General features: G+C 43.6%; 100 protein-coding genes and 1 tRNA gene (2 of these 101 running past the window's edge). 47 read left to right on the top strand and 54 right to left on the bottom strand.

Going from position 1 to position 115343, the window contains the following annotated elements; translation table 11 throughout:
* Positions 1-444, top strand: the final stretch of a protein-coding gene (locus I5907_RS18900) for a PAS domain-containing sensor histidine kinase (protein ID WP_196992348.1). It extends 660 nt beyond the left edge of the window; 444 of the gene's 1104 nt are visible here — the last part of the coding sequence; the start codon falls outside the window, past its left edge; the stop codon is at positions 442-444.
* Positions 445-466: 22 nt separating this feature from the next.
* The gene (locus tag I5907_RS18895; protein ID WP_196992347.1) at positions 467-1036 is read left to right on the top strand and encodes a DUF1543 domain-containing protein; all 570 of its coding nucleotides are present in this window, start codon (positions 467-469) and stop codon (positions 1034-1036) included.
* Here the strand turns inward: I5907_RS18895 and I5907_RS18890 are convergent.
* Positions 991-2772, bottom strand: coding sequence for an FAD/NAD(P)-binding protein (locus tag I5907_RS18890; RefSeq protein WP_196992346.1), 1782 nt, complete (start codon positions 2770-2772; stop codon positions 991-993). The genes I5907_RS18895 and I5907_RS18890 overlap by 46 nt on opposite strands.
* A 251-nt stretch (positions 2773-3023) precedes the next feature.
* Between I5907_RS18890 and I5907_RS18885 the strand changes: the two genes are divergently transcribed.
* On the top strand, positions 3024-3452 hold the full coding sequence (locus tag I5907_RS18885) for an NUDIX hydrolase (protein WP_196992345.1): 429 nt from the start codon (positions 3024-3026) through the stop codon (positions 3450-3452).
* A gap of 12 nt (positions 3453-3464) precedes the next feature.
* On the opposite strand, the gene I5907_RS18880 is transcribed toward I5907_RS18885, so the two are convergent.
* Complete coding sequence (locus tag I5907_RS18880) at positions 3465-3965, bottom strand: DUF4385 domain-containing protein (protein ID WP_196992344.1); 501 nt, start codon at positions 3963-3965, stop codon at positions 3465-3467.
* A gap of 119 nt (positions 3966-4084) precedes the next feature.
* Between I5907_RS18880 and I5907_RS18875 the strand changes: the two genes are divergently transcribed.
* A complete protein-coding gene (locus tag I5907_RS18875; RefSeq protein ID WP_196992343.1) occupies positions 4085-4540 on the top strand; it encodes a PA2169 family four-helix-bundle protein in 456 nt (151 codons plus the stop codon).
* 164 nt (positions 4541-4704) lie between these two features.
* On the opposite strand, the gene I5907_RS18870 is transcribed toward I5907_RS18875, so the two are convergent.
* Positions 4705-6201 (bottom strand): gluconokinase, encoded by a 1497-nt coding sequence (locus tag I5907_RS18870; protein ID WP_196992342.1) that lies wholly within the window; start codon positions 6199-6201, stop codon positions 4705-4707.
* A 262-nt stretch (positions 6202-6463) separates the two neighbouring features.
* Here I5907_RS18870 and I5907_RS18865 point away from each other — a divergent pair, with 262 nt between their 5' ends.
* From I5907_RS18865 to I5907_RS18825, 9 genes are all read left to right on the top strand, one after another.
* Positions 6464-8200, top strand: coding sequence for a GMC family oxidoreductase (locus I5907_RS18865; RefSeq protein WP_196992341.1), 1737 nt, complete (start codon positions 6464-6466; stop codon positions 8198-8200).
* Between the two features lie 221 nt (positions 8201-8421).
* Positions 8422-9090, top strand: a complete 669-nt coding sequence (locus I5907_RS18860; RefSeq protein WP_196992340.1) for a gluconate 2-dehydrogenase subunit 3 family protein — start codon at positions 8422-8424, stop codon at positions 9088-9090.
* An 83-nt stretch (positions 9091-9173) separates the two neighbouring features.
* The gene (locus tag I5907_RS18855; protein WP_196992339.1) at positions 9174-9692 is read left to right on the top strand and encodes a hypothetical protein; all 519 of its coding nucleotides are present in this window, start codon (positions 9174-9176) and stop codon (positions 9690-9692) included.
* Positions 9693-9972: 280 nt separating this feature from the next.
* On the top strand, positions 9973-14265 hold the full coding sequence (gene rpoC, locus I5907_RS18850; protein ID WP_196992338.1) for a DNA-directed RNA polymerase subunit beta': 4293 nt from the start codon (positions 9973-9975) through the stop codon (positions 14263-14265).
* Positions 14266-14603: 338 nt separating this feature from the next.
* Positions 14604-15200, top strand: a complete 597-nt coding sequence (locus I5907_RS18845; RefSeq protein WP_196992337.1) for an OmpH/Skp family outer membrane protein — start codon at positions 14604-14606, stop codon at positions 15198-15200.
* Between the two features lie 95 nt (positions 15201-15295).
* Positions 15296-16765 carry an APC family permease gene (locus tag I5907_RS18840; protein ID WP_196992336.1) on the top strand — a complete coding sequence of 490 codons (1470 nt, stop codon included), beginning with the start codon at positions 15296-15298 and terminating at the stop codon, positions 16763-16765.
* Between the two features lie 410 nt (positions 16766-17175).
* On the top strand, positions 17176-17871 hold the full coding sequence (locus tag I5907_RS18835; protein WP_196992335.1) for a Crp/Fnr family transcriptional regulator: 696 nt from the start codon (positions 17176-17178) through the stop codon (positions 17869-17871).
* 30 nt (positions 17872-17901) lie between these two features.
* Positions 17902-18591 (top strand): SDR family NAD(P)-dependent oxidoreductase, encoded by a 690-nt coding sequence (locus I5907_RS18830; RefSeq protein ID WP_196992334.1) that lies wholly within the window; start codon positions 17902-17904, stop codon positions 18589-18591.
* Between the two features lie 9 nt (positions 18592-18600).
* Complete coding sequence (locus I5907_RS18825; RefSeq protein WP_196992333.1) at positions 18601-19047, top strand: DinB family protein; 447 nt, start codon at positions 18601-18603, stop codon at positions 19045-19047.
* A gap of 9 nt (positions 19048-19056) precedes the next feature.
* Here I5907_RS18825 and I5907_RS18820 read toward each other — a convergent pair whose 3' ends face one another.
* The gene (locus I5907_RS18820) at positions 19057-20349 is read right to left on the bottom strand and encodes a BNR repeat-containing protein (protein WP_196992332.1); all 1293 of its coding nucleotides are present in this window, start codon (positions 20347-20349) and stop codon (positions 19057-19059) included.
* Positions 20350-20397: 48 nt separating this feature from the next.
* Between I5907_RS18820 and I5907_RS18815 the strand changes: the two genes are divergently transcribed.
* The 6 genes from I5907_RS18815 (at position 20398) to truB (ending at position 27930) form a co-directional block, all read left to right on the top strand.
* Positions 20398-21495, top strand: coding sequence for a Nif3-like dinuclear metal center hexameric protein (locus I5907_RS18815; RefSeq protein WP_196992331.1), 1098 nt, complete (start codon positions 20398-20400; stop codon positions 21493-21495).
* Between the two features lie 119 nt (positions 21496-21614).
* Complete coding sequence (locus I5907_RS18810; protein ID WP_196992330.1) at positions 21615-22370, top strand: zinc ribbon domain-containing protein; 756 nt, start codon at positions 21615-21617, stop codon at positions 22368-22370.
* Positions 22371-22548: 178 nt separating this feature from the next.
* Positions 22549-24039, top strand: a complete 1491-nt coding sequence (locus I5907_RS18805; RefSeq protein WP_196992329.1) for a tetratricopeptide repeat protein — start codon at positions 22549-22551, stop codon at positions 24037-24039.
* A gap of 117 nt (positions 24040-24156) precedes the next feature.
* A complete protein-coding gene (gene recN, locus I5907_RS18800; protein ID WP_196992328.1) occupies positions 24157-25812 on the top strand; it encodes a DNA repair protein RecN in 1656 nt (551 codons plus the stop codon).
* A gap of 263 nt (positions 25813-26075) precedes the next feature.
* On the top strand, positions 26076-26888 hold the full coding sequence (locus tag I5907_RS18795; RefSeq protein WP_196992327.1) for an enoyl-ACP reductase FabI: 813 nt from the start codon (positions 26076-26078) through the stop codon (positions 26886-26888).
* A gap of 310 nt (positions 26889-27198) precedes the next feature.
* Positions 27199-27930 (top strand): tRNA pseudouridine(55) synthase TruB, encoded by a 732-nt coding sequence (truB, locus tag I5907_RS18790; RefSeq protein ID WP_231402169.1) that lies wholly within the window; start codon positions 27199-27201, stop codon positions 27928-27930.
* Here the strand turns inward: truB and I5907_RS18785 are convergent.
* Positions 27907-30330, bottom strand: coding sequence for a BamA/TamA family outer membrane protein (locus tag I5907_RS18785; protein ID WP_196992326.1), 2424 nt, complete (start codon positions 30328-30330; stop codon positions 27907-27909). The two genes, truB and I5907_RS18785, sit on opposite strands and share 24 nt — an antisense overlap.
* Between I5907_RS18785 and I5907_RS18780 the strand changes: the two genes are divergently transcribed.
* Positions 30308-31030: a TrmH family RNA methyltransferase gene (locus I5907_RS18780; RefSeq protein WP_196992325.1), complete on the top strand. Its 723-nt coding sequence runs from the start codon at positions 30308-30310 to the stop codon at positions 31028-31030. The genes I5907_RS18785 and I5907_RS18780 overlap by 23 nt on opposite strands.
* A gap of 380 nt (positions 31031-31410) precedes the next feature.
* On the opposite strand, the gene I5907_RS18775 is transcribed toward I5907_RS18780, so the two are convergent.
* From I5907_RS18775 to I5907_RS18745, 7 genes are all read right to left on the bottom strand, one after another.
* The gene (locus I5907_RS18775) at positions 31411-32151 is read right to left on the bottom strand and encodes a LytR/AlgR family response regulator transcription factor (RefSeq protein ID WP_196992324.1); all 741 of its coding nucleotides are present in this window, start codon (positions 32149-32151) and stop codon (positions 31411-31413) included.
* Entirely contained in the window at positions 32151-33200 is a 1050-nt protein-coding gene (locus I5907_RS18770; protein ID WP_231402168.1) for a sensor histidine kinase, read from the bottom strand. Before I5907_RS18770 ends, I5907_RS18775 begins: the two co-directional genes overlap by 1 nt.
* A 6-nt stretch (positions 33201-33206) precedes the next feature.
* Entirely contained in the window at positions 33207-33566 is a 360-nt protein-coding gene (locus I5907_RS18765) for a DUF4288 domain-containing protein (RefSeq protein WP_196992323.1), read from the bottom strand.
* A gap of 63 nt (positions 33567-33629) precedes the next feature.
* Positions 33630-34118, bottom strand: a complete 489-nt coding sequence (locus I5907_RS18760) for an SgcJ/EcaC family oxidoreductase (RefSeq protein ID WP_196992322.1) — start codon at positions 34116-34118, stop codon at positions 33630-33632.
* Between the two features lie 123 nt (positions 34119-34241).
* Entirely contained in the window at positions 34242-35051 is an 810-nt protein-coding gene (locus I5907_RS18755; RefSeq protein ID WP_196992321.1) for a LiaF transmembrane domain-containing protein, read from the bottom strand.
* 125 nt (positions 35052-35176) lie between these two features.
* Entirely contained in the window at positions 35177-36109 is a 933-nt protein-coding gene (locus I5907_RS18750; RefSeq protein ID WP_231402167.1) for a DMT family transporter, read from the bottom strand.
* Between the two features lie 50 nt (positions 36110-36159).
* The gene (locus I5907_RS18745; RefSeq protein ID WP_196992320.1) at positions 36160-36972 is read right to left on the bottom strand and encodes a 2,3,4,5-tetrahydropyridine-2,6-dicarboxylate N-succinyltransferase; all 813 of its coding nucleotides are present in this window, start codon (positions 36970-36972) and stop codon (positions 36160-36162) included.
* Between the two features lie 141 nt (positions 36973-37113).
* Between I5907_RS18745 and I5907_RS18740 the strand changes: the two genes are divergently transcribed.
* The 3 genes from I5907_RS18740 (at position 37114) to I5907_RS18730 (ending at position 39998) form a co-directional block, all read left to right on the top strand.
* Positions 37114-37683 carry an L-threonylcarbamoyladenylate synthase gene (locus I5907_RS18740; protein ID WP_196992319.1) on the top strand — a complete coding sequence of 190 codons (570 nt, stop codon included), beginning with the start codon at positions 37114-37116 and terminating at the stop codon, positions 37681-37683.
* Positions 37684-37869: 186 nt separating this feature from the next.
* Positions 37870-38931: an N-acetyltransferase DgcN family protein gene (locus I5907_RS18735; RefSeq protein ID WP_196992318.1), complete on the top strand. Its 1062-nt coding sequence runs from the start codon at positions 37870-37872 to the stop codon at positions 38929-38931.
* Complete coding sequence (locus I5907_RS18730; protein ID WP_196992317.1) at positions 38928-39998, top strand: mandelate racemase/muconate lactonizing enzyme family protein; 1071 nt, start codon at positions 38928-38930, stop codon at positions 39996-39998. Before I5907_RS18735 ends, I5907_RS18730 begins: the two co-directional genes overlap by 4 nt.
* 102 nt (positions 39999-40100) lie before the next feature.
* On the opposite strand, the gene I5907_RS18725 is transcribed toward I5907_RS18730, so the two are convergent.
* Positions 40101-41084, bottom strand: a complete 984-nt coding sequence (locus tag I5907_RS18725) for a carboxylesterase family protein (protein WP_196992316.1) — start codon at positions 41082-41084, stop codon at positions 40101-40103.
* A gap of 216 nt (positions 41085-41300) precedes the next feature.
* Between I5907_RS18725 and I5907_RS18720 the strand changes: the two genes are divergently transcribed.
* Positions 41301-41594: a hypothetical protein gene (locus I5907_RS18720; RefSeq protein ID WP_196992315.1), complete on the top strand. Its 294-nt coding sequence runs from the start codon at positions 41301-41303 to the stop codon at positions 41592-41594.
* A gap of 46 nt (positions 41595-41640) precedes the next feature.
* On the opposite strand, the gene I5907_RS18715 is transcribed toward I5907_RS18720, so the two are convergent.
* The gene (locus tag I5907_RS18715) at positions 41641-42282 is read right to left on the bottom strand and encodes a 3-keto-disaccharide hydrolase (protein ID WP_196992314.1); all 642 of its coding nucleotides are present in this window, start codon (positions 42280-42282) and stop codon (positions 41641-41643) included.
* A gap of 156 nt (positions 42283-42438) precedes the next feature.
* Here I5907_RS18715 and I5907_RS18710 point away from each other — a divergent pair, with 156 nt between their 5' ends.
* Both I5907_RS18710 and I5907_RS18705 read left to right on the top strand, forming a co-directional pair.
* Positions 42439-43344, top strand: coding sequence for a 3-keto-disaccharide hydrolase (locus tag I5907_RS18710; protein ID WP_196992313.1), 906 nt, complete (start codon positions 42439-42441; stop codon positions 43342-43344).
* On the top strand, positions 43344-43886 hold the full coding sequence (locus I5907_RS18705; RefSeq protein ID WP_196992312.1) for a DUF1415 domain-containing protein: 543 nt from the start codon (positions 43344-43346) through the stop codon (positions 43884-43886). The genes I5907_RS18710 and I5907_RS18705 overlap by 1 nt, the downstream gene beginning before the upstream one ends.
* Before the next feature lie 110 nt (positions 43887-43996).
* Here I5907_RS18705 and I5907_RS18700 read toward each other — a convergent pair whose 3' ends face one another.
* Both I5907_RS18700 and I5907_RS18695 read right to left on the bottom strand, forming a co-directional pair.
* Complete coding sequence (locus tag I5907_RS18700; protein ID WP_196992311.1) at positions 43997-45001, bottom strand: bile acid:sodium symporter family protein; 1005 nt, start codon at positions 44999-45001, stop codon at positions 43997-43999.
* Positions 45002-45183: 182 nt separating this feature from the next.
* The gene (locus I5907_RS18695) at positions 45184-46317 is read right to left on the bottom strand and encodes a glycoside hydrolase family 5 protein (protein WP_196992310.1); all 1134 of its coding nucleotides are present in this window, start codon (positions 46315-46317) and stop codon (positions 45184-45186) included.
* A gap of 104 nt (positions 46318-46421) precedes the next feature.
* On the opposite strand from I5907_RS18695, the gene I5907_RS18690 reads away from it, so the two are divergent.
* Complete coding sequence (locus I5907_RS18690) at positions 46422-47258, top strand: 3-keto-disaccharide hydrolase (protein ID WP_196992309.1); 837 nt, start codon at positions 46422-46424, stop codon at positions 47256-47258.
* Between the two features lie 2 nt (positions 47259-47260).
* On the opposite strand, the gene I5907_RS18685 is transcribed toward I5907_RS18690, so the two are convergent.
* Together I5907_RS18685 and I5907_RS18680 are read right to left on the bottom strand one after the other, a co-directional pair.
* A complete protein-coding gene (locus tag I5907_RS18685) occupies positions 47261-47503 on the bottom strand; it encodes a hypothetical protein (RefSeq protein ID WP_196992308.1) in 243 nt (80 codons plus the stop codon).
* A gap of 165 nt (positions 47504-47668) precedes the next feature.
* A complete protein-coding gene (locus I5907_RS18680) occupies positions 47669-48742 on the bottom strand; it encodes a hypothetical protein (protein ID WP_196992307.1) in 1074 nt (357 codons plus the stop codon).
* Between the two features lie 751 nt (positions 48743-49493).
* On the opposite strand from I5907_RS18680, the gene I5907_RS18675 reads away from it, so the two are divergent.
* Positions 49494-50408 (top strand): hydroxypyruvate isomerase family protein, encoded by a 915-nt coding sequence (locus I5907_RS18675; protein ID WP_196992306.1) that lies wholly within the window; start codon positions 49494-49496, stop codon positions 50406-50408.
* Positions 50409-50709: 301 nt separating this feature from the next.
* Here the strand turns inward: I5907_RS18675 and I5907_RS18670 are convergent, their stop codons facing one another.
* The 7 genes from I5907_RS18670 to I5907_RS18645 all read right to left on the bottom strand — a co-directional run bounded on the left by I5907_RS18670 (position 50710) and on the right by I5907_RS18645 (position 63755).
* Positions 50710-53250: a TonB-dependent receptor gene (locus tag I5907_RS18670; RefSeq protein ID WP_196992305.1), complete on the bottom strand. Its 2541-nt coding sequence runs from the start codon at positions 53248-53250 to the stop codon at positions 50710-50712.
* A 433-nt stretch (positions 53251-53683) separates the two neighbouring features.
* Entirely contained in the window at positions 53684-54766 is a 1083-nt protein-coding gene (locus tag I5907_RS18665) for a sterol desaturase family protein (protein ID WP_231402166.1), read from the bottom strand.
* A 27-nt stretch (positions 54767-54793) separates the two neighbouring features.
* The gene (locus I5907_RS21835; RefSeq protein WP_283016291.1) at positions 54794-54916 is read right to left on the bottom strand and encodes a hypothetical protein; all 123 of its coding nucleotides are present in this window, start codon (positions 54914-54916) and stop codon (positions 54794-54796) included.
* A 175-nt stretch (positions 54917-55091) separates the two neighbouring features.
* The gene (locus I5907_RS18660) at positions 55092-56960 is read right to left on the bottom strand and encodes an arylsulfatase (protein WP_196992304.1); all 1869 of its coding nucleotides are present in this window, start codon (positions 56958-56960) and stop codon (positions 55092-55094) included.
* A gap of 1 nt (position 56961) precedes the next feature.
* Complete coding sequence (locus tag I5907_RS18655) at positions 56962-58872, bottom strand: arylsulfatase (RefSeq protein ID WP_196992303.1); 1911 nt, start codon at positions 58870-58872, stop codon at positions 56962-56964.
* Positions 58873-59100: 228 nt separating this feature from the next.
* A complete protein-coding gene (locus tag I5907_RS18650) occupies positions 59101-60558 on the bottom strand; it encodes a RagB/SusD family nutrient uptake outer membrane protein (protein ID WP_196992302.1) in 1458 nt (485 codons plus the stop codon).
* Between the two features lie 11 nt (positions 60559-60569).
* Positions 60570-63755: a SusC/RagA family TonB-linked outer membrane protein gene (locus I5907_RS18645; RefSeq protein WP_196992301.1), complete on the bottom strand. Its 3186-nt coding sequence runs from the start codon at positions 63753-63755 to the stop codon at positions 60570-60572.
* Between the two features lie 583 nt (positions 63756-64338).
* Here I5907_RS18645 and I5907_RS18640 point away from each other — a divergent pair.
* On the top strand, positions 64339-66156 hold the full coding sequence (locus I5907_RS18640) for a serine hydrolase (RefSeq protein WP_196992300.1): 1818 nt from the start codon (positions 64339-64341) through the stop codon (positions 66154-66156).
* Between the two features lie 170 nt (positions 66157-66326).
* On the opposite strand, the gene I5907_RS18635 is transcribed toward I5907_RS18640, so the two are convergent.
* The 3 genes from I5907_RS18635 to I5907_RS18625 all read right to left on the bottom strand — a co-directional run bounded on the left by I5907_RS18635 (position 66327) and on the right by I5907_RS18625 (position 68067).
* Entirely contained in the window at positions 66327-66854 is a 528-nt protein-coding gene (locus I5907_RS18635) for a DUF922 domain-containing protein (protein ID WP_196992299.1), read from the bottom strand.
* A 178-nt stretch (positions 66855-67032) separates the two neighbouring features.
* Positions 67033-67689, bottom strand: a complete 657-nt coding sequence (gene aat, locus I5907_RS18630) for a leucyl/phenylalanyl-tRNA--protein transferase (protein ID WP_196992298.1) — start codon at positions 67687-67689, stop codon at positions 67033-67035.
* Between the two features lie 66 nt (positions 67690-67755).
* Positions 67756-68067, bottom strand: coding sequence for an ATP-dependent Clp protease adaptor ClpS (locus I5907_RS18625; RefSeq protein ID WP_196992297.1), 312 nt, complete (start codon positions 68065-68067; stop codon positions 67756-67758).
* A gap of 389 nt (positions 68068-68456) precedes the next feature.
* On the opposite strand from I5907_RS18625, the gene I5907_RS18620 reads away from it, so the two are divergent.
* Both I5907_RS18620 and I5907_RS18615 read left to right on the top strand, forming a co-directional pair.
* Positions 68457-68723 (top strand): hypothetical protein, encoded by a 267-nt coding sequence (locus I5907_RS18620; protein ID WP_196992296.1) that lies wholly within the window; start codon positions 68457-68459, stop codon positions 68721-68723.
* A gap of 77 nt (positions 68724-68800) precedes the next feature.
* Positions 68801-68875, top strand: a tRNA-Val gene (locus I5907_RS18615).
* Positions 68876-69194: 319 nt separating this feature from the next.
* Here I5907_RS18615 and I5907_RS18610 read toward each other — a convergent pair.
* From I5907_RS18610 to I5907_RS18575, 8 genes are all read right to left on the bottom strand, one after another.
* The gene (locus tag I5907_RS18610) at positions 69195-70046 is read right to left on the bottom strand and encodes a hypothetical protein (protein ID WP_196992295.1); all 852 of its coding nucleotides are present in this window, start codon (positions 70044-70046) and stop codon (positions 69195-69197) included.
* A gap of 77 nt (positions 70047-70123) precedes the next feature.
* Positions 70124-71164 carry a Rieske 2Fe-2S domain-containing protein gene (locus I5907_RS18605; protein ID WP_196992294.1) on the bottom strand — a complete coding sequence of 347 codons (1041 nt, stop codon included), beginning with the start codon at positions 71162-71164 and terminating at the stop codon, positions 70124-70126.
* A gap of 5 nt (positions 71165-71169) precedes the next feature.
* Positions 71170-71622 (bottom strand): hypothetical protein, encoded by a 453-nt coding sequence (locus I5907_RS18600; RefSeq protein ID WP_196992293.1) that lies wholly within the window; start codon positions 71620-71622, stop codon positions 71170-71172.
* 63 nt (positions 71623-71685) lie between these two features.
* A complete protein-coding gene (locus I5907_RS18595) occupies positions 71686-71937 on the bottom strand; it encodes a hypothetical protein (RefSeq protein ID WP_196992292.1) in 252 nt (83 codons plus the stop codon).
* Between the two features lie 294 nt (positions 71938-72231).
* Positions 72232-74874 (bottom strand): MGH1-like glycoside hydrolase domain-containing protein, encoded by a 2643-nt coding sequence (locus I5907_RS18590; protein WP_196992291.1) that lies wholly within the window; start codon positions 74872-74874, stop codon positions 72232-72234.
* Positions 74875-75059: 185 nt separating this feature from the next.
* The gene (locus I5907_RS18585; RefSeq protein WP_196992290.1) at positions 75060-75866 is read right to left on the bottom strand and encodes an SDR family oxidoreductase; all 807 of its coding nucleotides are present in this window, start codon (positions 75864-75866) and stop codon (positions 75060-75062) included.
* Positions 75867-76018: 152 nt separating this feature from the next.
* Positions 76019-76699 (bottom strand): Crp/Fnr family transcriptional regulator, encoded by a 681-nt coding sequence (locus I5907_RS18580; protein ID WP_196992289.1) that lies wholly within the window; start codon positions 76697-76699, stop codon positions 76019-76021.
* 1008 nt (positions 76700-77707) lie between these two features.
* Complete coding sequence (locus I5907_RS18575) at positions 77708-78811, bottom strand: fasciclin domain-containing protein (protein ID WP_196992288.1); 1104 nt, start codon at positions 78809-78811, stop codon at positions 77708-77710.
* Positions 78812-79226: 415 nt separating this feature from the next.
* Here I5907_RS18575 and I5907_RS18570 point away from each other — a divergent pair, with 415 nt between their 5' ends.
* The 3 genes from I5907_RS18570 to I5907_RS18560 are packed head-to-tail and all read left to right on the top strand — an operon-like array spanning position 79227 to position 82023.
* Positions 79227-80174, top strand: coding sequence for a fasciclin domain-containing protein (locus I5907_RS18570; RefSeq protein WP_196992287.1), 948 nt, complete (start codon positions 79227-79229; stop codon positions 80172-80174).
* A 51-nt stretch (positions 80175-80225) separates the two neighbouring features.
* Positions 80226-81281, top strand: a complete 1056-nt coding sequence (locus I5907_RS18565) for a sensor histidine kinase (protein ID WP_196992286.1) — start codon at positions 80226-80228, stop codon at positions 81279-81281.
* Positions 81262-82023: a LytR/AlgR family response regulator transcription factor gene (locus I5907_RS18560; RefSeq protein WP_196992285.1), complete on the top strand. Its 762-nt coding sequence runs from the start codon at positions 81262-81264 to the stop codon at positions 82021-82023. Before I5907_RS18565 ends, I5907_RS18560 begins: the two co-directional genes overlap by 20 nt.
* 75 nt (positions 82024-82098) lie before the next feature.
* Here the strand turns inward: I5907_RS18560 and I5907_RS18555 are convergent, their stop codons facing one another.
* Together I5907_RS18555 and I5907_RS18550 are read right to left on the bottom strand one after the other, a co-directional pair.
* On the bottom strand, positions 82099-83604 hold the full coding sequence (locus tag I5907_RS18555; protein WP_196992284.1) for a mandelate racemase/muconate lactonizing enzyme family protein: 1506 nt from the start codon (positions 83602-83604) through the stop codon (positions 82099-82101).
* 158 nt (positions 83605-83762) lie between these two features.
* Positions 83763-84683 (bottom strand): RraA family protein, encoded by a 921-nt coding sequence (locus I5907_RS18550; RefSeq protein ID WP_196992283.1) that lies wholly within the window; start codon positions 84681-84683, stop codon positions 83763-83765.
* A gap of 245 nt (positions 84684-84928) precedes the next feature.
* Between I5907_RS18550 and I5907_RS18545 the strand changes: the two genes are divergently transcribed.
* On the top strand, positions 84929-86263 hold the full coding sequence (locus tag I5907_RS18545; protein WP_196992282.1) for an AGE family epimerase/isomerase: 1335 nt from the start codon (positions 84929-84931) through the stop codon (positions 86261-86263).
* Between the two features lie 3 nt (positions 86264-86266).
* On the opposite strand, the gene I5907_RS18540 is transcribed toward I5907_RS18545, so the two are convergent.
* Positions 86267-87748 carry an alpha-amylase gene (locus I5907_RS18540; protein ID WP_231402165.1) on the bottom strand — a complete coding sequence of 494 codons (1482 nt, stop codon included), beginning with the start codon at positions 87746-87748 and terminating at the stop codon, positions 86267-86269.
* Positions 87749-88002: 254 nt separating this feature from the next.
* On the opposite strand from I5907_RS18540, the gene treY reads away from it, so the two are divergent.
* Positions 88003-90627: a malto-oligosyltrehalose synthase gene (treY, locus tag I5907_RS18535; protein WP_196992281.1), complete on the top strand. Its 2625-nt coding sequence runs from the start codon at positions 88003-88005 to the stop codon at positions 90625-90627.
* A gap of 158 nt (positions 90628-90785) precedes the next feature.
* On the opposite strand, the gene I5907_RS18530 is transcribed toward treY, so the two are convergent.
* Positions 90786-91889 carry a mechanosensitive ion channel family protein gene (locus I5907_RS18530; protein ID WP_231402164.1) on the bottom strand — a complete coding sequence of 368 codons (1104 nt, stop codon included), beginning with the start codon at positions 91887-91889 and terminating at the stop codon, positions 90786-90788.
* A 103-nt stretch (positions 91890-91992) separates the two neighbouring features.
* Here I5907_RS18530 and I5907_RS18525 point away from each other — a divergent pair, with 103 nt between their 5' ends.
* Positions 91993-93297 carry an alpha-amylase family glycosyl hydrolase gene (locus I5907_RS18525; protein WP_196992280.1) on the top strand — a complete coding sequence of 435 codons (1305 nt, stop codon included), beginning with the start codon at positions 91993-91995 and terminating at the stop codon, positions 93295-93297.
* On the opposite strand, the gene I5907_RS18520 is transcribed toward I5907_RS18525, so the two are convergent.
* Entirely contained in the window at positions 93298-93492 is a 195-nt protein-coding gene (locus tag I5907_RS18520) for a hypothetical protein (RefSeq protein WP_196992279.1), read from the bottom strand.
* A gap of 482 nt (positions 93493-93974) precedes the next feature.
* Between I5907_RS18520 and I5907_RS18515 the strand changes: the two genes are divergently transcribed.
* Positions 93975-94295, top strand: a complete 321-nt coding sequence (locus I5907_RS18515) for a hypothetical protein (RefSeq protein WP_196992278.1) — start codon at positions 93975-93977, stop codon at positions 94293-94295.
* Positions 94296-94411: 116 nt separating this feature from the next.
* Here I5907_RS18515 and I5907_RS18510 read toward each other — a convergent pair whose 3' ends face one another.
* Complete coding sequence (locus I5907_RS18510; protein ID WP_196992277.1) at positions 94412-95737, bottom strand: PQQ-dependent sugar dehydrogenase; 1326 nt, start codon at positions 95735-95737, stop codon at positions 94412-94414.
* A gap of 288 nt (positions 95738-96025) precedes the next feature.
* Between I5907_RS18510 and I5907_RS18505 the strand changes: the two genes are divergently transcribed.
* Positions 96026-96211 (top strand): hypothetical protein, encoded by a 186-nt coding sequence (locus I5907_RS18505; RefSeq protein WP_196992276.1) that lies wholly within the window; start codon positions 96026-96028, stop codon positions 96209-96211.
* A 59-nt stretch (positions 96212-96270) separates the two neighbouring features.
* Positions 96271-97158 carry an alpha/beta fold hydrolase gene (locus I5907_RS18500; RefSeq protein WP_196992275.1) on the top strand — a complete coding sequence of 296 codons (888 nt, stop codon included), beginning with the start codon at positions 96271-96273 and terminating at the stop codon, positions 97156-97158.
* 68 nt (positions 97159-97226) lie between these two features.
* On the opposite strand, the gene I5907_RS18495 is transcribed toward I5907_RS18500, so the two are convergent.
* Positions 97227-98012 (bottom strand): mechanosensitive ion channel family protein, encoded by a 786-nt coding sequence (locus I5907_RS18495; protein WP_196992274.1) that lies wholly within the window; start codon positions 98010-98012, stop codon positions 97227-97229.
* Positions 98013-98145: 133 nt separating this feature from the next.
* On the opposite strand from I5907_RS18495, the gene I5907_RS18490 reads away from it, so the two are divergent.
* Together I5907_RS18490 and I5907_RS18485 are read left to right on the top strand one after the other, a co-directional pair.
* Complete coding sequence (locus I5907_RS18490) at positions 98146-99219, top strand: Gfo/Idh/MocA family protein (RefSeq protein WP_196992273.1); 1074 nt, start codon at positions 98146-98148, stop codon at positions 99217-99219.
* 145 nt (positions 99220-99364) lie between these two features.
* Positions 99365-99904: a hypothetical protein gene (locus tag I5907_RS18485; protein ID WP_196992272.1), complete on the top strand. Its 540-nt coding sequence runs from the start codon at positions 99365-99367 to the stop codon at positions 99902-99904.
* A gap of 53 nt (positions 99905-99957) precedes the next feature.
* Here the strand turns inward: I5907_RS18485 and I5907_RS18480 are convergent, their stop codons facing one another.
* On the bottom strand, positions 99958-100254 hold the full coding sequence (locus tag I5907_RS18480; protein ID WP_196992271.1) for a hypothetical protein: 297 nt from the start codon (positions 100252-100254) through the stop codon (positions 99958-99960).
* Between the two features lie 214 nt (positions 100255-100468).
* Here I5907_RS18480 and I5907_RS18475 point away from each other — a divergent pair, with 214 nt between their 5' ends.
* On the top strand, positions 100469-101011 hold the full coding sequence (locus I5907_RS18475) for a type 1 periplasmic-binding domain-containing protein (RefSeq protein ID WP_196992270.1): 543 nt from the start codon (positions 100469-100471) through the stop codon (positions 101009-101011).
* Positions 101012-101296: 285 nt separating this feature from the next.
* Positions 101297-101494, top strand: a complete 198-nt coding sequence (locus I5907_RS18470; protein ID WP_196992269.1) for a hypothetical protein — start codon at positions 101297-101299, stop codon at positions 101492-101494.
* A gap of 398 nt (positions 101495-101892) precedes the next feature.
* On the opposite strand, the gene I5907_RS18465 is transcribed toward I5907_RS18470, so the two are convergent.
* From I5907_RS18465 to I5907_RS18430, 8 genes are all read right to left on the bottom strand, one after another.
* Positions 101893-103335: a TolC family protein gene (locus I5907_RS18465; RefSeq protein ID WP_196992268.1), complete on the bottom strand. Its 1443-nt coding sequence runs from the start codon at positions 103333-103335 to the stop codon at positions 101893-101895.
* Positions 103328-106495, bottom strand: coding sequence for an efflux RND transporter permease subunit (locus I5907_RS18460; RefSeq protein ID WP_196992267.1), 3168 nt, complete (start codon positions 106493-106495; stop codon positions 103328-103330). Before I5907_RS18460 ends, I5907_RS18465 begins: the two co-directional genes overlap by 8 nt.
* Before the next feature lie 25 nt (positions 106496-106520).
* The gene (locus tag I5907_RS18455; protein WP_196992266.1) at positions 106521-107600 is read right to left on the bottom strand and encodes an efflux RND transporter periplasmic adaptor subunit; all 1080 of its coding nucleotides are present in this window, start codon (positions 107598-107600) and stop codon (positions 106521-106523) included.
* A gap of 164 nt (positions 107601-107764) precedes the next feature.
* Positions 107765-108166 (bottom strand): hypothetical protein, encoded by a 402-nt coding sequence (locus I5907_RS18450; protein ID WP_196992265.1) that lies wholly within the window; start codon positions 108164-108166, stop codon positions 107765-107767.
* A gap of 332 nt (positions 108167-108498) precedes the next feature.
* Positions 108499-109593: a DUF4421 family protein gene (locus tag I5907_RS18445; RefSeq protein WP_196992264.1), complete on the bottom strand. Its 1095-nt coding sequence runs from the start codon at positions 109591-109593 to the stop codon at positions 108499-108501.
* Positions 109594-109763: 170 nt separating this feature from the next.
* Complete coding sequence (locus I5907_RS18440) at positions 109764-110843, bottom strand: hypothetical protein (protein ID WP_196992263.1); 1080 nt, start codon at positions 110841-110843, stop codon at positions 109764-109766.
* Positions 110844-110862: 19 nt separating this feature from the next.
* Positions 110863-111504: an ABC transporter ATP-binding protein gene (locus I5907_RS18435; RefSeq protein WP_196992262.1), complete on the bottom strand. Its 642-nt coding sequence runs from the start codon at positions 111502-111504 to the stop codon at positions 110863-110865.
* A 105-nt stretch (positions 111505-111609) separates the two neighbouring features.
* On the bottom strand, positions 111610-112080 hold the full coding sequence (locus I5907_RS18430; protein WP_196992261.1) for a GNAT family N-acetyltransferase: 471 nt from the start codon (positions 112078-112080) through the stop codon (positions 111610-111612).
* A gap of 75 nt (positions 112081-112155) precedes the next feature.
* Between I5907_RS18430 and I5907_RS18425 the strand changes: the two genes are divergently transcribed.
* The gene (locus I5907_RS18425; protein ID WP_196992260.1) at positions 112156-112617 is read left to right on the top strand and encodes a hypothetical protein; all 462 of its coding nucleotides are present in this window, start codon (positions 112156-112158) and stop codon (positions 112615-112617) included.
* Here I5907_RS18425 and I5907_RS18420 read toward each other — a convergent pair.
* Positions 112614-113387: a sugar phosphate isomerase/epimerase family protein gene (locus tag I5907_RS18420; protein WP_196992259.1), complete on the bottom strand. Its 774-nt coding sequence runs from the start codon at positions 113385-113387 to the stop codon at positions 112614-112616. The genes I5907_RS18425 and I5907_RS18420 overlap by 4 nt on opposite strands.
* A 125-nt stretch (positions 113388-113512) precedes the next feature.
* Here I5907_RS18420 and I5907_RS18415 point away from each other — a divergent pair, with 125 nt between their 5' ends.
* Positions 113513-114277 (top strand): SGNH/GDSL hydrolase family protein, encoded by a 765-nt coding sequence (locus I5907_RS18415; protein ID WP_196992258.1) that lies wholly within the window; start codon positions 113513-113515, stop codon positions 114275-114277.
* Positions 114278-114652: 375 nt separating this feature from the next.
* Positions 114653-115117 carry an META domain-containing protein gene (locus I5907_RS18410; protein WP_196992257.1) on the top strand — a complete coding sequence of 155 codons (465 nt, stop codon included), beginning with the start codon at positions 114653-114655 and terminating at the stop codon, positions 115115-115117.
* A 12-nt stretch (positions 115118-115129) separates the two neighbouring features.
* On the opposite strand, the gene I5907_RS18405 is transcribed toward I5907_RS18410, so the two are convergent.
* Positions 115130-115343, bottom strand: partial view of a short-chain dehydrogenase gene (locus I5907_RS18405; protein WP_196992256.1) — the 3' portion only. 41 nt of this gene lie beyond the right edge of the window; only the last 214 of its 255 coding nucleotides appear in the window; its start codon lies beyond the right edge, outside the window; the stop codon is at positions 115130-115132.

Below are 115343 nucleotides of genomic sequence, written 5' to 3'. Positions count from 1 at the left end.
ATCAACAATTTTGTGGAAGAGTTTAAGCGTGCGGGTTCAAGACTCAACAGGTCGGTTACTGTATCTGCCAATACGCAACCAGTGTTTGTGCACGTAGATGAACCGAAATTTATACAGGTTATACAAAACCTGCTTTCCAATGCTATAAAATTTACACCGGAAGGCGGTATCATCAACATAAGCATTACAGACCGCGAAACAGATGTACTGATCACAATTAAAGATAACGGCATTGGTATTCCAACACACTTGCAAAAAGATCTCTTTGAAAGATTTTCAAAAGCCGGCAGACCAGGCCTGCAGGGGCAGAAATCAGTAGGCCTGGGCATGTCTATAATAAAGAAAATCATTGAGTGGCACAATGGTAAAATCTGGTTTGAAAGTGCTGAAAAAAAAGGAACAACCTTTTATATCGAAATACCAAAAGAACAGGGTGAAGATTAATCGTCTTACGTAAATTTTAAGCATGCCCAGATTATATATGTTCCTGGCCGGTTGTTTACCAACGGGTCGCAACACCGAACAACATGATGTGTACTTTGCGATCGGTAGCAATGTAAAAGAACTGCTGCCGGGTATTATTGAGTGGTGGCCGGAAGCAGGCCGTTCATTACATATTGATGCATGGCGTGTAGTGAGCAACGTAGCGGGTTTTGGCGTGCATGTTACAACCGAGGCACCGCCAGCAAATAATACGAGGCTTTTCTTCCTGAACCTCGGCGGCTACCGGCATGGTGAATTCGAGGAATTTCATTACAAGATAATTGCAGCTGCAACCAGTAAGGGAGATGCCATCAGGCAGGCAAAGCAAACAGCGTTTTACAGGCACACAGGTTTTAAGGGTGCACCCGCACATATCGATGATAAGTACGGGGTAGATGTAGATGACGTGTACGAAATACAGGACATCCTGCCTGCCGGCATGAGGCAGCAGTATCATGTATCGCTACAACTGCAGGAAGGACTATCCGAAGATGAGATACACCTTGGTTATTTTAAACCGGACGCCGTAGATAAATGGTCGGGTGATAGCTGACCGTCAACGTTCGCCTTCCTGTGAGCGTTTTCGATGCCGGTCATTATCTTCTCAGAGGCCGCTTCACCAAAATCCAGCCCCGAATAATCAGGATTGTAACCACCGATATAAGGCACCGCCATGATATACACACGATCATTCACAGCGCCATACATGTCAACTGCACGAAACTGGTCATCTATTGTTATACCTGGCACCTGTAAAAAATAAGCGCCGCCGGCATCAGCCTCTACCTGTTTATTGCCATTTTGCATAGCATTGCGGCCTTCCTCTTCAGACCTGAACCTGATTCTTGCTGGCGATAATGTTCCGTTCTTTACGAGGCTTTCAAAAGGAAAATCTTTAATAGATAAATGTGGCTGGCCTACACAATCGACAAACATTCTATAATGCGTCTCACTTTTTTCACCATTATGATCATAGTGATAGACCGCACCTTCTTCATCATGCGGTTTGGCATCACTTTTTTCGTCAACCGCTATCAGTGATAAAACACCGGCATCATGCAGTGCAATAATTTCGCGGCAGGAACTCTGCGGTACAAAGGCTATTACAATAGAAATAAGCGGCATCAGCACTTTCTTCAATCGTAGCATATCTTCGGCAGACAAATGTTTCGCCGGGTAATTCATCGCAAAGCTTAATACCGCCAGCATTTCCTTCCAATACACAGACTGCCTCCTTTTAATGGATTGTTCCGCTTCTGTGTACTCCGCTTTCAGCAGGTTAAAAGCGTCTATGTTTTCACGCATATCCATCATGCTTTCTACAAAAGCTTCCAGTGTCATGTCTTTTATCTCATCATAAAATGCAGGGTCATGCTTCCTGATCGGCTCTTTAAAATTCCATTCAAACAGGTAATCCAGCGATACAAACCCGTCGTTTTGCTGCATGTGTTTTTTTAATGCATCGCTTGTTAGCATAGATTCATTTGAAAGGTGCGAGTCTTCGAGGTGAAAGCGCACTGCAGGCAATAATCCATCTTTTGAATGCAATACAATTTTAAAGCCTTCACTATTTTCATGCACTTTATAACACAACATGCCATCTTTGTTTTTGTAAAAGCTGCCATTGCTTCTTGCAAGCGTACGCACAGCATCTATCGCAGTTAGCGAAGCACCTTTAATTGCAACAGGAAAATTCACCTGCCTGGCCAGTTTCGAAGGCGGATAAGGTGAATCAAAATACCCGGGAATTTTGCCTTCGTTTTTCAACGGCCAGTTGTGACCGGTGCAAATGATGACTGCATCAAAAACGGTGGTGCTTTCCCCAGCAGTAACGGTCACTTTTTCACTTATCATATTGTCTGACACATCTTCAACCGGCGTATTCAAATGCACCTGCACTTTTATTTTCTTTTTTGTTGCCAGTTTAATCAGCAGTTCAAATTGTGCGGAAAGATATTCTCCAAAAAAGAGCCTGGGTAAAACTTTGTACTCGTTAAACTTCGCAGGCGTTATGTCAAATGCCTTTAAAACTTCTGTTGGTGCGCTATGCAGCCAGTCTTCAACAGATGTTACAAGCGCTGGTATTTCGTTGTCAGACACATTGGTTATATGCTCATGGTTTGCACCGGTATGGCTGTAAGGCATCCCTTTACCAAGGCTTTCGCTGGCTTCATAGATGGTTATGTCTAAGTTTTCCAGTCCTGATTCAATAAGTCTTTTAAACATAAACATACCCGAAGGGCCTCCGCCAATAATCGCAAAGCGCCTGTAATTATTTCTCAATTCCATAAGGTTAAAGTGAAAATTGTTTTTGCATTCAAACAGTTGTAAATAAGTTAATCAAGTTATAAGCCAAACCTGTATTGTATTTATAATGTAGTAAGCTGCATTGCTACTATCATCGCCTGTTGTGTCACTCACTTGTACTGCAGCAAGTGCGTCGGCATGGTAAAGCATGCGCCGTTTTCAAAGTCTGCTTTATGGCCGGCTATCAAATACAATCATGCACGGTCTTTGCACAACAATTATAAAAGCAAACAATGGGCAAGCTGAAGATTTGTGCAGGAGGTTTTATCATGAAAGAAAACAGGTTTTTGTTCGGCAGGCGCTCAGCAAAAAAGAAATGGGCACCCGGCGTATGGGATATTGCCGGCGGACATGCAGAAACCGGTGAAGATATTTATGATACATTGATAAGAGAAACTTTTGAAGAAACCGGTATCATTGTAAAAAATGCAGAACTGCTTACCGTTACAGATGTGTGGGATGCAAACAACCAGGATTATTTCACCTATCATATTTACATGATCACTGCATGGGAAGGACAGCCTGCTAATACTTCAGATGAGCATACGGCACTTGCATGGTTTACTTTAAATGAACTATATGAATTGCCTTTGGCACTATCATTTTATCCTATGCTGATAGAGAAATGGATGAATGCGCAGGCATCTGCCAATATCGTATAATACAGGCCTTCGTTATTTTGTTTTGTATTGCTCCTTATGTGCAGCTAAGGCATGCATGTATGTTTTGTCGCGCTTTACCCGTTCTAAGAATGATTTAAAAATAAGTGCGCTCTCTGCCTTGGCTTCATCGATTTGCAATGGCAATTGCTCCCGGCCATGGCTGCCACTTTTACCTTTCTTATCTGCAGGTACCGGGCCTTTGTATTTTTTGCCAGACTTATGATTGGCGTAACGACGGCTGCGTGTAAACCCCATCTGGATAAATTTTCTTGCCATATCCATACCTATAAAATCATGTTGTTTTCTATAGCCAAGAAACAGCGCGTATATTTTTTTGGCTGATGTTTTAGCTTCCTTTGGTGTTTTAAATTTCCAATAGGGCAGTATTTCAGATTTATAGGGTTCTGCCAGCAACACGCCCTGCTCACCCAAACCTGTTCTGTACAACCCGGGCTGCTTACGCAGGTCAAGATTTTTGTAGTCAAGACTGTAATCAAATTTTGCAAAAGGCATAATCATTTGTGTAACAAAAATCAAACCTTCCGGGCAAGTGCCCGGGCGGCAAACCATCACTTAACGCGGCTTTGCAGAATGGTGGCACGATAGTTTAAGCTTTAATGAAAATATTTATTATGAATAATTCAGCAGAAACTGCAGAAATCCTCAACGATCTGATAGAAATTCACAACGACCGTATTGTTGGATATGAAAAAGCAGTAAAAGAATTGAAAGATGAAGACGAAGATCTTAAAATACTCTTCACCGGGCTTGTTGGCCAAAGTCATCAATGCAAACTGGAACTGGGAACAGAAGTGCAGGTGTTAGGGAAAGACATGGAAACCGGTACCACAAACAGAGGAAAAATTTACCGTGTATGGATGGATGTTAAAGCTGCCTTTACAGCAAAAAGCAGTCATGCTATTCTTGAAAGCTGTGAATTTGGCGAAGATGCTGCGCAAAGAGCGTATGAAGATGCACTTTCTTCAGAACATCTGCCTGCTTACATCCGTGAAATGCTCGAGAAACAACGGGCTGTTTTGCTTGCTTCTCACAACGAAGTAAAAGCTTTACGCGATCAATACGCATAAGAAAATCATGCAATTTCCGTTGAATGCGCATGCGCATTCAACGGAAATTATATTTAAAGCCTTATTTGAAATTAACGCTGTTGGTATTGCAGTATCGTTGTTCAGTAAAGCGGTGCAGTACAAGTGAGTGACACAACCACAGCCGATAGAAGCATAACAGCCGGCTACATTATCTCTTTACTTATATGCTGCATGGCTGGGTAGATTTGCAAGTACTTCCGGAAACTTTTCTCATAAACACCATGCACGGCGGGGTTTGGATGAAACACCTTGTCAGTGGAGATAAACTGCTTTACATCAGTGATATCCTTTACAAAACCCGTAGCGGTCATACCTATAAAAGCGGCACCCAATGCCGATGCATCTGCAATGTCATTCAAGATCACTTTTTTGCCAAACATGTCTGCCAGCAATTGCAGCCAGAAATCTGACTGCGTAACAAAGCCGCTGATGTAAACAGCGCCAATATCGTTGTTTTGCTGTTCGATGTTTTGCATGATCTGCAATAATGAAAAAGAAATACCTTCAATAACAGCCCTTGTAAGATGCGCCGGTTTGTGATGGGCTTTTAAACCGTAGAATATACCACAACTGTCTTCGTCCCACACGGGTGCACGTTCTCCCAACAGGTAAGGCTGAAAAAAAACACCTTCGCTGGCGGCATCTGCAGTGGCAGCCAGTTGCATTACATCATTAAAGTTGTCACCTTCATTCAATGGCTTCTGCAGCATGTTGGTAGCAAACCACTCAAGTGCAGCACCGCCGTTGTTTATTGGTCCGCCTGTTACATACAGGTCTTTTGTAAGAATGTAGCGGAACAATCCATTCAACGGTTTTATTGCAGGTGCAGGAATTGTTAGCCGCACCGCGCCACTGGTGCCCAGTGTTAACACAGCCGTACCTGGTGTAAGTGCACCACAACCAAGATTGGCGAGACAGCCATCGTTGCCGCCCATTACAAACGGCACATCGTACGGCAGTGCGAGCATTTGTTTTACAGTAGCATTTACATTTGTTTCTACATGCGTGGTTGCTACAACGGCGGATAGTTTCTGTTCATCAATCCCGGCAAGCATAAGTGAAGGTGTGTGCCAGGCATGGGAATAGATATTGTAAAGACCAGTAGCAGATGCAATACCCTCATCAATGATATATGTATCAAACAGCCGGAAGCATATGTATTCTTTGATCGAGATAAATTTTGCAGCTTCGTTAAATAGTGCAGGGCGTTCATTTTTCAGCCATAATAGTTTGCACAGTGGCGACATGGTATGTATGGCGGTACCTGTATTTTTATAGATATCTTTTCCCTGTTCGGTGGGCCTCAGTTGTTGCGCATATTTTTTACTACGGCTGTCTGCCCACGTCATTGCAGGCATCAGCGGTTTACCACTGCTGTCTACAGCCAGGAAACTATGCATGGCCGCGCTGAAACTTACACAGGCAATGCGTGCGCCGGCAGCAACGGAGAAGGCACAAGACTCCTGCAGTAGTTGAACGACGTTGTTATAGATGGCTTCTGCATCCTGCGTGTGAGCCCCGTCTTCTTCAATAAGCGATACTACATTTGCTTTGGCAACATGCATAACAGATCCCTGCCCGTCTGCAATTACCGCCTTAGAATGTGTAGTGCCAAGGTCAATGGCAATAAAATGTTGCATGCTGCTAAAATAGTTGAAGTGGCTAATAAAAAAAGCCTTTGTTGTTATCTATAATGTCATACTTTCACAGCAGCTATCAGCGAATGCTTTTGCGCCTCACTGCTTCCATTTATTTCAATTAGAAGTTGGTTATTTAACAGGATATTAATAGTTGCATATAGATGTAACAGTACAAGTGAGTGACACAACCGGAGCTGAACAGTATTGCTAAAGCTGGCTAACAAAAACAAGTATATTAATAACCTCCAATTGTAATTCAATTATGGGCATTTCGGTAAAAAAAGAGGCGAAGAAGTATGATGCACTCATCGTAGGCTCTGGGGCCGGCGGTGGTATGGCAGCGTATGTATTGGCCAATGCAGGTTTGAAAGTATGTTTGCTCGAGGCGGGTCCTATGTACGACCCTGCAAAAGACTCTAACCAGTTAAGAAACCCGTGGGAATCTCCCCGCCGTGGTGCAAGTACAAAGTTTCGCCCGTTTGGTGATTTTGACGGATGCTACTGGGGATGGGAAATTGATGGCGAGCCATACACCCACGCAGAAGGTACCCAATGGGAATGGTGGCGTGCAAGAATGTTGGGCGGCCGTACCAACCACTGGGGCAGAATTTCGCTGCGGTTTGGTCCTAAAGATTTCAAACGCAAAAGTATTGACGGCCTTGGAGATGACTGGCCAATCAGTTACGACGATGTAAAACCTTATTACGACAAGATCGATAAAATGCTCGGTGTATTTGGCACCAATGAAGGGTTGGAAAATGATCCCGATGGTTTTTTCCTGCCGCCGCCAAAACCCCGTTTGCATGAACTCTTCATTAAAAAGGCAGCAGGTAACATCGGTGTTCCTGTTATTCCTTCACGCCTTTCCATACTGACAAAGAAGATCAACAATGAACGTGGCGAATGCTTCTTCTGTGCACAGTGTGGCAGAAGCTGTAAAGCCTATGCAGATTTCTCTTCTTCTTCAGCATTGGTTATCCCGGCTTTAAAAACCGGCAACCTCGATGTATTACCCCACGCAATGGTGCGTGAAGTAATGACCAATAAAGATGGCCTGGCCACTGGTGTATCTTATGTAAATACACTGGATATGCAGGAGTACCAGATAGAAGGAAGAACAGTTATTCTTGCAGCCAGTGCCTGCGAAAGTGCCCGTTTATTATTGAATTCCAAATCTGCCCGTCACCAGAACGGGCTTGCCAACAGCAGTGGTGTGGTAGGTAAATACCTGCACGATTCTACCGGTGCCGATATGGGTGGTATCATCCCTGAACTCTTTGACCGCAAACGCTACAACGAAGATGGGGTAGGTGGCATGCACGTTTATACACCATGGTGGCTCGACAATAAAAAACTTGATTTCCCACGCGGCTACCATATTGAATACGGCGGAGGTTTTGGGCAGCCTGTGTATGGTTTCCAATGGGGTATAGAAAACCTTAATGGTACCTATAAAGTAAAGGGTAAACAAAAAGAGGCCGGTGGTTACGGCGCTTCACTTAAAGAAGATTACCGTTTCTTCTTCGGGTCGCATGTGGGCATGGCAGGCAGGGGAGAGGCCATTGCTTTTGAACATAACCTTTGCGAGATAGATCCGAACGTGGTGGATAAATACGGTATTCCTGTTCTGCGTTTCAATGTTAAGCCGTCTGAGTACGAGATCAAGCAGGCTAAACACATGAAAGAAACCTTTACAGAAATACTGCACTCCATGGGTGCTGTTATAACATGGGGTGGAGATGATGGCCCGGAAAACAATTATGGTTTACATGCACCGGGCAATATTATTCATGAAGCCGGCACCGTTCGCATGGGCAGTGATCCGCGTAAGTCTGCCTTGAACAAATGGGCGCAGGCGCACGATTGCAAAAATGTATTCTGCGTAGATGGTGGTCAGTTCGTTTCCCAGGCAGATAAAAATATTACCTGGACGATCCTTGCGCTTTCTATGCGTACAAGCGAGTATATCGTGGATGAAATGAAGAAAAAGAACCTGTAAATCTCCGGGCATCTTACACAGCCCCAAAAGCGTTACGGGTTGTAAAGTTCTTTCAATACAAAAATTATGATACCGGCTGTTGTATTTCATGGCATCGTCCCTTGCGTCGCAATCCTTTCATCTGCATCACAATGGGCATCACCGCGGTTACAGTCAGCCTGCAATTATTTAACCACTTCAAAAAATGTTCTTTTATATTTAGAACAAGAGGGGGCTTATTTATGGATAGAAGAAAATCGTTAAAAGCCATTGCCGTTGGTACTGTAGCTACCGGCGTACTGGTAGACGCCTGCAAGTCAGACGACAAAGATCTAAAAGGAAAGGCAGATTCACCCGCCGAAGCAAAGAAAGACGGCTATAACCGTATGGCGGAAGAGCAGGTGCATGAAGACGCAATCAAAAATGCACCAAAATTTTTTACAGACGCAGAAATGGCTACCATCACTTTACTGGGTGATATTATTATTCCCAAAGACGATATAAGCGGCAGCGCAAGCGACGCTAAAGTGCCGGAGTTTATAGAATTCATTGTAAAAGATATGCCGCAGCACCAGGTGCCTATGCGCGGCGGTTTGCGCTGGCTCGATCTTAAGTGTATAGAACTTTATGGAAAAGCTTTTACCGATTGTACCAAAGAGCAGCAAATGGAAATGGTAGATGCAATCGCATATCCAAAAAAGGCAAAACCAGAAATGAGCCAGGGAGTATCGTTCTTCAATCTTATGCGTAATCTTACAGCAACCGGTTTTTACACCTCTGAGATTGGTGTAAAAGATGTAGGTTATGTTGGCAATACGCCCAATAAGTGGAATGGTGTACCGGATGATGTTTTAAAACAGTATGGTTATGCATACACCGAAAAAGAAATGAAAGAATGCGCCAGTTACTAAGGCATTTGTAAAACATAATTGATCCCGGTTACAGATTGTGCCGGGATTTTTTATTTAATTTGTCGCTCAACCATATAATTGCCATGCCTTCAAAAGAAGTTTCTCTCGCCAGCCTTAGTACCGGTTTTACTGTTTTAGAAAAAGTCATTGCCCTCCTGATTGCATTGGGAAGCCTTGTGATCCTTTACTACGAAGTAAAACTGGTGTACGATTTTATCACATCAGGAATTATTCAAACCGGTAAAATGTCGTACTGGGATGTGGTAAAAGGTCATCACCTGCCTGTATTGGTAAGCATTTCAGGCGTTTTCGGTGGATGGATGATGTTGTTCAATGACAAAAAAGGCTGGATACTCTCGCTCATTTCGTCTGCCATGCTTGGGGTTATCTTCCTGATTTCTTCCCGTACCAATGCCATGGATGCGAGTGCAACCTATGCAGGGTTTTACAAAAGTTATGGCTATACAGCCATCGCTTTTTTTATCCTTTTTGCAGTTTTATTGCTGGCCCCTTTCAGGAAAAAGTATGCACCATCGCGGCAGGATTGGCTGTGGATATCGGGAATTATAGCTTTACTGATTGTAGATAAACTTATTTTCTAAAGTTGTTAACAACCCTTGGTAAATCAGTTGTTTATTATAAAAATTTTCTGTATCAGGAATGGCTTTAAATACTTACCTTTGCCGCCCTATGCATTTTGAAGAATTGTCTCCAATAGGGTTTATCAATAAAATTTTTTTTAAAAGTGAGTAGCTATTTTTATGTAATACTTTGCAGATCAAAGTATTGCAGTGATAGTGTATAACCTTTAAATTTATTTTTATTGATTAGATTACGGAAGCAGGTTTTCAAAATCACAATCTAAAAATTGCAATTTTTAATATGGCTATTAAAAAAGACAACCGTCCAAGATCAAACTTTTCTCAAATTACCATTGGTCTTGCGTCTCCCGACAGCATTCTCGAACGCAGCTTTGGCGAAGTTTTAAAGCCTGAAACCATCAACTACAGAACTTATAAGCCTGAGCGTGATGGTTTGTTTTGCGAAAGAATCTTCGGACCTGTAAAAGATTACGAATGTGCGTGTGGCAAATACAAGCGCATCCGTTATAAAGGTATCGTTTGCGACAGGTGTGGTGTGGAAGTAACCGAGAAGAAAGTACGTCGTGAAAGAATGGGGCACATCAAACTGGTAGTGCCGGTAGTACACATCTGGTATTTTAAAAGCCTTCCCAACAAAATTGGTTACCTCCTTGGTATGAGCTCTAAAAAATTAGAGAGCATCGTTTATTATGAAAGATTTGCTGTAATACAGGCAGGTTTGCGTGAAGACAAGGGGTTAAAAACGGGTGATCTTCTGTCAGAAGAAGAATACCTGGATATTATTGATGGTTTGCCAAAGGATAATCAATATCTGCCCGATGAAGATCCACAGAAATTCATTGCCAAAATGGGTGCTGAAGCTGTCCATGATCTTCTGGGCAGGTTAGACCTTGATGAATTAAGTTTCTCTTTACGTAATGCAGCGGCAACGGAGACTTCCCAGCAGCGTAAAGCAGACGCTTTAAAGCGTTTGAGCGTAGTAGAAGCATTCCGCGATGCGAGTACAAGAATTACCAACCGTCCGGAATGGATGGTTATGCAATATATTCCAGTTATTCCACCGGAATTGCGTCCGTTGGTACCTTTGGACGGTGGACGTTTTGCTTCTTCTGATCTGAATGACCTGTACCGCCGTGTTATCATCCGTAACAATCGTCTGAAGAGGTTATTAGAAATCAAAGCACCTGAGGTAATCCTGCGTAACGAAAAACGTATGCTGCAGGAAGCGATAGATTCATTATTTGATAACAGCCGTAAATCAAATGCGGTAAAAGCTGAAGGTGGCCGAGCCCTGAAATCACTTTCAGATGTACTGAAAGGTAAACAAGGTCGTTTCCGCCAGAACCTGCTTGGTAAACGTGTTGACTATTCCGGTCGTTCGGTTATCGTGGTTGGCCCTGAGTTGAAAATGCATGAATGTGGTCTTCCAAAAGATATGGCCGCAGAATTGTTCAAGCCATTTATTATTCGCAAACTTATCGAAAGAGGTATCGTAAAAACAGTTAAGTCGGCAAAGAAACTCGTTGACAGAAAAGATGCTGTTGTTTGGGATATCCTGGAAAATATATTGAAAGGGCACCCGGTTATGCTTAACCGTGCTCCTACGCTTCACAGACTTTCTATCCAGGCATTTCAGCCTAAACTTGTTGAAGGTAAAGCGATACAGCTGCACCCGTTGGTTACCACGGCGTTCAACGCGGATTTTGATGGTGACCAGATGGCGGTACACGTACCTTTGAGCAATGCTGCAATTCTTGAAGCCCAGTTGCTGATGCTCTCTGCGCATAACATTCTTAATCCTCAGAACGGTACACCGATCACCCTTCCTTCACAGGACATGGTTCTTGGTCTTTACTACATTTCAAAAGGCAAGCGTTCAACTGAAACTGAAAAAGTAAAAGGTGAAAACATGACCTTTTACAGCATGGAAGAAGTGATGATTGCGTACAATGAAGGTCGTGCCGACCTGCATGCGGGTATTAAAGTGAAAGTGAACGTTCGCCAGTCTAACGGAGATATTGTAAAGAAGCTTATCGATACAACGGTAGGCCGTGTATTGTTTAACCAGTTTGTGCCGGAAAAAGTAGGTTTTGTTAATGCACTACTTACGAAGAAAAGCTTGAGAGAAATTATCGGCGATATTATAAAAATTACCAACGTACCTACTGCAGCCAAATTCCTTGATGATATCAAGACATTGGGCTTCCGCATGGCTTTCAGGGGAGGTTTGTCGTTTAATGTGAATGACCTGATCATTCCGGAAATGAGGAACGAACTGCTCGATCAGGCAAAAGTGGAAGTAGATGAGGTATGGGAAAACTATAATATGGGCCTTATTACCAATAATGAGCGTTATAACCAGGTTATCGATATCTGGAGCCGTGTAGATACCCGTATTACAGAAACACTTATCCGTGAAATGGCGACTGATAAGCAGGGTTTCAACTCTGTGTATATGATGCTTGATTCCGGTGCCCGTGGTTCAAAGCAGCAGGTAAAACAGCTTGCTGGTATCAGGGGTCTGATGGCTAAACCAAGAAAATCCGGTTCTACAGGTTCTGAGATCATTGAGAACCCGATTCTTTCAAATTTTAAAGGTGGTCTGAACGTATTGGATTACTTCATCTCTACGCACGGTGCACGTAAAGGTCTTGCTGATACGGCCCTTAAAACAGCAGATGCGGGTTACCTTACCCGTCGTCTTGTTGACGTAGCTCAGGATGTTGTAATCAGTGAAGAAGATTGCGGAACACTTCGCGGTAACGCAACAAGTGCATTAAAAGATAATGAGGATATCATAGAACCATTATCAGACAGAATAGAAGGCCGTACATCGTTGCATGATGTTTACCATCCTGTAACTGATGAACTGATCATTACAGCGGGTGAGGAAATAATGGCAGACGTGGCCAGGCAAATAGAAGAAGCAGGTGTTGAAACAGTGGAAATCCGTTCTGTATTAACATGCGAATCCAAGCGCGGTGTGTGTGTAAAATGTTATGGTAAAAATCTCGCAACCGGTACCATTGCGCAGAGAGGTGATGCAGTAGGTATCATCGCTGCTCAGTCAATCGGTGAGCCAGGTACACAGCTTACACTTCGTACCTTCCACGTGGGTGGTGTTGCGGGTTCTGCTTCAGTAGAATCTTCATTAACTGCCAGGTTTGATGGTACTATACAGTTTGATGGTCTGCGTACCGTTACAACGGAAAATGCAGAGGGTCAGAAAGTACAGACAGTAATTGGCCGTACAGGTGAAGTAAGGATAATGGATGTGAAGAACGACCGCCTTCTTATTACCAATAATATTCCTTACGGTTCTACACTTGCTGTAAAAGACGGACAGGAAATTAAGAAAGGTGATGTTATATGTACATGGGATCCGTTCAATAATGTAATCATCTCTGAAATTGCGGGTGAAGTGCGTTTTGAAAACGTAATAGAAGGTATTACTTACCGCGAAGAGGCGGATGAGCAAACCGGTCACCGTGATAAAGTGGTTATTGAAACAAAAGATAAAACGAAGATCCCTGGCCTGGTTGTGGAAGGAAAGGAAAATAAAGTGTACAACCTGCCTGTAGGAACACGGTTGATTATTGAAGAAAATGAAGCCGTAAAAGCCGGACAGGTAATTGCGAAGATTCCGAGAACCATGCGTAAAAGCGGTGATATCACAGGGGGTCTTCCACGTGTAACTGAACTTTTCGAAGCACGTAACCCGAGCAACCCTGCGGTGGTTTGTGAAATAGACGGTGTGGTGGCATTTGGTAACGTAAAACGTGGTAACCGTGAGATCGTGGTAGAGGCAAAAGATGGTGTTGTTAAAAAATACCTTGTGCCGCTTACAAGACAGATACTGGTGCAGGATGGTGACTTTGTAAAAGCCGGTGCTGCTCTATCTGATGGCCAGATTGCACCTGCTGATATTTTAACAATCAAAGGACCGTTTGCAGTACAGGAATATGTAGTAAATGAAATACAGGAAGTTTACCGTTTACAGGGTGTGCGTATAAATGACAAACACATTGAAGTGATTGTACGCCAGATGATGAAAAAGGTAGAAATTGTTGACGCAGGTGATACACGCTTCCTGGAAGAAGATCTTGAAGACCGTTACGAATTCAATGAAGAGAATGATCGAATCTTTGACAAGAAAGTTGTAACTGAAGCTGGCGAAAGCACTAAGTTCAGGGCTGGTCAGATCGTTTCTGTTCGTGAGTTGCGTGAAGAAAACTCCGTGCTCCGCCGGTCAGATAAGAAACTGGTGGAAGTGAGGGATGCGCAGCCGGCAACAGCAACACCGGTATTACTTGGTATCACAAAGGCATCATTAGGTGTACCAAGCTGGATATCCGCGGCATCATTCCAGGAAACAACCAAAGTATTGAGCTCTGCTGCAATACAAGGTAAAACGGATGAAATGCTTGGATTGAAAGAAAACGTTATTACCGGTCACCTGATTCCTGCCGGTAGCGGTCAGAAAGAATTCGAGAACATCATTGTTGGTAACAAGGAAGAATATGAATTACTTGCTACTGCCCGCGAGGTGATGAATTTTGATGATGAAGAATAATTTGAAATACTGATGATAAAGAACGGGAAGCAATTTTGCTTCCCGTTTTTGTTTGACACCATACTTATATAATCTGACAATCGTTGCAGGGCTGTTATTTATATGTCGCGTAATTCCGTTTGCTGATAGCGTTTGCATGTGGGGGCGTTTGTTAACCTGCCTGTGGTGTAATACGAAGGCAGCAAATGCTGCAGTGTTATATGCAGTACAAGAGTGCGACGCAACAGCAGCTCAATAATAGCAATGTTGCCGGGCTCACAATATTTAATTTGTTAAGTGTTTTAACAAATCGTTTTTTAAAAATCCATATATCTTACACGCCTTAAAATCTTGCATGCATGAATAAGGCTTTACTTGGTTTGAATGTGGTATTGATTATTGCTGTTGGTGTACTTTACTATCTCTATTTTGACTATACCCACAGGGACTCTCACAAGATTGAGCAGGCACAAACCGCTGCGGCAAACACTTTTAAAATTGCTTACTTTGAACTGGATTCTTTGCAAACGCAATATGAATATTATAAAGAGGTGAAAGACTACCTGACAAAAAAAGATGCTGATTACAGCGCACAACTCAACAGCATCCGCAACCGCTACCAGGGTAAATTAAGGGAATACCAGGAAAAAGGGCCAACGCTGTCTCAAAACCAGCAAAGCGAATATGAGCAACAACTGATGAAACTGCAGAACGATTACCAGACCACTGAAGCAAACGTAAATTCTCAAATGCAGGCAGAGATGCTGGATAAGCTGCAAAGTGTAAAAATTAAGATCCAGGATTATCTTAAAACATATTGTGCCAGCAAAGGGTATGCTTATGTGTTTGCATCAAGCAAAGATGATGACCTGTATTACAAAGATTCTATACGCAATATAACTGACAGTATTGTTATAGGGCTAAATGCACAATACAAAGCAACAAAGACAAAATAACTTACCACATAATTTTATATCTTCCAATCCCGTTGATGCTTCAACGGGATTTTTAATGTATGTTGTAAAGTCATCAACCACAAAATAATTGCAGTATGTCAGAACACGCCCCTGGTTTTAAACCTACACTTGGCTTGATGGATGCGACCATGATTGTTGCAGGAAGCATGATTGGCTCAGGAATTTTTATTGTAAGTGCAGATATTACCCGTAACGTAGGTGGCGCAGGCTGGCTTGTACTTGTATGGGTACTTACAGGATTTATGACGCTTACGGCCGCATTAAGTTATGGCGAGTTAAGCGGCATGTTTCCCAAAGCAGGCGGCCAGTATGTATATTTAAAAGAAGCCTATAACCCGCTTGTAGCATTTTTATACGGCTGGAGTTTTTTTGCTGTCATACAAACAGCCACCATTGCTGCAGTTGGTGTGGCATTCTCAAAGTTTGCTGCTTACCTTATTCCTTTTCTCAGTGAAGATAATAAGCTGGTAGCTATTCCTACCGGAACAGACGATTGTGGCAATGCAACATTCTATACCATCAGCGCCGCACAATTTGTGTCCATCGGCATAATTGGGTTGCTTACTTATACCAATACCAAAGGCGTAAAAAGCGGCAAGTGGATACAGAATATCTTCACCGGTACAAAGCTTATTTCGCTGTTTGGGTTGATCATCGCAGGGCTGGTAGCATTTAAGCCCGAAATATGGCAGGCCAACTGGGCCACAGGCTGGCAGGCCACCAAAGAATCATTGCTGGATGCCTGTAACCCGGCTGCAGGTTCTGCCGTTACGCCTATTGCGGGCGCTGCACTCCTCGGCGGCATAGCCGCAGCAATGGTTGGATCGGTATTCAGCAGCGATGCATGGAACAACGTAACCTTTATTGCGGGCGAAATAAAAAATCCCGGCAAGAACATCGGGCTCAGCCTGTTTCTCGGCACCTTGATTGTAACGGTCATTTATGTCTCTACCAACCTTGTATATGTATCCCTGCTGCCCATGAATGAAATTGCACACGCAGATAAGGACCGTGTGGCTGTGGCCGCTGCAAACGTCATCTTTGGCAACGTGGGCACGTATGTAATAGCTGTAATGATCATGATATCAACTTTCGGTTGCAACAATGGACTGATACTGGCCGGTGCACGTGTTTATTACACCATGGCAAAAGATAAATTGTTTTTCAAAAAAGCAGGCGAGCTCAATGGAAATGCCGTTCCGCAATGGTCTTTGTGGGCGCAGTTTGTAGTAGCTTCCATACTATGTTTAAGTGGGCGCTACGGAGACCTGCTTGATATGATCTCTTTTGTGGCGGTAATATTCTATGTTTTAACAATCGTTGGCATATTTATCCTGCGAGTTAAAAGACCCGATCTTCCACGCCCGTATAAAGCATTCGGTTACCCGGTTCTGCCGGCGCTGTATGTTATTATGGGTGTTGCATTTTGTGTACTCCTCATTATTTACAAGCCACAGTTTACATGGCCCGGTCTAATCATCACACTCATCGGTATTCCCTTGTATTACATAGCAGTAGCAGGCAATAAAAAAAACAGGAAATAATTGTTGTTTCAGCAATTGTTTTTCATGGCATCGCCTGTTGTGTCACTCACTTGTGCGTTCCGTTGTTATGGCAGCTGCTGCGTTGCTGTTTGCTTTGCATACGCAATAGTCTGACTTTCATCGTAAAGCCCAGGTATCAAACATGTGTGCATCTCACACCCAACAATCAATTTTCTGCTAAAATCTCTTGTAATTAGCAGATTACAGATAGTCATTATTTCTACTTTGTTTATTTGCAGTAAATTGCAATAGCAGGCAGTATGCACGTTCTGCAGAGAACAATAACTACAAGCAGGCCTTCACAGCGTACTTCGTTTGTTTAAAGCTGTCTCAAACAATTGTATGATCTGATTTTACTTTTTTGCAATAACACATTCCGTAACAGGAACGCGGCCAGCCAACAAATAACTATGAAAGAATCTAAGAAACAATGCGATTTAAACACCTGCATGATGTGCAGGTTATGTATGAAAGAATGGAAACCTGCGCTTGCTGCCAGCCGCAGTAACTACACATACAGAAAAGGTGAGCTCATTTTTAAAGAAGGCGATGCCGTGCGGGGTGTGTACTTTATCAATGAAGGAACAGTAAAAGTACACAAGCAATGGGGAGATAAAGAGCTCATCTTAAGACTTGCAAACAGTGGCGCCATTGCAGGGCACAGGGGGCTTGGCGGAGATTTTATATATCCTGTTTCTGCCACTGCACTTGGTACTACCGAAGTATGTTTTTTTGATCTTGATTTCTTCAGGGCCACTATTAAAGTCAATCATGACCTTAGTTATGAATTAATAATGTTTCTCGCAGGCGATCTTAAAGAGTCAGAACAAAATATGCGCAACCTGGTACACATGCCCGTAAAAAACAGGATAGCCCAGGCTTTGATTGCATTGGAAAATAAATTTGGTGTACGGGAAAACGGCATAATAGATATAGACATCAGCCGGCAAGACCTGGCGTCGTTTGTTGGTACTACCTATGAAACACTTTTTAGAATGCTTAATGAGCTGATAGAAGAAGGGTTGATCAAAGCAGACGGAAGGCATTTACAAATCATCGATAAAAATCGTGTGTCAACGCTTACGCAATGGCATAACAATAGTTGAATAACCTACCTTAGCTGCAAACCGAATTAAATGAAAACCGTTATCATAACAGGTGCTAATGGAAACCTGGGTGTAGCCACCGTAAAGAAATTTCTGTCCGAATCATACCGCGTTATAGCTGTCGACTCAAAAGATAATCACTTGGAGTTTGCTGCTTCTTCCACGCATTTCGAATTTCATAGTGTTGACCTTTCCAGTGAAGAAGCTACCGCCGGCTTTATAGCAGCGACTATTGCAAAACATTCCAGGATAGATGCTGCACTCCTCCTTGTAGGTGGCTTTGCCATGGGCACGGTGGCAGAAACTTCCAGGGCCGATCTCCAGAAGCAATATTCACTCAATTTTGAAACAGCTTATTTTGTTGCAAGGCCGCTGCTGGCGCACATGCAACAAAACGGGTATGGAAGGCTGGTGTTTATCGGTGCGCGACCCGCTTTAAAACCTGCACAAGGTAAGAATGTAGTGGCCTATGCTTTGGCAAAGTCACTTTTATTCAACCTGGCAGAGTTTATAAATGAAGAGACAAAAGGTACCAATGTTGTAGCCTCTGTTGTGGCGCCAGGTACCATCGATACGCCACCAAACCGTGAGTCTATGCCCGGCGCAGATTACGATGCATGGGTAAAGCCCGGACAGATCGCTGAAGTGTTGGAATTTATTTGCAGCGCTAAAGGAGAGGTGTTGAGAGAACCTGTTTATAAAGTGTACAATAACGCCTAAAAACGCATCATGACAAAAGAAGCACTCATCAAACTTTTTGAAAGAGATCTCAGCAAACTTTCGCAGGAAATAGCGTCGTATACCAACGAACCCGATCTGTGGAAAGTAGAGGATAACATTGCCAACAGTGCCGGTAATCTTTGCCTGCACCTTGTCGGCAACCTTAAACACTTTGTGGGAATGACTTTAGGAAATATTCCTTATGAAAGACAGCGTGACAAAGAGTTTTCTGATAAGAACGTGCCGCAGCAACAATTGCTTCAGTATATAAATGAAACCAAAGCAGCGGTTTTATCTACTATTGAAAAACTTGACGATGCAATGCTCAGTGCTTTGTACCCTACAGAAGTATTCGGGTATGCAATGTCTGCAGAGTTTTTTCTTATTCACTTATATGGTCACCTTAGCTATCACCTTGGCCAGGTCAACTATCACAGAAGATTATTGAATAAATAATTGAAAATATTACCAGGGAGCGTATTCCAATACCTCAACCATTTTCGGCCTTGTGGTAGTCTTTCCCTCTTCATCTGCCTGTTCTGCATATTGCACAAACAAATGAAGCAGGTGTTGCTGTTTCCATAACTCTGTGTCGTACGTTGGCTCCCAGTAACCAACCGGATATGCTGTAATGTCCTGCACCAGCCATCTATTGCTGTGCAGGTCATCGCAGGTTGCAGCAGATATCTTACTGCCCCGCTCTTCGTCCCTGAAAATGATGCAGGCAATTATTTCATCCTGTTGCTTTGCAGCAATTATCTGCGGCCGTGAAACAGGAATTCTTTTAGTTCCCACGCCGCTTAAGCTAAATGCCGTTTTTCTGAATGAAAGACTATTGCTTTGCCACACACTGCCGGTGTTATAAATAATATGATATTGGGGCACACTATCCGCCTGCGCACGGTAATATGTGGCAATAAAAATTTTACCATCAAAAGCATACATGGACGTCTGGTTGATCAGTTCACTTTTTTCGGGTATAAAGCTGATATATTCCGCATTAGCAGCTGTAATCGGCAAGCTGAATTGTTTGCCGGTTGAGGAATACCATTTTATCCCGCCATCTGTTGACTTTGCATAGCACATATCATGGTTGCTGGCAACATCCGCACTTTCGCGCCACACCCAGGAAAGGTGAATGGCGCCGTTTTCATCTGTGCAGGATTGCCAGTACGCGTTCCGTTCACCCTCTCCGTCTACAACGTTGTCGTGCACCAGTTTCCATGCTTTGGTTGCGGTACTATATCTCTTTATAACCAGGTTGCCTTTACCTGATTCTCCGTTACGGTAAAAGAATAGCAGGTCGCCGCCCGGCAGCTTAAAAAATTCGGGGTAGGTAACGCGATCCTCCAGCGTACCCGTCATTGCCAGCGGCGTAGTAAGTTCCAGTGAGCCGGGTGCTACGCTTTTGCAATAGTGCAGTGTATTGTTATGGTGGTCCCATGCAATATGTAGATATCCATCACCGTCAACCATTATACTAATGGAGTTGTGCGCATCCCATGTATTGCCACGATAGGGCGTTTCCTGCAGGGTCCAGTGACCGGCTCCTGTTTTTCTCTTTCCCAATACCACATGTTGCCGCGCATTGTAGTAGGCAATAAATTGTGTGTCTTTAAAAGTAACGAGCGAATTTTTTCGGAACACCACGACGTTCACCGAATTACCGGCCCAACCTGAATCCACATTTACGGTATTGTATTGCTGTGCTTGCAGGAGTAGCGGAAGTAAACAACAAATAAGCACCACATATTTCATTACCGCAAGTTATCAGAATTTTGCCACCACATTACTTAACTTGCAAATATGAAGATTGCAGATGTTATACAGTTACTCGAACAAACTGCACCGCCATCATACCAGGAGTCTTACGACAATGCCGGCCTGCTTACCGGCAGCCCGGGTTGGGATTGTACAGGTATTGTTTGTGCTCTCGATGCAACAGAAGCGGTAGTGCAGGAAGCATTGCAAGAAGGTTGTAATCTCATAGTGGCACATCATCCCATCATCTTTGGCGGCTTAAAAAAAATTACGGGTAAAAACTATGTTGAGAAAACAATCATCGCGGCCATAAAAAATGATGTTGCTATTTACGCTGTGCATACAAACCTGGATAACATACTGAAAGGTGTAAGCAACAAAATGGCCGATAAACTGGGCCTGCTTAACCGTCATATTCTTGCTCCAAAAAGCGGCCAGTTGAAGAAGCTTTTTACGTTTGTGCCTGTAGCACATGCAGACGCGGTAAGGGCTGCCATATTTAATGCCGGTGGCGGCAATATTGGCAATTACAGCGAATGCAGCTTCAACGCGGAGGGTACCGGAACATTCAAAGCAGGAACAGGCACTGAACCTTTTGTGGGTAAACAACATGAGTTGCATTATGAAAAAGAAGTTAAAACAGAGATTGTCTTCCCGGCGTACCTGCAACAGAGCATTGTAGCTGCGCTTATCAAAGCGCACCCGTACGAAGAGGTTGCGTACGACGTTATTACGCTTGCTAACGAATTCCTGCAGGCAGGCAGCGGTATAATTGGTGTGTTGCCGCAACCAATAGACGAACCGCTATTCCTGGCAGCAATAAAGGATGCATTTGGTCTTTCAGTAATCAGGCACACACCGTTGCGCGGTAAAAAGGTGGAGAAAGTGGCACTTTGCGGTGGGGCGGGCAGTTTTTTAACGGGCCAGGCAATAGCCGCAGGCGCTGATTTTTACATAACCGGCGATGTGAAGTACCATGAGTTCTTTGATGCAAATGACCGGCTGGTAATTGCCGACATCGGCCACTGGGAAAGCGAGCAATTTACCATTGATTTGCTGTTTGATATTTTAACAGCTAAATTCCCTACCTTTGCCGTCCTTAAAACGGAAGTGAGAACGAACCCGGTTTTTTACTATACGTAGGTCGCCTTTGTACAGCAGAGAACAAAAAGTACAAGAGTGCGACGCAACGGAAGCTGAAGAAAGATTAAATGCCGGGCTCATCATTCAAACATCCCAAATACAAAATCGTACATCATAATATGGCGCCAGTTAAAGATTTCTCTGTTGAAGAAAAATTGTCAGCTCTCGTAAGGCTGCAAAAGATCGATTCAAAATTAGATGAGATCAAAGTTTTAAAAGGCGAACTTCCGATGGAGGTTAGCGACCTTGAAGATGAATTACAGGGTTTAAATGCGCGTAGAACACGTATTGAAGAAGAAATTAACGGTATTTCAGAATTCATTGAGCAAAAGAAACAATCGATCAAAGATTCTGAGGCACTGGTAAAGAAATATGAAAAACAAAGCGAATCTGTAAAAAACAGCCGCGAGTTTGAAGCAATCAATAAAGAAATTGAAATGCAGACACTCGAAGGTAAACTTGCAGAAAAACACATTCGCGATGCCAACGAAGAACTTGCTGATAAAGTAAGGGCGCTGGACAGTGTGAAAAAACAAATTGGTACAAGAGAAGGAACACTTGGCCATAAGAAAGGCGAGCTGGATAAGATCATTGCAGAAACGGAAAAAGAAGAACAGCATTTTCTTGATATAGCAGATGCCGCACGCAAAGGTACCGATGAGCGCCTGTTACATTCCTACGACAGGATCCGCAAAAGCTACCGCAATGGCCTGGCTGTTGTGCCGGTAATAAGAGATGCCTGCGGTGGTTGCTTCAACGCTATACCGCCACAAAAGCAGAGCGAAATACGCCAGCGCAAAAAAGTAATGATCTGCGAAAACTGCGGTCGTATTTTGGTGGATGATGATCTGAACAATGCCACAGAAGTAAATTAACGTTAAAGAGCATATTAAACATCGTAAAAAGGGTGCTGTTTCAGCATCCTTTTTTATTTTCGGGCCATCTGTGAAAATGCCATTGACTATTACTATGAGCCGGACTGCATTACTACTATTGAGCTTTGCTTGCGTCGCACACTGCAACGGCAGGAACATTGTTCGGCACAGTGCAGCCATGTTTATAAAAGCACTGCTGGTACTGGTGCCGGTTTTTACTGCTGCACGTGCCAAGGCAGAGAAAGTTTTTGACTTTACCGCCACCTGCCAGCAGGCTTACCAGCAAATCAGCAGTTTAAAGATCACGAATGGTCAGCTTCTGGTGCAACAGGCACGCAAAGAAAACCCTGATAATCTTATTCCCGAAATACTGGACAGCTATATTGACTTCTATGTACTTTTTTTAAACGAGGATAAAGCCGAATACGATAAGCGCATCGGCCATTTTGAAGAACGCCTGGGCAGGATTGAAGAGGGGCCGTCCAACTCACCGTTTTATAATTATTGGAGAACGGTTATCTATATGCACAAAGCCTGCGTGGAAATAAAATTTGGCCGGCAATGGGCTGCAGGCTGGAGTTTCAGGAAAGCCTTTAGTTTAATCAAAGAAAATAAAAAAAATTATCCCGGTTTCCAGCTAAATAATATGATCTATGGCCCGATGCAGGTAGCGGCCGGCACCATACCACCGGGTTACAAATGGCTGGCAAGCATTTTTGGTATAAAAGGCTCTATCAAAGATGGCATGTCGTTGATACAACAATTTCTAAACAATAATGACCCCCTCGCCAAACTTTTTTTCAATGAAGCCAGTTTCTACTATTGCTACGTATTGTTTTACGTACAGAACGAGCAGGAAGAAGTGTTCAGGTTTATAGCGCAACGTAAGCTGGATCTTGTAAACAATCATTTGCTTGCCTACATGGCGGCCAACCTGGCCATTAATAACAAGCGAACCGAGTATGCAAAAAATATTATCATTAACCGGAATAAATCATCTGAATACCTCGACATTGCCATCTGGGATTTTGAGATGGCGTACGTTAAACTGCACCATTTGGAAACGGCGGAAGCCATCCAGTATTTTCAGAGATTCTTTGCAAAGTTTCGTGGCAACTTTTATGTAAAAGATGCTTACGAAAAAATGAGCTGGTGCTATTACCTGCAGGGCAATGCACAGGCTGCAGAGCAGGCAAGAAAGCAGGTGTTACAAAAAGGCAGCCTTATTACTGATGCCGATAAACAGGCTCAAAAAGACGCTAAGAGTGGTGTATGGCCCAATAACCTTTTGCTGAAAGTACGATTGCTCAACGATGGTGGCTATAACAATGAAGCGCTTGCACTACTGCACGGTAAAAGTGCTGCTGACTTTGCAAAAGCGGAAGAGAAACTGGAATTTGCTTACCGTGTAGGCAGAATCTATGATGATATTGGCCGCGATACAGACGCTATAAAAATGTATGCGCTGGCAATACAGCTTGGCAAAGACAGAACTGAATATTATGCCGCCAGGGCTGCGCTGCAAATTGGCTGGATATATGAACGACAGGGTAAAAAAGAACTGGCCAAACAATACTACACGCAGTGTATGGACATGGAAGACCACGATTATAAAGACTCGCTCGATCAAAAAGCAAAAGCAGGCATAGCCCGCTGCGAAGGCACCTGATCATTTCCGCAAATCCGGGGATGTGCAAATGTTCAGCGGCATCATTTTTAAATAATACGCACATTTGCGTAATGAATATTTTTCAATCTTCAAATTGACTAATTTTCAACTTAATCTATGCTTCAGAAACTGCACATACAGAACTACGCTATAATAGACGAGATCGAAATAGATTTTTCAAAACAGCTCAATATTATTACCGGTGAGACGGGTGCCGGTAAAAGTATACTGATGGGTGCATTGAACCTGATACTGGGCGAACGTGCAGATACATCTATGCTGATGAAAACCGATAAGAAATGCTTTATTGAAGGGTTTTTCGTGGTAGAAAAAAAGAAACCCGTAAAAGCATTTCTCGCATCGCAGGAGTTTGATGTGGATGATGAACTGGTTTTGAGAAGAGAAATCGCAGCCAACGGTAAGTCAAGAGCTTTCATCAATGACTCACCCGCCACACTGCAACAGTTGAAACAACTGGCTTCTTTGCTGGTAGACCTGCACCAGCAATTCGATACACTGGAACTAGGCGACGCAGATTTTCAGCGCGAGGTGCTCGATGCGCTTGCCGGTAATAACGCCATGCTTGCTGAATACCGGTTGTTGTATTACCAGTGGCAGAGCGCAAAAAAAGAACTGGAACAACTGCAGTTGCAAAAAAGCAATTTTAATAAAGAACTAGATTATTTCCAGTTCCTGTTTGATGAACTGAATGATCTTGGCCTGAAGCCAAATGAGCTTGAAGACCTCGATGCTGAGCTACAGGTACTGAGCAACGCAGAGGCCATCAAAAATGCATTGGGTAAAGTTTACTTCGAATTAAAAGAAACGGAACAGCCTGTTTTACAGGTTATCAAACAACTGGTTAACCAGTTGCAATCATATGAGACATACGATAGCGCCATAGCAACGCTGATAGAGCGATTACGCAGCACACAGATTGAATTGGCTGATATAGCTTCTGAGGCCGAACATACAGATAGCAAGATCGTGTATGATGAACAGCGCATTGATAAAGTGAATGAAAGAATTGCCGCAGGTTATAAAATGCTGAAAAAACACAACGTAAAAACAACCGATGAATTATTACAGGTACAGCAGTCACTGGAAGAACGATTACAGACTGTTTTAAATATTGACCAGGAGATCATCAATAAAGAAAAAAACACGGCCAGGTTACTGAAAGATGCAGAAGCGGTTGCAACAAACATTTCGGCCGCAAGAAAAGCAGAGACAGAGCCGCTGTGTAAAAAAGTGAATGCGCTGCTCACACAGGTTGGTATGCCTAATGCCAGGCTAAAAATAGATGTGGCAGATGCGGCACTGAACGAGTTTGGAAAAAACAGCATCGAATTTCTTTTCGATGCCAATAAAAGCAACCGCTTCGAACCTTTGAGAAAAGTGGCGAGCGGCGGTGAGCTAAGCAGGCTGATGCTTTGTATAAAATCGCTGGTAGCAGAATCGATCGATCTGCCTACTATGATCTTTGATGAAATAGATACCGGCATTTCCGGCGAAGCCGCCAAACAGGTTGGCATTATTATGAAGAAGCTGGCAGGTAAGCGGCAGGTAATAGCCATAACACACCAGCCGCAAATAGCAGGAAAAGCAGACGCGCACTTTTTCGTTTATAAGGAGATCAAAGGCGATGCAATAAAAACGAACATACGGTTATTGAACCAGGACGAACGCATTACTGCCATTGCGCAAATGCTGAGCGGCGAAAAACCTACCGCTGCGGCATTGGAAAACGCAAGAGAAATGATCATGAATTAAACCTTCACAAAAACACATGAACCCCATCGTTATCGTACTTGCACCTGTTGTTATATTGGGGTTACCTGTGTATGCTGTTTCAAAATACCTTGAGCGCAAAATGAAGCCCCGCAAGGGATTTACGGCCTTTATCTTGTGGCTGCTTGCTGTGGTGGCCATCTCTTTTGCATGGTATTTCATTTGTATGCTTACGTTTTTTAAATTTTTTTCGCTTCAATCATAGTATTATTTTTACCGCATTATAAAAGTAAACCCAACAAGGTATGTCGTATAACTTACTAAAAGGAAAGAAAGGAATTATATTCGGCGCACTTGATGAAAGATCAATTGCCTGGAAAACCGCACTGCGTTGTCATGAAGAAGGCGCAGAAATCGTTTTGAGTAATGCGCCTGTAGCTATGCGTATGGGCGAAATAAATAAACTGGCTGAGAAAGTAAATGCACCGGTAGTTGCTGCAGATGCCACAAGTATGGATGATCTTAAAAAACTCTTCGAAACTGCAACAAAACATTTTAATGGCGGTGTAGATTTTGTGCTGCATTCAATAGGTATGAGCCTTAATGTGCGTAAAGGCAAATCTTATACAGAACTTGATTATGGTTTTAACCAGAAAACACTCGATATTTCTGCCATGAGCCTGCACCGCGTATTACGCACTGCATGGGATATGGATGCCATCAACGAATGGGGCAGCGTGGTAGCGCTTACTTATATTGCTGCACAAAGAGTGTTCCCGGATTACAGCGAAATGGCTGATGCAAAAGCATTGCTCGAAAGTGTTACGCGCAGCTTCGGTTATCACTACGCTGTTAAAAAGAAAGTGCGTGTAAATACTGTTTCACAATCACCAACTGCTACTACTGCAGGTAGTGGTGTAAAAGGTTTCGACGGCTTTATAGATTATGCCGATAAAATGAGCCCGCTGGGTAATGCAACCGGCGACCAATGTGCAGACTATTGCGTATCGCTGTTCAGCGATCTTACACGCATGGTAACCATGCAAAACCTTTTCCATGATGGTGGTTTCAGCTTTACCGGCGTAACACCGCAGGTAATAGAACAAATGGGTAAGTAAATTGTACAGATATTATTTGAAGACACCACGCATCTATTGCGTGGTTTTTTTTATGTGGCAGGCTGCATTGCTACTATGTAGCTTTGGTTGTGTCACTCACTTGTACTTCCTGTTCATTACGCAACAGGTGTGCAACCATCAACTGTTGGTCCAAACACGTAACCGGCCCGGTTTTCCGCAGCCAAAAGTTCAATATTGTTATACCGTACAAGAGTGCGACGCAACAGGTGCCTCATGCATGTACTGCTGCCGGGCTCATGATTATTCTTACAAAAAATACCGCACCTTTGCCCACTTTGATATTTGTGTAATGAAACAAAAGCCCATACATGCTGCTATGCAGCCTTACCTGGAAGGCCAGGTTATACTGATGAACAAACCGCTGCGCTGGACGTCTTTTGATGCAGTAAAGAAGGTGCGTATTCTTACCGGTGTATCAAAAGTGGGGCATGCCGGTACGCTCGATCCGCTGGCAACAGGCCTGCTCATTATTTGTACAGGTAAGTTTACAAAGAAGATCAATGAATACATGGGTATGCCAAAAGAATATACGGGCAGTATTACGCTTGGCGCAACTACGCCAACATTCGATCTTGAAAGCGAACCTGGAAACAGGAAGCCTGCAGAGCATATTACAGACGCTGTGCTGCATGATGCAACGCGGCAGTTTACAGGGAACATTCTGCAGGTGCCGCCAATACATTCGGCTATAAAAAAAGACGGTAAAAAACTATACGAGCTTGCACGCAAAGGCAAGGAAGTAAACCCTGATCCACGTCCTGTAACGATTGATGTGTTTGAGCTCACGAAAATCGAAATGCCCGTGGTGCATTTCAGGGTGGTTTGCTCAACGGGAACATATATCAGGAGCCTGGCAAATGATTTTGGTGCAGCGCTTGGTTGTGGTGGTTACCTGAGCAGTTTATGCCGCACAAAAATTGGCGATTTTAATATCGGGCATGCATATACACTGGCGGGTTTTGAAGCGCACATTATGCAATTGAAACAGGCTGCAACATCAGAAGGGGAGGCCAATGCCTAACTGTATGGCGTAGTTGTTGCGTGTAGGGGCACCTTTGTCGGTGTACTCGTAATTCTTCCAGGTAAAGTCTTTGATGCTGAGCCAGCCATTATTGGCAGAACGTACAGGGTCTTTCAGTTTTATGCCCATGTCAACCCTTATCAGAAAATAATTGAAATCGAACCGTAAGCCGGTACCCACGCCAATAGCAATGTCTTTACCAAACCGGTCGAAATCAAAATTACTGTTTGGCGAATTTTCGTTGGGGTGCAGGTTCCATACATTGCCGGCATCTACAAATAAAGCACTGCCTACTTTTACTGCGCTAAACTCTGCCAGCGTAAAGCGGTATTCTGCATTGGCTTCAAGCTGCATATCTCCATACCTGTCGCGGAAAGTTGCCGCCGTATCGCTCGAGAGGGAAGAACCGAGGCCAATAAGCCGCAACCCCCATGCACGCATGCTGTTTGGGCCACCGCCAACAAACTGCTTAAAGAATGGCAGTGTTTTACCAAAGCGTTCATTCTTTCCATAGTTGTAACCGATGCCCGCAAATGCCCGCAATGCAATGGCAGACTTTCTTTGAGAGATCAGCTTCCTGTATTCAGCTTCAAATTTGATGTATTGATAGATTTTATCCTGCAACCCTTTAATGCGCCCAAGTATAGCGCCCGACTCTTCTGCTGCAAGCCTTACCAGATTGCTTACGTTATTGTTTTTGCCCGGGTAAGAGAGCAAGGCACTACCCTGCAGGCTTATTACTGTGCCGGTATTGAAAGATGTGCGGAGAAACGGGTTTGTTTCAAATTCATCACGCAGGTTTGGCAGTGTATCCAGTGAGTATAATTCAACATTTGGAATTTTTACCGAGTAAAAAATGTTTTTCTTTTTCCATTCATACCCCCAGTTGGCAATGAGTGAGCGTAACCGGTAAAAATCCTTTCTTTCCACGTAAGACGCACTGGTATTTAACCTGGTGCGGATATTATCCAGGCGATAGGGATTCTTGGGTTTGGTAAAGCGTGGCAGTATAAACCGCGGAAAGGTGTAACCGTGACTGAGCGACGATTGAAAAGTTTGCAGCAAAGAATTGTTTTGCAAAAAGCTAAACTCTACGCCATTACTGAATGTGGTGTTGGATTGTATGGCCGAGTGCCACACGTTCCGGTTTATGTAGGTTGTGTTCAACGCAAAACCAATCAGGGTTCCGGATGTAAGGAGATCCCCGGTATTGCGGCTGGCCTCCACGTAAAAGCCAAGCGTTTCTTTTTTGGCTGGTGTAAGAAAATAATGAAAGTCTACAGTATCATTTCTAAGATAAGTTCTGTAGTCAACCCGTTCCCATGCACCTATCTGGTTAAAGTTATTCAGTGTTCTGTAAAAGTTTGTTTCGTTGTACATGTTACCGCGTAACTGGTATGTATGCTCCCGGAGTGTTCTGAATCTTACATAAGGTTTATCCTGTTTATAGAACAATGTATACGCATTTACAGGAACTCTTTTGAAAGATGCCGTATCGGTTACCAGCGAGTCCGGCTGATCATACCTCCCTGTTTCGGGATAGTAGTATATCTTACCAATATAGTATCGTTTAAAAAACGCACTGTCGCCCGCAGACATAACCGAGTCTTTAAAATTTCTCTTTTTGATGCCTACGACTGCAGTAGGATTTTCAAGCCGTCTCTGCGTGGCCGCCGCAATTTTCTCAGCCTGTTCAAACGGGTCGAGTGTTACCTGCAATAATGAAAGATCGGCCGTGTCTATTTCTGCCACAAGATTATCTCTCGTCAGCAGAAAATAACCGCGCTGCCTGAAAAGCGCTACTTCGCGGTCAAGCTCTGCAGCGATCACCTGCTTGGAGAATCTTGTTTTGCCGGGTTTAACAGCGCTGTATTTACGATTTATCTTAGAGAAGCGGTTCAAAGCAGTATCACCAAGATCGTAATATATAGAATTTATGATCAGGCTTTTGCCGGGGTTGATCACAAAGTTGATGGTGGTACGAACCTCATCATCTTTTTTTTCGAAGGTATAAGATGAATCAGGGTTAAGAAAAGAAGCGTTGTAATAGCCCTGGGAATTGAGATAACTTTTCATGAAAGACACCGATCGTGCAATATTTGCCGTGTCAAAAACAGGCGGGTCTTTTAATACATACCGTACGCCAAACTGTTGCACTTTTGCAGCATATAAACTATCATCCCAGTAATTGGCAAGTTCATTGGTCAGTCTTTTTTTCTCATCTTTATCAACATTGCCTATAATTGTAACCTTGTTATCGAATACAAATGGTTTACCGGCAGGTGGTCTTTTTACAACTGTGCATGAACTTATCAGTAAAACAAGCGGTAAAAAATAACATAAAACACAACTCAGTTTCCGGCTAAAACGCATAAAGATGATCAGTAAGAATGAGCTCAAATATATTCAAAGTTTGTACCATAAAAAAGTAAGGAATGAAGAGGGCGTGTTTATAGCAGAAGGCGTAAAGCTTGTTAACGAACTATTACAAAACAATTTTCCTGTAAGGAAGGTTTATGCAACGGGCAACTGGCAAAGCCCCGTAGCATTTGAAAACGTGCAGGAAATAGAATTGCAGGAGCTTGAAAAAATGAGCAGCCTTCATACACCCAATATGGTACTCGCTGTTGCTGCACAACAAAAACCTTTGCACGAGCCCGTGCTCCAAAATAACATTACCCTTGTGCTCGATGGCATACAAGACCCCGGCAACCTTGGAACCATTATGCGTATTGCAGACTGGTTCGGCATTACACAGGTTGTGGCAGGTAACGATACGGCAGACATGTATAACCCCAAAGTGGTGCAGTCTACCATGGGCAGTATTATGCGTGTAAATGTATGGTACAAAGAAATTGCATCGTGGCTGGCTACGGCAGATGTGCCTGTTTATGGCGCGCTACTCAACGGAAAAAGTATTTATGAAAAGACTTCTGTGAAAGAAGGCATATTGGTCATTGGCAATGAATCAAAAGGTATAAGACAAGAGGTGATGCCATACATACAGGAAGCGCTCACAATAACCGGCAGCGGCCATGCAGAATCGCTGAATGCAGCGGTAGCAACGGGTATCATTTTATCTCACCTCGTAAAGCCATAAAATCTTTTTTGTTATGGGCCGGGCTTTTGTAGTGGTGGCATCGGTTGTTGCGTCGCACACTTGTACTTTCAGAACATGTATGAACAACGATACTGCGTAGGCCACGTGGCCGCGTTAAAGACAGTTATTTTTATCAGGCTGGCTGTTGTTTCTTTTGATTATTCATTACTGATCGCTGCTGCCGCCATGAAAAGATACCGTTGAAAGGATTGCGACGCAACAGGCGATGCCACGAAGTACCAATGCTGGTATCTCAATGTAAATCATCATATACTCGATCAACTGTCAACTTTTCTCACGTTTCACCTCTCACGTCTCACGATTGCCGCTTCCCATTTACGTCTCCCCAATCACGCTTCACCTTTCACGATTCATCTCCATTACAATCCCAGCACCTCTTTCAGCTTTGCATAACCCTGTTTGCTAACCGGCACTCTTGTACCGCTGCTGAGTAATACGAGGTGGCTGTCTTTTTCATACGCATCAATACGTGTAATCAGTTGCGTGTTGATGATGTAGGAACGATGCACCCGCACAAAATGAAAAGCTGCCAGGCTGTCTTCAAAAAACTGCATGGTTTTTTTCTTCAGGAAAGCGCCCTCGGCCGTATGAATTTTTACATAATCATCCGCTGCTTCGAGGTATTGAATTTGAGTAACCGGTATAATTTTTATTTTGCCGCCATCTTTTACCACCACGCGGTTACTCTGCACGGGTGATTTGCCTGCTTCTTCAATGATCTGTTTGGTTTTTTCTACTGCCGGTTTTTGCTGTTGCTGCTGCATGAGCTTTTGCAGTGCTTTGTCAAAACGGTCTTTGCTGAAAGGCTTTAGCAGGTAATCTACCGCATGTGTTTCAAAAGCCTTGATGGCATATTCTTCGAATGCTGTTGTAAAAATGACCTGTGGCGGGTTATCGATCAGTTCAAGCATTTCAAAGCCGTTGATCTTTGGCATTTGTATGTCAAGAAAAATCAGGTCGGGCTGGTATTGGTTAATAGCTTTTACCCCTTCGAAACCGTCATTGCACTCAGCTATTAGCTCAATGCCGGCATGCTGTTGCAGGTATTCTTTTACAATACTTCTTGCAAGTGGTTCATCATCTATAATAATTGCTTTCATTAGATCTGTTGTAACTGAGGAATAGAAATGGTTGTTATAAAAAGATGTCCTGTTTTTGTTGTTTGCAGCAGATCGTGCCTGCCAAATAATAAGAACAGCCTTCTTTGAATAGAGGCCAGTCCGAACCCGGTGCCCTGCAAGGGTAGTGCCGTTTCAGGATCGAAAGGGTTTTCTACACTTACTTCAAGGTGGTCGTTTTTTGTGGTAGCGTGAATGCTGATGGTTACTTCGCCCACAGTATCGTACAGGCCAAATTTTATAGCGTTTTCCACCACCGGCTGCAATAATAATGCAGGCAGTTTTAGCTGCAGTGATGCTTCATTGCAATTGATCTGTGTTTGCAAACGGTAACCAAATCTCACTTTTTCAATATCGAGGTATAACTGCAGGTATTCCAGTTCTTCTTTCAGCGAGCTCCATTGCTGTTCATCCCTTCTTAGTGTGCCACGTAAAAAATCGCTGAGCTGTTGTATCATATGTCTTGCCTTCTCAGGCTGCGAGCCCGTTAAGGCACTGATAGAGTTTAAACTGTTGAATAAAAAATGCGGTTGCAGTTGCTGCCTTAGTTTAAATAATTCCGCTTCTTTGGATAATCTCTCTGCTTCTGTTTTCCTGGCTTCCATATCTGCCTGCTCTTCCTGCGTGTACCATAGTAAGCTGATCATGCTCATACAACTGATCATGAGAAAGGACACACCAAAACGGATAGACAAGGAGTCGCCCAGTATCAGCAGGTACTGCGCATCGTCTTTAAAAACCATTTTCAAAACCGTGTTAGAAATGAAAAGGCATATACTGCTTACAATAATGCTTACGATTAATACATACCAGTATTTTTCGTGTTTTGGCAGGTAGTACCGCATGTTATTAAAAATAAGCATGCAACTGCCTGCGAGAATGAGATTGGTAATTACGCTGTCTGCTATAACCTGTGTATTGCTAACGTTGAAATTGGCCAGTGAAAAAGAATGTATAATGCTTACGGCTGTCCACCAGACTGCGTTGATTATTTTAAGACTTTTCCTGGAAGATGGTGCGCTTGTGTTCAAGGCCGTTTAGTTTAGTCTGATACATTGGTGGGCACTGCTTTCCAGCAGGTGTGCCGCTTTCATTTGCGTAACACGAATATAAATATCTGCATTGTCTTCTTCCCGTATTCTTGAATACATTTCTGCACCATCTACCAGCGCATTCATCGGGTGCATTTCGGGCACGTCAATAAATTTCCAGCGTACCGGTTTGTTGGAGTGGTTTAGAAAGTCGTCCTGCTCTCTTTCGCCAATGCTCCTGGCTTTTTGAAATGCATGCAGTTCGTCTTCTGCCATGATTACGCGTAACTGTTCATCGAACTGCGGAGTATGTGTACCATCGCCGCAGATTATCTGGTAAATAAGTTTTGCTAAGTACCATTTCATAGTTAAACAATTTTGATATGCACATGATGAGGTAAGTACCATTGATTGATGCTTTGCAGACGATCAGATACCCAACAGCCTGCTGAACAATCCTTTCCTATGCTTTTTACTGTTATGGAAGGAAGTGATCTTCCATACGCCGTTTTCTTTGATCAGAATATTTGTAGTGTAACTTAGTTTGCAGTTTGTGGCTGTTTCATATTCTTTCAACACTGTTCCTTCTGCATGTACAACCGCCATTGTTTCGTTGAGAAAGCGGATACTTTTGATGTTGATATAGAGGCTTGAATTTTTTAGCATGCCGCTGAATGATTTTTCATGTGCGGCTATATTGCTGGCTTTACCTTTGTAATGCTCGCCCCGAAAGCTTACAAAATCACTGTCTTCGGTAAAACATTCGCCGAACGATGCTGCATCTGCATTTGCCCATGCCTGTTTCATATGGTCGAACACTTGTCTTATTTGTTTTTCAGCTGCGTTTTCTACATAGTCTCCGAGGGTAATTGCATACAATGCGTATGTATGGTTTGTTGGTGGTATTGCAAGATTCATAAAACTGGTTCTTTAACTGTTAGCGACTTTGGTTTGAAGCTGTTGCATTACATTATACTGTACAAGAGTGCGACGCAACAGGCGTTGATAAGAATTACTATTGCCGGGCCCATAATGTTTTTTTTAGTAGCTTTTTATTTCCATGCCACCGAAGATGGTGACACCTTTTATAATGAGTGCTTTGTTGGTGTCTATTTGTGTAGCAACGGGTCTGCGTTTATCTTCCAGCCCGCCAAAAATGCTGGTGCTTTCTATTTTAAGATCCCAGTGGGCAGGGATAACGAGCTTGGTGCCGCCAAATACCTGGTTGGCTTCTATGATCACCGGGCCCTGTATATCTGCCTGTGTAAGATCGATCTCTGCACCGCCCATAAAACAATTGATCTCGCCACCCCTAAAGTTTTTGGAAAGGATAAACTTTTTTGCACTGCCAAATACGGAGTTTACTTCTATAAATTCGCCTGTAGTTTTGTTGATGGCATCTGCATCGGGCGTGTTTGTTTCCATTCCGTAAGTGCCATATTTCTGTTGCATCTTATCATCCCATTTTTTTTTCCATTCGTCTTTATGCTTCCAGTAATCATCTCCGCGAAACCTGTTTTTGGGGCGTGTAAGAAACAACAAGCCAACAGCCAGGAAAATAATGGGCAGGCCGTATTCCTGCAGGTTGAGATCTATAAACTCGTTATTGATAAGGTAAAGCGAACCGATAGCGATCATGATGAGTGCGCCAAAGTTTTGAAACCTGTGCTTTACACCAATATATAAACCTACAATGATGAGGATGGATGGCCATGTAAAAAGCCAGTTGGGAATGCCTGCGCCCATTTTGTTTGCGAGCAACAGTGCACCAATAACCAGGAAGAACGTGCCGGTAATCACTTTTCCGTCCCTGTGTTTTATTTCGTTTTTATTGTCATTTATCTCTGCCATATCTGCTGATTTTGATACAACAAAGCTAATATGCCGGTGTGTGCAGGAAAACAGGTGATAGGCAGTAAACTGTAAATGGTAGGTAAGCGGCGGTAAAACGTCGGTAAAAATTTCTGCCGATATTATTATGCTTCGGCCGTGGCGGTTTTCTGTTTCCAGCCAATCAATAAAACGCCGATAATAACGAGTATTGTTCCGATGATCTGTTCGGTGAAAATATGTTCTCCTAAAATCCAGTGCGCCTGTAAAATGGTGGAAACAGGCCCTACGCTTGTGACAATAGCGGTATTGTTAGCGCCAATGGTTTTCATGCCATACGCAATGAGAAAGGATGGGATGACCGTTGCCACCACTGCCAGCAGGATGGCATAAATGGTGAGTTCTTTTGTGAGCACCAGTGTGCTGTAACCTGAGGCTGCAAAAAAATGTACCAGCACACCTGCCGTTGCGGTAAGCATTACATACGCAGTAAACTTTGATGCGCCCAGTTTTGGTATAAGCCTGCCACTGCCTACCAGGTAAGATGCATAGGTAACAGCACATAAAAAAATTAGTAAACTGCCGAGGAAAAAGTTATCGCCTGCAGATGTAATATTCAGCTCGCCAAAGTATGCAATGCCAATACCGATGTAGGTAAGTATGAGGGCAATCTTTTGTGTGCGTGTAACAGCCTGCCCGAACATGCATGCATTGATCAATACTACGAACGTAGGGTACAAAAACAATATCAGACGCTCTATGCCTGCAGATACATATTGCAGCCCCGTAAAATCAAACAGGCTGCTGAGGTAATAACCGATAACGCCCAGGAAAATAATGAGCCACCAGTCTTTGGACGTAAATTTTACATTGCTTTGTTTATTGCTGAGTACAAATGCTGTAACAAGATAAAAAGGCAGGGAGAACAGCATGCGGAATGTTAGTAAAGACAATGCAGATACACCGGTATCTGCAAAGGCTTTCTTTACCATGATCGCTTTTGTAGAAAACAATACGGCGCCTGCAAAAGCTACGATAAAGCCAAAAAAATTGTTTGTTTGTTTTGTTGAAGCGGGCAAATGAAAGTTTTAAAAAGCCCTGTTACCACCATGCATAACAGGGCCATCGTTTATACGCTTACATTGAAATCTCTCAATGCATCATTCAAACTGGTTTTAAGATCTGTGCTCGGTTTGCGCCTGCCAATGATCAGTGCACAGCTTACACCAAAAGAACCGGCAGGAAAATCTTTGTTGTAAGTGCCCGGTATTACCACGCTCCTGGCAGGTACACGGCCTTTATATTCAACAGGGGCTGCACCGCTTACATCAATGATCTTTGTAGATTGTGTTAGCACCACATTGGCACCAAGCACCGCTTCTTTTTCCACTACTACACCTTCTACTACAATACAGCGGCTGCCTATAAAACAACCATCTTCAATAATTACCGGGCTTGCCTGTAATGGTTCCAGTACGCCGCCAATGCCCACACCACCACTCAGGTGTACACCTTTGCCTATTTGTGCACACGAGCCTACAGTGGCCCATGTATCTACCATGGTGCCTTCATCTACATAAGCACCAATGTTTACATAACTTGGCATCAGTACTACATTCCTTGCAATGTATGCGCCATAGCGTGCCACAGCATGCGGCACCGCACGAACACCCAGTGCCTTGTAATTGCTTTTGAGCAACATTTTATCGTAGAACTCAAATGGTGGCAGTTCCCATGTCTGCATTTGCTGTATACCAAAATACATGAGTATCGCCTGCTTTACCCATTCGTTTACTACCCATCCGTCTTCAGAAGGAGAAGCCGTACGCAGCCTGCCTTTATCTACTTCTTCTATCACACATTTTACTGCATCACTATATACATTTTCTTTTAAAAGTTCCCTGTTTGCCCAGGCTTCAGCAATAAGTTTTTTAAAATCCATGATCGGTATATAATTTTTGCAAACTTAGGCAAATGTGCAACAGTGCCGTATGGAAATTTCGAAAACCATTAAGCCGGCTGGCCTGTTTTATAGCCATTGAAAATTTGCGCGCAGCATTATTAAATACAGCACATTTGCATCATGACAGATTTTTCAGCAGACGTAGAACAATGTCTTGAAGTGCTGCATAAAGGTGGTATCATTTTATACCCTACCGATACTATATGGGGCCTTGGTTGTGATGCCACAAATGCTGCAGCCGTCGAACGCATTATAGCGCTAAAGCAAAGACCCGCCACCAAAAGTTTTGTGGTGCTGGTGGCATCAGAAAAAGAAGTGTTGCAGCACGTTGCAGCGCCTGATCTGGCTGTGTTTGATTATCTCAGTAAAGTCACCAAACCCACCACGGTTATTTACGGGCACGCAATAGGCCTCGCAGAAAATGTTTTGGCAGATGATGGTTCTGTAGCCATAAGAATCTGCAGCGATGAGTTTTGCAAACACCTGGTCAGGAGATTCAGAAAACCCATTGTAAGCACCTCTGCAAACATAAGTGGCGAGCCTTCTCCTGCAAATTTTGCGGGTATCAACAGCCTTGTAGTGCATGGCGTTGATTATGTTGTTCAATACCGGCAGGATGATGCAACCGAAGCGGCAGCATCGTCTATTATTAAATGGCAGAATGGTGAAGTGGTGGTAATAAGAAAATAATTTTGTTGCCGGCTGTGGAATAGTATGGCATCGCCTGTTGTGTCACTCACTTGTACGTTCCGTTTTTATGGCAACTGTAGCGTTCCGTTTCATCGTACAACATACATTTACAAACAGTAAGTTAACACATAACTTTTCTGCAAAGCAGTTACAAATAATATCGGTACAGAAAAATTATCTATGCAAATGGCAACACCGAAGGCAATTGTATTAACAGACGGGCTGCTGCATACAGGAGATGCAAAAACAGCCCATGGCCTTATACGCGGAACAGACAGGTACCAGGTTGTGGCAGTTATTGACAGTGTTCATGCCGGTAAAGACGCCGGGGAAATACTCGATGGCAAACACCGGAACATACCTGTATTTGCCAATGTGCAAACCGCACTACATACAATCAGTAACGTTAAGTATTGCATCATCGGCGTGGCAACGGTTGGCGGCGCTATGCCAAAACATTTTTTTCCCATTATAGAGCATTGTATTACTCAGGGCTTATCAATCGTAAACGGGTTGCATGAGTTTTTAAGTGAAATGCCTGCAATGGTCTCACTTGCAGAAAAACATGGTGTAACACTAACAGATATACGTAAACCAAAGCCCCGTAAAGAGCTTCACTTCTGGACGGGCGAGATATTCAACGTTAAGGCACCCATCATCGCAGTAATTGGTACCGACTGCGCTTTGGGCAAACGAACAACCTGTCGCATGCTGGTGCAGGCATGCAATAAAAGCAATATAAACGCTCAAATGATTTATACTGGCCAGACAGGCTGGTTGCAGGGCGGTAAATATGGATTCGTTTTTGATACCACCGTAAATGATTTTATTTCCGGCGAACTGGAGCATGCCATTGTAAGTTGTGATAAAGACACTAATCCCGATGTGATACTGATAGAAGGTCAGTCTGCACTACGTAACCCTACGGGGCCCTGTGGATCGGAAATGCTTGTTTCAGGCAATGCACGCTACGTGGTGCTGGTACATGCGCCAAAACGCACCTGTTACGAACATGTAGAAGCCTGGGGAAAGATTCAATCGCCTGCCAGCGAGATTGCACTGATTAACATGTACAACGCCGAAGTAATTGCACTGGCATTAAATACTGAAGATTGTACAACTGAAGAAGCCTTGCAGTTCCGGGAGCAATTTGAAGCAGAGCTTGGTATACCCGTGTTGCTGCCGCTGCAGCAGGGCGTGGAGAAAATCGTTCCGCGTATTCAATCACTGATCAAAGAAAAGTTATGAAGATAGCCGCCGTACATGCGTACCTTGAAAAGCTGCCGCTTACCAAGCCTTATACCATTGCATACAAAACAATTGCCGATACATCCATCGTTTTCCTGGAGATTGTGCTTGATAACGGTATTACAGGTATCGGCGCATCTAACCCGTTTGAAGAAGTGGTAGGTGAAACACCTCTGCAAACACTCGAAAACCTGCAGACAGATTTTGTGCAGCAAATGGTTGGCAAAGACATTCGTGCTTTCAATCAATTAATAGATGAGGCAACACTGCATTTTAAACATTTGCCCGGTACAATAGCTGCCATAGATATCGCGCTGCATGATGCCTTTTGTAAACACATTGATATTGCAGTAGCAGACTTGTATGGAAGAAAAATAAATGCCCTGCCTACTTCTGTAACAATAGGCATAAAAGATATTGCCGCAATGGTAGACGAAGCAAAGCTGAATTACAATAATGGTTTCAGGGTATTGAAGATAAAAACGGGTCTGCATGTAGAAGAAGATATCGAACGCATCGTAAAACTGCGGGAAGCTTTTGCCGGTGATATAACCATTCGTGTAGACGCCAACCAGGGATATGATTTTCACCAGCTAAATCAATTCATCAACGCCACGGCAACACTGGATGTTGAACTGATTGAGCAGCCACTGCCACGCGGCAGCGAGGAAGCGTTGCTGTTGTTCCCCGAGAAGGAGCGTAAAAAAATTGCCGCAGATGAATCGCTGCTGGATGCAGGTTTTGCCATGCAGCTTGCACAGCAACCGTTGCCCTTTGGCATATTCAATATCAAGCTGATGAAATGCGGAGGCATAAAGGCTGCCAACGAGATTGCCACTATAGCAAAGTATGCAGGCATCGATCTTTTCTGGGGTTGTAATGATGAAAGTATTGCAGGCATAAGCGCCGCATTGCATATAGCCTATGCATGCAGCAACACGAAGTATCTTGATCTCGATGGCAGTTTTGATCTTAGCAGGGATCTTGTAAGTGGTGGATTTATGCTAAAAGATGGACTGATGTACTGCACCGGTAAAGCCGGTCTTGGTATTTATAAACATGACTGAAACCGGGGCAGCTGCGTAAAGATATAGCCGTACAAGAGTGCGACGCAACAAAAGCCCCATGCTTGTACTACAGCCGGGCCAATAAGTTTTGTTATTACCAGATCACATCTGTTTGATGTCTCCCGGCTTTTCTATTTTGAAGCCTTTGGGCACTGCATTGTGCATAACACCATTGAAGAAATCTGTTATTTTATCTACCCTGAAAGCGGCAGGGTAAACGCCATGCCCGCCATTGGGATCTATGTAGGCAGATACCGGTATGCCGAGTGTGTCAAGCCTTTCGTACAATGGTTTAGAACCATAGCAGGGAAAGAAATTTTTACAGGTATAGAAATAATCTACGTTCCATGGCGCCACATTGTCTTTCTCTCCATGAAAAAATATTGTTGGTACACCATTGTCTTTGGTAAGCAGGTAAGGATTATTGAGTCCGCCCCACATAGCTGCCATGGCCTTTACAACACTCTCTCCACGATACTTGTTTCCAAAGGTGTATAACGGGCCAAGTGTATCGGCAATACGGCCAAAGAATGCGTCGGCAGCCTGCTGATCGTAATAGTGCGCACCGAGCGAAAGTATGCTGCCGGCACTGGAGCCTGTTAAGAAGGTCCAGTTGGTGTCTGCCGCATAAGAAGCTGCGTTGGCCGTTAAAAACCTGATGGCAGCATGTGCATCCTGCAGGGCACGGTATACGGCAACCTTTACAGCTACTGTATCAAGATCGCACGGGTCTTTGCCTTTTTCCCAACCGGTTCTGTAGTTGATGGAAGCCACAACAAAGCCTTTATCGGCAAGCATTTCACAGAAATTTTTTCCATCGCTTTTTTCACCTTCTTTAAAGCCGCCGCCATGCATGTAAATAGTAAGCGGGAAAGTTTTGCCTGCAGTGTCCTGCGGCATATAAACATCAAGCTTCAGGTCTTCTTTATAACCGTTTGTATCAATCCTGGCGAAAGTTATATCGGCTGCTGTAAGCCCCGCGAAAGCATAAGGCGCATTATCATGCGCTGCTTTTTTTTGTTTACACGAAAAAATGAACATGCTTAAAACGGCAATCAACACTGGTATTACGGGTGTTCTTTTCATAAAGTGTATGCGGCAGGTGCAGGTGGTAAAATTGCACCGCAAGATAGATGTAAAAATCTGTAATCTGATTTGCAATTGACTGTGCAAATTCGTTTAACAGAGTTTTTACAAATATGAAATTGCGTTGTATATGGTGTATGTCAGTTAACTTACACATTATACATGCAGCAGTTTGGTACAATTTTTTAACCGTTACAGTGTTTAAATATTTGCGTTATGGTAAATTATGCAGAAGGAATTTTTACAAGAGAATATACAGAAGGCGGACTGAAACTGTATGCCACGTTTCACCCGGAAGTGATTTTGGAAACAACGGAATACACGGTTACCAAACGCTGGCTGGTTGTACTGCTGCACCCTGAATATGGTTTGCAGCCGTTCTTTATTTTACACAACGATCTTATGAAGCGGTGGGAAACAGACCAGAACGATACACACAGTATTGAAGATGAAATATTGCAATGGTGTGGCAGGCAAATTGAGCGTGGCAAAAAAATGAACAGCCTTTAAAAATTAAAGGCTGTTATTGTGAAGAAGCATTTCCCCAGTGCCGGTATTAATCTGCTAATGGTCTTACCATGACATTTTTAAAATATACTTTGCTCTTTGGATCGTGACCCTGCAGTGCAAACGTGCCGCTGGATATTACCCGTTGTTCGTCTCCCTCGCCTCTTTTTACACCATCCGGTTCTGTGTAATCTACCACGGTTTTGTCGTTTATTTTAATGGTTACATGTTTGCCTTCCACCCTAATATACTCCGTGTACCACTCATTGTCTTTTACAAATACATCCTTTACATCCTGTATGCCGTACAGGCTGCCTGTTCTGCGCCAGTCAGTGTGCGAATTGTTTACCTGCACCTCGTATCCCTTCTTGGGCCAGCTGCTTTCCTGGTAAATGGTATGAAAGTAAATGCCTGAGTTTGAGCCCGGCATGGTCATTACATCTGCCTTAAATTCAAAGTTTTTGAAGTCATGGTTCATAACAGGCCCATCATAAAAAAGATGCGCTGTAGGGCCATTCACTACAAGCATTCCATCCTGTACAGCAAATGTAGATGCGTTGGCACCAACCTTCCAGTTGTTCAACGTTTTGCCGTCAAACAAGGGAACCCAATCGTTTTGCCGGTTTGGTGCTTTATGTGTAAAAGCAAGAAGTGCGGCAACTGCCAAAGCCAGGCTGATGAACTGTTTCATAATGTAGCAATGATAATGTTAGTGTAAAGAAATCTGAAGCTAAACGTTTTTTGCGAATATACCTTATGCAATTCTGTTCAATCTTTACGCAATATGTATCACGCATGTACGTGCACAAAGATTTTATTTATTACTTTCATCGCAATTATCATCCCCATGTACAAAATACTATGTTGCCTCCCTGCTGTGTTGTTTTTGCTAAACGCCTGCACACCAAAACAAGAGATCAATGCAGATGCTTCAAAAGAAGAATGGACGAATTTATTCAATGGTAAAGACTTCGATGGCTGGGACATAAAGATTGCAGGTTACAACCTCAATGATAACATCCATAACACTTTTACGGTAAAAGACAGCATGATCGTTGTTGATTACAGCGGCTACGATAAGTTTACAACAGAGTTTGGCCACATGTATTATAAAACCCCCTACACTTACTACAAAGTGCGCCTGCAATACCAGTTTTATGGTGAGCAGTTGCAGGGCGGTCCGGGCTATGCAAGGCTCAACAGTGGTATCATGCTGCATTCACAGGCAGCAGCTACATTGGGTAAAGACCAGAGTTTTCCTGTATCGCTGGAGATGCAGTTTCTCGCAAGCGACTCTGCCAACAAGGTGCACACCGGCAACTTGTGCACACCGGGCACACTGGTTAGCATGAACGGCAAACCGGCAGACCTGCATTGTATTGATTCCCATTCTCCATATTACTACGAAAACGACTGGATAAATGCTGAAGCAGATGTATATGGCGATTCTGTAATACACCATATCGTGAATGGCGATACCGTACTTACTTATGAAAAGCCTGTTATTGCAGGAGATTTTGTAAACCACGATTTCAATTTTACCAGCGGTGGGTTTGCTGCAGATTCTGTTAAGTGGATAGAGCAAAAAGACAAACCACTTACAACCGGTTACTTCGCCCTGCAGGCAGAAAGCCACCCCATAAGGTTCAGAAAAATAGAACTGCTAAACCTCGAAGGCTGCATGGATAAAAAAGCCCTCAACTACAAATCATATTATATAAAAGCTGACAATACAACCTGCCGCTATAAATAATGCATACAGAAGAGCAAGTAATTGCACAAACCAAAAAATGGATAACCGATGTTGTTGTCGGTTGTAACTTTTGCCCGTTTGCTGCAAGAGAATTAAAGCGCAACACGGTGCACTATATTGTTGAAAACAGTACAGAGATCAGCGTATGCCTGGAAACTTTTATACGCGAATGTATGCGCATGGACGATGATGCTGCCACAGAAACGAGCTTCATCATTTACACAAATATGTTTGCAGATTTTGAAGACTACCTAGATTTTGTTTCTCTTGCAGAAGCCTTGCTGGAGCAGGAAGATTATGAAGGTGTTTACCAGGTTGCAAGCTTTCATCCGCAGTATTGTTTTGATGATGTGGAGGAAGACGACGCATCCAATTACACCAATCGTGCTGTGTATCCCATGCTGCACGTATTAAGGGAGGAGAGCATTGGAAAGGCGCTGGAGAATTATCCTGATCCTGATGCCATTCCGGAAAGAAATATTGATTTCGCAAGAAAGAAAGGCGCAGCCTATATGCAGATGCTGAGAAATGCATGTTTGTAAGATTATGTAACCGGCTGCATTGCTACTATTGAGCTTCTGTTGTGTCACTCACTTGTACGGTTGGTTGTTTATTCGGCACAGTGCAGCATGCTGTGTTTTCAATAAACACGCTATACACTCCCGGGTCTGTCAAGGCGCTCAGCTATGCCGTTATTTTTTGCCTGCTGCATTTTCCTGGCAGCAATACTAATGATCAACAACTGCACACCATGGTACAGCATCAGCGGCAACAAGACCAACCCGGAGTTTGGTGCATTTGCAAACAACACTTTAGACATTACAGAACCATGCACCAATGATTTCTTGGAGCCGCAAAAAGAAGCGGTTATCCTGTCTTCGCGGCTGAAATGTAATAGCCTTGTAAGCAGGTTGATAAGTTCATAAACAAACATCAGCAACACGGTAACCATTACCAGCAGCAACAACAGGTTAGAAAGCGCAAAACCTTTAAACACTCCTTCTTCGAAAGATTCACAGTAAGAGCAATAAACAATCAGCAGGATGATTGTTTGGTCGAAAAGTTTAAGTGCAGGTTTTTTTGAGGCCGCATATTCGCCAAATCTTTTGTTGAGCAGCAACCCAATTACAACCGGCAGCAACACCTGCAATAACAGCTTGCCAATAACACTGCCCAGTTCTATGTTGCCGTTTTGCTGCATAAAGATACTCATCCATATAGGTGTAATAAAAACGCCGATAAGACTGGATATACTTGCATTGAAAATTGCCGCCGGTATATTGCCACCCGCTATTGAAACCATTACAACAGAAGACGAAACTGTAGACGGCAGCGCAGCAAGGAAAAAGAAGGGCAGCCAGGTTTGCTGTAGAAAAGAAGTGTAAAACAGCGGCCTGCAGAGAATAACGATCAACGGGAAAAGAATAAATGTGCTAACATGTATAATAATGTGCAGCCTGAAATTAGAAAGGCCGGCCTTTAATTTTTCGGGACCAAGTTGTACACCATAAAAAAGGAAGATGAGTGATACGCCAAAGTCTGCAATTTCATCCAGGTGGAAAGGACTTGCTTTTGTACCGGGATATGGAAAAATATAAGCAATGCCCACAACAGCTACCAACGCAATAAGAAATGGATCGATGAACGTTCGCTTCATGCTAATAATGATTCGTGGAAAGTAAAATCTTTCATGAGGCAAACATTTTTACAGGCCTGCAAGTTAAGCGATGATGATTAAAACACAAGAAGGTGCACAATGCCGCACAGCGATCAAAGCGCTGAAGTGAGTGACACAACAGGCGATGATAGTAGTAATGCAGCCTGGGCAACAGTATTGTATTACGCCTTCTTTAAAACATCCAGGAAACGCTCATCCAGCTTGTGGCCATACCAGTCTTTGTATGCAACATCTGTACGGCCTGAGTCGAGCACACCAAAATCGCCTGTAAAATTCCATATTGCGAAGCCAATTTTGCTGGCGGATAAAATATCCAGCAGATCGGTAAACCAGGCAAGAAAAACATGGTGCGGCGTTTTGTTCCAGCAGCCACATTCGCCGCAATGTACCCCCACACCACTGTTGGCAAGTGCTATCCAGGGCTCGTAAAATTTCTCCAGCATTTCCCTGCTCAAGTATTGGTTGCCAACCTGGCCGGGCCATTTTGGTTCGGGCATATGTTCGGGATCGTTATTGGCCCACGGGGCTTTATAATGCGAGATTAGCCCGGGATTATAACCACGACAGCTTTGGGCTATATCCAGGTCTGTGATCTCTGTAATAACCGTGCTGCCTACATTGTTGCCATCTGCAATTACCAGGTGCTGTGGGTTTTCTTTGCGTATGGCTTCAGCCGCGGCTTTGGCAACTTTCCTGTACACCTCTCCCGGTACGGCTGATACTTTTGAATGCTGGTCGTTCATGTCTTCGCGCATGCCGGGCTCGTTTACAAGATCGAAACTGATTTTTGCAGGCGATACATTTTTATACCGTTTTGCCCACATGTTCCAATGAAAATAAAACGCCTGCTGAGCGGCATCATCTTTCCAAAGATTATACGGTTCATGAAAGCCGGCATTGATGCAGTAACCTGGTGCCCTGTGCAGGTTAAGGCTTACATGCATATTGTATTTATGCGCCATAGCAACCAGTGTATCTATTTTTTCTACAGCAGCATTGCTGATGTGGTATACTTCGTCGGGGGTAATATTGCGGCTTCTGTCAAACTCAAGATAGGAGGGGTAGGCGATAGGAATGCGTACAAAATCGAAACCCCAATCCTGCATCCATTTAAAATGTTCTTCTTTGGTGGTTAACGCACCAATGGCGCCTGGTGTAAAAAAGTCCAGCAGGTTAAAACCCTTCCATTTGGGTAATTTGTTTGTGGCCGTAACATTTGCCGCCTGCAGGCTTTTTGTAATACCAATGCCTGCTGCGATCAACGCTGACTGTTTTAAAAAAGCACTGCGGTTCATAAGCACACTGTTTTAATAAAGAAGGCATTAAAGATAATGGTATCTCTTTCCCGAACTGTGATGATCACCGGCTTATTTTACCGCTAATTTGTTATACTTGTATCATGAACAATGCAAAACTATACTGCCTGCTTGCTATGACACTGATTATGTTTACGGCAACAGCACAAAAGGGCTGGATACAGTTATTTAACGGGAAAGATCTGAATGACTGGGTTATTAAAATAAAAGACCACCCGCTGAATGAAAATTATGGTAACACGTTTCGTGTGGAAAATGGTGTGCTGAAAGTTAGTTATGATCAATACAACAATGAGTTTAAAGAACAGTTTGGCCACATTTATTACAATAAGGCATTCTCCGATTATTTACTCGTGGTAGAATACCGGTTTACAGGCGAACAAATCAAGGACGGACCGGGTTGGGCCATCAGGAACAGTGGCGCAATGCTGCACTGCCAGGATCCCAAAACCATAGCAACGGACCAGGATTTCCCCATATCGCTTGAAATGCAGTTCCTTGGTGGTAATGGAAAAGATGAGCGCAGTACCTGCAACCTTTGTACCCCGGGCACAAATGTTATACTAAACGGAAAATTTTTTACACCGCATTGTGTAACTTCCGTTTCGCATACTTATCATGGTGACCAATGGGTAAAAGTTTCGGCATTGGTATTAGGAGATTCTGTAATAAAACACATAGTGGGCAAAGACACCGTAATAACATATGAAAAACCCCAATACGATGGTAAGGATAAATGGGTGCAGCAGGCAGGCTTTAAAGATGGAGACCTGGTAGGTGGCGGCTTCATCGCCCTCCAAAGCGAAAGCCACCCTGTGGAATTCAGGATGGTTAAGCTTTTCGATCTTTCGCCGTATGTAAACGATGCTGATAAGCTCAATAAAATATTGAAAGAGCTGCAACAACGTAAAGACTACTGATCTTAGTTCTGCTGTTGGACCAGGTGTAGTTCTATCAGTTGGCCGATCTCGCCTGAAACGTCTGTTTCGTTATCTGTTTGTTTGTCCATCCAGCGGCCGGCGCCTTCATCGTCTTCAGTATGTACCAGGTGCAGTTCATCGCCCGGTAAATGAACGATATAGCTGTTATGTCCATCGGGTGTTTTGCCGGTGTTTTCTACTTTTACCGGGTTGTTCATGTAAACAATGTCGAATGTGTTATTCATCATCTTATATTTTAGGTTAAGCAATACCGGTATGCATCAAATATCATACAGTTTATTTACCGCAGTGGAATAGCGTAAGCGTTGCAGTATTTTTCCGGGCATTATAAAACAAAAAAGCACTTCCATTACGGAAGCGCTTTTTTTTGATGGGGGTTTTATCATTTATCAGTTTGCCACAGCATCCCGGTATGATACACCGTTGGGCTGCAGGTTGACATTTTTGTGTAGTGGTTTTGGATTCACGCCACCATTTCCTGTTCCTGAGTAATCAATGGCGTAAGCCAAACCGGCTTTCCTGAATTCTGTAACCTGGCTCGCTACCAGCGAAGGTGTGGTGGTGGTTTGTCCAAATTCATTTGTAAGCACATCTTTCCCGGTGGCGGCACGAAGGTAATTTGCCACGTCTGTAGCTACATTTGGTGCAGATGAGTTGGATGAGCTCTTGCTGGCATTTTCACCCATAGGCTCGTACCAGTGTATGTTTACGTAGTCGAGCGCCATGCCTTTGTATGCAGTGATCATCTTTTTACACTTTTCCAGTTTTGCGTTAATATCTGCACTGCCCTTGCCCTGTGCTGCCCGTACAAGTGATCCACTCATGCCTGACCGGTTGGCAAAGTCATCAGCTTTTGCCTGCTGGCCCTTGTTTACAAAATCCTGGTATACGCAAATCAGTACCATATTCAGGTTAAGCGCACCATCGGCTACTTTTATGCCTTTTGCTTTGCATACATCGACTGCAGTGCGCAACTGGGTAAGATAGTTTTCAATAGGGCCGGTATAATAGCCATCATTGTAAGGTTCATTTTCTATTACTGCTACTTCCGGCTGGTAATCAGCAAGAAAATCGTTAAGCTGGTTTTTGTACTCTTTCATGTTCGTCGGGAATGCCCTTGCACCGCCGTTTGCGGCGTATTCATTCAGGTTTAAAATCACTTTATAACCTGCTGCCGCAAAGTCGTCCAGTACAGGTGCTTTGCCATTGTACGTAGACAGAATAACGGTGTTTCTCACATAGATCATACCCAGCTTGTCGGTTACGGTAATTTTACCATCGGTGTCAAGCTGTGTGTCTGCCACCATCACTCCAAAGTTGGTTACTTTACTAACGGCATTCTGTACGTCTGCTGAAATTGCTGCTGCGGTCGTCTCCTGTACAGTTGAAATGGTTTCTTTTTTGCAGCCTGTTACTGCACTGATACAACCAAGTACCAGCATGAAGGATACTGTTCTTTTCATTTTACATTATCGGTTTAATAAATAATACACATCGCAAACAGCCATTACAGTGCATTACCGGTAAATGCAGTTGTGCAGGCGCTTACGCATGCCACGTCAAACACATTAAATAAACCGTAAAAACTTGCTTTACGGGGGTTACATTAAATACTGCAAAACAAGATGTTGCAGCTTTTTCTTCGATGATCTGGTGTAAATTATAGGTGCTTTGCTGTTAAGCATTTAAAGGACGGGGGTCATTTAATAGCGTCAAAAAATTTGCAAAAAAGGTGCCGCAATCCGTTGCTTAAACAATAAATCAGCCAAATGAATGTCGCTTCCGGTCATTTACTTCTTTTATTCAGCGGCCTGTAACCCTTGCTGTGCCTGACTTACAGCCGATAGTATTTTTACGGCATGTTGAAAAGTTAAGTGCGCCTGCGGTAGTTATCAACATTAGAAATGTATAAGTGCTGTTACAATTTTGGTAAGTTGATGTATATATTATATGCAACAACAGGCGCATTATGCTTTGCAGCGGGAGTGTTGAAAACATCGGTTGTACGTTGTTGCGTGCTGCAAAATGATCTGCAGTACAAGCGTGCGACGCAACAGCCGATGCCACCTGTACTGCAGCCAGGTACCAACAAAAACCGCTTTTACACACCAGCCCGCCTGCCTGCCATTTGCTGGCCCGGTTCCATAATTCCGTTTTCAATTAGCAATGAAATAGTTATAAGTACTTATCTTAACGGCAAATAATTGTTTGTCTATGCAACGCAGAAAATTCATGCACCAGTCTTTGCTTGCCGGCGCAGGTGTACTGGCAGCATCAACAGTAAACGCCGGGGTTAACCATAAAGCAGAAGCCGCAAAACCTTTTAAACTTAATTACGCATTTCACGACGGAATGTTTAGCAACAGTGCGGGGAGCAGCTTTTTAGACCAGATACAATACGGGTACGATATGGGTTTTCGCGCCATTGAAGACAATGGTTTTATGGACAGGCCCGTAGATGAACAGAAGAAAATTGGCGATAAGCTGGCCAGGCTGGGTATGAGCATGGGTGTATTCGTGGTCAACTTCGACCACTGGCCGCTACACACGTCCATGACATCGGGCGATAAAGAATGGCGAAAGAAATTTTTAGATGCCTGCAAAAATGCCGTAGAGTGCGCCAAACGCTGCAATGCAAAATGGATGACTGTTGTGCCCGGCAATTATGAGCGCAAACTGCCGCTGGATATTCAAACCGCCAATGTTATTGAAACCCTGCGCCCCGCATGCGAAATCTTTGAACCGCTTGGCCTGGTAATGGTGCTCGAAGCCCTCAGCGATACGCCCGACCTGTTTCTGCGCTACACAGACCAGACTTTTGCCATATGTAAGGCAGTGAACAGCCCTGCGTGCAAGTTTTTGTTTGATATGTATCACATGCAGCGCAACGAAGGCAATATCATCAATAACCTCGACCTTGTGTGGGATGAGATTGGCTACCTGCAGATAGGGGACAACCCCGGCCGTAATGAACCATTCTCAGGTGAGATGTATTACAAAAACATTTTCAAACATATATACAATAAAGGTTATAAGGGCATACTCGGTATGGAACATGGCAATTCTGAAAAAGGCAAAGAAGGTGAAGCAAAACTGGTGAAGGCTTACCGCGACAGTGACGATTTTTAAAATAGGGAAGAAGATTTGTGGCCCGGCTGCATTACTACTATAATGCTTTGGTTGCGTCGCACACTTGTACGGCAGTGCAACCTGCGGCAAGTGCAACCTCCCGGATAAAAAAAAGCCCCGCACCTCGACAGGTGCGGGTATTTTCCAATAGGTAAACCCTAAACCCAGAACCCCCAAAAGTTGTATCGTTAATTTTTCTTGATGTTCAATGTAAGTTCAGCCGGAAAGCCGGCCGAACGTGGACCATATAGCCCTGTTTTCCAATATGAAAACGTTCTGCTTACAAAAACGACTGCCATTGTTAAAAGGCGCACCTCAGCGTTATACCATATGTCCTCGGGTCTCCCAGCACTGCTGCATAGTGCCCCGCATTTCCTGCAGCAGGTAATAACTGTTCAAAATAATTCTTGTTAAGCACGTTCCTGCTCCAGCAAAAAACAGAGATACCACTGTTGGCGCGAAACCCAACACGGGCATTCACCAGCATGTAACCATCTACATTCAGGTATTTTGATGGTGACGGGCTGGAAGAAAAACCGGAGCGGTAGTAATCATCCGCCGCAATAAAGAACTTGCCGGCTTTGCCCATAAAGATGGCAGATGTGGTAAACTCTGCACCCAGCGTTGTTGTCCATCTCGATATGCCCGGCAGTTCGCCGCCCGAAATATCTTTGAAAGTAGCCGTACCGCCTGTTTCTTCCAGTGGCACCGGTGCATTTGTAAAAGACACATAAGTGCCTTCTGTATAAGCCAGGCCGCCATTTACGGTAAAGTGGCTGTTCAGTCTTGAGCTAAGGTCAATCTCCGCACCACGAATGCGTACCTTCTCTGCATTGGCCAGGTAGCCGCGGTTTACACCTACTTCCGCTGTCTGCACCAGCGTCTGGTAATCTTTTATGTTGGTGTTGAACAAGGTAAGGTTAAGTGTAGAACCTGCTGCCGGCGTAGTTTTGATGCCGATTTCAAAATGCTCCACATGCTCAGGTTTTATGGTAGCAAGGTCCAGTAGCACCTCACCATTCGAAGTAGGCAGGCCACCAAGGTTAAGCCCAACTGACTTATATGCTGTGGAATAAGTAGCATAGGTGTTTATCCTGTTCGATACCTTGTAAGTAAGAGAAAGCAGACCCGACAGATTTATGTTATCTGTATTTACATTGAACGCCTGGTCTGAATACACCGCTTTCTTAAGCGCAACCAGGTCCGGGTCTGTTGTTTGTAATCCACCATATGTTTCTCTCCTGTAATCAACTTTTTTATAATCATAGTTATAGCGCAGGCCGCCCAGCAGGTGCAAACGGTCTGTAATAGCAAGATCAAGCTGTGTAAATGCCGAGCCGCTGAATGTTTGCAATGTAGAATAGGTTCTTATACCATAACCATCAAATAAACCGGGTGTGGCCCATTTGGAACTGGTAGAACTTTGCGAAAATCTCCACTGTGCATCACCGGATTCTTCCGTGTGGTAAGGATCGGTTTTTAAATTCTGGCTGATACCAAATAAACCGGCCACAATGTTTAACCTGGAAGAGATATTACCTGCATAGCGTATTTCCTGCGACCACTGGTGGTGTTTGGAAGGAGCCTGCGAATAAGTTAACACTGCCAGGCCTGTAAAATCCCTGTCGTTGGAAGGATCCCACAGCCAGTAGCGCCACGCCGTTGTAGAAGTAAGCGTTCCCGAACCAAGCTTTATATCAATGTTTACCGATGCACCACCCAGGTCATTGTTCGATCTCCATGGTGTGTTATGATCGATCTTCCTGTCAAAAGGGTTGCGGCTGGGCAACTGGTATTTCAGGTCTGCAATAATTGAATCAAACTGGCGGTAACCTGCCCTTAACGTAGGGGCAACACCGGCAATTACCTGTGCATAACCATCCGGTCTTTGTATCGTTGCATCACCTGCAAAAATAATGTCTACTTTATCAGATGGTGTATATAACAACTGCGCCCTGAAGCCAAGATTATTCAGGTCATTGGTAAATTTCTGTGTACGCACATTTTCGATCAGCCCGTCTCTTTGTGTACCGGAGAAAGAAAGACGGCCGGCAAGTTTTTTGGTTATGCCGCCTGTTACAGAGGCTTTGGCCTGTATATAGCCATAGTTGCCATAACTAACTTCGAAGTTGGCGCCTGGTTTAAATGTTGGCCTGCGGGTAGTAACGTTAAATGCCCCTGCAGTGGTGTTCTTTCCAAACAACGTGCCCTGCGGGCCGCGCAATACTTCTACGCGCTCCACATCTATAAAGTCAAGCGTGGTTGCTGCAGGTCTTGCATAGTATACGCCATCTACATAAAATCCAACACCGGGTTCAATACCATCATTGGTAAGCCCGAACGTGGTACCCTGGCCGCGTATGTTCAATGCGGTATTTCTCGGGTTAGATGAATAAAGTTGTACTGAAGGTATCAGTTCTTTCAGGCGGTTAACATTAAATGCGCCTGCGTCTTCTACCTGTTTGCCGGTAACCACTGTAATAGGAATAGGCACATCCTGCAATACTTCTCTTCTCCTTCTGGAAGTGATGATCACCGTATCGGTCTGGAAAGCTGCATCCAGTTGTATCACCACGTTGTTTATGCCTGCGTCTTTCACTATAAATTCCTGCGGTGTATAACCAACAGAAGAGATAAGCAGTACAAATGGTGGTTTCCTGTCTATTGTTATAGAAAAGTTTCCTGATGAATCTGTTACCACACCTTGTTTGGAATTCTTTAAAGCCACACTCGCAAATGACAGGCCTTTGTTGTTGTCGTTGACGACCTTTCCTTTGAATGTTTGTTGTGCAAATGCCAGTACGGGTAGCATCAGCACGATCAATAAAAATGCACGCCTCATAGATTTTGTTTTGATAGTTCTGGTTAAAAATTTCTTTGGTTAATCAATCGGTTCGGACTTGTTCCTGGTAATAGCTGCTATTCCAATTCCTTCCAGCATGCGGCTGTGAAGGATGTAAAAATAGAAGCCAAAACTACACTAAAAAATTAAATTTATATAAATCCCATAGATTTAATAGGAATTAAAATGTAAGTTGTTGAAAAACAGTTCAAAAAGACAAAAAAATAGATAGATTTTTTTAAAAACTTTCCCGAATGTATTGTAATCCCGGCTGCATTGCTGCTATGGGGCTTTTGTTGCGTCGCACTCTTGTACTTCCTGTTCGCTACGCTGCATTTTATGCGTCGTTGTTTTATATACAGTTTTGGCTTGCTGTGCAAATTCGCTAGATAAAACAAACCCGTTACCGTTATATGGTAACGGGCATTGCCTTCTATACATGTGCACCCATTGCAGCATATTCTTCTTTTACCTCACCCAGCCTTGTCTCTTCATCTACGGCATCACCCACCATCGGGCCATTAGCGGCAAGTTCACTGCCTTCTTTTTTAGATTTTATAATGGGCCAAAGGAATTGTGCGTACCATTCTTCCTGCCTGTAATGTTTTATTCCATAGCCTGCCGGGTATTGCCGGCTTATGTGGCCCGTACCAAAAATAATGTCCCACAGAAAAAACATGTTTCCAAAGTTTCCTTTGTAATAACCAATGCCATCTCCGTGCGTGTCTGCATGGTGTGCATGATGCGTGGCAGGAGTAGAGATCACCCTTTCCAGCACCCACGCAAAAGGGCGTAACAATTTGTATTTGTAAAATGGCTTATCCCATGGCAAACTCGAATGAGCACCAAGCACGATCAGCGATTTTGTAACGCCCACAAACAAAGCTGGATAACCAAGCCCCAGGTACACCAGCGCTGTTGTAAGATAGATCTGCGAGAAGAAGATGGTGTATATGATGTTTTGCCTGCTGGCCATTGCCATACCCATGTACTCTGCTGAATGGTGTGTACGGTGGAAACGCCATAGCCATGGTACCTGGTGGTGCAGGCGGTGGTACCAGTATTGTGTAAGGTCATCTGCTACAGCTATGATCAGGCAGCCCCACCAGAATGGTACCCATGCAAAAGCATCTTTCCCGTTGGGAAATAACACAGGCAGGTACAGCAAGCCTACGTATGTAATAAACGGGCGCGCAATAATTTTTGGAACAATAAAACAAACAATATCCAGTGTTCGCTCATTCTTACTCCACTTATTGGCATATAAACCATAGGCAAGCTCGCAGATACCCAGTATTACAGCAAGTGCGGTAAGCCCCCATGTATTCAGGTGCCTGAACATTTGTACAATAATATTTGATGATTCTTTTACAGGCGCCGGCTGGTATGTAATCCATGGCCTTTCATTGCCAAGGTAAAAGGATGCAAGCATGAGCAACACCGGCAATGCATACAGCATTACGCTTAGCAGTATATCACGCACGAGCCTGCGTGATATTTCTTTTTCCATTTTCATCGTGTTTGGTTTTAATGATATAAAAGGTTAGTTTAACAGGTAAAATTGAATGAGCCATAGCATCGATACGATGAGCAGCAGCGGCACAAGGAATAGCGCAGCACCCACCGCTATCTTTTTAAACAACAGCAGAAAATCGTGTAATACCATAACTTTTATTTTAATTGTGGATAATAAATTATCAGTCGTTTGTTTCGTAATTGACCCCTTAAGAAAAAGTATTCGTACGCACCGGTCTTCGCATTGCCCGGCCATTTGCTGCAGTTGAAGTGAGTGACACAACAGGCGATGCCACCTGCACTGCAGCCGGTAACATTATATGCTTCTAATGTCCGCCGCCGGCAGGCGCAACTGCAACACCGTTTTTATGAATGCGCCTTTTCAGTACATCATCCCAATCGATCATCGGGTACAGGCCGTATTTTGTTGCATCTGCATCAAACAAAGCCTGTAACGCTTTCAGCTTGTCGGGGTATTTAACCGATAGATCATTCTGTTCATTAAAGTCTTCATTCATGTTATACAACTGCCAAACATCTTTACTGAAATCTCTTTTGATAGCAGCGAGTGATGCGCTGTCTTTTACCCTTTCGTCAATAAAATCCGGATGATGATAGGTAGCGGCCTTCCAGCCATCTTTGTAGATGGCTCTTGAACCGAAAATGTAGTAGTACTGTTCCGTGTGTTTTGATGCAGCGGTGGCATTGTTGAAAGAATACACGAGTGAATGCCCCTGTATGGAATCCTGTTTTATGCCACGCAGGTATTGCGGTGCTTTTATGCCAATGTATTCCAGCGTAGTGGGCAGTATATCGATCACGTGGCTGTACTGGTTCCTGGTACCGCCTTTGTCTTTGATGCCTTTGGGATAAAAGATGATCAATGGGTTCCTGGTGCCGCCTTCGCTGTGTGCATCCTGCTTCCAGTAGCGGAACGGCGTATTGCATGCCTGTGCCCAGCCAAGCGGGTAATTCGTCTGGGAGCCTTGTGGTGTGCCGATCAGATCGATGCGCTGCAGGTTATCTCTTACAGCATCTTCATCTGTTAACTGCCGCGCAGTGGGGCCGCGGTCGAGCACACCATTGTACGAGCCTTCTTTACTTGCACCATTATCGCCGATCATGAGGAAGATCATTGTATTGTCAAGTTGCCCGATGTCTTTTAAGTGCCCTACCAGTTTGCCGATCTGTGCATCGATGTAAGTAAGGTAAGAGGCGTACACTTCCATAAACCTTGCGTAGGTCTTTTTTTGTTCGGGAGACAATGTATTCCATGGAACAATGCCGGGGTTGTTTTCCGGCAGTGTTGCCTGTTGAGGAATGATGCCGATTTTTTTCTGGTTGGCTATCACCTGCTCCCTGTAAGCATCCCAGCCGTCATCAAATTTTCCTTTATAAAGATCCAGCCAGTCGTTTGGTACCTGGAAGGGCGCATGAGTGGCGCCGGGCGCATAATACAAAAAGAAAGGTTTGCCGGGCGCGGCTTTCTTTTGCCGGTCTATATAAAAAATTGCTTTGGTGGTAATGTCTTCATTCAGGTTATTGCCTGTAGGCTGAATGTGTGCATTGTCTTCTACGAGGTCTGGTTTATACTGGTCTGTTTGCGAACCCAGAAATCCATAGAAATGTTCAAAGCCTTTGCCAGATGGCCAGCGGTCGAAAGGGCCGGCATCGGTGGCATCCTCATCAGGCGTTACACCATATTTGCCTACGGCAAATGTGTTGTAACCATACTCTTTTAAGAGCTCTGCTACGGTTGCATCCTGTGCGGGAATTTTACCATCCCAACCCGGAAAACCGGCAGACAGCATTGTATGTGAAAACCCTGAAACATGCACTGATGCACTGTTTCGGCCTGTTAACAATGCTGCACGGGTAGGTGCGCAGATGGCACAGGTATGAAAGTTGGTGTACTTTAAACCATTGGCTGCAAGTGAATCAAATGTGGGTGTGCTGATAAGCCCGCCAAATGCAGAAGATGCACCAAAACCTACATCATCCAACAGTATCCACACAATGTTGGGTGCATCTTTAGGGGTGCTTACCGGTGCAGGCCACCACTCTTCAGATGTTGCAAGTGTTTTCCCGATCTTTCCCTTGTAGGATTCCTGGGCGCAGGCATCAGTCATTACTGATGCGGTGATAAATGCAAAGCCTGTTGCATACAGGGCTTTGCGTGGTAAGAAATATTTCATGTTAGTTGTTTGTTGTTGTGGTGGCAGCAGTTTTTGTTACAGGTTGTTTCCTGCCCGGTGGCGGTGGCGGCACCCTGTAATTCACTGCCTTTTTTGAATTGATAAATTTCTGCTGGTAAACATCAGAAAAGTCGATAAGCGGGTAGAGGTTGTACTTTGTGGCCGTTGCATCGAAGAGTGCCTTTAACTCCCTCAATTTTTCAGGATACTGCTTCGCAAGATCGACGCGTTCATTGAAGTCTTCGTTCAGGTTATACAAAGTCCATACATCTTTATTGTAATCGGCTGCGGGTATTGGTTTATCACCAAATGACGCCAGGTCAATCGCATCCGGATGGTGTGCTGCAGCGGCTTTCCAGCCGTCTTTATACATGGCCCTGGAGCCGAAGATGTAATAGTATTGTTCTGTATGTGTTGATGCGGCAGAAGCGTTGTTGAAAGAATACACCAGTGATGTACCCTGCAAAGAATCCTGGGGTATATTCCTGATGCTTGCAGGAGGCTGTATGCCAACAAACTCGAGTGTTGTGGGCAGAATATCTGTTACATGGCTGTACTGATTGCGTAACGTGCCTTTGTCTTTTATTTTCCTGGGATAAAATATGATCAAAGGGTTGTGCGTGCCGCCTTCGCTGTTGGCATCCTGCTTCCAGTATTTGAACGGTGTATTACATGCCTGCGCCCAGCCGAGCGGGTAATTGGGTTCTGATTCAGGTGTACCTATTTTATCTATCGCATCTTCGTTCTTCTGAATATATTGTGCTCTTGTAATGTTCTTGTCGTATCGTGGTCCCCATGCTTTTTCCACCACGCCATTATCAGCACCTTCTTTACTTGCACCGTTGTCGCCAATTAAAACAAAGATCATGGTATTGTCGAGCTGGTTGATTTCTTTCAGGTAGTTAACCACGCGGCTTATTTCATAATCTGTGTATGTCAGGTAGGCTGCGTACACTTCCATGAAACGTGCATATAATTTTTGTTCGCCTGCCGGTAATGATTTCCATGCTGCAACAAGCGGGTTGCGTTCCGGTAATTTTGCGTAGGCAGGCAGCAGCCCCATCTTTTGCTGGTTGGCAAAAACCTTTTCGCGGTATGCATCCCAGCCATCAGCAAACTGACCTTTGTAAATGTCTCTCCATTTATCGGGCACCTGGTGTGGGGCATGTGTTGCGCCGGGGGCGTAGTACAAAAAGAATGGTTTGCCCGGTGCGGCTTTTTTTTGTTTGGCAATGTAGCTGATGGCCTTGTCTGTAAGCTGTTCACTAAAGTGCCTGCCGTCGGGCTGTATAAATGCATTGTCTTCTACAAGTGCAGGTTTGTACTGGTCGGTTTCTGAACCGAGGAAACCAAAGAAATGCTCAAAGCCTTTACCGAGCGGCCAGTGATCAAATGGCCCGGCGTCTGAAGCTTCTGCATCTGGTGTTACGCCATATTTACCTACCGCAAAAGTTGCATAGCCCTGGCTTTTGAGTATCTCTGCTGCGGTGCCGTCTTTTTCGGGTATATAGCCATCCCACCCGGGAAAACCTGCGCTGCCCCAGTAATGCGCAAAACCAGACATGTGTACCGATGCGCTGTTTCTTCCGGTTAGCAATGCGGCACGTGTAGGTGCGCATATGGCACAGGTATGGAAATTGGTGTAACGCAGGCCATTGCCGGCAAGCGAGTCGATCATGGGTGTTTTAATCAGACCACCGAAAGAGGTAGAGGCACCAAAGCCAACATCGTCCAGTAAGATCCAGATAACGTTTGGTGCATCTGCCGGTGGCGTTACAGGCTTTGGCCACCATTCCTTCGATTCATCAAAGGTTTTACCAATTTTACCTTCGTAACGCTCTTGTGTTTGTGCATGCACATTTACTACAGATATCAATACTGCCGAGAGGCAGAGCAGTGCATTTTTTTTCATAGTATGTAATTTGTGTGATGAGTTTTAATAATGAGCCCGGCTGCAGTGCTGATGGCATCGCCTGTTGCGTCGCACTCTTGTACTTTCAGTTGATAATTCGGCATGGTTGGTTTAAAGTGCTCCATAGAGAACTACCTGTACAAGTGTGCGACGCAACAGCAGCCCAATGCTTATTCTGTTGCTTGTTCAACCCCTAAAAAAATCTTTGCATACATAGCGGGTGATATACTACCAGCCCGGGTTTTGTATAAGCAAAGGATTGAGATCTATTTCAGCCTGTGGCACAGGATACAATGTATCTTTTACAGCAGCACCTGTTTTGGCGCTGATCTTTTTAAGCGCGTCGTATAAGTAGGTACCACCTCTCCGCGAAAGATCGAACCATCGCTGGCCTTCCTGTATAAACTCTTTACGGCGTTCTTCGAATACCGCATCTCTGAAAGCCGCCTGTGACAAGCCTTCTGTAAGATTGCTGATGTGTGCTCTTGTACGTACCTGGTTAATGGCTGTATAAGCTTCTGCAGTTGGTGCGCCATTTATTTCGTTCAGCGTTTCTGCATACAGCAACAAGATATCTGCATAGCGTATGACAGGGTAGTTGATGCCGCTGTTGGCCTGCGCGGTTAATGGTGCAATGGAGTAGTCGATAAATTTATTAAAGCGCGGTGCACCAAAATTTACCACCTGCCCTGTTGCCGGATTTGTTTGCGTGGTAAAAAAAGTTACCGCACGGCGTGTGTCACTGTTATCAAACAACTGGTACAGCGAACTGTCTGCCGGGCCATCGCCGGGGTAAACAGAAGGGTTGTAAGAGTTGAAGAGCGCACTGCTTAGACTTTGCGTGCTGTTTTTTGCACCAAGGTTACTTTCAAACTGCGCAGAAAAAATATGCTCTTTACCGTTCTTTGTTGCTTTTTGAATAATGTCGTAGTAATTATCGAACAGCGCATAACCATAGTTTCCATTGATCACAATATGCAATTCTGCTAATGCTTTGTTCCACTCTTTCCTGGTAACATACACCTTAGCAAGTAATGCATGCGCGACGCCTGCTGTGGCACGGCCCTTGTCTGCACCGGTAAAGCCTGCAGGAAGATTGGTGGCATCCGTAAGATCGCTGATGATCTGTGCATACACTGCTTCTTTTGGTGAGCGTGGCACCTTCAGTGCATTCACATCAGTACTTACAGGATCATGCAGCACGAGGGGGGCATCGCCCCATAAACGCACGATGTTAAAGTAGAACAGTGCACGTAAAAATTTTGCTTCCCGTACCAGCCTGGCCTGCAAAACGGTGTCCATTGTAACCAGTGGAATATTGTCAATGGCCACGTTTGCACGGCTTATACCAAAGTAATGCTGCTGCCAGTTCTTTTTTATGCGGTCATTGGCGGGTACGTAAGTGGCGGTGCCCAGTGCCCTGACATCCGGGTTGGTATTTGACGGGCTGAACACCTGGTCATCACTGCCATTACCGGTAAGCAGGTTAAGGTTTCTGCCATACATCGGGAAGTCTCCGGCAGGGTCTGAATTCAGTACGCTGTACACTGCATTAACTGCGGCAACAGCATCGGAAGATGTTTTATAAAATTGCGAACCTGTTATGATAGAACCAGGTTCCTCTACCAGTTTATTGCACGCGAAGAGCGCGGTAGAAAGTATGGTAATTGCAAATATTCTTTTCATGGATCTGTTAATTAGAATGTGACATTTATACCGGCAAGAAATGCTTTGGTACTGGGGTAAGCACCATAATCAATTCCCTGTTTGGTGTTATCGGTATCGAAGAAGTTAACCTCAGGATCGAGGCCGCTGTAGCTGGTAAATGTGAGTATGTTTTGCGCTGTTACATACAGCCTTATTTTCTTCGCATGAATTTTTGAAACCAGTCCTTTGGCAAAATTGTAACCCAGCGTTACATTTTTAAGCCGCAGGTAAGAACCATCTTCCACGTAGATGTCTGCCACCTGGGATACGGGTGCATTTGTTGCACGCGGCATAGTACCGTTTGGATTGGTGGCACTGTAGCGATCGAGCAGTGTTGCAGATGCATTGAGATTTACTGTTGTAAGCTCCAGCTTTTGCTGCAGGAAGTTGAATATCTTATTGCCATAAGAACCCTGGAGGAGGAATGACAGATCGAAGCCGCGATATGTAAGCTGGTTTGAAAAACCATAGGTGAATTTTGGCTGTGCGCTGCCAAGATTGTGTTTGTCATCAGTGTTTACCACACCATCACCATTGGAATCTATGTATTTCCTGTCTCCCTGCAGTTGCGGAACACCTGTTAATTTTGGTGCGCCTTTTTCAATGTCTTCTGCGGTAAGCAAACCATTTGTTTCATAACCCCAGAATGTACCCACGGGCAATCCAACCTTAACAATTACAGGAGACACGTAACCTGTTGGTGCCAGTGGAAAATAAAAACCTGTTCCTTCACCAAGGCTAAGGATAGTGTTTTTATTTGATGCAAATACCAGTGTAGACTTCCAGGTAACTGCACTGTTTTTTATGTTGTCTGAACTGATGCTGAACTCAAATCCTTTGTTTTCCACGCTGCCTACGTTTTGTAAAGAACTTGCATAGCCCGAGTATAAAGGAAACGGTACATTCAGCAACAGGTCGGTTGTTTTTTTGTGATAAACATCGACCGTAAAATTGACCCTGTTATTGAAGAGGCCAAAATCGAGACCGGCATTGTATTGTGTGGTCGTTTCCCACTTAAGATCAGGATTGGCGATCTGTACGGGTGAGATACCGGTAACAAGTGTGCTGTTGAAGTAATAATTGGTGGGCGTTAAGGCAGCCAGTGAACTATATGGCGGTACTTCTGAGTTGCCCGTTTGCCCGGCAGATAATCGCAGTTTGATATTGCTGACCAATGGTGCAAGTGTTTTAAGGAACTGTTCCTGGCTTGCATTCCATGATAAACCGATGGAAGGAAAATATCCCCACCTGTTGTTTGCGCCGAGTTTGGATGAACCATCCGCCCTTAATGTAGCTGTAACATTATATTTATGCAGGTAAGAGTAGCTAACCCTGCCGAGGTAGGAATTTAGTGCAGATTCATGCGCATCAGACACGGACAATACCGGTGTGCTTGCATAGTTCAGGTTGTTGTATTTGGTAAGATCGTTGGGGAAGTTTTGTGCCGATGCCACTGCAGATTCGTCAGACTGGTGCTGCATGGTGTACCCCAATAATACATTTACAAAATGCGTGTTACTGAAACCGTGATCGTAGGTAAGTGTGTTCTCGTTGATCCAGGTGGTTGCTTTTACAGAACCAACGGAGGCGTAGCCTTTTACAGCAAACCCTGTTGAGTTGCCGGCAGGGGCGCCTGTATAGGATGGCGCGTAATAGTTTTGTTTGGCATTGATAAGATCAGCCCCCGCCGTAACTTTTAGCGTAAGATCAGGTACCAGCTTATATTCAGCAGAAATGTTGCTGAGTATCCTCGTCAGCAGGCTAACATTGGTAGTGGTACTTATATCCTGCAGCAGGTTTGTTGGTGTAGCAGAGTAGGGGCTTGAGATATTATACGTGCCGTTTTCATTATAGATTTTAACGATGGGTGAAAGCTGTAACAGGTTTGCATAAGCAGTATTCTGAAAGTTGATACTGTTATAAGCATTGCCAAACAGTTTGTTCTCGCGGGATGAACTTCCGAAAATATTGGCGGAGACTTTCAGTTTGTCCGAGACATTTCTTTCGTAGTTGATTCTGCCGGAGTAACGTTTAAAACCTGTATTTACCACGATGCCATCCTGGTTAAAATAGTTGCCCGAAATGAGAAACCTGGATTTCTCATCGCCACCGGAAAAAGAAATTTCATGGTTCTGCATGGTACCATTTTTGAGCGCAGCGCCCTGCCAGTCTGAGCCTGTGCCGATAGCTGCGATAGCGGAATCTGTGAAAGTGTGTGGTTTATTGTCGCTTTCGTTAATGTCGTTTACCAGTGCCATCCACTGCGTGCCATTGAGCAGGTCGAGCTTTTTACGTACCTGCTGCTGACCGAGGTATGCGTTATAGCTTATTTCTGTGCTGTTTTTCCTGCCGCGTTTGGTAGTGATGATCACAACACCGTTTGCGCCGCGTGAACCGTAGATGGCAGTGGCAGATGCATCTTTGAGGATTTCAATTGATTCAATATCGCTCGGGTTGATGGTGGATAATGCATTTACACCCACACCGTTGGATGCGCCGGTATTTACGTAACTGTTGTTGTTGTAAACAATAAAACCATCTATAACATACAACGGATCGTTGCCGAACGAGATAGAATTGCCGCCACGTACACGAATGGTAGCAGTACTGCCCGGCTGCCCGGAGCTCTGGGTAACACTTACACCCGGCACAGCGCCCTGCAGTAGGTTATCGAAGGCTGCAGCGGGTTGTGCAAGCACACTTTTACTAACACTTGCAATTGCTCCGGTAACGTCACTTTTGCGTTGTGTGCCATAGCCTACAACAACAACTTCGTTTAACGTACCCGCGTTTGCGGTGAGTGGAATTTCGGTGTACCTGTAATCATTTACTGTAAGTTCTTTCTGCTGGTAGCCTACATAACTAACTACATATACAATTGGTATTTTTTGTGCGGTAACAAAGGCAAATTCTCCTTTTTCGTTCGTGAGCACTTCGTGCGTGGTGCCTTTCATGTGTACGCTTGCGCCGGCGAGTGGTTCTTTTGTTTTCTCATCTACAATGCGGCCTTTGATGTTGAGGTTGTAATCTTTATCCTGCGCATGCAGGCCTGGAAAAAGAAAGAAGCAGGTAAGGATGCACAGCAGTGTAAATGCAGCCTGTTTTGGTAAATGCTTGCCTGGTACAGGCAGGTGCTGTTGAATGGTACTTTTATTGTACCTTCGGAGTCGGTTCATGTTAATAATGTTTAGTTGTTAATGTGATGCCAGGAAAAAGAACAGGTTTGTGATTGCCGTTACTTGACTGTTCTTCTCCAACTCCCGGTAGCAATACCGGGATTTTTTTTATGGTTTATAATTGCATAAAATGTTTGTTTTATAATGAATGATGAATATGTGGCTGATTGCCGGGTACAAAACGAATGCAGGTGTTGAAATCAGCAACAACAGCGGGATTTGGTATAATTCAAAGCAATACACATCGGGCCGCGCATCGCTGTTTGTTTATATTGCATGTATAAGTTTTCCATTACCATATCGAGTGCGAATGTAGGAAAAAAATTAATTCCTACTAATTTAGTAGGAATTAATTTTTTTGTTATTTGTGTATGAGCTCTCATTTATTTTTTAAACAGTTTGTTATGCAGTATCGTTGCTGCCTGATGTTAAGGTGTACAAGAGTGCGACGCAACCAAAGCTGCATAAAGACAATATTGCCCGGTTCAAAATGGCTTTCTGCCTTCCGTCATTTTTTGCCTGATGCAGCGCTGATAGTTTTCATACTTTGCCGTTCCAAAAAACTTCACTATTAATAATGCTTATGAGAAAATTACTCACCGTATGTACTTTGCTGATGCTTGTAAGTGCAGCAAATGCGCAAAAGAAAACAGCGGAAGATAAAAGATTTGCAGGTCTTGATACTGCTTTTACAAGGGTTCTGAAAGACTGGAACGCCGCAGGTTTTGCCGTAGCTGTAGTGGAAAAAAACAAGGTTGTTTACGCAAAAGGATTTGGTTACAGCAATGTGGCCACCAAAACGCCTGTTACAGCCAATACCAGCTTTGCCATTGGATCGTGTACAAAAGCATTTACAGCATCTGTTATTGGTTTGCTTGAAAAAGATGGCAGGCTGGATATAGATAAACCTGTACGCGACTATATACCTGAAGTAAAGTTTTACAACAATGAAATGAACAATAACATCACATTGCGGGATATGATGTGCCACAGAACCGGGCTGCCAAGACACGATTTTTCCTGGTACTACTTTACAACAACTTCCCGCGACAGCATGCTGAAAAGAATTGCGTTTATGGAGCCTACAGCGGGTATAAGGGAACGCTGGCAGTACAACAATTTTATGTTCTTCCTGCAGGGTGTAATTACCGAAAAGCTTACCGGGCAAAGCTGGGAACAAAACATTAAAAACAGCATCTTTAAACCACTGGGCATGGATAGCGCAACCGTTTCGATTGATGAGATGGTTAAGCAACAAAATATAGCCGTGGGTTATGGTTTAAAAAATGACAGTGTTATAAAGAAGCTCGACTATTATCACATCAACGCCATGGCGCCCGCAGGCAGCATCAACAGCAGCGTAACAGATATGAGCAAATGGCTGATGCTCTGGATTAACGGCGGTAAATACAACGGAAAAGAAATATTGTCACCCGCTTATGTAAATGCTGCTATAAGCGGCCAGATGGTTGTTGGCAGTGCATTGCCTGCGAAAGACAGGCCAGACCTGTTTTTTTCCGATTATGGATTTGGATGGTTCCTGTCTTCTTACAAAGGGCACTACCGCGTAGAGCATGGCGGTAATATCGATGGTTTTAGTGCAAGCACGTCATTTTTTCCTTCCGACAGTATTGGTATTGTTGTGTTGTGCAACCAGGACGGCTCTCCCGTGCCTTCTATAGTAAGAAATGTAATTGCCGACAGAATGCTGGGGCTGAAATATTTCGACTGGGAGAGCGAAAGAAAGATAGCTGCAGACAAGGCCAGGGAAGAAAACAAAAATGCTACCAAAGCAAAAACAGACAACGGTACAAAAGCCGCGCCGCCTACACATGCTTTAAAAGACTACGAAGGGTTGTACAACAATAAAGGTTACGGCACTTTTGAAGTGGTGGTAAAAAACGATTCGCTGTACGCAATGCCCGGCTCTAAAACATGGTGGATGAAACATGTACAATACGACATTTTTACACCTGTGCAAATGGATGCCGACGGGTCTTTCGATTCAACGGAGAACGGCACTCCATTGCAGTTTAACATGAATCTTTCAGGAGACATCGAGTCTGTAGGTATTACTTTTGAAGCAGCGCTTAAACCTATACTTTTTACCAGGACACCCAAAGCCAAAGAAGCAACGAAAGAAGAATTACAGCAATACGAAGGCGAGTTTGACCTGAACGGTATAACACTTAAGACATACCTGAAAGGAGATAAAACATTACACCTCTTTGTGCCAGGCCAGCCAGAGTACGAATTAATGCCGGTAGATAAAGATATGTTTGCCATTAAAATACTCAAAGGCTTTAAGGTGCAGTTTAAAAGGAACGATCAGCAGCAGGTTACAGAGCTGTTATCGATTCAGCCAAACGGAACATTTAAAGCGGTAAAGAAAAGTAAGTAACAGTTTAAAAAAATCAGCAATAGAAAACTTCGCTGCATTTCCGGCGGAGTTTTTTTATGTACCCAACATATGAATTACTATGAAGCTTTGGTTGCGTCGCACACTTGTGCTGTATAACGCTATGCAGCAAGGTTCGGCCGGCATGCAATAACACTGCAGCGCACAGCTTATCATTCAAAGGCACTCAGCCTGCTTAATTCATCTGCTATTTTTTTGTTCCATCCAGCCTGCTGCGTTTTGTTTTTGGAATGATCTGTCTCCTGGTCGTACAGCATGTCGAATGCAATTTTTTCCTGCCATATTTTGTTGAAGATGGCACGCAGGTCTTCAGATACTGTGGCTTCGTTTAGTTTGTATGCGTTGAATGCTTTTTTCAGTTTCCTGGTAAAGATCTCATTGATATCGAAATGCCCCTGCTCATGCAGCAGCAATGCGGTATCGTTTGTTGATTTTGACCATGATTTGTTTTTATTGAAAAAAGAAAAGACTTGGTAGTTCAGCAAATTATTGCTGTAGCCAAAACTGTACGTAACCGTGCAATCGGTAATTGCGGCATAAGACGATTGCATATCAGGCTTTGCTTTAAAATCTTTCCACGAAAGTTTATAACCCGGCCGCCAGTTAATGGTATCCTGGCTGAAAGATTTTACCGGTATTGAGAACATAACAAGGAGAACAGGTAAACAAAAAGTTTTCATGCGTAAAAATTAGTACCAGTTAAAGAACGACTGTGTGTGTTATATAGTATTCGTGTTGTAATGTCTTGGTGGGCGGGTACAAAATTGTATTATTAATGTTTGCTTCGGTCTTCGCGTTTGCCTAAACAGGGTTTCAACAGTTGAAGAGTGCGACGCAACAGAAGCTTCATGCATGTACTTAGCCAGGCTCACCAATATACTCACGCAGCAATGCTGTAAACGAAGACCGCGGAATCATGGTGGCACCAAGGCTTTCGAGGTGTTCGGTATACACCTGGCAATCTATGAGCTGTATGCCCTCGGCTGTTAATTGTTGTACAAGGCTGATAAAAGCGTATTTGCTGGCATTGCTTACAAGGCTGAACATACTCTCTCCAAAAAAAACTTTACCCAGCTTTATGCCATACAGGCCACCTGCAAGTTGGCCGTTTTGCCAGGCTTCTGCGCTGTGTGCAAAACCAAGCTCGTGTAATTTTTTGTAAGCCTGCACCACTTCTGTGGTGATCCATGTTCCATCCTGGCCGGGACGGTATATTTTTTTACATTGAGAGATGACATCGTGAAAGGCAGTGTTGATGGTAAAGCCGAAAGCGTTTCTTTTGAGCAGTTGTTTCATGCTCTTGCTGATCTTTAAGTGATGGGGGAACAACACAAAGCGCGGATCAGGGCTCCACCACAATGGCACATCGCCCTCAAACCATGGAAAGATGCCGAGTTCATAGGCAAGCAGCAGGCGTTTTACGCCGAGATCGCCGCCGATAGCGAGTAAACCATCTTCCTGAGCATCAGCAACAGGAGGGAACCATAAGCGATCATCCAGCGCATACAATGGCATGCTGTTTTTTTCGCGAAAGATATTGAAATAAAGAAGGGGAAGGTGTTAGATGGAAAGAAAAAAATGTTAGCTGTTAACCGTCATCTCAATGGTAGCGTTGATGTTTCTTTCGGTAATGGCATTGCACATGGGTTTCAGCGTATCATAGTCGCCATTTTTTACGGCGCATTTGCCTTTGTAGTGGATGATAATGGAACATTGTTCTGCCTGTTCTTCGGTATGTTCGCACACTTCCACCAGTGTTTGAATAACCCAGTCAAACGTGTTTACATCATCGTTCCACACGACCAGGTTGTAAGGAAACTGTTCCGCGGTAAGCACATCCAGTTCTGTATCCTGTAATGGTGAAGAAGCGGTGCTAAGAGAAATTGTAGACATGCGGCAAAAATACAAAAAACGACCTTACATGTACAAATGCGAAAGCTGCAGCACGCTATAAAATGGCTATAAAAAATTTCGAAATATATATTAATTTGATCATGTATGATGATATTGTGCAGGTATATATAAAATTTATCATGTACATATGATGCAGGATGCATCATATACTTACCTTTTATAATGCGGGCTGATAGCCAGCATATTGGAATGCAGCCGGAAAATGCAACAAGAAATTAATAAGGTGCCTGCATAACGATAAAAAGTAAAAGCCTATTTTTGTTTCCTGCACACACTAACTCCACCATAAGCTGTAACAACCCATTAAATTCAGGAAGTTTTAAAAACAGCAACCATTAGCGGACAAAAATTTTTTAAGGAGGAACGATATGTATTCTTATGCTTTATTAGAACCTGAATGTTATTACCTGGTACAGGAGAAAGAAAATGATGCATTAACATTATTGCAGGTAAAAGTAGAAACAGATACGGCCATGTATGTTGTAAAGTTCAGGGATACAGAGATGGCAGTATGGAAAAAAAAGACCGACAACATTCATGACATTATTGAATTACTGAGTGATGAAGATGTAAAAAAATGGCGGGAAGTTTATTACAACAATGAAGATGCTTTTTATGAAGAAGATGAAGATTGAATGATCTGAAATTTTTTTTCAAAAAAATTTGGCAGAGAAAACGGCGGGCTTATCTTTGCACTCCCAACGAAAAAAAAGGGAGTTTAGCTCAGCTGGTTTAGAGCATCTGCCTTACAAGCAGAGGGTCGGCGGTTCGATCCCGTCAACTCCCACAAAAAGCCTCATATTTTATGAGGCTTTTTTTATTTGCCCCGTCTCGTCCTGTACCACGTTGACTAAAAACTAACCCAATCATGGATTTAAAAGAACAGATCATTTTGTGCAGATGTAATTCAACAATCCGGACTGGATTATACCATTTCACGACCAGACGGGTTTATCAATGCCGATGAAGTAGATTATGCACTCACAAAAAAAGACAACCAGAAACAGTGTCTTTCATATCAAGAAAAAGTATAGCAGTATTTGTCGAACAGGTATTCAACAGCCCCCGAAGTTTTACAGAATAAACATTAGCCGGCGTCTGTCAAATCACTCCACGCATCGCTTCCCGCACATCGCTATGTTGTTGCTGTAATGTTCACGCATATAAGAGTAGTGCTGTAAACCCCCTGGTTGCACATATAAAACTATCCAGTCACCATAGGCAACGGCTTTCGCATGAAGGGTTACCGGCGTTGCAACATAATCCCTGACAGCATCATTCATCTTTTCGCCATGTTCGCCCACCATTAAATAATAATGCTGTATACCTTCGTCATTTGTAACTTTTAGTACCGGTGGAATACCTCCGAGAATACAGCGGATAGCGCAATCCTTATGCGGCTTGCCTTCACCGGGTTTCATTACACCAAAGAAACATTTTGGGTCTACGATCTCACCTTTAATATCAATTATTCCAATATTCTCCTGCAAGGTTTCCGGTACTTTACCCGCAGGCTCATTGACCATAACCAATGGCTTATCATTTGCATCTATCTGCATCAGCAATTTTCCATCGTTGTAAAGTAATGTTCCCTTTAGTGCCAGTTCCTTTCCTTCAAATGCAATATTTGTTTCGTTTTCCAGGTCTGCAATAACACCGTCAGCACCATGTTTACCAAAGCCAATCAGCGGAATGGTTATATAATTTTTGTTGCCCCAAAAATCTTTCCCGTCAAATACTTTTATGTTGGGTACAGGGCTGTGGGAGTAGACACCTGTTACAGTTGTTAAAGTGCCAAATTCAAAATTGCCACTGCCAAATTTTTTTTGTGCTAATGCAACCGATACACCCAACGCAATTGTTATGGGCAGCAATGCAAAAACGTACTTCTTTATCCATACAGCAAAACCTTTTGGTGCCTGCTGCATCCAGCCAATATAAAATTCGTCATTGTTCATGCCTGTATTTTTTTTGAGCCAGGCAACAGTGCAGCTATAGGGCTTCCGTTGCGTCGCACTCTTGTACGGTTAAAGCATTATTCAGCAGGTACCGCCGCACCCTGCTGCGTTGTTCCTGCTGTATCAGGCGTGGGTTTTAGCCATATTGTATTGCCTGTAATTTTTACTTTGTATGTACTTACTTTTTCTGTAAAAGGTGGTGGCGATTGCCCGTTGTGCGGCAAATACTGGTAGCCGTGCCATGGACAGGTTATACATCCATCAAGAATTTTTCCTTCACCTAACGGGCCGCCCTGGTGCTTACATACATTGTGAATTGCATAAATTTTGTTTTCGTGTCTGTAAACAGCAATCCTTTCTTCCGCTATGCAAAATATTTTTGCGCGGCTTTCTTCAACGTCACGCACATCGCATACCTGTACAAAACCTTCCTCTTCCGGCCTATATGCTTTCTTGTCTTTTTTCACCTCCGCCATGCCTGCTATAAGATGCAGCGTAATTAATATAAAAGCGCCGCTTATCATAATCACCACAAACACCGGGTTAGTTTCATATTGAATAACGCCAAGCATTACATGCATTACAACAAGAAAATAGGCCAGGTAAACAAACATATGCAGCGTCTTCCAGGTTTTTGGCGTAAGGTTGTGCAGCCAGAAATCGTGGCTCGTAATGGCCATAAGAAGAAATATAACAAAAGCAAAAAATCCCAATGACTGAAATGGGAAATCTGCTATAGAACCATAATGTGTATTGGAAGTAAATAAAGACACCAGCGGGTTAACATTACCCAACGAATGAAACTGCAGTATGCCAAAAACAGCATGAACAGCAGAAAGTAAAAACATTGTTACTCCAAGATGTCTTCGGTTGTAGAGAAGCGGCAGAAATTTTTTATTCAGCCTGGTCAGCGGTCCTATACTCAAAATAACATGCAGTATAAACACTGCCAGTGTTGATGTGGATCGCAGTAATACTGTTTCAAAAGTGCAGTCAGGATTTACTGTTACCGTTATTAAAACAAACAGTACCAGGTACAACACACAACAACCAGCAATTACCTGGTCGTATATTCTTTTTTGCCTGTTCCAGCCAACGGCTGAATATGATGTACCCATCGCTGTTAAAAAGTTATGGTATCAATAATGTGTTTGTGAATAAAGTCATAAACAACCAGCCCGTATGCCTCGTCTTTCCTGTCTTTAAACGAGGCATCCAATTTAAAATAGTTATCGCCACGGGCTTCAACCCTGCCAACCAGCAAACCATGTGCAATGTCTGTATCATGCAACGGCATTTTATAGATCGTTGCAGTAGGGTAAGTAAGTGTTTGTTTATTCACCCATTTCAGTTGAAATGCCGAACTGTCTGTATTCGTTCTTATTTCTACATTGTAAGAGGGGTTGGTATAAGATGTATGCAGTATTACCGGTAGTTCAACTTCCTGGTGTGGCTGCAGTAATCTGTCATTCACTTCCGGCGGGACAGACAGCCAGGCAACAAAAATTCCTGCGGGCAGTAATACGGCCAGTATTGCCCATATTTGTAGATGTCTTTTGCGGTGTGTTTTTGTCATATAAAAAAGCAGCCGGAATAATAATCGTACTTTGTTGCAAACAGTCGTCAGCTACGCATCCTTTTACAGCAGTCTTTTTTCTTTATTTGCCTTTGCCCGGTTTTTTGCTTTTATATTCATCCATTTTCTAAGTAATACAATCCAAAAAACGATGCAGCCCGGGATGATGATTACACGAAAACCCAGGCTACTGCCATGCGTGCCTTCATCAATGCAGGATAAACCTTTTGCCTGGAAAAAAATGGTAAACACAACGCCTGCCAGCAGGTATAGTGCAATTACAATCAGCAAACAGTAAACGACTATGGTAAACATGTGTTGGTTTTATATGAAAACAATGCTGTTGCCGCCGATGCCTGTGCTTTTATTAATACTTTTCAATGTAACAAGTGTTTTTACACTTATTACATTACAAATACACGACAAAAGAATAGCAATATTTGTCGCGTATATGACGATAAGAAGAATATAGTGTACCCGGCTTTTGGTTTTTATGGCATCGCCTGTTGCGTCGCACACTTCAGCGGTTGGTCAAATGCCGGGCAATGAACAGAACGTACAAGAGTGCGACGCAACGACAGCATCATGCATGTGCTGCAGCCGGGCTCATCATTTTTTTTCTTTACTTCCTCCATCAAAGATTGATATATCGTTGATCAGTTGTGCTACCAAGCCCGTCCAGCCGGTTTGATGCGATGCTCCGACACCTCTTGCTGTTTCACCGTGAAAATATTCATAGAACAAAACAAGCTCCCTGAAATGCTCATTCCTGTATAGTTCGTTGTAATCATTTACGGGACGATGACCATCAGCTCCTGTTTGAAAGATGGCTACAAGCCGTTTGGAAATTTCGTGTGCAACCTGGCCTAACGTAAGACTATTGCCGGAGCCTGCAGGAAACGCTACCTGTGCATTGTCTTTGTAATACGTGCAATAGGTATGCAATGCCTGCACCAGCAGGTAATTCATCGGCATCCACACCGGGCCCCGCCAGTTGCTGTTGCCGCCGAAGAGGTCGCTGGTGGCTTCGCCGGGCTGGTAATCGAGACCAAACCGCTGCCCGTCAATATTTAAAGTATAACCATGTTCGTGTATTTTAGAAATAGAGCGAATGCCGCCTTTACTTAGAAATTCATTTTCATCGAGCAATGCCTTGAGTAATTTTTTCAGCCGGCTCATTGGCACCAGCGACAGTAAGATATCATCGTGTTCTTTCAACTCTTCTATAACGAGATACTGGTTATTTTTTTCACGGTATTGCTGGAACCATTTTAAACGATGGTAAAAATCAGGCACTTTTACCAGCAGCTCTTTTTTTAGCACAAATACGGCAAACAGCGTGCTCAAACCCACGAATGACCGCACTTTCAGCGGTATGTACCTGCCGCCGGGCATAGCCAGAACATCGTAAAAAAATCCTTCTTCTTCGTCCCAACTGCTGGTCCAGTTCTCGCCAATCCGGTTTAATGATTCGGCTATGTAAACAAAGTGTTCAAAGAATTTTGTTGTTACATCTTCGTAAGCTGTGTTGTATTGCGAAATTTCCAAAGCCATTTCCAGCATGTTGAGGCAATACATAGCCATCCAGCTTGTGCCATCTGCCTGTTCGAGCGAGCCGCCGCCGGGTATGGTATTGCTTCTGTCAAACACACCAATGTTATCAAGACCAAGAAAACCGCCTTCGAAAACGTTTTTGCCGTGCATGTCTTTCCTGTTTACCCACCACGTAAAATTCAGCAGCAGTTTTTGAAACACCCTTTCGAGAAATGTTATATCGGGCTTTCCTGTTTTTGCTTTATCAATTTTGTACACCTGTAAACAACTCCATGCATGCACCGGCGGGTTTACATCGCTGAAAGACCACTCGTATGCAGGTAGCTGGCCGTTTGGCCTCATGTACCATTCTCGTAAAAACAGGATCAGTTGATGTTTGGCAAAACCAGGATCAACCATTGCAAGCGGTACGCAATGAAAAGCGAGGTCCCATGCGGCATACCACGGGTACTCCCATTTATCAGGCATTGAAATAATGTCTTCATTATTTAAAGAAGGCCAGTGGTGATTGCGTCCATGTTTTCTTTTTTCAGGGGGCGGTGGCTGGCCGGGGTCTCCATTCAGCCAGCGCGGAATATCAATGTTATAATATTGTTTGCTCCACAGCATGCCCGCTAATGCCTGGCGTTGAATATGGATGAGCTCCGGGTCTTTGGCGGTGGAAACAGTTGCATAAAATTCATCTGCTTCCTGTATGCGCTTTTTAAACACGTCATCAAATGTTGTATCAATGGCGCCCTGGTCAATGTGGTGTTTGCTTAGCCGGAGCTTTATAACAACGAAACTGTTTGCTTCCATGTTAAACTCATACATGGGTGCAAACTTGCTTCCGGTTCTTTGCGCTTCCAGCCACGCAAAGTCTTGTTGAATAACAGCCGTGTGAAACGCATCTTTCACAAAAGGTGTTTTGTTTGGCTGGCCATACAGGCGTTCTGTATTGGTTTCATTTTCCGTAAACAAAGTGCGTACAGGCTTTTCAAAATAAAAATGGTAATCGCCTTCCCAATAATGATCTGCTTTTACATGGCCATAGTTGTCACCGCTGTCTTTTAAATAAATGCCGGGTTTGGTATGCATCATACCAAAACTCCACAGGTTGCGCAGCCAAAGTGTGGGCAACACCGCAAGGTAAGCCGCTTCATTGCTCCGGTTGTGTACAGTAATGCGGATGAGGATGTCTTCAACATCGTTCTTTGCATATTCAGTAAAGACATCGAAATATTTATGGTTATCAAAAACGCCTGTATCAGTTAACTCATATTCCTTTTCAAACCTGGTAAGGTTGCGGTTTGTATGCACCAGGTCTGCATACGGGTATTCGGCCTGTGGGTACTTGTACAGGTGTTTCATGTAGCTGTGCGTGGGTGTACTATCCAGGTAGTAGTACAATTCCTTTACGTCTTCGCCATGGTTGCCTTCGTTACCGGTCAGGCCAAATAAACGTTCTTTTAAAACAGGGTCTTTACCATTCCATAGGGCAAGTGCAAAACAGATGTGTTGCTGGTCATCACTAATGCCTGCAATGCCATCTTCTCCCCAGCGGTAAACGCGGCTGCGTGCATGATCGTGCGGGAAATAATCCCATGCATGTCCATCCTCACTATAATCTTCTCTTACTGTTCCCCACTGGCGTTCGCTGAGGTATGGCCCCCATTTTTTCCATAACGGATCCTGCAAACGTTGTTGTTCAGCATTCATTGTTGTTTTTTTATGTAGTAAGCTTTTGTATTACTATTGGGCTTTTGTTGTGTCACTCACTTGTACGTCCGGAACTTTGATGAGCAATGGACCAAACATACAAGTGTGCGACGCAACAGGTGATGCCACAGGTTACCAACAGCCGGTTAAATAATCTTTCTGCAATGTATAAGCGCTTATATAATTTACCCGTTGTCTTCAAAGCCGGGGTATAAGGTCATTCCACCATCAACAAAAATAGTTGTACCATTTACATAGTCTGCATCGTCACTTGCCAGCCATACAGCGGTTTTCCCGATGTCTTCTACCTGGCCAATACGTCTTTCGGGAATAAGTTTCAGTAGATTTTGCAAATGCTCAGAAGTGTCCCACGCATCTTTATTGATCGGTGTTTGAATTGCACCAGGTGCAATACTATTTATGCGTATTTTCTTTGGTGCATATTCCTGTGCAATTGTTTTCATCATCAACATTACGCCGCCTTTGCTGGCTGCGTAATTGGCATGGCCGGCCCAGGGAATTACTTCGTGTACACTGCTCATGCAAATGATCTTACCCGCGGCTTTTGACTTGCTGTTAATACCCCTGCGCAGGAATTCACGGATGGCCTCCCGTGCACAAAGAAACTGCCCGGTAAGGTTTACGGACAATACAAAGTTCCATTGCTCAAGCGTCATGTCAACAAACTTTGCGTCTCTTTGCAGGCCTGCATTGTTTACAAGAATATCTACAGTGCCATATTGAGCTACCACATCTTTAAACATTTGTATCACTTCATCTTCTTTGCTTACATCGCACTTGTAACTGATAGCGGAGCCCCCGTTGGCAACAATATCTGCCACAACAGCTTCTGCCATCTCTTTTGCACCCGTTACAGGGTAGTTGATTACCACCGTTGCGCCCGCTTTTGCCATTTCTTTTGCGCAACCGGCACCTATGCCACTGCTGCTACCCGTAATAATAGCAACCTGGTCCTGCAGTTTTTTATCCATTATAGTGTTGGTTTATTTGTACAGTGTTTAAGATTGAGGAACAGCCTGCAAAAATCTTGTTTCAACATTTTGACGTATTGATTTCGCTTTGCCATATATGGCATTGGCTGTAACCAAAATTATTGTCAGATACCTGTATAATATCCAATGATTTAATGATGTATAAATTGATCGTTGAGTTCTATTTTTTTGCGGTTGTAAAAGAGTAAGCCGGCATCTCTTAATTCATTCAATAGTACATTAACGCTTTGCCTGGAAGTTGCAATTACCGCCGCAATATCACTGTGTGTAAGATAATTGTGGAGTACGATTTTATTACCCATGCGGTTGCCATCGGTTTTTGCCCAGTATTTTATAAATCGTATCAGTCTTGCTTTTGCATCATAAAAAACAAGGTCTGAATGGCGGCTTTCCATTTTTTTTAATTTCTGATTTACCATGCCGGCATAACCGATTGCCATGGCCGGGCTTTCCTGCAAAAGTTTTTTGAACTCTGCAACATTAAAGCAGCAGATGATCGAATTAGCGGTAAGCGCCTCTGCAAATTCATGGGCCGGCAGGTTGTTGGAAAGACTCAGATCGCCAAAAATATCGGGTGCGGTAAGAATGTCTTTAATAAGCTCATCGTCAGTTTCACTAAAGTCGGATATTTTTATTTTGCCCTGTATCAGCAGGTAAATTTTACTGTATTCGCCTTCACCGTAACTGATGTTTTCCCCTCTTGCAACTGTTCTTACTTTCATGCATGCGCAGGCAGCTTTTGTAAAATGTTCATCTGCATTGTTAAATAAAGGGTGAGCTTTCAGGTAAATGTATTTTACTTCTTCGTTCATGTTGGTTGGTTTTAATCGGTTAATGCTGCTTGTTTATATTGGTATTGAAACAATTACAGGTTACTGTTACGCTGTAAATACAGTTGCCGGGGAATTGATTATGCCTTCGTCTTTTGAAATCTTTATGTTGGTCAGTCATCATACAAAACAAGTTCCCATGAAGGAATGCTTCTTTTTCATGACTGCTGAAACGCTTTGCTGGCAGGAGTTTTAAAGGTTATATGGTTGTTGGTATAAACTTTCTGCCACTATTTCTTCCTGTTACGTTTTGTAATCAGGTTTACTCAGCTCACCACCTGGGATTGGTGGTGTTTCGATTTTCCTGGTTTTGATGATCTTCGTTCTGATAACTTGTTCCTTAAGCAATTTACCTGTTTGGTGTTATTTAAAAATATCTTTTGCCACTTTTTGCAGGTGTTATTTCCCCGTAAGACGATGTCTCCCGGGAAGCCTTACACTAATGGATTAGAGAAATTTTCCGCTTTAACAAATTTGGAAGATACCTGTACCGACCATTTAAGGATAAAGGCGCTCCACATGTTGTAATTGTTTTCTGCAAATGCCCGGGAAACAAAGGCTATTTATGGGCCAGGCAAAAGGTTATCAATTGAGCTTTCGTTGCGTCGCACTCTTCAACTGTATTGCCTGATGGAGCAGTGCGAGTGCCGGTACTCAGGTTGTTGATTATGTATGCATAGCGCTACACACTTATATCATCAACACACATATATGTACAACGGCCTTGTTCCAGGCTGTGTTGTACCTGGATAGCCAGTGGTACCAGTAGGCTGGATATGAGCTTATGATGCCGCATTGGAAACAGGCTTTGCTGCTGTTTGTACCAGGTCAACAAGATTGTTTTGTGCCCACACATTTGTTGCAGTACAAGTGAGTGACACAACAGGTGATGATAGTAGTAATGCAGCCGGCTACAAAAATATTTGCCTGCAATAAAAAAAGCTCCGCATTTTCATGCGAAGCTTTTATATCCCTTGCCCCCAATTCCCATTATGGTAGTAATACCTGGTCAATCAAATGAACTACGCCATTGGTAGACACCAGGTTTCTTTTATAGATATATGAACCTGAACTGTTGCTGTTGCCTTTGATAAGCAGGTAGCGGTCTGGCTGTGCTTCATCTACATCAATGAGCGTTGTGCCGCCGCTAAGCATTGTTGGCATATCTCCTTTGCGTACATCGCATGCAAAAGCCCTTCCTGCAATAACGTGGTAAGTGAGTATGGCAGCCAATGCGTCTGGATCTGCTGCATTGATATCATCTATTGTTGCAAAACCGGCAGCCATAAATGCAGCGTTATTTGGTGCAAACAGTGTGAACGGACCTTCGCCGCTGAGTACACCTAAAACATCTGTACTGCCCTGGCTTGCCCTTAATACTGCAGCAACGAGGTAACTTAAATCAGGATTAGCAATTGCAGCATCTACCACAGTGCCGGATGGTGGAAGTAATACCCTGTTGATGTCATGCATTACACCATTGCCAAGGTCGATGTCTGCAATATATACACCACAGCCATTTACATTCACTTTCCTGTTAGGCAGTGCATTTTCGCGTTTGGTAACAAACAACGTGGCGCCCTGTAAGGAAGTAACTGGTGTATTTGAAGCAACAGCGATATCTGTAGAGAAGATCTTACCGCTGGTAACATGGTACAGCAAAATATTTGTAAGCGCATCTACGCCAAGTGCAGTAAGGTCGTCTATGGTTGCAAAACCTGCATTCATAAATGCTTTGTCAGATGGTGCAAATACTGTGTACTGTAATGAAGGGTCTGCAAGTACATCATCAAGCCCTGTAAATTTCAAGGCTGAATCAAGAAAAGTAAAGGAAGTAAGCAGCGCAGTGTCTTTCATGCCACCGCCCCTGGCTGTACTGGCGGTTACGGCATCGCTGTATTCATCAGCCCACCACCATGCACCGGGTGCCTGTGCGCCAAGACTGTTGGAAGATAAAACGGAGTGTAATTTTTCTTTGTTTTTTGCACGGTCAGGATTTTCAGGTGCAGTAACGTCTGATGTTTTTTTACAAGAAGCAAAAAGCAGCGTACCGGAGAGTACCAGAGCAATCGCAGATAAATGTCTTGATTTCATAGATGTAATTTTTTGATGAATTAATGTTGCGAAATGTGTGTTATACTTTAATCAACAAAAGAATTTACCTGCGGATGACTGCTTATGACGAGTTGTACATTTTTTCTCGTGAAATAATCATTTAAATCCGTGAATTGTAGTATTTGGCAGGCCGAAATGCTGAAGCGTTTGCTACGATGACCTGCCCCCTTTTTTACAACAACATACTAAGCCGGGATTTGCCGCACGCCCCAGGGAATTTAGACTGGCGGGCCGGGTTTGTATATAGGATCAGGCCTTTATGCAGTGCTGTATGATGAAATGTTCTTTTCAGTTCAGTGGCTATTTTAGCACGGTTCACGAACAAAATTATACACTTCACCAGTGTACGCAAATCTACATAGCCATGCGCCTGTTAATAAACTAAAATCACGTTATGAAAAGTACTAGCATCTTAAAAAATCTCGTATTTGCCTCGCTCCTCGCACTATCGATAATCAGTTGTAAGAAGGATGAAGATCCACAGCCAACACCTACTGATCCAACACTGGCAGAGATCGCGGCTTCTGATACCAGTTTCTCATTTTTACTGGCTGCTGCTACCGAAGCAGGGCTGGCAGATGAACTGGCAGGTCCCGGCCCGCTCACGGTTTTTGCGCCAACCAATAATGCATTTCGCGCTGCAGGCTTTGCTACGGTAGAAGCTATCGAAGCTGCAGATCCTGCTGCCCTGGCCGCTATTCTTACTTACCATATTATTGCCGGTACAGTTGAATCAGGTGATGTACCTGTAGGTCCAAATGCGGCAGTAACCGTCTTAAGTGGTGGTACTGTTTACACTACCGTGAACAGTAACGGTGTTTTTGTAAATGGGGTAGAAGTGGTTACTGCTGATGTCCTGGCAAGCAATGGTGTAATACACGTTATTGAGAAGGTGTTGATACCACCAGCCGGTAATATTGTTGAGACTGCAGCCGCATCGGCTGATTTCACGTACCTGGTTGCTGCTGTAACACGTGCAAGTGAAGGTGCAACTGACGTAGCCGGCGTATTGTCCGGTACCGGACCTTTTACCGTGTTTGCACCTACCAACCAGGCATTTATTGATGCCGGTTTTGCTACCATCGCAGACATCCAGGCTGCAGATCCTGATGACCTGGCTGCCATACTTACCTACCATGTGATTGCAGCAAGGGTATTTTCATCTGACCTTACCGACGGTGCAACACCTGCTACAGTAAACGGCGGAACAGTGCTGATAGATCTGACAGATGGTGCAACCGTTAAAGGTAACAGCAACGCCACTCCATCAGGTATTGTTGCCACAGATATCGTAGCAACAAACGGGGTGATACATGTAATTGATGAAGTATTGCTTCCTTAGCACTAATATAATAACGGCCTGAACAATCAGGCCGTTATATATGTTTTACTTATGATGTTTTTCAATTATAAATACCGGTATCTTTTTATCCTGCTGCTGGCACTGTATACATACATCAATACAGAGCTGTGCCAGGTGTATACCTATTTCCAGATCAATATTCACTGGTATTATTCGTTCCTGATTATCTTACTGATCACGTTTTTTACGTGGGAGGCCAACCGGCTACTTGCAAAGCCCTTTGAGAACCTGTTTCCGGGTAATGAGAAAGTGATTCGCAGAAGTATCATTTTCTTTTTTTCAGGCCTTGTGGTTTCTTACCTCGCTACGATCGGCACAGATTTGTTTTTTGCCGAAGTGGTACTGCACGAAAAACCTGAGTCTATTTTAAATCCTTTAAAGCTTACGCTTATCTACGCATCGCTGATAAACCTGCTGTTTCACCTGTTAAACCTGGTGGTGGTATACCAGGAAAAGTTTAAAGCGAAGGAACTGGAAGCTGAAGAGCTGAAACGGATGCACGCACAGGCGGAGCTAATGGCCATCAAACAACAGATCAATCCGCATTTTTTATTCAATAACCTGAATGTACTTTCCGGGCTTGTAATGCAGCAAAGTGCGGACGCGAATAACTTTATCGAGGCATTTTCCAAGGTGTACATGCACATACTGGCCAACCATAATAAAGAACTCATTGAATTAAAGAAAGAACTCGATTTCCTGGAGCCTTACCTTTTTCTGCTGAAACAGCGGTTTCCCGAATCTTTGCAAATTTCTGTGGAAGTGCCGAACAAATATTACAACTACTATGTTGTACCTGTAGCGTTGCAGATGCTTGTGGAAAATGCGATCAAACATAATGTTGTATCGAGGAAAAAACCGTTGTCGATCAAGATATATGCTAACGGAAACAGCACCCTTTCTGTTATCAATAACCTGCAGCCAAGAAATGAAACCGGGCCGTCTTCAAACATAGGGCTGAACAATATTCAGAAGCGCTATATACTTACGGCCGGCAAAGAAATAACGATTGAAAAGAAACCGGATACATTTTCTGTTAACCTGCCACTCATTGAAATAAACACGTATGAGAGTATTAATAATTGAAGACGAAGTAGTTGCCGCACAACGCCTCCAGCTTTTACTTAAAGAATACGATGAACAGGTAGATGTGATCGGGTGCTTAGACAGTGTAGAAGACGCTATTACCTGGTTTCAGCAAAACCAGCACCCGGACCTCTTATTGCTTGATATACAACTTGCCGATGGTTTTAGCTTTGACATTCTTAAAAGGACCACTTATAAGAACCCGGTTATATTCACCACGGCTTTTAATGATTACGCTTTGCAGGCATTCGAATACCTGAGTGTGGATTATCTCCTGAAACCTGTGAGCTTCAGTTCCCTGAAGAGAGGGTTGGATAAGTATAAAATGATATCAGCCAATAATACGACGAACTATGAGCCGCTAATCAATGCCCTGAAGCAATTCCCGCTTACGCAGTACAAAGAACGCTTCCTCGCAAGGGTTGGCCAAAAGCTCATTTTTGTAAAGACCAATGAAATAGCCTATTTCAGGGCAGAAGATAAAGTGATTTATCTTATTGACAAGCAGGGTAACAAACTGCCGGTTGATTATACCCTGGAAAAGCTGGAATCAGTACTTGATCCACGCCAGTTCTTCAGGCTTAACAGGAAGATCATTGTTGCGATAGACAGTATAGCACAGGTACGGCCATACTATAACAGCCGCCTGATGCTGCATTTAAAAGATGGCCATAAATCAGAAGATATGGTGATCAGCCGTGAGCGTGTTCCCGAATTCAGGGAATGGGCCGAGATGCAATAAAAAAATCAGCATGCCCGAAAGGCATGCTGATTTTAGTTTTTATCGCAACCGTATGCGCAGCAAAGGCTTTGATCGCTAGCTAAAGATCCTGTCGTGAGATCGTTTGTCATCCCACTGTGGGGTTGGCTCAAAATAACTCTTGTCTTTGGCATGTAAATGCTGTTTCACCACTTCATCATTCAGTTCAATACCAAGACCGGGCGCAGTCAACGGCAGGTTGGCATATCCTTTTGTAATCAGCTTTCTTCCATCCGTTGTCTTTACCAGATCCTCCCACCATGGCAGGTCGATGGAGTGATGTTCCAGTGCAAGGAAATTTTGAGTTGCAGCAGCGCAATGTACCGATGCCATAAATGAAACAGGTGTGCCGGCCTGGTGCATGGCCATTGCAATACCATTTTCTTCGGCATAATCACCAATGCGTTTTGTTTCAAGCAAACCACCTGATGAGGCAAGATCAGGGTGTACAATGTCTACTGCACGGCTGTCGATCAGTGGTTTAAAATACTTCAGCAGGTAGATATCTTCGCCCGTCAGGCAGGGTGTTTCCAGCGCATCAGACAGTGTTTTCCACTGGTCAGTATACTCCCATGATATTACATCCTCCAGCCATGCAAGCCTGTATGGCTCTATTTTTTTACCAAGCCTTATGCCGTTGTTTACATCAAAGTGGCCGTAATGGTCTGTAGATAAAGGTATGCCGTACCCCAGCATGCTTCTTACATTGTCCACCAGCCGGGCAAGCTCATCCAGTCCCTTATCTGTAATCTGTATTTGTGTAAAAGGATGCGCAGTATTGCCATAAGACATATAATCTTTCAGGTCTCCCCATTGCTGCAGGTCTCCTTTGTCGTTTTTCCAGAACTGGTCGTTCACCAATGTGCCTGGCTTACCTTTCAGCTCACCAATGCTAAGGTCCATTTTCAGCCATGTATAACCCTGGTCATTGATGCGGTAATTCATAAGTTTCTTTTGTTCTTCCGGTGAGTCTGCTTCCGGTGTATCTGCATACAGCCTTATTTTATCGCGGTACCTGCCACCCAGCAACTGCCATGCAGGTACGTTGTATGCCTTGCCAACAATATCCCACAGTGCCATTTCCACACCACATACACCGCCGGCCTGCCTGCTTTGTCCGCCAAACTGCCTGATGGATTTGAAGAGCTGTTCCACATTGCACGGGTTTTGACCCAGCAGCCTGCTTTTCAGCATAAGCGCATACCGTTCATCTGCGCCATCGCGCACTTCTCCCAAACCGTAAATGCCCTGGTTGGTATCTATGCGAATAATGGCTGTTCTGCCGAGGACGGTTGTAACACAATAACGCATGTCTGTAATCTTAAGATCTGACGGTGAGGAGTAACGCTTTACGCTTTGCGTACTTTGCGCTACAATGTCTTCAATAGGAGAAAACATAAACGCGCCGCCCAGTGCTATGCCACCGAGTGCAGATTTCTTTAAAAATGAACGGCGTGGGTTATCGTTTTCTTTTTGTTCAGGCAATTCTGTTGCGCTATCGTCTCCGGTGGCGGGTTGTTCTTTCAGGCCAAGTTTTTGCAAATATTTTTCAGATGGTGTCATGGTAATGTTGGTATATTTTTTATGAAGCAATAATTGTGTGGTAAATGTTTTTACACCAGCCTGGTTGTGTACTCTTGCTGAATAAAGAGCTGAATGTACAAGTGAGTGACACAACAGGCGATGATAGTAGCAATGCAGCTTAGTACATCAGCTCTTTACTACCATGTTCTGTCTTTCATAAATGTATCAAGCTCCTGTTTGGTCATGGGTAAGTTTTTCTGTGTGTCTATCCATTGCAGGAAATCTTTTTTGATATCGTCTGTCCATTGCTGGTCTATTTGTCCCGGTGTATACTTTCCTTCGCGCAGGCGCTGGTGCCCGAATGCATCGCGCAACTGCACAAACTCTGCATTCATAACCAGGTCTTCGAGGTATTGCGCAGGAATAAACACAACGCCGCCTTTCTTTGCCAGCACTACATCTCCGGGCAGCACGGTTGCCCTGCCAATACGTATGGGCACATTGATTGCACCAAGCATCATCTGCTGTATGTAAGAAGGGTCATAACCCTTTACCCAGCCATTGAAACCTTTGATTGCTTCGAGGCCTTCGATATCTCTTACCGAACCATAAAAGATAACACCCCGTTGAGATTTTGCATAGATGGCGTTGCCAAGGTTATCACCGATGAGTGTGCCATCCACAATTTTTCCATAGCTGTCAGCAACGTATACATCACCGTTTTGCAATACATCAATCGGCCAGGAGTTGGTGCCGCCAATACGGCCTTCGCTCTTGCCTTTTGCTTTGATCATGTTGTCATAATCCGGTCTCTGCGGCATGTACTGTGCAGTAACAACGCGGCCGGTCATTACGGAGTCTGGTTCAATGATCATCCATTCACCTTCAAACTGGTTATTGTAGCCTTTGTTGCGCAGGTAGCCCCACGCTTCTTCGAGCGAAATGTGTTTTAAACGTTCAATAAAACGGTCAGATGTTTTTGGTCGCCCGTCTGCAAAGCGTTCTCCTTTCCATTCTGCAGTCAATGCTTTTATTTGTTCCGGTGTTGTGGCCACCTGTTGTGCAACTGCTTGTAGTGTGAAAAAAAGACATAGTGAAAGTAAAGTTGGCTTGATCATACGGCTGTGAAGTTTTGAGTTCTTAAAGTAAAAGAATTTTCTAACATAAGCTGTGATGTTTTTTGTTCCGATGCTTGTAATAAATCTTCAAAACAATGCAGGTAAAGAATTTTTGGTGTACTTAGCAGCAGTAATGCTATGTAGCTTTGGTTGTGTCACTCACTTGTACGGCTGAAGCTTTACGCAGCAGCGCCGGGTTCGGTCTTGCTGTATTGTTTTAAACTTATATACTAAATGTGCTGCATATGAAACCAATACTGTTAACAGCCTTTTTCTTCATTGCCCTGTGTGCCGGTGCGCAAACTGCACAACAAAAGCAGCTTGCAGAAAAAATGGAGTTTGCCATACAACATGAAATGCTGCATAAATGGTACCCGCAAAGTATGGATACCATGTATGGAGGTTTCCTGTCTTCTTTTACCTACGATTTTAAACCTGTCGGCAACCAGGAAAAGTTTATCGTTACCCAGTCGAGGCATATATGGTCCACATCAAAAGCCGCGGTAAGATACCCGCAGGTGGCATATTACAGGACATGTGCAGTAAATGGCTACCGCTTTCTGCACGATGTAATGTGGGATAAAACCTATGGTGGTTTCTATACAATGGTAAGCAGGGAAGGTGCCGTAACAGACTCGGCCAAGATTGCCTATGGAAATGCTTTCGCCATTTATGCACTGGCTGCCTATTACAAATGCACAAAAGATACAGCAGCACTCAATTTTGCAAAAACGGCTTTCCTGTGGCTTGAGCAGCATAGCCATGATAAGGTGTACAAAGGCTATTACCAGCACATGCAGCGAAACGGTGATATCATAAAGCGTACTGCAGCTACACCGTCGGTTGCTGAAACAGGTTATAAAGATCAGAACAGCTCTATTCATTTGCTGGAAGCATTTGCAGAACTCTACAGTGTCTGGAAAGACCCTTTACTCAAAGAGCGGTTAAATGAAATGCTTGTATTGATAAGAGATACGATGATTGGTAATAAAGGCTACCTGACATTGTTTTTTCAGCCAGACTGGACACCTGTATCTTTCCGCGATTCATCTGAAGCAGTGATTCTGCAACACAGGGGGCTGGACCATGTATCATTTGGACACAACGTTGAGACAGGTTATCTCTTGTTGGAAGCATCGCATGTGCTGGGCATAGAGCACGACACACAGACCATGCGTGTTGCAAAACAACTGACCGACCACGCACTAATGTATGCCTGGGATAACAGCAAGGGCGGTTTCTTTGATGCCGGCTATTATTTCAAAGACAAGCCTGGTGTTACCATTATCAACAATGAAAAAAACTGGTGGTCACAAGGCGAGGAGATGAACACCCTGCTGTTATTGAGTAAAATATATCCCAATGACCAGGTGAACTATTATGAAAAATTTTTACAGCAGTGGGAGTATATCAATCTCTATATCATTGATCACACCCATGGCGACTGGTTTGCGAATGGCACAGACATAGACCCGCAAATAAAAACAGCCATGAAAGGCCATATCTGGAAAGGCAATTACCACCAGTTTCGGGCATTGATGAACTGTGTAGATATGCTGCGTGGTAAACCGTTTTTTTAGGGTTTAAGACAATACCCATACACCTACACTTTTTGCACCAACAATGAATACGCCGTTGCCGTCTTCATCTATAACGACCTGTTCGTGTTTATGCAGGTAATCATAAAAGGTTTTACCGGCGTGTTCTTTGCCTAAATGCATTTTCTTTTCGCTCCTGTTACTGTTGCACAGCAATACCACACAACCGGAACCCGGTTTGTCTGCCAGCCCATGCCTTACCCAACCAATGCAGTGCGCATCATCTATATAGTCGGTTTGTTTGCCATAAGCAAAATCTTTTCGCAACCGTAACAAGGCAGGCAGTTCTTCCAGTGGGGGAATTTCAACGGTTGTAGTTAAACCTTCTTTATTGTTACCCGTATAGGTGGTGCCATATAAATCCGGGAAGAATACACAGGGGTCACCCGTTTGCCTCAGCAAAATGATTGCATAGCCATGCGGCTTAAACCATTGCAGCGTATATTCTTCCAGGGATTGTAAGGGCTGTGTATCGTGGTTGTCGACAAATGTAACGGCAAACGCAGGCCTTGCGTTTACCAGCGTGTTATTAAAGATGGTTCGCAGATCGTAATGATCGTATTGGTTTGAGGCCTCTGATAAATTGTGGTGTAGCGGTGCATCAAACAGGCTCATCCTGTTATCGACAATATCGAGGTAATTGAGTAATACATTGAGATCATCGCTCAGCCAAAACTCGCCCAGCACAAAGATGTTGCTGTTGATTTCGGTTTTTACAAAATCAATCCATTCAACAAAGAAAGCAGGACTGATATGTTTAACCGCATCGAGCCTTAAACCATTAAAGGGAACTGTTTCGTAATACCATTTTATCCATCTTTTTAATTCTTCCCTTACGGCCTTGTTCCTGAATTCAATGTCGGATAACATCAGATAATCGAAATTGCCTTTTTCATCATGCGGCATTTCTTCCCATGTTTCCCCATATTCGTTGATAATACTGAAGATGATATTTTCACCTGTTGCATGATCGTGGTCAACGCCTGTAAAGCAGTGGTGGTCCCAGACGAAATCGGAATACTTACCGTTTCTTCCGGGAAATGTGAATTTAGTAAACGCTTCAATTTCTATTTCGTCGCTGATAAATTGAAGCCTGTTATCTCCATTTACTTTGCGGGCTTTTACTTTTTCCGTGGCGTCTGCGCCACCCATATGATTCAATACAATATCAACATACACTTCGAGGCCAGTCTTTTGCAACGCCTGAACAGCATTGATGTATGCATCTTTTGTTCCATACTTCGTTGCAATGGTTCCTTTCTGGTCAAATTCGCCCAGGTCATAAATATCATACACATCATAGCCTTCCGATGCTGCGCCCCGTGAGCCTTTGTAGGCCGGTGGCAACCATACGGCCGTTATGCCAAGCGCAGCAAGGTTGTCTGCCTGTAATGCCACCATATTCCACAGACCTTCCGGCGGATTTACATACCATTCGAAAAACTGGATGATTGTTTTATTCTTCATAAGATGCTTTTGATTTGAGGAGCGATGTTATAAACGTTTGATCACCGCCTTCGCTTCGGTCTTCGCGTTTGCTCAGTATAGCTTCAGCCGTACAAGTGAGTGACACAACCAAAGCTCCACAGTGTTGCGGAAGTTTGGCACAGCATTATATTTTGTGATTTTTTAGCAGGTGTGCATAAGCGAAAATTGTTCCATTCATCAGCATAACGTAACTGGCAGGAAAATAGCATAAGAGTAGTAAATGCTCATCTTATATGATAATACCAAATGCTACGTACCGCATACAGTTCAATAAAAATTTTGCTTTCCGCGATTTTGAAAACATCATTGAATACCTGCACAAACTTGGTGTTGATACTATTTACGCATCTCCGCTGTTGCAGGCCGGCAAAGGAAGTGAGCACTGCTATGATGTAACAGACCCCGATAGGATCAATGAAGAAATTGGTACTGAAGAAAAATTTTTACAGATCTCGCAGCAACTGAAAGAAAAAGGAATGTACTGGTTGCAGGATATTGTACCCAATCATATGTCTTTCTCGGGCGATAATGAAAGACTGATGGATGTGCTGGAAAGAGGAACGAATTCCTCATTTGCTCACTATTTTGACATTGACTGGGAACACCCTTCGTTTAAAAATAAACTGATGGTACCTTTTCTTGATGGTATTCCCGGAGACTTGTTGCAGAAGAACCAGTTAAAGCTTGTTATACACGACGACGCACTGTTTATTTCGTACTACGATAACCGCTACCCGCTCCGTTACGAGAGTGTAGTGCACATCCTTCAAAAGGCAGGGATAGATCAGGAAGAGATTACCGCACGTTTATCTGCAGTTATATCTGCAGGCCTTTCGGAATGGAAGAAAGAAAAGCACAACGCATTGTCGCCACTGCTGCAAAAAAAGGAAGTGCAGCATGCTGTGGATGAGATAAACCAGGACAAGGCTGCGCTGAAAACTATCATAGACGAACAGCATTATGTGCTAAGCGATTACCGCGATTCGGATAAGAAGATGAATTACCGCAGGTTCTTTAGTATTAACAGCCTTATCTGCCTGCGTATGGAAGATGAACGTGTCTTCAATGATTATCATCAGTATATACACAGCCTGTATAAAAAAGGATTGATACACGGTTTAAGAATCGATCATATAGATGGTTTAAAAGATCCTGCAACATATATTGAACGATTGCGCAAACTGTTTGGTGAAGACTGTTACATCATTGCAGAGAAAATACTCGATACAAAAGAAGTGATGCCATCTATGCTCAATGTAGAAGGCACAAGCGGTTACGAGTTTCTTTCTTATATTAACCAACTGCTTACTGATTTGCAGGGCAGTGAAAAGTTGCTGGCTTACTATAAAAACCTTGTTCCGGAAGCAAATGATTTTTATGGATTGGTATATGAAAAGAAACTAGCTTTTCTTAAAACAAGCATGCAGGGCGAGTGGAGCAATTTGGTGAGGATGCTTGCCGAAAACAACATCATCAGCAATATGCCTGCAAAAGAGCAGGCTGTTAAAGAAGCGCTTGCTGTATTCATGGCGTCATTTCCTGTTTACAGGGTCTACGCAAACAAATTCCCCATAGAACCGGAAGAGCAAAAACACATTGATGACGCATTTGACAAAGCAGCGCAGCATGCGCCGCATTTGCAAACAGCATTGAGCGATCTGAAAAAGATTTTTAACACAGAAAGTGATGCACACATACGTTTCATTCAGCGGTTGATGCAGTTTACCGGCCCGCTTGCTGCAAAGGGTGTGGAAGACACTACATTTTACATTTACAATCCGTTAATCGGTCATAATGAAGTGGGCGATCAGCCTTGTGAACTTGGTGTTGCCATTAATGCTTTTCATGAGAAGATGAAGGTGCGCAGCCAGGATAATCCCCTGTCGCTAAACTGTACTTCCACGCACGATACCAAGCGCGGGGAAGACAATCGTATAAGAATAAATCTTGTGAGTGAAGTGCCCGAAGAATGGATGGCAAATATAGAAAAATGGCGAGGCATGAATTATCAGTACAAGACACAGGTACAGCATGCAGATGCGCCTTCTGTAAACGACGAATATTTCCTGTACCAGTCATTGCTGGGCAGTCTGGATATCGATACGGGCATCAACGATGCATATATCGAACGCACCTGCGCGTTTTTTATTAAAGCTATAAGAGAAGCCAAAGTGCATACAACGCACGACCATCCTGATACAGCGTACGAGGATGCATGTACCAATTTCATAAAAGAGATATTGCACAATGAAACTTTCACCTCTTCTTTCAAGGCCTTTGCAGGTAAGATCATCGACTATAGTTATACGCACAGTTTATCGCAGGTAGTCATCAAATCTACAGCGCCTGGTATACCAGATTTTTACCAGGGTTGCGAGTTGTGGAACCTGAGTTATGTAGACCCCGATAACAGGCGTGCTGTTGATTATGATAAGCTTGGTGATTTATTGAAAAACATATTCAATCATACCAGACAAGCAGAACTGCTGCAGTATTTACAACACAACAAGGCTGTCGGTGCGCAAAAATTATATGCCACACACAAGCTGTTGCAGTTAAGGAAAAAGATGCATTCATTGTTTACTGGCGGAGAATATCAGGAGATTGTTGTACCGCATGCAGACAGGCATTTGCTTGCTTACGTAAGAAAGCATGATCACCAATATGTACTCATAATGGTACCATTAAATATTGCGAATCATCGAAATGCTTTTGATGATGTGCATGTAACCTTACCGCACGAATTGCCCGGCAGGTGGAAGAATATCTTTACCGATGCAACAACAGATTTTAGCGTTCATACCACACTAAAATCCATGTTCGAAAATTTTCCCGTAGCCGTTTATACCAATGAATAATTTTTTGGTACCCGGCTGTATCACCACGGGAGACTTTGGTTGCGTCGCACTCTTTTACGGCATCACTTTACTCAGCAAACCCCGGTACAATCTGCGTTTATTGTACCGGGGTTTACTTTCCAGGTATCAGCGTGTTTACAAAGCAATGCCTGGTTGTCTTACCTGCCGGGTATGATCGTGTTGTCTGTTAATTGCATGCGTGTACGGGGAAAACTTTCAGGATAGTTATCTTTTATATAGCGCAGCATAGCTTCGCGCAGGAAGCAGCGCAGGTCGAAGCCGTTGCCGGAGTTAGTGGTGCTGATGAGCAGTCGCACCTCCACCGTTTTGTCGGTAAAGTTCGTCACCTGTAACACAGCAACACGTTTATCCCACAAAGGATGGTCTTTCACAAGCCGGTTGAATTCTTCTCTCAGCGCATCAACGGGTACAGTATAATCGAGGTACATCATTACCGCACTCAGCATTTCTGAATGCGTGCGTGTCCAGTTTTGAAAAGGCTTTTCCACAAAATAATTAATTGGTAAGATCAGCCGCCGCTGATCCCAAATATTCAACACAACATACGTTAGTGTAATTTCTTCCACCCGGCCCCACTCACCTTCCACAACCAATACATCATCAATACGCAGTGGCTGTGTAAATGCGATCTGAAAACCAGCGAGTATATTGCCCAGCGATTTTTGTGCGGCAAACCCGATAATGATACCGCCGATACCTACACCCGTAAGCAGGCCGGCACCAAGTTTCCTCAGGTTTTCGAAGCTTAGCAGTACAAAACATACAGCACATAAAATAATAATCGAAACGATCAGTTTGCGGAGAAACTGTAATTGTGTTCTGATCTTTCTTTCACGCAGGTTATCCGGCTTGTTGATCCGGAATTTGTATACCACAAAATCTGAAATAACGTTTATGATGCTGATTAATAAGACAGTAAAAAATGCAATGAGTGCTATTTCCGTTATCTTATCAATCACCGCAAGTACAGGAGCGCTTACTTTCATGAACGGCAACATCATGTTGAAAACAAAAACCGGCAAAAAGTACGTGAGTGGTGTGGAAAGATTTTTTAGTATAGAACGAAGGAGCGAGAACTCCTCGTTATCGTGGCTGATAAGCCCGGTAAGCGCTTTGAAAATAAATTTGATCAGGATGCCTATTACAACGGCAGCCACGATCAGCAACAGGTTCCATAAAAACGGTGGAAGGGATTCAAAGTATTTACTCATTTGCTCAAACATGCTGGTAATTTGCCCCATAAATTCCAAGATTATGCCACTACTTTGAGCAGGTATTAACATAGAAATAAAAAGAACAGTGGCCAAACAATATATCAGGCAAACTATTTGAAATGCAGAGAATATGCCGGTGAGAACAACAAAACTAAAACACCCCGAGTGGTGTAAGAATGCAATCATTTACGAAGTAAATATCAGGCAATACACAGAAGAAGGCACTTTTAATGCTTTCAGCAAACACCTGCCAAGGTTGAAAGATCTTGGGGTGGATATAATCTGGATAATGCCCATACACCCGATTGGAGTAAAAAACAGGAAAGGAACATTGGGTAGCCCTTATGCTGTAAAAGACTATTATGCCGTTAACCCGGAATTCGGTTCCATGCAGGATTTCAAAAACCTGGTAGAAGCGATCCATCAACACGGCATGTACGTAATACTGGATTGGGTTGCCAACCACTCCTCGTGGGATAATAAACTGGTGACGCAGCATCCTGAATGGTACACCAAAACACCGGAAGGCCATTTTCAGCCTACACCCTGGTATGACTGGGAAGATATTATAGATTTTGATTACGACCAGCCGGGCATCAGGAAATATATGCTGGCGGCATTAAAATACTGGATGACTGAAACCGGTATTGATGGTTACCGTTGTGATGTGGCAGGATTTGTACCCAATGACTTCTGGAATAAAGTAAGGGCACAACTCGATAAGATAAGACCCGTATTTATGCTGGCCGAATGGGAATCCCGTGACATGCACGAGAGAGCTTTCGACATGACTTACTCCTGGAGCCTTTATGAAAGCATGCATAGCGTAACAGTAGAACGGAAAAAATTTGCCGCACTTGTTGAATACATTGCGCATGATGTTAATACTGTGCCTGCTAACGATATCAGGATGTTGTTCACAGATAACCATGATAAAAATACCTGGACGGGAACGCCGTTTGAAATGTTTGGTGACGGACTTGAGGCATGCATTGTACTAACCTGCATAGCCAGGGGCATGCCGCTGGTGTACAACGGCCAGGAAGCGGGAAACCCTAAACAGCTTCCTTTTTTTGAAAAAGATGTGATCGACTGGCAGCCACATCCATTCTTTGAACTGTATAAGAAACTGTTTGCACTGAAACATGAGAACCGCGCGTTGTGGAACGGGGAGTGGGGAGGAGAGATGTTGCGTATATACAATGATAAACCATCTCAGGTAATCTCTTTTGTAAGAGAGAAAAACAGCGATAAGGTTATAGCAGCGTTTAACTTTAGTGAACAGCCTGCAGAGGTCAGGCTGCAAACAAAATATCATATCGGTTATTATAACAACCTTTTTACTGCCGAAATGGTGCAATTTACCGGTGATGACGCTTTCGTATTGCCTGCATGGGGATATATTGTACTGGTGAGAAAGATCATGCCTTCATGATTAATGCGCTTCATCATCTTTGCCAATGCCTGCATTGCCTTTCACCGGCGATTCGTCTTCGTTTTTGTGGTCGCCCGGATCAACATCTTTTGATACCGGCACGTGAAAGGGTGTCTTTTTTTGCTGTCTGCCGTCATTTGATTGTTCACTATGCTGATGAGGCGGGTTTGCCGAAGGTGTATTATTGTTTTCCATAACGATGCGTTTTTAAAAATGATGCACTTATTGTGCCGTTAATGTTGGCGTTGCAGCATTCTCAAAAAAGCTTGCGGTGAAGGCTGAATTTCCAGCACGGATAAACTAACAGATCGTAGCAGCTGAGAAATTTGCTACAGTACAAGTGTGCGACGCAAGGGACGATGCCATAAAAGACGCTGCCGGGTACAGCATTAAAAAACGCCGCATTGCTGCAACGTTTGATGTTTCCACAAGAAATTCGATTAGCAACGGCCTGTTATTCCAGGTATGCTTTTACAGGTATTGGTGTTTTTACAGACTTGTAAGATGAAAAAGAGTTTAACCAATATGGTGCCAGAGGCACTTTTTTTTTGTTTAATTTTCCTGCATTTTATAAAATAAATATTTTAACAGATTGGGATTGTTTATTAAGTTTACACAACAACTACTCTCTGAAAACTCGCCGGTATTTTATCCTTTAAATCTAAAATCTGCTATCTATGACCATTTATGTTTCACGTGGCGGGGAAAACATTGCTGCATCTGTATTGTACAACTTTAAAAAAGCTTGTAATGTGGTTGTACTAAGGCTACACAAAACTTTTTTTTCAGACCAGAATGATCTTGTACTACTGTATGATGTAGTTGATAAGAAGTGGACTGAAATGTCTCATCTTGAAGAAAGTGAGCCATTGTTTTTTGAGCAGGTGAAAAACCGTTTGAAAAATGTACTTACAGAGGCAGAGGTAACGCTTCAAAAAACATTGCGCATAAAACCTGCCAATGAAGCGTTCCTTGACGAACTGAAGTTTAACGTCTAAGCATTTACGTTACTGTATTTTATACATGCATATAATCTTTCAGCCAGTTGTATGCATCTAAGCCATTGTATTTTTACAATGGCTTTACTGCCTTTTTACCACGGTGAGAACAGCTGTTATTGTTTGTTGTATGATATACGCCAGATGGTGTTGCTTACGTCATCTGTTACAAGCATGGAGCCATCTGCCAAAAATGCAACGCAAACGGGTCTTCCATGCACTTCGCTGTTGTTGATGTTATCTACAAAACCTGTAAGAAAATCCTGCGCATCGCCGGAAGGTTGGCCATCTTTGAACGGAACAAATATTACTTTGTATCCTGATAATGCCGATCTGTTCCAGGAACCGTGCTGTGCAACAAAAACGCCATTGCGGTATTTTTCCGGAAACATATTTCCGCTGTAAAACGCAAGGCCCAGGCTGGCTGTGTGTGCCCCGACCAGCATATCTGGTACTATTACCGTCCTGGCGGTATCTGCATTTTCTTTGCCAGACCACCTCGGGTCTACCTTGTTGCCATGATAGTTGAAAGGCCATCCATAATAGCCATCTTCTTTTACCGATGTTATATAATCGGGTACCAGTTCATCGCCCAACCCGTCCCGTTCATTTACGGCGGTCCAGAGCGTGTTGGTGCCCGGAGCCCATGCCATACCCACCGGATTGCGAAGGCCGCCGGCAAAGATGCGTTCGCCGCTTCCATCTGTGTTTACTTCTAGGATACATGCCCGTCGTACCTCATTTTCGAGCCCATGCTCTGCAACATTGCTACCAGAGCCAACGGCAATGTATAGCTTGTCCTGTTGTTTGTTGGTAATGATATTCCTTGCCCAATGCTGGTTGTGTTTTCCTGCTGGCAGCTCAAGGATTGTTTTACCGGTGGTAGTAATAGCTGTAGCTCCTGCTTTGTACTGATACATCTTCAAGGCATCTGTATTACCAACATAAAAGGCGTCATTGATTATGAGCATACCGAAAGGTTGGTTGAGGCCTTCCAGGAAAATATGCCGGCTTTCTGCAATGCCATTGTTATCAGCATCTTTAAATAACGTTATCCTGTTTGCGCTGGTACCATAATGTTGCGTACTTAGCCGCGGAGAGAGCTTAGAACCAAGCTTCTTAATACCCTTTAATACTGTGTTGGATTCAGCAACAAAAATATCCCCGTTCCTGCCCACATATATCCACCGCGGGTGATCCAGATCTCCGGCAAATTTGGTGACAGTAAACCCGGCGGGTGCAACGGGTTTTTGATCACTATGCCAACCAGTAACCTTGCTGAAATTTGTGGACGATGGTGTGGCGTAAGGGTATGGCAATGTATCGGGATTGTAGCCACTCGTTTTATAAGAGCCTTCCCATGTAACGCTGTTGATCTTTTTTGAATTACATGCACACAGCATGACGACGCTTGTAAACAAAACAGGAAAACTTTTCGACATATCTTTTTTTTGAACCTATATAGAACACAAAGTATGCCCGATGTTTTTCGTTCCATCTATCTCATTTATCACCTCCCTTCCGGAGAGCATTTCTGGGCAGCGGCCTGCGTGTGACCGGCAACTTTTTGTGCGTCATTTGTTTGGCGTAGCTAAAACACCTGTCGGTTTTGTATGCGGGTTATTCCTTTGTATAGGAAAATTGTAAAATAAGTTTATCACCGATCTTGCTGCTGTCGCCTCCTTTGCTTTGCTGGCTTGGCTTTTGCGGGTGTGCACTAAATAAATATTATGAAAGCAATACAAGCGATGTTGATAGTGCTTTGTACATGTTTTGTTTCCTGCGGTGATGGTAATGAAAAAAGTGTGCACGATACATATATGCCTGCACCCGGCGACGATTCTGCAACGGTAGACAGTAACAGGACCAACGGGTATGCCCCACCAAATACTGATACCACCGCTGCCGCGCAATAACCTTCACTCAGCAATCATGGCTGGCACGATTTTGCAACCGCATTACCAAACTTTCACCTATGAAATTTATTGAAACAAAAAAAGGAACACCGGACGCAGTTAAGATCTCTTACGAAGATTACGGACAAGGCAAACCAATTGTATTGATACATGGCTGGCCGCTGAGCAAAGAAATGTGGGAATACCAGCTTGAACCCCTGGTTAATGCGGGTTTTCGTGTAGTAAAGTATGACAGGCGTGGTTTTGGCAAATCTGATAAGCCATGGGATAATTACGATTACGATACACTGACTGATGATCTGCGTACGTTGATCGAAGAACTCGGTTTACAGGATGTAACATTGGTTGGCTTTTCTATGGGTGCCGGCGAAGTAGCACGCTATTTCGGCAAATATGGAAATGATCGTATCAGTAAGGCTGTATTGATATCTGGTGTAACGCCGTATATGGCCGCGGAATTGCCACAGGAAAAAATGGACGAGATGATGGACGGCGTGGTAAATGATCGTATTGGTTTCCTCGATGATTTTGGCAAACAATTCTTTGGCGTGAACCTGTTAAGTCACCCGGTTAGTACCCCATTACTCGAGTATTACCGGATGCTTGCTTCATTTGCATCAGGCAGATCTACAAGGGAGTGTATGAAATCTTTTGCAAACACTGACTTTACGCAGGACGTTGTAAAGATCAATGTGCCAGCGCTTATTATTCACGGCAGTGCGGACAAAACAGTGCCCATTGACATTTCGGCTGAGAAAACGGCAAAACTTATGCCTGCGGCGCAATACATTATCTACGAAGATGCACCACATGGATTGTTTTATACGCATAGGGAAAGGCTCAATGCAGACCTGATCAGTTTTATCGGGAGCGGTAAAATAGACGAGCAGTCTATCAGGGAAGAAACAGTATTGCTCCCTTCAAATGAAGCTCTTATAACAAGGTAATTTGTGATAGATACGTTATACAAAAGCCCGGGTATACCCGGGCTTTTGTATGTATAGTCAGTGGGACGTTACATTCCCGGCAATTTTGTGTCGGACGCTTGCAGATCCCGGATCAGCTTCTCCTGCAAGGCAGGTTTCACCTCATGGTATTGATCTGCATTAAGCCATACACTTACTTCCACTTTGTAACCATCCGGTAAGATTTCTGTTACACCCATCGTAGGTGCCGGGCTGTCAACAACACCGGGTAGCTGGGTTGCAATGCCTGAAATGCGTTGTTTGATTGCTTCCAGGTCGGACGTGTAAGTGAGTTTCAAAGGGATATCCAAACGCCTTACACCTTCCATACTCAGGTTGATGATTACATCATTGGATAGTTTGCTGTTGGGTATGATCACTGTTTTATTGTCGCGTGTTGTAATGATCGTATGAAATATCTGTATGCTTTTTACCAGTCCTTCCTGTCCCTGCGTAACGATCATATCACCAACACGGTACGGCTTTAGCAGGAGGATCAGTATGCCGCTGGTAAAATTTTGTAAGGTGCCGGAAAGTGCAAGACCTGCCGCAACGCTTATGCCACCTACAATAGCTGTAAACACAGTCAGTTCAAGGCCAAGAATCTGCAATACCACCAGCATTACCAGTATCTGTAAAATTGCAGCGGCAAGGCTGATCAAAAATGGTTTGAGGGAGTTATGCATGTCGCGCTTTACCAATGCTTTATTGAGCCTGTTCCTGATGAACCTGATGATCCATTGTGCCACAATAAAAAACAATATTGCGATAAGTAGCCTTGGCCCTACCTGCAGTATCCAGTTGTATGCGGCATTATAAAACTTGTTTATATCCATAAGAAATGTTGTTTGGCCGGAAAATTTCTAAAAGTGTGCCAGCATGCATAATGGTATGTCTGCCGGCACCACCGCTGCGAATGTGGAGCAAGGTTTGCAGTATGAAAGTATCCGCTAACCAAAAAAACACCTTATGGGCGAAGAAATTACACGACCATCAACAATGACAAACAAGAGTCAGCAACCTGCAGTACGACAGGTTGGTTTTGCTATAATTGGTATTGGCGAATTAACTGAATCTCAGTTGCTGCCGGCATTTGAGCATTGTCCCGCTGCCCGGGTAACTGCTTTGGTAAGTGATGACCTGGAAAAGATAAAACCGCTGGCAGAAAAATACGGTATACCGGAAGACAGTCTTTATTCGTATGATGATTTCGACCGCATCGCCGATAATGAAGATGTGGATGTTGTGTACATTGTATTACCTAATGCGTTGCATAAAGAATACACTATCCGTGCAGCAAAGGCCGGCAAGCATATTCTTTGTGAGAAACCAATGGCCTCATCTGTGGAAGAAGCCGGAGCCATGATTGAAGCCTGTAAGAAGTATGATAAAAAGCTGATGGTGGCTTATCGCATACAATACGAGCCACATCATAAAGTAATAAAAGAATGGGTGAAGAATGATGTATTTGGCAAAGTGAAAATCATCGAAGCTTTCAATTCTGAAAATATTGATGATCCCACCCAATGGCGTTTTAAACGGGAAATGGCAGGTGGTGGGGTTTTAATGGATCTTGGTATCTACTGCGTAAACACTATTCGCTACCTGAAAGGCGCAGAACCTATCTGGGTATCCGCTAACACCTACAGCACACCCGGTGATGAGCGATTTGAAGAAGTAGAAGAGACTATGCTTTTCCAGCTAGGTTTTGCAGACGGCACCGTGGCAACCTGTGGTTCCAGCTATGGGGTGCATAATACGCAGCGTTACAGGTGTTTTACTGCTGGCAATGCCTGGTTTGGTATGGACCCCGCATTTTCTTATGATGGACTAAATATCGAAATATCAGCTATTGAGGGAAAACCATTTCCGGTACCGGATGTGATCAGTGAAAATCAATTTTCCCTGCTCATCAACCATATGGCAGATTGCGTATTGCATAACAAAGAACCTGATACACCGGGGGCGGAGGGCCTGAAAGATCACGTGGTGATGAAGGCATTGTACGAATCAGCAAAGTCTTTAAAGCGTGTACAACTGTAAGTCATTTTATCACTTTTTTAAAGATTTCGAAACGGTATAAAGCGTCGTTTCATCAACTCATAATAAACAATAATCATTTCATGAAAGGCTGGTTGGGCGTGCTGTTCAGTGCATGGTAGTTTTGCGGTGTTAAACTTAAAACACCATGAAAAATTTATTTGCAGCTACAATTTTATTGGTAGCATTCAGCGCAACATCCTGCAAGAAGGATGGCAGTAAACCAGCAACTGATTTTAATACTCCTTCCACAGCCGCACCACAGGGATTGACCGGTAACTGGGCCAGTGGTTTTGTTTCCATGACTCAACTGGTAGATGTTTACACAGGTAAATACGTAGGTAATGCATGGCAGAGCGGGAAGTTCTTCAAGATTACTGCAGACGGTAAAAATGCAGAGTTTTATTACGTTGCAGAATCAGCGTATATGCAATCTGCTACAAAGGCTTCAGGCACAATTGCGTTTGACGAAGGATCTACTGCAACCGAAGGCTCATTTACTTTCTATGCAGGCTGGGCGCATTACAATGGTTGGGGTACTACCACCGTAAACCGGGATGCTTCGGCTGATGAATTACAAAACAATCTTACCGGGAAGTATTATTATAAAATGGAAGGAGAGTGGCTACGTATAAATCCCGGCGAACCGGTTAATGAATATTCCAGCAGCTTCGAACAAATCAATTAGCGTTTAAAATAAAAACAGGCAGCTATTAAAGCTGCCTGTTTATTGTAGCGTAATCAGTTAGACTGCGGGTGCGGATAGTTGATCAACCCCAATGACATGGCTATGCTTACAGCCCTCACTATTTCCGGGTAAAGATCATCCAGGTCGTTTATATAAACCTTTGTATTATTGTATACCACCCCGGCCTGCAAAAACTTGCTGGATTCAATTGTTTCTTTGTTGAAGTGTATATCTGATTCTATCTCTAATTCATATGCGCCGTTGTCAAGCGGTTGTATGTTCACTTGCGAAGAAACATCTGCCAGGCTCAAATTCATCTCAAATTTTAAATCGTATTCACTGTTGTACATACCCGTTCAATTTAGCTGATTAATAAGCTTGGTAAGTCAAATTAAGTACCATAAAAACCTGTATGGTAATCAAAGAAATCTGAGAAAATAATCTGCCATGTTGTGGCAATGTTTGCAACACTTCAAAAAAAAATTGCTTTTAACAATTTAATTCCTATTAAATTAGTAGGAATTGATTTACTTTGCGGTATTACTAGAACATAAACTATTTTACATGCAAACATTTAACTCAGGAAAACTAAACATCATCGTTGCCGTTTACGGGCTGGAAACAGTAACCACGCAAATACAATCCCTTACTTCAAAAGGTAAAGTTGAAACACTCGAATTGCTTGTTGAAAATGATATCATTGGTCTCGATGGCTGGAAAGGCCAGATCAAATCTTTAACAGTGGTGTATAATTACGATAATGGCCCGCTGAGGGTAGCTGCAGCAAAGGAACATGAAGTGTTGAAAATAAACCCTGATACCATCAGCATCTACCAACAGGTAACTGAACCAATACCGGCGCAGGGCCATTTTGTACTGGCAGCCACTTATGGACCTAAAGATGTAACCACGAAGCTTCGTCAACTGGCCAATGAAAACGGAACTATATTTCTCACTGTTAGCAATGCTGTGTTTGGAGATACCTGGCCAGGCATAGCGAAAACGCTGGTAGTCGTTCTTGGCACAGAGACCGAAGTAACGAATATTGAAGTTTTTGCGGAACGCGAAAAGATTTCGATCTATCCTGCAGAATTAATAGCCGGCTGATAAAGCTTGCCCTGCTGCTGTATTTTGTTTTCCAAAATGAGATTAAACCTTCATCAAATTTTCAAAGGGTAAATCAATATATTATTACATTTCGTTATACAATACCCTTTGTCTTAAGCCGTCTTAAAGGTATTTTCAACAATTACATGCATAAAGCTTATAAGCAGTTTAAATAATTGCCTGTTGCTTGCATGCGTGTATATTGTATAATATCTTGCATTGAAATAACAGGATAATTAGTTCGTTATTTATATAGTTATCCAAATCCAATAAAACCAATATCCAATGTTAGTAAGAAAAATCATTGCTACAGGTACCAACCTGCAGCTCTTCCTCCGCTCATTTATCCGCGAAAGCAAAAGACTTATTTACAGTATGGAAGAACCGTTCTACAGAACAGGTAATCCTATGGCATTTGCTATTGCATTAGGTGTTTGTCTTGGCACACTCATTTTCGTTATGCTGAAAAACCAGGTTCGCTGATACATACAGCACTAAGTTTTGTCATGGTGTAATCGTTTTTAGTTGCGCCATGTTGAAATTTTCTTTGTTGACCGGCTAATCAACACAGCTCAGCACCTGTTGTGTCACTCACTTGTGCGTTCAGCACTGTATGCAGCTTCAGTCCGCGGGCCTGGCTTACCCTGTTGTCTTCAAAGCCTGTTGTATGCCGGCCTGGTGTTGTACACGGATCGCTTCAGCTCCATTCATAACCCGGACGATGAAAGGATTGCGACGCAACGAAGATGACCAAAGCTCAAATGCCGGTATTTAATTGTTCCTTTCTTTCAACACCATTGCGTAAGCGTTATGGCTGCCAATAAAAAATAGCCGGACGAGCCGGCTATTCAACACCAAACTAAACCTATAATCAACAACAGCTATTTCCATCCACCACCTAATGCACGGTAAATGTTTACCATCGCATTCATCTGCTGCTTCTTTGTTTCTATCAGTTCAAATTTAGATTCCAGTGCATCGCGCTGGGTAAGTAACACTTCCATGTAATCGGCCCTTGCAGATTTAAAGAGGTCATTCGAAATATTGATCGATTGCGAAAGCGCGTTTACCTGTTTTGCTTTCAGGTCGTAGCTCTTTTGCAGGTTATCGATCTTTGCCACCTGGTTGGCCACTTCTACATAAGCGTTCAAAATGGTACGCTCGTAATTGTATGCAGCCTGTACCTGTTTTGCATTGGCATTATTGTAAGTGGCTTTAATAGCATTCCTGTTTACCAGCGGGGCCATAAGATCTCCTGCAAGAGAATACAGCAGCGATGCCGGTGTTTTAACCAGGTATGCCGGGTTAAAAGCCTGGTAACCGATGCCTGCTGAGATACCTACAGAAGGGTAAAACTGTGCCCTTGCAACTTTTACATCCAGCTTGGCGGCAGCAAGATCAAGTTCGGCCTGCTTTATATCGGGCCTGTTTGCCAGCAACTGCGAAGGCACCCCGGTATGGATCGTTGCGGGCACTACCTCATCAAACGGCTGTGTGCTGCGGTCTATATGCCGGGGGTAACGGCCAAGTAAAAAATTGATCCTGTTTTCAGTTTCTGTGATCTGTTGGAGTATATCATATTGCAGGCTGGTGGTGTACATTACTTCTGCTTCAAACCTGCGTACCGCAAGCTCTGTAACCCTTGTAGCTTCTTTCTGCAGTTTTACAATCTTAAAGGCGTTGTTCTGTATGTCGATGTTTTGCTTTACAATCGCCAGTTGGTTATCGAGCGCCAGCAATTCGTAATACGAATTGGCTATCTCGGCAACAAGATTGGTGATTACAAAATTTCTTCCTGCCTGTGTGGAAAGATATCTTGTAACAGCCGCTTTTTTGGCGTTGTGCAATTTGCTCCATATATCAAGTTCCCAATTGGCAGAAAGACCGAACATAAAATCCGGCAATGGGTCCGGCATTTCCTTACCGGGTTTTATTTCCGTGGTGGCCTCCATTGCACCAAGATTGGTGTAGCGGGCTTTTTTGTCAATACCTGCACCTGCCCGTATGCCTGCAAAAGGAAGATATTCACCTTTTCGTGCGCTGATCTCGTTGCGTGCAATAGCAATTTCCTGCAGGGTGATGTTCAATTCCTGGTTGTTCTTTATAGCAGTATCTATCAGCGTTTGCAAATAAGGGTCTGTAAAGAATGCCGGCCATTTCAACTGCGCTGCGTTGGTTGTGTCTGCTGTATCCTGCGTGTTGTTGTAAACCGCAGGTGTAGTTGTATTTTCAGCCTTTTGCACCACAGCAGGTATTTTACATGCCGTAAAACCAACGGCTACAATAGCCACGGCTATATATTTGTTTCTTGTGTGTTTAAACATTGTGATCGATTTCTTCGGTTAAAGGAACTTCATCTTCATCGCGTATCATGTGTTTGCCATCTGCCAGTTTTGCAAAAATGTAGTACAACCCCGGCACAACGATTACACCGAACACTGTTCCGAGCAACATACCACCGGCAGAAGATGCACCAATGGTTCTGTTACCCAATGCACCGGGGCCACTGGCAAACACCAGTGGTATAAGACCGGCGATAAAGGCAAAAGAGGTCATCAGGATAGGTCTGAAACGTGTTTTTGCACCTTCAATAGCTGCTTCGAGTATGGTAGCGCCGTGTTGTCTTTTCTGCACCGCAAATTCCACGATCAACACTGCATTTTTACCAAGCAAACCAACCAGCATTACCAGTCCAACCTGCGCATAGATATCGTTTGATAAACCCATGAGTTTAATTAAAAGGAATGCGCCAAACACACCAACAGGTAAAGAAAGAATAACGGCCAGCGGCAACAGGAAGCTTTCGTATTGCGCTGCAAGTACCATATACACAAAGGCCAGTACAATAAGGAAAATGTACAAGGCTTCATTACCGCGGCTAACCTCATCTTTGGATAGCCCAAGCCAGTCTATACCGTAGCCACGCGGTAAAGTTTTCTCTGCTACTTCCTGTATGGCTTTGATGGCTTCGCCACTGCTATAACCGGAGGCCGGTGCACCATTGATGGCTGCTGAGGGATACATATTAAACCGCGTCATTTCGTTCATGCCCTGTGTTTTTTTGATCTTGAGGAAAGATGAATAAGGCACCATTTCATCGCGGTCGTTTTTAACATAGAGTTTCAGGATGTCATCGGGCAATTGCCGGTATTCAGGCGCAGCCTGTACATACACTTTGTAAAACATACCAAACTTGATAAAGCCAAGCTCATACGTACTGCCGATAAGTATGGAAAGATTATCTAACGCTTTCCCGATGGAGACGCCTTTTTGCATGGCTGCCTTGTTATCAATCTCCAGTTCATATTGCGGATAGTTGGTGGCAAAGAAGGAAAAAAGGCCGGTGAGTTCCTTGCGCTTCTTCAACTCGGCCATAAAATCGTTATTCACCTTTTCAAATTCCTTGTCATTGTCAGTATTTGTTTTATCTAACAAACGCAATGAAAAACCGCCCGCAGCGCCATAACCCGGAACAGCGGGTGGCTGGAAGAATTCTATGGTTGCACCCGGAATTTCTTTGGCTTTTTCTTCCAGTTCTTCAATGATTTCAACAGCAGAATGTTTTCTGTCGTTCCAGTCTTTCAGGTTAATAAGACAGGTACCGGCATTAGAACCGCGACCCTCTGTTAATACCTCATAACCTGCAAGTGCAGATACAGATTGCACACCATCCACCTTCAGCGCTATTTTCTGCAGGTCGCCTGCCACATCATTTGTTCTCTCAAGCGTAGAACCCGGCGGCGTTTGAATGATGGCATAGATCATCCCCTGGTCTTCGTTGGGAATAAACCCGGAAGGCAGTGTATTCGAGGTTACCCATATACCCACACAGAAGGCAATGAGCAAGCCCCAGGTAACTACCCGCCTGTCAACGATCTTTTGAAGGAAATTTGTGTAACGCCCTGTAACCCTTTCAAACCAGTTGTTAAAGCCATCTATCAGCCTGTTTACCGGTGTTTTCCTGCGTGGTTTGCCATGGGTGTTTTTCAGGATCATGGCACATAACACCGGCGTAAGCGTTAAAGCTACAAAACCAGAGATGACAATTGATGTTGCCATGGTAATAGAGAACTGCCTGTAAAAAATACCCACGGGGCCGGACATGAATGCAACGGGTATGAACACCGCCGTCATCAGCAGGGTAATAGCGATGATGGCTCCGGTAATCTCATGCAAAACTTCTTTGGAAGCCTGGTAGGGCGAAAGGTGTTTTTCCGCCATTTTTGTATGGACGGCTTCCACCACCACAATGGCATTATCTACCACGATACCAATGGCCAATACCAGCGCGAACAATGTTATGAGATTAATGGTTAGTCCGAATAGCTGCATAAAGATGAATGCACCAATCAGTGAAACGGGTACGGCCAGTGTAGGTATAAGCGTAGAGCGCCAGTCGCCAAGAAAAATAAACACCACCAATGCCACGAGTATAAAAGCTTCTGCGAGGGTGTGTATTACTTTTTCGATGGATGCATCGAGGAAGCTCGATACATCGTAGCTGATCTGGTAATCCATACCCGGCGGGAAAGATTCTTTCTTAATCTCTTCCAGCTTTTCTTTTACTTCTTTGATTACATCGCTGGCATTACTGCCATATGTTTGTTTAAGTGTAATAGCTGCAGACGGGTGCCCGTCCAGGTTCGAGTAGATATCATAAAACTCACTGCCGAGTTCTACTTCTGCAATATCTTTCAGGTGCAGTATTTCGCCATTGGGGTTCGATCGTATGATTACGTTTTCGTACTGATCGGTTGAGTTATACCGGCCCTGGTACGTTAATACATATTCGAGTGACTGGGAACGTTTACCCGTTGCCTGCCCTAACCGACCCGGCGAGCCAATTACGCTCTGCTCGGCCAATGCTTCCATTACTTCGTCTGTAGAAACGTTGTATGCCCTCATTCGATCCGGTTTTAGCCAGATACGCATGGCGTATTGACGGCTGCCGAGAATTTTGGCACTGCCTACGCCTGAAAGTCGGCTTAGCTCATTGATAATATTAACACCTGCAAAATTGTACAGGAACTTCTGATCTGCCTTTGGGTCGGTACTGTAGAGGTTTACATACATCAGCATATTGGGTGAAGTATAGCTTACCACCAACCCTTCTCTTTGTACCAGCACCGGTAATCTGTTGGTAACCTGCTCTATTCTTGTTTTTACGCTAACCATCGCCTGGTTAGGATCTGTACCAAGATCGAACACCACCTGTATGGTTGCCTCACCGGCACTTGTTGCATCAGACGTCATATACTTCATACCCGGTGCACCATTGATGGATTTTTCCATGGGAATGAGTACAGACTCAACCAATACTTTCGCACTTGCACCGGGATAAGCTACGTTCACCACCACCATCGGCGGTGCAATGGAAGGAAACTGGGATATAGGAAGTGTTTTAATAGCCAGCACACCCATGAACATAATAACTAAGGATAGTATTATGGCAAGTACCGGCCTCTTCATGAATTTATTAAACATGGTTCTTGTTTTTGAGGTCCAATAATTATTCAGCCCGTACTTTGAGGTGTGTGATTACTTCTTCCGGCTTTTTATATTCGTATCTTATTTTGTCGCTGTCTTTTACTTTGCGCAGGCCTTCCAGTAATACTTTATCATTCTCTGATAAGCCGCCGGTAACGATGTAGAGGTCTTCCATATCGGGCCCGATCGTAATCTCTTTTTGCTTTACTGTACTGTCTTTGGTTACAACGAACACATACTTTTTGTCAAGAATTTCGAAGGTTGCTTTTTGTGGAATAAGCACAGCGTTCTTTACCGGTATTACCATTTTTACATTACCTGTTTCGCCGTGTCTCAATAAACTTTTTGGGTTGGGGAAGGTAGCCCTGAAAGGGATGTTGCCTGTTTCATTATCGAAGTCTGCCTCTATGGTTTCTACCTTGCCGGGGTACTCAAACATTAAATTGTTGGCCATAATGAGACTTACATTGTCATTCTCTTCTTTTGTTTTCAATTTGAAATCGAGGTACTCGGCTTCCGGTACGTTGAAATACACCCACATCTGGCTATTGTCTGAGAGTGTGGTAAGCAGGTCGCCTTCGTCTACAAGGCTTCCTGTTCTTACCATAAAACGGTCAATAATGCCATCAAACGGCGCTCTTATTTCTGTGAACTGCAGGTGTACTTTGCTAAGTGATAATTCGGCATTTGCTTTATCCAGCTTTGCCTTATCCATAGCCAGTTCATTGGGTGCCACAACATTGCTGTCTGCAAGTCTTTTGGTATTCTGGTATTCAATGCTGGCATAGTTTACTTCAGCCTGCGCTTTTTGCAGCTCAGCCTGGTATAGCTGCGGCATAATCTGGAAAAGGAGTTGTCCTTTTTTTACAAACTGGCCCTCGTCTACAAAGATCTTTTCGAGATAGCCGCGTTCCTGCGCTCTTAGCTCAATATGTCTTATGGAACGCACCTGGCCTACATAATCTTTACTAATGGTAGTGTCCATTTTTACGGGGTTGGTTACCTGCAATACCGGACTTTCTTCTTTTACTTCTTCTTTCGGTTTACAGCTTGTGTAGCACAATACGCCACACAGACCTGTGAGCATAAAAATTCTTTTCATAGTAATGTTGCTTACCTGAGTAATTGGTGTTGATTGCTAAAAATTGATTATAGTGTTTGAGAAAAAATGGCTTGCAGTCTTTATTGGCAAAAGCAATAGAGCTGCGCATGATAAGGTGCAGTTATACGCAGGCTAAAGGGTTAAAGCCTGCTTTGGCAAGGCAATCAAATTCTTAAGCGGAGATGGGTGAGGTAACGGAAAGATGCACTGTAAGACAAATGCGCACAAGAAGGTAAACTGTAAGTTGGTAAAAATGTAATGGCAGGTGGTGCCTGGGCATAAAAGCAGATAAGGCACTGATTGGGTAGCGAAAAGTTCTTTTTAAAAGATTCCGTGTCGTCGTCATCTTCTTCAAACTCCAGCGTAAGCAACTTTATCTTCTGGGATTTGTGTGGAATGGTTTTAATGACACTCCAGGGTGACGACCCGCTGTTTCCAAAGTCTGGTTGTTTGGTATTAGTATGCAGTACTTGCGAGGCAGAAGCGGCCGATTGCTCATGTATATGAGCATAGCCTTTGCCAAACAGGAAGAAAAAAGATATTGAAAGTATTACGAAAAACCGCATAATGGTACGCGAAAATATAGCATAGTTGTTAATGAACAGTCAGTGAAAAGTTATAAAAAGTTCAAAGTGTAGTTTAAAAACAATAAAGTAAATAAACGTTTGTTGGCATTACCTTGTTGTTAGCATAACGTTTTTACCGATGCAAAAAGGCTTTGATTTATCCTGGCTAAGCAAACTGCCCTGCAAGAAGCAGGCAAAAACGGAACGCTACAGACGCCATACTAACAGAATGATGAACCGAGCGTGGCAACAGGCGATGCCATAAAAAACAAATGCCTGCATCAAAAAAATATGCCGGCAGATAATGTAACGGGTAGTGCAACACAAACCTGCTAATAGCCTTTTCCAAAAATTTTTTCTATTACATTACCTACTACGGGTATTGGCTTTTTGAGCATGATGTGCCTTGCAACGGTAAACCTTACTTCACTTGTGGGAAATACATTTGCCTTTTCTGCAAAAGGTTGTTTGGCGATGAGTACATTGCCTGCCCAGCTCAGGCTCACATTCCACCGGTTGCCGGCATAGCCTGCCGCTGTTTTGAAATTCAATGATGGCTCAATACCTGTTCGCCTGTCTTTGCCTGTTGTTGTTTCATTGGTTGCAAAAACTACATTGGCATTAATGATGGCAGACCCGATTATATAAAAATGATGTTTAAAAACGAGGCTCTGCGCATAACCTGCACCCGGGCCAATGGTAATAAAATGAAAATTGTTTAAACCCGGCAATGCCGCGCCGGTTGTTTTTTGTATCAGAAGGCTGCTGTCGTCTGAGCTGATGCCCTGGTAGTATGCTGCCCCGCCGTACAGGAATGACCCGGAAGATTTGCGCAGCCATTCATTCTGGTAAAATGCCGTACGGTAAGAAAACCGGCTGCCGTTTTGTATGCGATACAAAGAACCGCCAAGCAGGTTGAGCGATATATCGGGCCGGTAGTAAATGTTGTTGCCTGCAATATGCGGCTGCAATTCGCGGTTTGCATAGAAACCTTTGTAGCGCAGGAAAAGCACATCAGACGTCCATTTTGAAGGAAAGAAATGCAATTGAAAATCGATGGTCGATGTCTTGCCTTTTTCTTCTGTTTTATTGTTTAGAAAGCCAAAGCCGAAGCTCAGATTGCCCGATACATTTTTGTACGTAAGGCCGGCACCAAGATTTACCGTGGTGTTCGACCTGTACTGCATCTTACTGTTGCCATTAGATGATGCCAGCGAAAAATTGGCAAAATCCTTCAGTGAGTAAAGCCTTACTGTAAGCGCATTTGGAAATGTTGTATAATAAAGGCTGTCGTGCATTGCCTGTGCAAATGAACGGCTGCATATAAACAGAACCAGTATAAATATTAAAGTGCTTTTACGTTTCATGCTGTTAAAGTCTGCAGGCTTCTGTATCGAAAATCTGTGCCTGATTTTCCGTGCAGTCATACGCAAAGGGTTAACACAAAAAGTGTGTATTAAATGCACCAGTTATTGTTAGCTGCTGTATTTGTTACACGCATAAAAGGGATGATGGTGTGGGCTTTTGGTTCACTGCTCAGCTTTGGTTGTGTCACTCACTTGTACTGCATAACTTATGGCGACTGCAGCGTTCCGGTTTAGTCGGCCATGTTTTGCTCGAACCGGTAGTAAAATGTAAAGAATGCCAGGCAGGCCGCTGCAATAAGAAGGGGGGCCAAAAGATAGAGCATGTTGTAGAGGAGAAAGACATATGCAGTGAAGAAGAGCATTAATAAAGCAACAGTGTACGATCGTTTATCAATGTTTTTGTACAGCGTAATGGTATAAGCCAATAGCAACAAGCCGAAGCCGGAAAATATAAAGCTGCATGCATCTGAAATGTGGAGATGTGTGGGTGTTAAACAGCAGACAATGATAACTTCCGGGATGAGCAGGACCAGCACAAACAGTGAGTATTGTCGCATTCTTTTAAAAAGTGAAACGGGTAAGCTGCGGTAAAAAGACAGTTGTGAGGCTTCAAATAAACTTGTTCTGTACAACAAAGTGCCATTGCCTAAAACACCAATGGTAAAGAACAGAAAAGGAAAGCTGCTGTCATACATGGCATTAGTATTATTCCTGCTTATGAGGTAAACAATGCCACATGTATAGAGTTTTAAAAAAGTAAACAGTAGTGGTTGTTTAGTTATAATAAATTTTAGCAGTATAACACTGTAATTATCCGTGCCGGGTGCAAAGTGGTTTTGTGTGTTGTGTGTCGCAGCCACATCGTACCGCATTGCACGCAAATTATTGAAGGCAGCAAACAGCAGCAGGAATGCTGCATACAAAAGCACTGCCAATGATGCTGAGAGGTAGTTTTCTTTGATGCCAACAAATACAATGAAGAATACATAGAGTAACAGCGGCAAAAGCATAAACAGGCTAATGCATACAAAGATCAGCAGTCTGCCCGCAATGCTTAACGTGTTAAATATATGCAGAAATGAGTGGCCTGGTTTACCGGCAGTTGAGGAAACAAAAGCACAACATTTCCTCGTATAAAAGAACCATGCTGCAAATACGATGAGCATCCATACATCGCTTTTTAAAATGCTTTTAGCAAGCGAGTAATGGTATTCATAAAGCCCTGCACCATCAACCTTGTTTACAATAAAAAACATCATCGCAAAGATGAACAGGAAAAAGCCGGCGTTCTCGCGGTAAAACGAACGCACAAAACATTTAAGCGGTATGTTAATAAGTGCTTTCAGTATAGATCAGTTGTTGTGCTTTTACCATCAGGGTTTTTGCTGAATGCAGTGTTGCTGTTTCCGGCGGCTGGTGAGAGCTCAGCAGGAACATGGTGCCGGCCTCGTTATGCCTTTCGCTGATCAATGCGCAAACCACCTGTAATGAAGCTGCATCAAGCGTTATCAGCGGCTCATCCAGTACAATAAGGTTCGTCTTGCCTGTAAATGCCAGCAGCAGGGATAGCTTTTTCAGCATGCCATTAGAGTAGCTTCCTGTGGCATTTTTTATAAAGCTTCCCACTCCGAACACTTCAATAAGTTTATCTACATCCCTGGCCGGTACGTTACGTATATTTTTATAGAGGTTGATAAGTTCGAGGCCGGTAACAAAATCAGGGTAGAGTGGTTCAGCTTCTGCCCAGCTTATGAGCCTCCTGTATTCAACAGGACTAGTTTTGCTGTTAATATTGTTGAGTGCAATATCACCATCAAATGGAATTAAGCCGGCGATGCTTTTAAGTAAAGTGGTTTTGCCCGATCCGTTTACACCCTGCACCCAGTACACATTGTTTTCCAGTTTGCAATAGGGTATATGCAATACATTTTTTCCGTGGTATGTTTTGGTATACGAACGTAATTCGAGCATGTGCTAAAGTAATTTTACCACATGGTACACAATGGAAGAATTTTATAAATGGCTGCTGTATGGTATCAATGGCCGTGGGTAAAGCATATTTTTTGCTGGTGCTTATCAGGTAGGTTGTATTTCCATGCGCATGGTAGTAAGATCTGGTTTGAAACCGGCTTTCCTGTATGCGTGAATGGCAGGAAGATTATCGCTGTACACTTCCAGGCGCAATTCAGTAATATTTTTAGATAAAGCCCATGATGACAATTGTTGCAATACCAGTTGATTGATTCCTTTGCCCCTGTATGCAGGTTTTACATACATAAAGCCGAGGTACGCATAATGCGAAAATTTATAGAATGCTTTCGCCTGTACTATTTTCGCATAGCCGGAGGCGATGATCTCTGTGTTCATTGTTGCTACCACTACTGCAGCGTCTTCTGAAAGGATCAGTTCCTGCAGGTCGTAGTAATTGATAGCACCTTCTTTGAGTGTTTCATCAAAAGGACGCTCTGCTGCAATAACGCCTTGTTCAAATTGTAAGAGGGTGTTGAGGTCTTCCAGCGTTGCGTAACGTGTTGCTACTGTATTCACCGATTGCAGATTTTGATTTCGTTAAATGTAAATTAGCATTTACTTTTATAATAATTCAGCTTTAAACCTTTTTACATGCGTAGTTTTTCCTGTGCGTTTTGTTTTTTAGTGGCGTTTGCAGCCTGCTCCAAAAATGAAGATAACAGTATTGCATCATCTGTTTACATAGATGCTGCGGGACACTGGTATATAACGGGTGTGCAGGCAAAAGGAATTGTCAATTATACTTTCAATAACGATCAGTATCCTTGTCTTACAGACAACAAGTATGAATTAAACGATGATAAAAACGGAGGGTATTTTTTTAACTCCACCGATACCTGTTACCTGGATAAAACCAGTTCATCTTCGATTGTTCTTGGAGTACCTGATGCAGGCGGGCCTTTTTCCTGGCTGCAGGTAAAAGATACAATTTTCATTACTTACCTACAGGGCAATATTGATACTGCAATTGTAAATAAAAACAGTAGCGGAGAATACCTGACCATTACCAACCATTATCCGGGCGTATCTTATGTATACACCTGCACACGTTAATGCAATTCTTTTTCGAGCACATGTTGCTGCAATAATTTTTTACCTTTTATAATTGCCGCCCTTCCATTCGATTCTATACCATACCAGCCGGTATAGCCTGCCTCTTTACAGGCATTCATCATTTTAATGGTGAGTAAATCATCCGGCTGGTTGCGGTAAGACATGCCTTTTGCAAAAGGCAACGTTTTTAGCAGGTAATTGTAGTTGTCAAAATCAGGCGCAGGCTCCCGCCAGTCTGGGTATGTACCAAACAGCGGGTTATTTACAGCGTTCATCAATTGTATCATCCAGTCCGCATCATTTGAAAAGCCTCCATGATTTTCTACCAGTATTTCCATGTTTGCCTGCGCTGCATAGTCCAGCAACATATGATAAGACTCCGTGGCGTACCTGAGAGCTTCGGCTGGTGGTATGCCGGCTGTACCCCGGCAGTTGGTGCGTATGGCTTTACAGCCAAGGTAATGTGCGATATCAACCCACTTGCGGTGGTTGATTGCAAACTGTTTCCTTGCCGCTGTTGTGGCTTCGCAGCCATCACCTTCATCATCTACCATAATAAGCACCATGGCAATGTTGTTGTCAGCAGCATTTTTTTTCAATGTATCCAGGTAGGTGGCGGTGGGTACTGCAAATAAGGTGTTTACGAATTCAATACCATCCACTTCAAAATCTGTTCTGGCAATGCGCGGAAAATCCAGTGTGGTCCATTTGCCTTTTTGTATTTCTTCTACCAGCGCCCATTGGGCCAGTGAAATATTGCTGTGCTTCATATTAATTGCTTGATCTTTTAAAAGTAAGCACAATACCAACAGTTAACGACAGGCAATGCAGGAATTTCTATGCGATAGATGTAAACCGCATGTAAAGTGACTGTATCTTTTAGAAAAGTTTTTATATGAAAAAATACCTTACCACAGCAGTCGTTTTAATGGTGTGCATGTTCAATACAAATATTGTTGCCGCACAGGATTCAACCAAACAAAAACAGGAAGATTCTGCATGGATAAAGTTTCAGCAGTATATTGAATACATGATCCATAACGACTGGTCAAACCTGTCAAAATATAAAGATGCAAATGCTGCGCTTGCCGCGCCTGCTGCCAACGAGCAGCGTGTGGTGTTTATGGGCAACTCCATTACCGAAGGCTGGATGAATACAGACCCGTCATTCTTTACAGGCAATAAATACATAAACCGTGGCATCGGCGGGCAAACCACGCCCCAAATGCTGGTTCGTTTCAGGGCAGATGTTATAGCGCTTCAGCCGAAGGTGGTGGTAATACTTGCAGGCACCAATGATATTGCGGGTAATACAGGCCCTTCTACACCGGAGATGATAGAGAATAACCTGGCTTCTATGTCAGATCTGGCAAAGGCGCATAACATAAAAGTGATCCTGTGTTCTGTATTGCCGGTGTACGATTACCCCTGGAAGCCAGGCCTGCAGCCTGCTGAAAAAATCGTTGCATTAAACGCATGGATGAAAAAATATGCGGCTGATAACGATTGTATTTATGTTGATTACTGGACGCCGCTTGCCGATGCACGCAAAGGCATGAAGAAGGAATATGCAGATGATGGTGTACACCCAACACCGGCAGGCTACAAAGTGATGGAACCATTGGTGCAGCAGGCAATAAGGCAGGCACTTAAAAAATAGTAATGGTTGTGCTATGCCCACGCATGCACAGGCGCACAAGAGTGCGACGCAACGATGCCTCATAGTAGTAATACAGCCGGGCTCACAATAGCAAAACCTTAAGTTTAAGAACCTTGTTGTTTAAAGCCGTGAAATTTTGTTCGTTTTTGTTTTGTGGTTTGCAATATGAATGAAAAAATAATGATGTAGCCGGCGGCAGTAATCCTATGAAGCTTTGGTTGTGTCACTCACTTGTACTGCAGCAACAATATGAGCAGGAGCGAAGGCCGGCATGGTAATGTAATCAAACGCCAGACTGCGAAAGACGTGTGTATATATTGTTCCGCATCTGTCGTGGCTGTATTTTTGTTTTAAGTTTAAAGTAAATACAGACGTATGAAAACATTATTCTGTGCTGCAGCAATAACCAGCATGTTATGTATCTCCGCATGCAGCAATACAAAAAATACAGTTGTTGACAACAATTCTGCGGCATCTGCAACACCCGCCAATGACATAGCCGGTAAAAAATGGAAACTGGTAGAATTGATGGGCCAGCCCGTTGCTGACAGTATTAATGGTAAACTACCCTTTATTACATTCAATAAGGCAGACAGTACATATGCTGCAAATGGCGGGTGTAACGGTATGGGTGGAAAAATTAAATGGAACGCGCTTACGATGAGTATAAAATTTAAACAGGGCATGTCCACGATGATGGCATGCCCTGATATGACAGTTGAGAACGGTCTTAAGAATGTATTCGACGCTGCGGACAACTACACAGTAAATGATTCTGTATTGTCGCTTAACAAAGCACGTATGGCACCACTGGCAAGATTTAGAAAAATTAACCAGTAATGTATACGGCGTTTATGAAACCGAAAGCTTGGTAATTTCAGTACCGTTGAAGATTTTCGCGAAATCTACACTGTGCGTTTTTTGCCAGATTGTTTCATTTGTCTTAAGTACAATTCGCCACAGGTTCTTGTTCTTCAGTTCTTCGTAATCACCTGCATCGATAAAGAAACCGTATAGGGGTTCTCTTTTTTTAAAATCTATACGTACGCAATCTTTGGCTGTTAAT

Source organism: Panacibacter microcysteis (assembly GCF_015831355.1).
GTDB classification, from domain to species: domain Bacteria; phylum Bacteroidota; class Bacteroidia; order Chitinophagales; family Chitinophagaceae; genus Panacibacter; species Panacibacter microcysteis.
The sequence above is the reverse complement of the archived record's forward strand: the minus strand, read 5'-3'. Positions and strand labels throughout refer to the sequence as shown.

What these genes read in the sequence shown, in the direction of transcription:
- I5907_RS18500 (WP_196992275.1), top strand. Translation starts at nt 96,271, where the DNA reads ATGAAATTTATTGAAACAAAAAAAGGAACACCGGACGCAGTTAAGATC.
- I5907_RS18510 (WP_196992277.1), bottom strand. Translation starts at nt 95,737, where the DNA reads ATGTCGAAAAGTTTTCCTGTTTTGTTTACAAGCGTCGTCATGCTGTGT.
- I5907_RS18485 (WP_196992272.1), top strand. Translation starts at nt 99,365, where the DNA reads ATGAAAAATTTATTTGCAGCTACAATTTTATTGGTAGCATTCAGCGCA.
- I5907_RS18795 (WP_196992327.1), top strand. Translation starts at nt 26,076, where the DNA reads ATGTCGTATAACTTACTAAAAGGAAAGAAAGGAATTATATTCGGCGCA.
- I5907_RS18725 (WP_196992316.1), bottom strand. Translation starts at nt 41,084, where the DNA reads ATGAAAAGAACACCCGTAATACCAGTGTTGATTGCCGTTTTAAGCATG.
- I5907_RS18575 (WP_196992288.1), bottom strand. Translation starts at nt 78,811, where the DNA reads ATGAAATCAAGACATTTATCTGCGATTGCTCTGGTACTCTCCGGTACG.
- I5907_RS18855 (WP_196992339.1), top strand. Translation starts at nt 9,174, where the DNA reads ATGCCTTCAAAAGAAGTTTCTCTCGCCAGCCTTAGTACCGGTTTTACT.
- I5907_RS18655 (WP_196992303.1), bottom strand. Translation starts at nt 58,872, where the DNA reads ATGAAAAAAAATGCACTGCTCTGCCTCTCGGCAGTATTGATATCTGTA.
- I5907_RS18700 (WP_196992311.1), bottom strand. Translation starts at nt 45,001, where the DNA reads ATGAAGCGAACGTTCATCGATCCATTTCTTATTGCGTTGGTAGCTGTT.
- I5907_RS18720 (WP_196992315.1), top strand. Translation starts at nt 41,301, where the DNA reads ATGGTAAATTATGCAGAAGGAATTTTTACAAGAGAATATACAGAAGGC.
- I5907_RS18745 (WP_196992320.1), bottom strand. Translation starts at nt 36,972, where the DNA reads ATGGATTTTAAAAAACTTATTGCTGAAGCCTGGGCAAACAGGGAACTT.
- I5907_RS18660 (WP_196992304.1), bottom strand. Translation starts at nt 56,960, where the DNA reads ATGAAATATTTCTTACCACGCAAAGCCCTGTATGCAACAGGCTTTGCA.
- I5907_RS18650 (WP_196992302.1), bottom strand. Translation starts at nt 60,558, where the DNA reads ATGAAAAGAATATTTGCAATTACCATACTTTCTACCGCGCTCTTCGCG.
- I5907_RS18760 (WP_196992322.1), bottom strand. Translation starts at nt 34,118, where the DNA reads ATGAATCTTGCAATACCACCAACAAACCATACATACGCATTGTATGCA.
- I5907_RS18420 (WP_196992259.1), bottom strand. Translation starts at nt 113,387, where the DNA reads ATGAAGCACAGCAATATTTCACTGGCCCAATGGGCGCTGGTAGAAGAA.
- I5907_RS18455 (WP_196992266.1), bottom strand. Translation starts at nt 107,600, where the DNA reads ATGAAAAGAATTTTTATGCTCACAGGTCTGTGTGGCGTATTGTGCTAC.
- I5907_RS18740 (WP_196992319.1), top strand. Translation starts at nt 37,114, where the DNA reads ATGACAGATTTTTCAGCAGACGTAGAACAATGTCTTGAAGTGCTGCAT.
- I5907_RS18480 (WP_196992271.1), bottom strand. Translation starts at nt 100,254, where the DNA reads ATGTACAACAGTGAATACGATTTAAAATTTGAGATGAATTTGAGCCTG.
- I5907_RS18525 (WP_196992280.1), top strand. Translation starts at nt 91,993, where the DNA reads ATGCCGGTGAGAACAACAAAACTAAAACACCCCGAGTGGTGTAAGAAT.
- I5907_RS18895 (WP_196992347.1), top strand. Translation starts at nt 467, where the DNA reads ATGCCCAGATTATATATGTTCCTGGCCGGTTGTTTACCAACGGGTCGC.
- I5907_RS18545 (WP_196992282.1), top strand. Translation starts at nt 84,929, where the DNA reads ATGAAACCAATACTGTTAACAGCCTTTTTCTTCATTGCCCTGTGTGCC.
- I5907_RS18580 (WP_196992289.1), bottom strand. Translation starts at nt 76,699, where the DNA reads ATGAACGAAGAAGTAAAATACATTTACCTGAAAGCTCACCCTTTATTT.
- I5907_RS18775 (WP_196992324.1), bottom strand. Translation starts at nt 32,151, where the DNA reads ATGAAAGCAATTATTATAGATGATGAACCACTTGCAAGAAGTATTGTA.
- I5907_RS18755 (WP_196992321.1), bottom strand. Translation starts at nt 35,051, where the DNA reads ATGGCAGAGATAAATGACAATAAAAACGAAATAAAACACAGGGACGGA.
- I5907_RS18670 (WP_196992305.1), bottom strand. Translation starts at nt 53,250, where the DNA reads ATGAGGCGTGCATTTTTATTGATCGTGCTGATGCTACCCGTACTGGCA.
- I5907_RS18690 (WP_196992309.1), top strand. Translation starts at nt 46,422, where the DNA reads ATGAACAATGCAAAACTATACTGCCTGCTTGCTATGACACTGATTATG.
- truB (WP_231402169.1), top strand. Translation starts at nt 27,199, where the DNA reads ATGAAACAAAAGCCCATACATGCTGCTATGCAGCCTTACCTGGAAGGC.
- I5907_RS18435 (WP_196992262.1), bottom strand. Translation starts at nt 111,504, where the DNA reads ATGCTCGAATTACGTTCGTATACCAAAACATACCACGGAAAAAATGTA.
- I5907_RS18515 (WP_196992278.1), top strand. Translation starts at nt 93,975, where the DNA reads ATGACCATTTATGTTTCACGTGGCGGGGAAAACATTGCTGCATCTGTA.
- I5907_RS18460 (WP_196992267.1), bottom strand. Translation starts at nt 106,495, where the DNA reads ATGTTTAATAAATTCATGAAGAGGCCGGTACTTGCCATAATACTATCC.
- recN (WP_196992328.1), top strand. Translation starts at nt 24,157, where the DNA reads ATGCTTCAGAAACTGCACATACAGAACTACGCTATAATAGACGAGATC.
- I5907_RS18605 (WP_196992294.1), bottom strand. Translation starts at nt 71,164, where the DNA reads ATGGGTACATCATATTCAGCCGTTGGCTGGAACAGGCAAAAAAGAATA.
- I5907_RS18715 (WP_196992314.1), bottom strand. Translation starts at nt 42,282, where the DNA reads ATGAAACAGTTCATCAGCCTGGCTTTGGCAGTTGCCGCACTTCTTGCT.
- rpoC (WP_196992338.1), top strand. Translation starts at nt 9,973, where the DNA reads ATGGCTATTAAAAAAGACAACCGTCCAAGATCAAACTTTTCTCAAATT.
- I5907_RS18505 (WP_196992276.1), top strand. Translation starts at nt 96,026, where the DNA reads ATGAAAGCAATACAAGCGATGTTGATAGTGCTTTGTACATGTTTTGTT.
- I5907_RS18860 (WP_196992340.1), top strand. Translation starts at nt 8,422, where the DNA reads ATGGATAGAAGAAAATCGTTAAAAGCCATTGCCGTTGGTACTGTAGCT.
- I5907_RS18815 (WP_196992331.1), top strand. Translation starts at nt 20,398, where the DNA reads ATGAAGATTGCAGATGTTATACAGTTACTCGAACAAACTGCACCGCCA.
- I5907_RS18765 (WP_196992323.1), bottom strand. Translation starts at nt 33,566, where the DNA reads ATGAAATGGTACTTAGCAAAACTTATTTACCAGATAATCTGCGGCGAT.
- I5907_RS18890 (WP_196992346.1), bottom strand. Translation starts at nt 2,772, where the DNA reads ATGGAATTGAGAAATAATTACAGGCGCTTTGCGATTATTGGCGGAGGC.
- I5907_RS18820 (WP_196992332.1), bottom strand. Translation starts at nt 20,349, where the DNA reads ATGAAATATGTGGTGCTTATTTGTTGTTTACTTCCGCTACTCCTGCAA.
- I5907_RS18595 (WP_196992292.1), bottom strand. Translation starts at nt 71,937, where the DNA reads ATGTTTACCATAGTCGTTTACTGTTTGCTGATTGTAATTGCACTATAC.
- I5907_RS18415 (WP_196992258.1), top strand. Translation starts at nt 113,513, where the DNA reads ATGAAAAAATACCTTACCACAGCAGTCGTTTTAATGGTGTGCATGTTC.
- I5907_RS18810 (WP_196992330.1), top strand. Translation starts at nt 21,615, where the DNA reads ATGGCGCCAGTTAAAGATTTCTCTGTTGAAGAAAAATTGTCAGCTCTC.
- I5907_RS18840 (WP_196992336.1), top strand. Translation starts at nt 15,296, where the DNA reads ATGTCAGAACACGCCCCTGGTTTTAAACCTACACTTGGCTTGATGGAT.
- I5907_RS18845 (WP_196992337.1), top strand. Translation starts at nt 14,604, where the DNA reads ATGAATAAGGCTTTACTTGGTTTGAATGTGGTATTGATTATTGCTGTT.
- I5907_RS18550 (WP_196992283.1), bottom strand. Translation starts at nt 84,683, where the DNA reads ATGATCAAGCCAACTTTACTTTCACTATGTCTTTTTTTCACACTACAA.
- I5907_RS18610 (WP_196992295.1), bottom strand. Translation starts at nt 70,046, where the DNA reads ATGAACAATGACGAATTTTATATTGGCTGGATGCAGCAGGCACCAAAA.
- I5907_RS18565 (WP_196992286.1), top strand. Translation starts at nt 80,226, where the DNA reads ATGATGTTTTTCAATTATAAATACCGGTATCTTTTTATCCTGCTGCTG.
- aat (WP_196992298.1), bottom strand. Translation starts at nt 67,689, where the DNA reads ATGCCATTGTATGCGCTGGATGATCGCTTATGGTTCCCTCCTGTTGCT.
- I5907_RS21835 (WP_283016291.1), bottom strand. Translation starts at nt 54,916, where the DNA reads ATGGTATTACACGATTTTCTGCTGTTGTTTAAAAAGATAGCGGTGGGT.
- I5907_RS18870 (WP_196992342.1), bottom strand. Translation starts at nt 6,201, where the DNA reads ATGCAACATTTTATTGCCATTGACCTTGGCACTACACATTCTAAGGCG.
- I5907_RS18685 (WP_196992308.1), bottom strand. Translation starts at nt 47,503, where the DNA reads ATGAATAACACATTCGACATTGTTTACATGAACAACCCGGTAAAAGTA.
- I5907_RS18570 (WP_196992287.1), top strand. Translation starts at nt 79,227, where the DNA reads ATGAAAAGTACTAGCATCTTAAAAAATCTCGTATTTGCCTCGCTCCTC.
- I5907_RS18520 (WP_196992279.1), bottom strand. Translation starts at nt 93,492, where the DNA reads ATGGAAAACAATAATACACCTTCGGCAAACCCGCCTCATCAGCATAGT.
- I5907_RS18450 (WP_196992265.1), bottom strand. Translation starts at nt 108,166, where the DNA reads ATGCGGTTTTTCGTAATACTTTCAATATCTTTTTTCTTCCTGTTTGGC.
- I5907_RS18780 (WP_196992325.1), top strand. Translation starts at nt 30,308, where the DNA reads ATGATCAGTAAGAATGAGCTCAAATATATTCAAAGTTTGTACCATAAA.
- I5907_RS18645 (WP_196992301.1), bottom strand. Translation starts at nt 63,755, where the DNA reads ATGAACCGACTCCGAAGGTACAATAAAAGTACCATTCAACAGCACCTG.
- I5907_RS18555 (WP_196992284.1), bottom strand. Translation starts at nt 83,604, where the DNA reads ATGACACCATCTGAAAAATATTTGCAAAAACTTGGCCTGAAAGAACAA.
- I5907_RS18885 (WP_196992345.1), top strand. Translation starts at nt 3,024, where the DNA reads ATGGGCAAGCTGAAGATTTGTGCAGGAGGTTTTATCATGAAAGAAAAC.
- I5907_RS18665 (WP_231402166.1), bottom strand. Translation starts at nt 54,766, where the DNA reads ATGAAAATGGAAAAAGAAATATCACGCAGGCTCGTGCGTGATATACTG.
- I5907_RS18530 (WP_231402164.1), bottom strand. Translation starts at nt 91,889, where the DNA reads ATGGGGCAAATTACCAGCATGTTTGAGCAAATGAGTAAATACTTTGAA.
- I5907_RS18675 (WP_196992306.1), top strand. Translation starts at nt 49,494, where the DNA reads ATGCAACGCAGAAAATTCATGCACCAGTCTTTGCTTGCCGGCGCAGGT.
- I5907_RS18825 (WP_196992333.1), top strand. Translation starts at nt 18,601, where the DNA reads ATGACAAAAGAAGCACTCATCAAACTTTTTGAAAGAGATCTCAGCAAA.
- I5907_RS18730 (WP_196992317.1), top strand. Translation starts at nt 38,928, where the DNA reads ATGAAGATAGCCGCCGTACATGCGTACCTTGAAAAGCTGCCGCTTACC.
- I5907_RS18705 (WP_196992312.1), top strand. Translation starts at nt 43,344, where the DNA reads ATGCATACAGAAGAGCAAGTAATTGCACAAACCAAAAAATGGATAACC.
- treY (WP_196992281.1), top strand. Translation starts at nt 88,003, where the DNA reads ATGATAATACCAAATGCTACGTACCGCATACAGTTCAATAAAAATTTT.
- I5907_RS18805 (WP_196992329.1), top strand. Translation starts at nt 22,549, where the DNA reads ATGTTTATAAAAGCACTGCTGGTACTGGTGCCGGTTTTTACTGCTGCA.
- I5907_RS18425 (WP_196992260.1), top strand. Translation starts at nt 112,156, where the DNA reads ATGCGTAGTTTTTCCTGTGCGTTTTGTTTTTTAGTGGCGTTTGCAGCC.
- I5907_RS18680 (WP_196992307.1), bottom strand. Translation starts at nt 48,742, where the DNA reads ATGAAAAGAACAGTATCCTTCATGCTGGTACTTGGTTGTATCAGTGCA.
- I5907_RS18475 (WP_196992270.1), top strand. Translation starts at nt 100,469, where the DNA reads ATGCAAACATTTAACTCAGGAAAACTAAACATCATCGTTGCCGTTTAC.
- I5907_RS18585 (WP_196992290.1), bottom strand. Translation starts at nt 75,866, where the DNA reads ATGGATAAAAAACTGCAGGACCAGGTTGCTATTATTACGGGTAGCAGC.
- I5907_RS18880 (WP_196992344.1), bottom strand. Translation starts at nt 3,965, where the DNA reads ATGCCTTTTGCAAAATTTGATTACAGTCTTGACTACAAAAATCTTGAC.
- I5907_RS18590 (WP_196992291.1), bottom strand. Translation starts at nt 74,874, where the DNA reads ATGAATGCTGAACAACAACGTTTGCAGGATCCGTTATGGAAAAAATGG.
- I5907_RS18495 (WP_196992274.1), bottom strand. Translation starts at nt 98,012, where the DNA reads ATGGATATAAACAAGTTTTATAATGCCGCATACAACTGGATACTGCAG.
- I5907_RS18445 (WP_196992264.1), bottom strand. Translation starts at nt 109,593, where the DNA reads ATGACTGCACGGAAAATCAGGCACAGATTTTCGATACAGAAGCCTGCA.
- I5907_RS18830 (WP_196992334.1), top strand. Translation starts at nt 17,902, where the DNA reads ATGAAAACCGTTATCATAACAGGTGCTAATGGAAACCTGGGTGTAGCC.
- I5907_RS18465 (WP_196992268.1), bottom strand. Translation starts at nt 103,335, where the DNA reads ATGTTTAAACACACAAGAAACAAATATATAGCCGTGGCTATTGTAGCC.
- I5907_RS18695 (WP_196992310.1), bottom strand. Translation starts at nt 46,317, where the DNA reads ATGAACCGCAGTGCTTTTTTAAAACAGTCAGCGTTGATCGCAGCAGGC.
- I5907_RS18835 (WP_196992335.1), top strand. Translation starts at nt 17,176, where the DNA reads ATGAAAGAATCTAAGAAACAATGCGATTTAAACACCTGCATGATGTGC.
- I5907_RS18600 (WP_196992293.1), bottom strand. Translation starts at nt 71,622, where the DNA reads ATGACAAAAACACACCGCAAAAGACATCTACAAATATGGGCAATACTG.
- I5907_RS18875 (WP_196992343.1), top strand. Translation starts at nt 4,085, where the DNA reads ATGAATAATTCAGCAGAAACTGCAGAAATCCTCAACGATCTGATAGAA.
- I5907_RS18410 (WP_196992257.1), top strand. Translation starts at nt 114,653, where the DNA reads ATGAAAACATTATTCTGTGCTGCAGCAATAACCAGCATGTTATGTATC.
- I5907_RS18625 (WP_196992297.1), bottom strand. Translation starts at nt 68,067, where the DNA reads ATGTCTACAATTTCTCTTAGCACCGCTTCTTCACCATTACAGGATACA.
- I5907_RS18735 (WP_196992318.1), top strand. Translation starts at nt 37,870, where the DNA reads ATGGCAACACCGAAGGCAATTGTATTAACAGACGGGCTGCTGCATACA.
- I5907_RS18470 (WP_196992269.1), top strand. Translation starts at nt 101,297, where the DNA reads ATGTTAGTAAGAAAAATCATTGCTACAGGTACCAACCTGCAGCTCTTC.
- I5907_RS18635 (WP_196992299.1), bottom strand. Translation starts at nt 66,854, where the DNA reads ATGAAAACTTTTTGTTTACCTGTTCTCCTTGTTATGTTCTCAATACCG.
- I5907_RS18560 (WP_196992285.1), top strand. Translation starts at nt 81,262, where the DNA reads ATGAGAGTATTAATAATTGAAGACGAAGTAGTTGCCGCACAACGCCTC.
- I5907_RS18540 (WP_231402165.1), bottom strand. Translation starts at nt 87,748, where the DNA reads ATGAAGAATAAAACAATCATCCAGTTTTTCGAATGGTATGTAAATCCG.
- I5907_RS18620 (WP_196992296.1), top strand. Translation starts at nt 68,457, where the DNA reads ATGTATTCTTATGCTTTATTAGAACCTGAATGTTATTACCTGGTACAG.
- I5907_RS18490 (WP_196992273.1), top strand. Translation starts at nt 98,146, where the DNA reads ATGGGCGAAGAAATTACACGACCATCAACAATGACAAACAAGAGTCAG.
- I5907_RS18640 (WP_196992300.1), top strand. Translation starts at nt 64,339, where the DNA reads ATGAGAAAATTACTCACCGTATGTACTTTGCTGATGCTTGTAAGTGCA.
- I5907_RS18710 (WP_196992313.1), top strand. Translation starts at nt 42,439, where the DNA reads ATGTACAAAATACTATGTTGCCTCCCTGCTGTGTTGTTTTTGCTAAAC.
- I5907_RS18865 (WP_196992341.1), top strand. Translation starts at nt 6,464, where the DNA reads ATGGGCATTTCGGTAAAAAAAGAGGCGAAGAAGTATGATGCACTCATC.